The organism is Pseudothermotoga sp. (assembly GCF_031962025.1).
Taxonomy (GTDB): Bacteria; Thermotogota; Thermotogae; order Thermotogales; family DSM-5069; genus Pseudothermotoga_B.
On sequence record NZ_JAVRKW010000003.1, the window covers coordinates 57672 to 173014 of the forward strand.

The following is a 115343-nucleotide window of genomic DNA, read 5'->3' on the forward strand; positions in this document are numbered from 1 at the left end:
CCGCATTCAGACCCAGTACTCCCAGATTAAAAACAGTGCACAGGATGCCGAAATAGATGAAATTCTCATTGTTATGCTCGCAAATGCCGTGTTAGATCAGGTGAGATGTGAAAAAACCATCTCGCAACTGATAGCAAAACTCAATCAATTTGCACCGAGAAAAGAGGGAAAAACAAATTGAAAATAGGGCTTTTTGACTCGGGCATAGGTGGCTTGACCGTTTTAGCTCAGCTTGCAAAATACATGCCTGGTGGTGAATATTTTTATGTTGCCGATACTTTTAATGCCCCATTTGGAACTAAGACGCAGGAGCAGATTTTAAAAATATCTCTCAGAATCATGGACTTTTTACAAAAATCTGGTGTTGAATGCATAGTAACTGCGTGCAATACGGCTGATGCATCGATCAGATCTGCAGAGGCGGATTTGAAAATACCGTATTTCGGTATACTCGATTTTGAGATCCCTGAAAAACTCCAAAAAGTAGCCGTGATTGCCACAAAATTCACAGCCGAGAGTGGAATCTATTCAAAGATTTTAAAAAGCAAAGGTGTGAAAGAGGTGCTTGAGATACCATGTCAAGGTCTTGTTAAAATAGTTGAAGAAGATCTGATAGATTCACCGTTAGCGGATCAGGAGATTGAAAAATGCATGGGTATACTCAGAAACAGTGATATTTCCACTTTGATATTTGGTTGCACTCATTTCCCTTTTTTGGCAGATAGAATAAAAATTCACTTCCCGAAGCTGATTTTATTTGATCCGGCACAAACCGTTGCTGAAAAAATTTCACAAAAGTTTGTAAAACGGACCGATCAAGGGAAGGTGAGTTTTTTTGTCACAGGTGATCCTGTGAATTTTTCCATTAAAATACAGAAAAAACAGCATTTTTTTGGTTTACCTTTCACGATTCAACAGATCGATCTGGGGGACTTGAAAAGATGAAGAGAGTTCTGGTTGTTTCCGGACTGTCGGGTGCAGGTAAAAGCACAGCCATAAAAGTCCTGGAAGACATGGGATTTTTTTGCATAGACAATTTGCCTCCTGCTCTTCTCAACGACTTCATGGCTCTTTTATCCAGTTCTTCTGTTGAAAAGGTCGCACTGGTTATAGATGTAAGGAGCGTTCAGCTCGGCGATACCGTCCAGGCGGTTAACAGGTTGATTGAAAACTATGACGGTCTTGTCACTGTGATATTTCTTGAGGCTTCCGTTGAAGAATTGCTCAGAAGATTTGCCGCAACACGTAGACGGCATCCTCTTGAAGGGGCTTTGAACCTTGAACAGGCGATCATGAAAGAAAAAGAGATGCTCAGAGAAATAAGGGAAATTTCCATCGTCATAGATACCACAGACTTGGACATACATTCATTGCGCGAGAAAATAGGTTCTTTGTTGAGAGAAGAAGAACAATTCATTATCAGGATAAGGAGCTTTGGATTCAAGTATGGAATACCGCTCGACACAGATTTTGTGATAGACACGCGCTTTTTACCAAATCCTTTTTATGAAAAAGAGCTGGCACCGCTTGATGGTAGACATGATAAGGTAAAGGAGTTTTTCAGTAGATACGACATCGTTCAGCAGTTCATAGAGTGCGCTGCAAAGATGGTAACCTTGGCTGCCCATGGGTACATGAAAGAAGGAAGGGCAACGATGACAGTCTCTGTGGGTTGTACCGGCGGAAGACATAGATCGGTTTACATAGTGGAAAGACTTTTTGAGTTACTTCAGGAAAATTTCACAGTTTATGTGGAGCACAGGGATGTGAACAAATGAAGGTTGTTGCCATTGGTGGAGGGACAGGTCTTTCCGTTCTCTTGAGAGGCTTGAAGAATTACGATATAGATCTCACTGCGGTTGTCGCGGTGACAGATGAAGGGGGAAGTTCGGGCAAGATCAGGCAGGAACTGGAGGTTCCTCCTCCCGGTGATGTTCGAAACAACATCATAGCACTTGCACAGGACGAGAGTTTGATGAGTCGTATTTTTTCTTATAGATTTCAGAGCAACGGTACTCTCTCAAATCACAGTGTTGGGAATATCATTTTAGCGGCGCTGACGAGAATGACTGGCAGTTTCAACATGGCTGTCAAATTGGCTTCTAAAATCCTTGCCATTAAAGGTAAAGTACTGCCTGTATGTGAGCAATTGATCAGGCTTGTTGCTACTTATGATGATGGTACGACGATAGTCGGAGAGACTCAGATCATTCAAAAGCGTGCAAGGATAATCTCTGTAAAACTCGACAGACCGGCAAAGGCTCTCGATGAAGTCGTCGAAGTTTTAGAAACATCTGACCTGATTATTTTCGGTCCTGGCAGTCTTTATACGAGCTTGATAACAAACCTTCTTGTTGAGGGTGTCCCACAGGCTATAAATCACAACAAAAATGCGATCAAAATTTACATTGCAAATATAATGACTCAACCGGGCGAAACACTCGATATGAGTTTACAGGACCATGTTCGTGAACTGGAAAGGTACCTGAATGGCTCAGTGGACTTTGTCATTGCAAACAACTCGGATTTTCCAGAGCATTTGATCGATTCTTATTCGCTTGAAGGTGCCGAGCCGGTAATTCCAAAAGGTGCGATTGATAAAAGATACATTTTAAGACCTTTGCTCAAGACAGTTTATGAGCCAGGTGATCTTCGACCCAAGGCAAGACACGATTCGGAGTTACTTGCCAAAGCCGTTTTTGAGGTTTGTGGGAGAAAATTCGCATGAGAAAGATGAGTTTTTCTGAGAAAGTGAGATACGAACTGTGCTCTTTGAAGATTTCTGATGCCATTGAAGCTGAAGCTGAAATAATGGGTTTTGTAAAAGCAAAAGGAGTTTTGAGATTATCGAATGAAGGTACGGCTGTCTCGATAACTCTGCCAAATATACAGATTGCAAGGAGATTTTTAAAACTCGTAGATCTTTTTCCAATCCGTGAACACAGAACGGTAGTTGTGCAGACTCAGCGATTGTGGAAACAAAAGGGAGTACAATTTGATCTACCTACCACATTTTTGAAAAACTTCCAGGAATTTTTCGATGAACACATTCCCGCAAAAATATCAGACGATCCTGCTCTTTTTGGAATTTTCCTTAGGGGTCTTTACTTGGCATCGGGCTCAGTGGTCGATCCAGCTATTTCATACCATCTGGAAATTACCGGTGGTTCGAGAGAATTTTTGGAGCAGATTCGTGCTTTTCTCAAAAACAGATTTGGTATAGAATCAAAAGTCTGGCAATCACGTCAGAATTACAAACTTTCTATCAGAAGAGCGAATGATCTGATTGAAACTCTGAACCTGATTGGAGCAGTTGAGTCTGCCACAGCAGTTGAACAGATAGTACAAAAACGCTCTGTTGCATCTGATGTTAACAGAAGTATGAACTTTCTGTCTGCAAATGCTGATAGAATAGGAATTAGTACGGCAAGACAGATGAGGGCTATCGAGATAATTGACAAAAGCATCGGAATAGATTCACTGGAAGATGATCTGAAAAAACTGGCAAGGTTGAGAATAGAAAACGAAGATCTGAGTCTGAGAGAACTGGGTGAGATGATGGAACCAAAGATGAGCAAGTCAATGGTTTATTCAAGGATGAAAAAAATCATACAACTTGCGCATAAAATTGAAAGAGGGCAGGTTAAATGAAGTGCCCTTTTTGTGGTTTTCCAGACAGCAGGGTTCTGGATTCAAGACCCACGCTCGACGGGACAGCTATAAGAAGACGTAGAGAGTGCCCCGAGTGCGGTGCAAGGTTCACGACATATGAAAGGTACGAATTGCTACCTTTGATAGTAGTGAAAAAAGATGGGCGCAGGGAAACTTTTGATCGTTCAAAACTTCTAAATGGTGTCTTAAAAGCGTGCGAGAAAAGACCGATTTCCTACGATACCCTTGAGAAACTGGTTGAGGAGGTTGAGCTGACCTTACAGAGGCAGGGAACTACTGAGATACCTTCAAAGTTTATAGGTGAACTGGTTATGTCAAAGCTCAGGCAGATAGATCAGGTTGCCTATGTTAGATTTGCATCTGTCTACAAAGATTTTCGTGAAATAGACCAATTTCTTGAGATCGTAAAAGAATTGAAAAAAGATCAGGAGGTGGAAAGATGAACAAAAAGAACGTAATTCAACTGACAAAGGAAGGGTATGAGGAGCTCAGGCAGGAGCTCGATTCGCTCAAGCAAAAACTCATGTATGAGATTTCACAGAGGATAAAGGAAGCACGTGAGCTGGGAGATCTTGCTGAGAACACAGAATACGATGAAGCCAAGAATGAACAGGGAAGAATAGGAAGCAGGATAGCTGAACTGGAACAGATCCTGAACAACTCCGAGATCATTGAAAATACAGATTCAAGTCAGATCTCTGTGGGTTCGTGGGTACTGATAAAGAATCTGAACACCGGTGAGGAACGTTCGGTGAGACTTGTGAATCCACAGGAAGCAGATGTTTTTTCAAACAAAATAAGTGTTGATTCACCTGTGGGAAGAGCACTTCTGGGAAGAAGAGTCGGTGAAGTTGTCAAATTGAAAGCTCCTTCTGGTTCTGTGAGATATGAGATCGTTGGTATAAGCACAAGATCTATTGAACAAGAATGAGGTGATCGTGTGATAGAGGAAATCAAAAAACAGCGTGCGAAAGAAGTAGAGGAACTCAGGGCACTCGGCATAAATCCATACCCGTATAGATTTGAAAAGAAACACAGTACGAAGATGATTCATCAAGCCTACGATTTTCTCCAGCCCGGACAGGTATTGGAAAATGAAAGAATTCAAACTGCTGGTCGCATCATGACAATAAGGCTGCACGGTAAATCGTGCTTTTTCACATTACGTGATTTTGACGGAAGGATTCAGGCTTACATCAGACAAGAGGAAGTCTCAGAACGCAGTTATGAATTGTTCAAAAAATACATCGCACCAGGCGATTTTGTCGGAATAGTTGGTTTTCCATTCAAAAGCAAAACGGGAGAGTTGACCATATACGTCAAGGAATACCAACTTTTGAGCAAAGCAAGAAGACCCCTACCGGAAAAGTGGCATGGTCTTAAAGACAAAGAAGTGGCATACCGACAGCGGTACGTCGACATGATAGCCAACGATTCGACCCTGGAGAGGTTCAAGATTCGCTATAAAGCCATTTCTTTTATAAGAGAATTCCTGACAAAAAGAGGTTTTGTTGAAGTCGAAACTCCTATACTCAATTTCATACCCGGTGGTGGTGCGGCAAAACCATTTGTCACCAGGCTCGAGGCATTAGACTGTGAAATGTATTTGAGGATAGCGCCTGAACTTCATCTTAAAAGATACATAGTTGGAGGGTTTGAAAAAGTATTTGAGCTCGGCAAGAATTTCAGAAATGAAGGTATTTCGTACAAGCACAGTCCCGAATTCACATCCATAGAGGTGTATCAGGCTTATGCAGATTACCACGATATGATGGAGCTGACTGAAACCCTGATCTCTGAACTTGTATTTCATCTGTATGGTTCTTACAAGTTGAATTACCAGGGTACGGAACTCGATTTTACTCCTCCATGGAAAAGGCTTAGAATGAGAGAATTCATAAAAGAAAAACTCGGTGTCGATATACTCGAAGACAGTGAAGAAACACTCGAAAAGGTTCTCAAAAGCCACGGTGTTGAACTGGACACAAATACCAGAGCCAGAATGATTGAAAAACTCTGGGATCTGCTTGAAGATCAGGTTATTCAGCCAACCTTTTTGATGGACCATCCAGTTGAAATCTCTCCATTGGCGAAAAGACATAGGGAAGACCCCAGACTGACCGAGAGGTTTGAACCTATCATCTTTGGGATGGAGCTCGGGAATGCTTTCAGTGAATTGAACGATCCGGATGATCAATTTGAGAGATTCAAATCTCAACTAAAGCTCAGAGAAGCAGGAGATGAAGAAGCACACAGAATGGATCTGGATTTCATAAGGGCTTTAGAGTATGGGCTTCCACCCACAGGTGGTCTGGGCATTGGTATAGACAGGTTGATCATGCTTTTAACAGATTCTGGGTCGATCAGGGATGTCATAGCCTTCCCGCTTGTCACTCAGAGCGATGACGATGAATTTGAAGGGAGTGCAGCACAATGAGAGAATGGTTCAAGAAATGGCAAAAGGTCATAGTCTGGATCATAGCGGCTTCTTTTATTGCAGGAATTGCCTGGTGGTCAGTTGCCAGTTATGTTTCTGCAAGAACATCAAGCGGCGGTTCGTCAATTGACCAGGCTGTTGGTTATATCAAGATCAATGGTTCGGCGGTTTCAGATTCAGCAACATGGGTTTTGCCGGCAGAACTCGATACCGAGTACAGTAACTTGCTCAACAGATACGGTATTAACACCCTTGATCCGCTGTTCTACGAACCACAGCAAAAAGCCAGTTTAATTGAGCAGTTACTCAGAGAAAAGGTGATAATTCACTATGCTAAACAGAATAAACTCATTGCAAGTAAGAAAGAAATAGAGGCAAAACTGGATGAGTACAGAAAGCAAATAGAAAAAGATCAATCTTTATCGCAATATTTCAAGCAGCAGTATGGGAGTGTAGATCTCTACCTGAGTAAAGTTTTAAAACCATCGATTGAGAAATCTTTGACTCAGCAGAAGGTAACAGACAAAGTAGCGGCAGTGAGTATGGATGAGATGAAAAAGTACTTTGAGGAAAATCTCGACCAGATAAAGAAAAAGTACGATCAGGCAGATGTGAAAATGCTTTCTTTTTCCGATGAAAATCAGGCTAAAGCCTTCATGGGAAAATTGTTAGAGCTGGATTTTGATTCTGCTGCAAGTAAAATGAACCTGAGTGTAATGGATTATCCTGGTCTGAGCAGGGGTATCTTCGACGAAAAGTACGAAAATGACATATTCTCAGGTGCAACAGGAACGGTTGTCGGACCCATTCCCCTGGGTAGTTCTTGGTATGTCTTGGAGGTCAAGGATGCCACGGTGATCAAAGACTTCAATTCTTTCACACTTTCAAATGCATACGAGACGGAAAAAAGCGCATTGCAATCACAGAAAATGCAAGAGTGGTACAACGACTATGTGAAAAACAACAACATAGAACTGGTTTTTGCAAATGAGATTTATGATATCTGGAGAAAGATCAGTCAGACTTCAACATCTACTGACCTTGAGAAACTACACGATGATTTGAAAGGAAAGGTTTTTTCTCAGGATGGCACGATCTTACCAGATGCACCGGATACACTCAAGAGTGCATACGTAGTTTTGATTGAAAAAATCCAGGATGCTCTGGATTCAGATGCCACTGAAACCAAGCAGAAATGGCAGCAGCTTCAAAATGAAAAGATATTGCTCGTGAAAAACCTTTATGAACAGTATCCAAGTTCATTAGAGGTTGTCAGAAGGATGTACGATATAGATCGACAAAATCTTGATGTGAAGTACAATTATTTCTCTTTACTTTACTCAGAGATAAAACCTTATCTGTATCCTGAGTATCTTCAGTATCTGCTTCAGAGCATTATAGAAGTTGAATCGGGATTTTCAGCTATAGCACTTGACACAAAGGCATCGACAGAGATGCGTGCCAGTGCGTACTACAATCTGTACGATCTGAGTAAAGCCCTGGAAGACGCAACCAGCGCAAGATTCTATTTACAGGAACTGAAAAAGATAGATCCAAATTACATTGATTTTGAAGCGGCATTGAATGAATTAAAGTGAAATTCTGTAAAAAAACAAAGGCGGGCGCAAGCCCGCTTTTATTTGGCTGGGGCGGGAGGATTCGAACCTCCGAATGTCGGATCCAAAGTCCGATGCCTTACCAGCTTGGCGACGCCCCACCGTGGTATAATTTTACCATTGTCAGAGAACAACGTCAATGGTTTGAAAGGAGTGATGTTCTTGGAAAAGTTGAAACTCAAAATCAGCGAGACTAATGAAGAACTAACCATTAACCGGGGTGAAAAATTGATCAGTTACGTTTCAAATTACAGTAAATACCACACTACACCGATTGTCGCGGCGAGAATCGATAATACAATAGTGGAACTTAACAAGCCGCTTGACAGAGGTGGAGTTGTTGATTTCATAGATCTTTCCACACTTGATGGCTTGAGAATTTACCAAAGAGGCGTGTTGTTTTTGCTGCACATGGTCTTAAAGGAATTGTACAAGGATTATCAACTGTGGGTACTGCACTCCATTGGCAATGCGCTTTATTGTGAACTGAGAAAAGATGGCGAGAGAAAGAACATCACAGACGAAGATATAATGAAAATCAAGCAGAGAATGTATCAACTGGTTGAGCAGGATATACAGTTTGAAAAACACGAATTTTACAAAAACGAGGCTTTTGAGATTTTTTCAAATCAGGGTGATGCAGATAGAATAAGACTATTTAAATTCAGAAAGAAAAAGACGATAAAGCTCTACAAATGCCTTGGATATTACGATTACTACTATGGTTACATGCCGCCAAGCACCGGTTATCTGAAGTATTTTGACCTTGAAAAACAGAACGACGGCTTTCTGTTGGTTTTGCCAGATCAATCTGATCCAAGAAATATCAGAAAACCAAATCCATTACCAAAACTGTCTTCGGTCTTTCTCGAGTATGCGCGATGGCTCGATGTGATAGGTATAAATACCGTGGCTGATTTGAACGAAATCATAGCGAGTGGAGAACGCGCGGTAATTGATCTGATGTTGCTCAGTGAAGCGTTGCATGAAAAGAAAATCGCTCAGATCGCCGAGCAGTTTGCCAATAGTGGCGCTCGTGTGATCCTCATAGCCGGACCATCTTCTTCTGGTAAGACCACTTTTGCAAAGCGCTTACTGATCCAGTTGAAGGTATTTGGTTTTAAACCGCTGACCATCTCTCTTGATGATTACTTCGTGGACAGAGAGAGAACACCAAAGGATGAGTCTGGCAATTATGATTTTGAATCAATCGAGGCTATAGATTTAGAGCTTTTCAACAGGCATTTGACTGAATTGCTCGAAGGCAGACAGGTGCAACTGCCCAAGTTTGACTTCAAAGCGGGTAAGAGAACCTGGCTGGATAAACCAATCCAGCTTGGTAAGAACCAGCCGATTGTCGTTGAAGGTATTCACGGCTTAAATGAAAGGTTGACTTCTTCAATTGATAGATCCTACAAATTCAAGATCTATGTGAGTGCCTTAACCCAGCTCAACCTCGATGCACACAACAGGATAACGACAACAGACACCAGGTTACTCAGAAGAATAGTGCGTGATTACAAATTCAGAGGTCATTCTGCACTCGACACGCTCAGAATGTGGCCAAGTGTTAGAAGAGGAGAAGAGAGGAATATCTTCCCATTTCAGGAAGAAGCAGATGTTATGTTCAACTCGGCAATTGTGTATGAACTTGCTGTACTGAAGATCTTTGCTGAGCAGCTTCTGGTTCAGATCTCTCCAGATGAGCCGGAATACACAGAAGCACTGAGGTTGACAAAACTTTTGGATTATTTCCTACCAATCACGAATGTCGAAGACATCCCCAGGAGTTCTATCCTCAGGGAGTTTGTTGGAAGGAGTGTTTTCAAATATTGAAAAAAACAGTATTTCTTCTTGTGATCTGTATTGTCCTGAGCGGTTTTTCATTTGATCTTTACATCGGTAGCAAGCTCATGTATTCATCGGCAGACCTTGAGAACACCATGAGCTGGTCCTCTTTTGTTTCTTTCATGGAAAACTATGCAAGAATGATGGGAATTGATAATCTTTCAAGTGGAGAAATCGGCGATTTTCAGTACCTTGTTTGGAACGGTCACACGATAGGTTTTGCCAAAGGCTCTGATGTGTTTGTAATAGACGGGATCACAGTCAAAAGCAGAACAGTTCCGTTAGTCAACATTTTTTCTGCCTTTCAACTGCCATTTATTCAACAGGAATCGAAAATCGTTCTGGCTGATATGATAATAAGCAAGATAACTCAAACAGGTGATATAATCGAAATAACATACAGCGGTTCAGATGAACTTGAATTTGCCAGAAAGCAGGATCGAATAGAGGTTATCAGTAACGGATTTGTCGCCATGAATAACCAGATTTATAAACCAGGCGAGCTGCTATGGACCATTTCAACAGATAAAAAGATCGATCAAAAGGTTTCAATGCCAGGGTTAATTCGCCTCATTCTTGCACAGGAAAACTTTGTCGCTGACGGAGTCGTTACGCTGAAATTTGAGCAAACCTTGCAGATTCCCGACAGTGGTGTTCTTCTTTTTTATGCAAAGGGAGATGATAGAATCATCATCAGACCCTACTCACCAGACTTTGAAGGTTCTGACTGGCCAGTTTATGCACAAAACAAAAAAATAGCCCAGCAAATAGCAGCGCGTTTCAATCTGAAACTTGAGATATGTCCTTTGTACAATTTACCTGTCACAAGAATAGCCATGGTTGTTTTGTTGTCAGATGAAGCCAGAGTATCAGAAATCGAAGATTATCTAAGGGAGTTGCTTTTTTGAATGAAAAAGTATTTGTCAATCCTGCTCATTTTGGTATCTACTATTGTATTTTGCAAAAGTTATACACTGTTTTATCTAAACGAAAATTTACTGCCTGTGAGTGTGAATATGAGCTATGATAAAGATGATGTGCTGAACTTTCTTTTTGATAAACTCTCAGAACCTGTATCGGGTACGATGAGCTTTGTTCCAAAAAATCTTCTGAGAGCGTATTTTTTCGTTGAAAAATCTCTGATCATTGACCTTAGATCCACGGTCTTGCTGGGTATTGATTTTCAGCAGGAACGATATCTGGTTCATCAGCTTTTGAGGACTATTTTTGAGAATTTCAAGGCAGTGGATTCTGTTTACTTCACAGTTGACGGTAAAAGGACAGATAAGCTGGTCGGCTACGTGGATATACGATATGGCTTTCCAAGGCAGATATGGTCCAGCTGGCCAATTGAGGGAGGATTATGAAGGAAAACCTTGTGAGACTCAATGACAGGGTAATGCTTGAGTTTGAAGACGGTTCGAATTTCATCGTACAGGTTCAACAAACAACTCTTTCCACCCACAAGGGAGTTGTCGATCTGGGCAGTCTTGCTGGAAAACCGTACGGTGGTATGTGTGAGTTGAAAAATGGCAACCGTTTTAGAATAATGAAACCCAGATTCGTCGATGAAGTTTATAAAATGAACAGACGAACACAGATCGTTTATCCAAAGGACATTGGTTATATACTGTTGATGCTGGATGTCAAAGAAGGAGATCTGGTAATAGACGCCGGGGTTGGTAGCGGTGCCATGTGCGCAGCACTTGCAAGATGCGTCGGACCTTCTGGAAAAGTTTTTGCTTACGAGAAAAGAGAGGATTTTAAAAACCTTGCACAGTCTAATTTATCAAAATGGGGTTTGATAGACAGAGTGGTTATCAAATTGAAAGACATAAAGGAAGGTTTTGATGAAGTGGTCGATGCCATTTTTCTTGATGTACCTGATCCATGGAACTATATTAATAATTGTTACAATGCACTGGTTGGATCGGGAAATCTGGCAGTTGTTTGTCCAACAACCAATCAGGTACAGATGGTTCTTGAAGAATTACAAAAAAACGGCTTTGTCGATGTAGAGGTATGGGAAAGCCTTTTTAGACAGTACAAACCCGTTCATGAAAGACTCAGACCATTTGACAGGATGGTAGCTCATACGGCTTTCATGATATTTGCGCGGAAGGTAAATGAACTTTGAGGAGGGATTGAAATGAGAAAAAATTCTCTGTTTTTCGTTATCGTTCTTTCAGTTTCTGTAGTTTTGGCAAGCTGGATTCTTTCGGCGGCTGTTACGCCAAAAGATGTGAACAAAGCACTTGACCCATTCTACCAGACCCTGTCGTACATTCTAAACACGTACTATCAGAAAGATCAGATCGACCTGAATAAATTGATGGACTCGGCGATAGATGGGCTGGTCAAGGGATTGGGTGATGACTTCTCTTACTACGAAAATCCGCGGGAAATGGAAGAAAGACAGATAGAAATGGAAGGAGAGTATGGAGGTCTTGGAATAGAGGTTACATACGACAGCGAGTACAAAGCGGTAAAAGTTGTCTCGCCGATGTACGGTACACCAGCGTGGAGAGCTGGCTTGAAAGCCGGTGACAGAATAGTCACCATAGACGATCAGCCTGTCAGTGAAATGGAATACATGGAAGCCGTGAGAAAACTGAGAGGTCAGCCCGGATCTACAGTCAGAATAAAGATTCTCAGAGAAGGCGTTGATTCACTGTTAACCTTTGAACTTGTGAGGGAAAAGATTCAGATAATTCCTGTGAAGCATGCGTTTATCGAAACGACAAAGGGTCGCGTTGGTTATACACTGATAACCAGGTTCGGTGCAAAGACATCCGATGAGATGAAAGAAGCACTGGATGAAATCTTTCAAAAAGGGGTTAAGGGTCTGATTGTGGATTTGAGAGACAATCCAGGTGGATATCTGAACAGCGCCATAGAAGTCGCCAGCTACTTTATAGACAAGGGTGTTGTCGTTAAGACAAAGAACGCTTACGGAGTGGAAGAGGTATACGAATCAAAAGGCAACAACTATCCGAATGTACCGATCGTTGTATTGGTAAACAGAGGTTCAGCTTCGGCGTCTGAAATATTGACTGGAGCTTTGAAGGATTATCAAATTGCAAAGATCGTTGGACAGAAGACCTTCGGAAAGGGATCGGTTCAAACCGGCTTCCCGTTGAGCAACGGTGGCACGCTCTATTTGACTACGGCGCATTACATGACACCATCTGGAAAGGATATTCACAAAATAGGAATCGATCCAGATGTTTTTGTTGAGGAAGCCACAACCACCACGCGTCAGTCGGCTGCTGTGGATTACACCAAAAAAGTTATAGAGATTGATATGAATGATCCTTATATAATCAGAGGATTGGAGGTTCTTCTGGAGATGGTCAAATGACATCTGCGGGAATGGCTGTGTTGATCTTCCTGGTTTGTTTCACTGTTTTCATTTTCGTCTATTATCCAGTGAACAAACGGGTTGAATCCTTTACCATAAACCCATTCCCGCGCGTTTCAGTATCTTCACCCTTCACGGGAATAATCGCTAAACTGAAAGCACTTTCAGAGCAGGTCCTTTTCTACAAAAAAGCCATTTCAATGGGTCAGAAAGTGACTTTGAATTTGTCACTACGAAATTCGGTTGTTCGAGCAAAGTCGTTCTCTGCTTATGAAGAAATGATTGGCGATATCGAAAAAAAGATCGGTACCAGACCGGCAGAGAAGAAAATCATTCTGAAGATGGAAGGTTACGAATATCTGATATATTCATCGTTTACTTTCAAAGATGTTTTGTTTGTGTACAAACCAAGAATAACCCTGACAGATGATGGATATGTTTTACGTGATCACACCGATGTAGCGAAAGTGATTTTGATGGCTTTAAACGGTGAAGGACCGGATATCAACTCTCAGATTCAGGAGCAATTACTCAGTTCTCTTTTATTGATCTCTCAAAGGTATGGTATAGAGGTGATAAAAACCAGATGAGCTATTTTGGGCTTCTGTACTCATCAAAGAAAATCGCTAAGGTTGCTGATTACTGGACTTTGATTGTGCCTTTCATTCTTGTCAATACACTGTGGTTTTCGCTGCTGGATAGAGTGCGCTATGTGTTTTTGAACACAAATTATTTTGTCAATTACGTGAAGCTCAATCTGGCTGTCTTTGTCTATGTCATTATCCTTTGTGGAATGGTTGCCCTGATCGAGAGAGATTTCAAAAAGATTTTCTCAATGCCACTGTTTTTCATTCCATATATGTTTTTGCCTCTGTATATTCGAATTTTTGAATTTTTCAATCTGCCTTTGATGGTTTCTATTTCTTTTGGCTTTGTTCACTCACTGCTGATTTCTTTTAATTACTACAGGTTATCAATTCACATAATTCGAACGGTAGTCTGCATACTGATCATGCTGGTGGTGAGACGTTGGCTTTCGGTGACTTTGTGGTAAAGAATCGATTTTATATATTCGCAGTTTTTGTGATTCTTTCACTGGTACTTGGTTATTATGGAATTGCAAATCTCACTGTTAATTCAGATCTGGCAAGCCTTGCTCCAAAAGGTGCGGATTTCTATGCCCAACAGATCGATTTTCTGGTTGAAAAACTGTCTTCTAATACCCTTACTGTGATTGCTTATACAGATGGGGATGTGAAAAGAACCAAGGTGGCACTGGAAAAACTGAAAGACAGATTTGAGAAGACCGATTACATTGTTGAAACGATGAAACTCGATAACCCTGAGGTCTTTGTCAAATATGGATTTCTTGCCATGGATTCGAACAGCCTCAAAGGTGTAAATGATTCTTTTAACTTCAATGTCAGCAACTTTCTGGACTTTTCAGAATACAGAAAAATCGCACAATCGTTCTTGACCGTTGAACAGCTTTTAGAAGAATACGAAAAGCAAAAAGGTATAGAACAATTTACCATGGTTTCTCCCGATGAACGTGTTATCATAATCAATTTCGTTTTGAAGGATAACATCATAGATGTTGATCGAGTGAGCAGGGCTATAATGGATCTGAAAAAGATAGCCCAGCAAGTTACGAAGGAAACGAACGTGAGATTTCTTTTCACAGGAACTGCGGTTGGTGTTTTTGAATCCAATGAGCAGGTAAGAAAAGACTTTCTTTTGACAACCGTCATATCTTTCACAGGTATATGTCTTGTGATTTATCTGGGGTATGGAAGCCTTTCGATACTGGCGATCTTACTGGTATCGATGGCTGTTGCCATGTGTATTACCCTTGGTATCACAAAGTTCCTCTTAGGTGAGATAAACATAGTGACTTCTTTTGTCAACGCGATGGTTCTTGGTCTGGGCATCGATTATGGAATTCACATGATCACAAAGGTAACCTCCCATGCCAAGGAAGGAACAGTTGATTCTGACGCCATGCTGGTTGCGATTTCAGAATTTGTGCGTCCAGCCCTTGCTGCTCTTTTGACAACAGCAGGTGCCTTTTCTTCGATGTTTTTTGGACTGTCCAAGCCTTTTGTACAGATGGGATTGTTTGCCATCATCGGTGTGGCTGTGTTTTTTGTCACGATGCTTTTGTTCCTTCCGTCTCTTTTGATGATATTCAAACCGAAGATCAAAGAAAACAGAAGAAGGATGGATTTTTCATTTTTCATGAGGGGTAAGGTGAGAAAATCGATCAGAATTATCGTCATAGCAATGACTCTCGTTTTTATACCCCTGGGGATAATCAATCTCAAAAATTACTGGTATACCCCATCGGGGCTGGTTTCAGAAAAAGCAGAATCTTCAATAGCTTTTGAAGAGGTGAAAAGAAGTTTTCAGAAGGTTGGTTTTGGAGAAATCTGTGTCTTGGCGGATGATCTTGAGGATCTCAAGAGAATAGATTCCATAATAAGAAACTCTGGCTTTTTAATACCTCCGCTTTCTGTTTTGAACATCCTGGAATATGCTTCTGATGACGTTGTGAAGGCATTACCAAGCATGTATTCCAGCCTTTTTGAAATTGTGAATAACCCTGTACTGGTTGCTGTTTTCAAAAGAGTTGGTATGTACGGTCAAATTCTTGAAATGCTTTCGATGGTACGGAATTCGAAAAATATGCAGGACATATTGAATGAGTTGAAAAAAGATGTCCCGATGTTTTTTTATGAAAAAGACGGCAAAACAAAGTTCGTGCTGTATACAGATACAGCCCAGGATCTTTATAAACAAAACAGGATAAAGCAAGTCTACAACTTTTTCCAGAAAAACAATGTCAAATCCTATGGTTATCCAGCGATACTTTACAATGTGATGAACGACATGAGAGCAACGGTTTACTGGCTTTCTATGTTTGTTTCTCTGGGAGTTTTTATCATGCTGATGATAGACACAAGATCGTTGAAGATGAGTTTATTGATACTCGGTTCGGTGATAGTCTCGATTGTGGTTGCCTTTGGCATTGGATTTTTGATGGGAGTTCACACCACTTTCATGACCTTGCTTTTGATACCTATACTGGTAGGAACGGGTGTGGACGGCTTAATTCACATGCAGCATGTTTCAAAGATTAAAGAGGCAAATGGACTTTCAAGGACTTTAAAATCGGTTACTTTCTGTACATTCACGACTGTCGTTGCTTTTGGAAGTTTTTCACTATCTCAGGGAAAACTCCTCAAAGAATTCGGCATTTTGATGGGAGTAGGACTTTTGGTAACCTGGCTGGTGACGATTTTCATCTCAGAGTATTTCCTTGAAGGCGGTGATGGTGTTGAGAATCGCGATGTTCACTGATACTTATATACCGCAGGTCAACGGGGTTGCGACATCGGTCAGTCTCTATAAAAAAGCCCTTGAGAAACTCGGGCACGAGGTTTATATAATAGCCCCAATAGGACCTGAAGAAGATACTGTTTTTACAATAGGCGGGATTCAGTTCAAGTGGGAGAAAAACCATGTGATACCCAGCAGTGGAAGGTTGCTGCCACTGCTTAATTTCACAAAACAAAAGAAGATCGAGGTGATTCACAGCCACGCTCCTTTTGCACTTGGCTTCAGGGCTTTGACAGTTCAGAGACGATTGCAGATCCCGCATGTTCATACTTACCACACCTTACTGGTGGAGTACAGACATTATATTCCAAAGCCGCTTACTCCTTCATCAAGGAGCGTAGAAGAATTTTCTGCGTGGTTCTGCAACATGGTCAATAGGGTGATTGCACCTACTGAAAAAATAAAAGATGAATTACTCAGGTACGGTGTGACCAAGCCCGTGGATGTTATTCCGACGGGAATCGACGTGGAACTCTTTGAAGGTGCAAATGAATTTAACATAAGAAAACACCATGAAATCGACGATAGGTCCAGAATTCTTCTTTTTGTTGGAAGACTTGCGAAAGAGAAAAACGTTGTTTTTGTGATCCGGGTTTTGAAAATGCTGCTCCATAAAAACTACGATGTTCATCTGATAATCATCGGTGATGGTCCTGAAAGAGACTCCTTGGAAAAACTGGTTAGAGAACTTGATTTACAGTCTCGTGTGACATTCACCGGTTACATGCCAAGAAAGAAACTCGCCAATTACTACAGACAGTCAGATTTATTTGTGTTTGCATCTGAAAGTGAAACTCAGGGTCTGGTGGTGCTTGAGTCACTTGCGGCAGGCACACCTGTTGTAGCGGTGGCGAAAATGGGTATAGCCGATGTCTTGGTAAATGGTCAGGGTGCGCTTTTGATTGAAGAACCAGTTCTCTCTGAGTTTGTTGAAAAAGTCGAGCAGTTGCTTTCTGATAAAGATCTCTATGAACAGATGAGAAAAGCAGGCAAAGAATATATTGTGAAGAACTGGTCCATAGATGCAAAAGCACTTTTACTGGAAGATTCATACAGAAAAGCCATAGAAGAAGGACCATCTCAGTGTGATTTTCGCGATAATGTCTGGATTGAAATCATGCTGGAAAAGATGAAGAATATCTCTGCAAAAATCTTTGAAACCATAAACAGTGGAGGTGTGAAACGTGCTAGCGTTAAATATCTTGCTCGGTCACGTCGTGGCTGACCACGCTTTTACCAACAATGCAAAGATCAGAACTTATTCAGGCGGAAAACTGGCTGGTCACATAGCTTGGTCGGTACTGGCGATTTTAGCTTTTACCTTCGATACGCTTTTGAAATCTTTCACAGGGATTGCAATACTTGTGGGTTTTTCTTTTGTCCATGCAGTTCTTGATTTTTTGCGGGTGAAATGGTACCGAAAAAATAAAAGAATCGTAGATCTGATTGAATTGACAGGCATTGCTGTGGCACTTGTGGTCAATTTATTTTCCGTTCGCCTGCTTCAAAACTCCTATCTTTCACCGGAGTTCATAATGTATCTTATGGGAATGAGCGTTGTTTCTGTTGGAATCACCTATATTTTTCGTAACTATTATCCGGCAGAAGAGTTTTTACCGGATGTGGACGGCATATCTGAGAGACTGGCTATCTTTGTTTTTGTGCTTGCTTCAAAACCACTGCTTGTCGTTGCAAGCATTGCGATCGGACTGCTTTACAAACTCATATTTGTGAAAAAAGTGAATCACACCTGGTGGATCAGTCCTGCAAGCGGGATTGTTCTGAGCCTTCTGTGGAAGTGGATTATCTATTGATGATAGGTGAGAAGATCATCTGGGTTGCGGCTTTGCCATCTACAAACGATTTTCTCAAAGAAAACTGGCACAGGTTGCCGCACGGTACAGTTGTGGTCGCAGAGTACCAGACGGCAGGCAGGGGTAGATATAAAAGATACTGGCATTCACCACAGGGTGGTTTGTGGTTTTCAATTCTTTTCAAACCAAGGAAGCAGATCAAACCGACTTTTTTCACAAAAGTCAGCTGTGTTGCGGTCGCAAGGGCTCTCTCTTTTTTTGGAATAGATGCACAGATCAAATGGCCCAACGATATCTATCATAATGGCAAGAAATTAGCAGGTATTTTGAGCGAATCTGTCTTTGAAGAAAACACACTCAGAACAGTTGTCGTGGGTATTGGCTTGAATGTCAACAACGAAATTCCAGATGAGATAAAAGATAAAGCCACAAGCCTTCGTGAAATTTCTGGCAGAGATTATGATTTGAAAGCCGTCCTCAAAATTATCCTCAAACACATCAACCAGTTGTTGAAGCGTTATTTGAATAAACCAGAAGCCCTGACAAGGGTCTGGAAGGGTTTGTTGATTCAAAAAGAAGGGCAGAAAATAACTTTCAAATTGAACGAAACGCTTAAAACTGGAAAGATCCTCAAAATAGAAGATGAAAAAATGCTTTTGATGGTGGATGACCAGCAAATTCAGGTGAGTTCCTTAGAAGTTCTCGAGCCTTGACTGGCTCAATATTTCATATTCTGTTTCTGAAACCACGCGAACAACTATTTCTTTGAACGGATGTACGATTTTAAGAATATCCTGGGGTTTAACTTCATACGAAGGTTTAACCACTCTGTTGTTCACCAGAACTTTTCCGTGCAAAAGCATTTGCTGAGCAACTGTTCTTCTTTTTATCAACCCGGTTGATTTTAGATACTTGTCTATTCTCAAAGCCACACCCTCCATTTTTTATTATAATGCAGCACAGCAGTAGATGCGATTTTGATGGCTGAATTGTGTTATAATTTTACAAACACTTATGCAGGTGAAAAATCATGAAATGGCTTGTCATTTTGTGTATGACAGTTACCTGTTTTTATTTCTCAGTAACATTAAAAGTGGGGGTTTATCACAATCCTCCTTTGATCGATTTTTCAGAAAACAAAGCGTCCGGTTTGTACGCCGAAATACTCCAAAAGATATCATCACAAAACAACTGGGATATTGAGTACGTTTTTGGTGAATTTGCCACACTACTGGAAAAGCTGAAAGACAAACAGCTTGACCTTGTGGTAGCAGTTGCTTACACGCAAAGTCGCGCAGAGCTGTTTGATTTCAACAGCCAGGCAGTTATACTCAACTGGGGTGTCATCTGCGTAAAAGGCACACTCAAAGGCTTACTCGATCTGCAAGACAAAATCATAGCCGTGGTTGAGAGCGACGTTTATGCACAGTATCTGAGAAAACAACTTGAAGATTTTAAGATGAACGTCAGGTATTTTTATGTCAGTGATTATGAGAAAGCCCTTGAAGCTGTTCAGAATGGTTTAGCAGATGCCTGTGTCGTGAGCCGAATCTTTGCACAGAATAATGCCCCACGGTACATGCTTCAGATAAGTGGAATAGTTTTTTCACCTGTAGAACTGAGATTTGCGTTAGCCAAAAATGCAGATAAAAATCAGATGATTATTCAGGCGATAGACGATTATCTGTATAAAATCAAGTCTGATCAGCAGGGTTACAATCAACTGCTCGCACGTTATCTTGGTCAGTACGTGGAAAAAAATGTGATTCCAGGCTGGCTTAAAACAGTCCTGATCTCAGTAGTTGTTGTAACTGGATTGTTCATTCTTTGGACAGTTTCTTTGAGAAAGATTGTGGCAATGCGTACAGATCAACTCAATAAAGCCCTAAGGGAACTTTCCATCAAAAATGAAGAGATAATCGCAGCAGATCAGGAAATCAGAGCACAGAACGAAGAATTGCAGACCATGAACGAGGAACTTGAAAAAACCATCAAAGACCTTGAGACGGCAATTGAAAGATTCAACGAATCTATGAATCTCATTGAACAGCTTGCGGTTTTTGAAAAAGATGAAGAATTCTGCTGGAATTTTCTGACAGTTGTGAGAACTATCGTTCCAGATTGCTCGGTGGCTTTTTCATACATGAATATGTGTTATCTTCAAACAAAAAAAGGTATCAACGTTGTTTTAACAGAAAGATCGGTAAATGAAAGTTTTCAGATCTACGACTTTGACGAAAAAGTCCATGAGACATTGAATATTGGATCAGACAAAGAGTACCTGGTCATCTTCAATCACTCAGAACACAAACTCGAGGATAAAGTCGTCAAGCTGGTGAAAAGCCTTTTCAACATAGCAAAGGTCTTTCTCAGAATAAGAGCTTATCAGACAAAAGAAAGAGATTTTGTCAAAAGGATTAATGAAGTTCTGCTCACGATTTTGAATTATCACGAATCATATACATTTGTCCATTCGACCAGATCAAGTGATTATGCCGTGAAGGTTGCTCAGCGCATGTTTTTAGATGATGAGAGTATCAGCAGGGTTTACTGGGCAACTTTGATCCATGACATTGGAAAGATTGCAGTACCAAGGGAGATTTTGTGCAAAAGCTCGAAATTATCGCCGGAGGAATTCGAAGCAGTCAAGATTCATCCAGTTGTGGCTGCCGATTTACTTGAAAAAGCCGGATTAAACGATATAGCAAAAATAGTAAGGCATCATCATGAGAGATACGATGGAACAGGCTATCCCGATGGTTTGAGAGCAGAGCAAATACCGATCGAGTCCAGAATAATATCCGTTGTAGACGCATACGATGCGATGACCAGTGACAGACCGTACAGAAAAGCACTTTCAGGTGAAAAAGCAGTTGAAGAGCTGGAAAAAAACGCCGGCAGTCAGTTTGATCCATTGGTTGTGAAAATATTCATCGAGTTGTTGAAAGAATCGCACGAGGAGTGATCTGGTTTGATCTATCTTTATCTGATAGCCACACTTTTGTTCTGGTCTTCCATGGAAGTTTTCACCAAACCGTTGATGAACCAGGTGGATCCTTTTTTTCTCACCTTTTTCAGATTTCTCGTCGGTGGTCTTTTTCTTTTGATTTTCGTACGAAGAAAAATACCTTTCAAAGATGTAATTTTACTTGCTGCAGTTGGTTCGATCAACGGTGTGCTGTCAATGTCTCTTTTACAGCTGGCTGTTAAACTATCAAACGCATCAACTGCGGCAACGCTTGTAGCCACAAATCCATTGTTTGTAACGGTGTTTTCGTTCTTACTTGGTAAGGAAAAATTCAACTTCAAAAGGTTTTTGAGCGTTGGTGTGGGATTGATTGGAATACTGGTTCTTTCCTATGGGAAAATTGAAGGTGACAGCATATCTGGTTTACTGTGCGGGATAGGCGCTGCGGTGACTTTTGCACTTTATGCAGTACTCATGAGGGACTTCACACTCAAGTACGGTTCTTTGAATGCCACGGCTGTTTCGACTCTCTCATCGGGGCTTATATACGCTATCTTGCTGACTCTGGCTGGTAAGTTCAGGATACCAGAAATCAGTCTTTATCAGTGGATGATTCTGATATATGTCGGCGTCTTTGTAACTGGTCTTGCATACGTCACTTATTTCAAAGCCATGGAAAAACTTGGACCATCTCGAACAAGCTTAGTTTTTTACCTCAAGCCAGCCGTGGCTAGTTTTTTAGCTTTCTGGCTTCTTTCAGAACCAGTGGGTTTATTCAAAATACTCGGTACTGGTATAATTGTACTCGCACTACTGTTGAGATGATGGAGGTGGTATGGTGAAGACGGCTTTGTCTGTATTTTTTCTGGTGGTTCTGATGGTTCTTTTGAACGCCGACCAGATGGTGATGTCACCAACCATAGGAATGATAGAAGAAGAGTTTCACGTAACTGACGCACACATAGGTTTTGTCGGTGCTGTTTTTACAGTGGTGGGTGCATTGATAAGCCTTGTGTGGGGTTATTTATCGGATAAATACAACCGAAAAAATTTGCTGATCTATTCCATACTCGTCGGAGAAATTCCATGTTTTATGACGGCTTTTTCTACATCTTTCAATCAGCTTTTTTTCTGGCGCGTACTGACCGGGATCGGTGTGGGTGCGAGCTTTCCGATAGTTTATTCACTCGTTGGAGATATGTTCGATGAAGTGAATAGAGGAAAAGTCGTTGCCATTCTGGCATCTGCAATGTCCATAGGCTCAATCCTTGGTATGATCGTTGGTGGATTTGTCGGTCCAGCATTCGGCTGGAGGATTCCATTTATACTGGTCTCTCTTCCCAATGTTGTACTTGCACTGATCGCATTATTCGTGCTCAAAGAACCAAAACGCGGTGCTTTTGAAAAAGGCATTGGCGAACTGGTACAGGCTGGATATGCGTATCCAAAATTACCCAAGATGCAGGATTACGCCAAGCTGATAACGGTGAAAACCAACCTTTTTCTTTTCTTTCAGGGTATACTCGGTACAGTTCCATGGGGTGCGATACCGTATTTTCTGGTTGAATATTTTCGCAGAGAAAGGAATCTGTCTATCGAAACGGCTACATTCATTTTCCTGATCTTTGGACTGGGAAATATTCTCGGTACAGTCATTGGTGGCTGGATTGGTTCAAAGCTCTACAAAATATCTAAACCGTCTGTGCCCATCTTCTGTGCAATTACCACCGCACTCGGTGTCTGGCTCACAGTTCTCACGATAGATTATTCTCCTGTGGGAACAAAAGGGCTTTTTGTTCTTGGAATACTCGGCTTGGTCGCGGCTTTGACGGATAGCCTCACAGGATCGAATGTCAAATTCATGCTTTTGAATGTCAACGAGCCACAGGATAGAGGAAGGATCTTTTCAATCTTCAACCTGACTGACTCACTTGGAACTGGAGTGGGCAGATGGATTGGCGGATCATTTTCGGTGTTGCTTGGTTCTCTTGGAGCTGCCATGAAAGTATCGGCATATTTTTGGTTTGGCTGTTCGGTCTTTTTGTTTCTCCTGAGTTTTTATTTTGCCAAAGATGTGCAATCACTCGAACAGAAAATGATCGCACTTGGGCAGGAAAGGGGGTAAGTCCATGTTTTCAGAAGATTTCCTTTTTGGTGCATCGATGGCTGGTTTTCAGGTTGAAATGGGTTATGCTGCTGAAGATGTCGATCCAAATACCGACTGGTTTGTCTGGGTTAGAGAACCTGAAAATCTCCTGACAGGTGCCGTGAGCGGGCATTTACCGGAATATGGTGTTGGTTACTGGAACAACTACCCGGTTTTACATCAACTTGCCGTGGATTTCGGTATGAATGTGCTCAGAACCAATGTTGAGTGGTCAAGAATTTTTCCATCTCCAACCTTTGAAGTCCAGGTTATCGTTGAATCTCAGGACGGGGTAACAAAGGTAGTGGTGAACCGTGAACATCTTGAAAAGCTTGACAAACTGGCGAACCAAAAGGCAGTGGAACACTACAGGCAGATTTTCAAGGACATGAAAGACCGTGGATTGAAGGTGATACTCAATTTATCGCACTTCACACTTCCTCTGTGGATTCATGACCCAGTATCTGTTCACAGGGGTCAGCAGACAGAGAAAACGGGTTGGGTGAATGATCAGACTGTTGTAGAATTTGCAAAATTTGCGGCATACGTCGCCTGGAAATTCGATGACCTTGTGGATATGTATTCAACGATGAACGAGCCGAATGTCGTGAGTCAGATGGGATATATCATGAGCAGGTTTGGTTTTCCACCTTCTTATTTCAGCCCCGAGATGTATATGAAAAGCCTTCTAAATCAATCTCAGGCTCACGCTCGAGCGTATGACTGTATCAAATCGCTGAGCAAAAAACCAGTTGGAATAATCTATTCTGCATCTGTATACGAATCCATAAACAAAGACAGAGATATTGAAGAGAGTGCAACCTATCTGATGAACTACCTTTTCCTGGACTCGATAACCTTCGGCAAGGTCTTTTTCCAGGAACGCTCAGATTTGAAAAACAGACTTGATTTCATAGGATTGAACTACTACACAAGGACGGTGATTGACAGAATACCACCGGTCAATTTCGGATTTCTTTCACTCGAATGGATGATAATGGATGGGTATGGTTACAACTGTCCTGCCGGTGGTATGTCAAAAGATTCAAGACCGGTCAGTGATTTTGGCTGGGAGACATATCCAGAAGGATTGCTCAAACTTCTAAAACAGACCTACGACAGATATAAATTGCCTATCATAGTCAGTGAAAACGGAGTTGCAGATTTTAGAGACTGGCTCAGACCGTATTACTTGGTGGGACATCTTTATGCAACAGAAAGGGCAATTGAAGAAGGTGTGAAAGTATTCGGTTATCTTCACTGGTCGATTGTCGACAACTATGAGTGGGCAAGGGGATATCACATGCGCTTTGGTCTTGCACAGACTGACTATCAGACAAAACAATTCATTCCAAGACCATCGATGTTCATCTTTAGAGAAATCATCAAAAATCGCAGTTGTGAGAAATTTCATGGATATCTGAAATCGCCCTATGAAATATGGAGAATTTAGAAAAATGCAAAAACGCGAGGGGGCAGTGACCCCCTCAATTTGTTTAGTAAGACGTCACTGATCCAATTTTTTTCTTGAAAACAGTATTCTGGTTGAGTTAATGGTACACAAAAGTGCGATGCCGGTATCTGCGAAGACGCCTTCCCACATCGTTGCCTTTCCAGCTATCGCAAGAAATATGAAGAAAGACTTCATGGCAATGGCAAAGATGATATTTTCAAGAACAATTCTCTTTGTGAATCTGGCAACATCTATTGACTCAACTACTTTTATTGGTTCTGCACTCATCACAACCACATCTGCCACCTCGATAGCGGCATCATTACCAAATCCATTCATTGCCACGCCGACATCTGCTCTTGCAAGCGATGGTGTGTCGTTTATTCCATCTCCCACAAATGCGGTCTTTCCGGTTTTCATTATCTGGTTCTCAAGTACTGTGAGTTTATCCTGAGCAAGCAACTGAGCGTGGTAACTGACCTCAGAAAGCCTTTCAGAGATCTTTGCCGCTTTCTGCTGGTTGTCACCTGTTAGTATGTGAACGTTTATACCTTTCTTTTTAAGGAGTTTCACAGCCTGCTCTGAAGTCTTTTTGAGTCTTTCAACGAGCTGAATGTTACCTGCGTATTTTTTGTCCACGGCAACGTGCACAGCAGAATCACTGTCCAAGTTGCATACATTCTGCGGATGCTCGATCTGTTCAGCATGCAGAAACCTGTCATTTCCAACGTGAATTGTTTTTCCATTTACAGAGCATTTAACACCAAGTCCTGCTATTTCGTGAAAATCTCTGACGATCGAATGGTCGATTTGTGGATATGCTTTGATAATGGATCTGGCAACTGGATGGTTCGAGTTTGCTTCGGCATGAGCGGAATAAATCAAGACATCGTCCTGTGAAAAACCATTCATGCTGTTTATTTTTGATAATTCAAGATCCCCGTACGTTAAAGTTCCGGTTTTGTCAAAAACGACATTTTTGACAGATGCAAGAGCATCAATAAAGGTCGCACCCTTGACCAGAATGCCTTCTTTCGACAGTCGACCTATTGCCGCAAAATAAGCCAATGGTACTGCCAACATCAGCGCACATGGACATGAGATGACAAGCAAGATCAACCCGCGGTTGATCCACTGGTTCATATTCTGTGATGTCAGCAATGGTATTACGAAAGATACAAAAGCTGCCAGAAGAACAACAACAGGTGTGTAGTACTTGGCAAAAACGGTGATAAACCTTTCTGATCTGGCTTTTCTTTCCGAAGCATTCTCTACTAATCTGAGAATGCTGGCAATTGAAGAATCCTCATACCTTTTGAGCGCCTGTATTTTTACAGCAGACTCCTTTACTATTGCCCCTGCAGGTACATTGTCTGAGACGGTGACATACTTTGGCGTAGATTCACCTGTCAAGGGTGAAGTGTCAAGGTGGGTACTTCCCTCAGTGATGATACCATCTACCGGTATCTTTTCACCGGGTTTCACCAAAAATATCTGTCCTGGTTCAATTTCCACAGGATCAACTTGTTTAAGTTCAGATCCCTGTACAAGCCAGGCGTACTTTGGCATGGCTTCAACGAGTGATCTTACAGATCTGCGTGAACGGTTGATGGCTAAATCCTGCAAAAACTCGCCGACTTTGTACAGAATCATCACCATAACAGCTTCTTCGTACTGTTTTATGAAAATGGCTCCAATTGTGGCTATACTCATCAAAAAATTCTCATCAAGGACGAAACCCTTCTTCAAGTTTTTCAATGCCCTGAACAGAATATCATAGCCTGCCAGAAAATATGCCACAACAGCCAGATACCACAGATGAAAAACAAAGGAGACAGTGAATAGAGCTACTGATATCAACAAAAAAAAGAATTCAGAAGGTCTTTTTTCGCCATCTTGAACAATCTTGACATCTTTTTCAACAGATTGGATGATCTTTTCGATGTCAATTTGTTGATTTGATTCAACTTCCAATATACCGAGCGAGAAGTTCAGCTTTGCCTTTTTAATTCCCTCTGTTTCAGACAGGGTTTTTTCGATCTTTGCTGCACAATCTGGACAGTGCAAATTCTCTATCTGGTAACGTTTTTTCATCTTTGTTCCTCCCTTACGTGTTCGATGGCAGCTTTCAGGATCTGTACCACATGCTGATCGGCGAGTGAATAGAAAACCTGTTTTCCCTGTTTTCTACTTTGAACCAGTTTTGTCATCTTCAAAATTCTCATCTGATGTGATACAGCAGATTTTGTGGCACCTGTGATGGCACACAGGTCACAGCCACACAATTCCATCTTTTCAAGGGCAAGCAGGATCTTCAGCCTCGTTGGATCTGAAAAAGTCGAAAACAAAATGGACATGTCGTCTATGGTCTGTTGGTTTTCAAGTCTATCGACAACGGCTTTAACGCGATTTTCGTGAACCTGATCAATGGAACAAAGATATTTGTTCATACCATCACCTCAATAGTTGAACAACTGTTCAACTATATTTTATACCAATCAATGCATGTTGTCAAAGCCTGTGTCAAAAGTCACAGATAGTCTGGTGAAATCATTTTTCGCGTTTTGCAATGACAGCTCTCAAACCGTTTTCAAAAAATTCGATCTCTGTGATCTTAAAACCAGCTGACTGTAATTCCTCTTTGACCTTAGCCGTTGTTCTCAAAACGCGAAAACCAGGATAATACCAGACCGTGTCGTTTTCGTCTGAAATATTTGGAGTGTGGTGAAATAGAACGATCTGATTGGCATTAGAGATGATTTTTCTTATTTCCACAGTTTGCTCGACACCTGATAATATGACCATATTCTGAGATTTTTCGCTCAGTTTGATACCAAGATCCAGAAAAACATCTTTGAAGTTTTCCAGTTTTTCGTCGGTCTTCACATCCTGCCAGTCAACTTTTGAAAGAACCTTGTGAAGTTCAACTGGCTGAACTCTCATGGGAAGCTGTTTGTAAAATTCTTTTTCAAAATTCTCGTAGGCTTTGAGCGATTCATCAACCGGATAGGGCTTTGCATAGATCAAACCGTTTTTTGCCTTGAACCAGGCTCTGACAGGATGGATAACCCCAAAGGTGCAGAATTTCTCAGATATATTTCCAACCCATAAGATCTCATCGTTGTTATCAAACCAGTTCAGTACCATATTCGGGTACAGACCCGTGTAAAGAAACCTGCCGCAAGATATATCGGCGAGTTTTTCATTTTCCTCGACGGCTTTTATATGATAAGATAACGATTTCTTTTTGTCTATTTTTGAATAGAACTGCGCAAGCCTGTAGTAGTACATGGGAAATTTGCCCGGCTCTTTTATTTTCTCCAGTAGCTCTATCGCTTTACTTTCGTTTTGTGTATTGACAGCGGAAACGTACAATGCGATATCACTGTCTGAAATTAAATAAAGCTTGCTCACATCGTTTCCCAAGTACTTTTTGAAATCCACCAAAAATTCCTTCTGCTTTGAATAAAAGCTATACAGTTCTTCATAGACACCGTCTATTGTTGGATCCAGCCTGGTTTTTAAATCTTCCACTATCGGTTTGATGAACTGCGACAACTCAGGCACAAGCTGTATGGCATCTCTGTAGGATCTTATCGCATCCAAGAACCTTGATTCTTTGAGAAAATGATCAGCCAGGATTGCTCTGGCAACTCCACGAACAACGGGATCTTCGTCTTCGACGAAATTTTCCAGGAATGATTTTTTCTGGGAACTGTCCAGCAGTGAATAAACTAAAAGTAATCCACCAACACCATTTTCCTTGACGATACTGTACAGATTTCCTGAACTGAGAAATTGTAGAAAAAGATCCTGTTTGGTATCAATTCGTTTTAGAAGTGCAAAACTGACCGGAGTGACATCTTTTACAACGATATCTGAAATTTGAACACTGATACCTTCTTCGACAATTTTTTCATATACAGGCTGCATGTTCACTTTGATCTGCTTTCTTCTCACAAAATCTGTCAGATGTTTTAGTGCAGGCAGACACTCTTCGATATCCTTTTCAGCGATCTTGTTGATCAGATGCTGAATCATGCCATTAGAAAGATCTTCGTTTTTTGAAAATCTCTCTTTGGCAAGCTCGTTGAGTTTGTCGTACTCTTCGAGTGCCGTATAGCCGATCATCGCTGCAAGATCTGCTGTGGGAATGTCTTTGAATGACATTATCGTCCAGCCGAATTTTTCGATGTTCTTTGATGCATTTTCGACGGCTTTGGTGAATTTTTCATAATATTCGACCAGTTTTTGCCATTGATGTTTTTTGAGATGGACATTGATCATGGACAAATACGGATCTGGATAATCCGGAGTTGCGTTTATGGCAGTTTGGGCAAGCTGTATCGCAAGATCGTCCAGACCGGCGTTTATTAAATCTATTGAGAAGATATAAAGAAACTCCAAGCCAATCGCCGGTATGGAAGATAACCTTTTCATCAGTTGCAAAGCCTGCCAGCCGACTTCAGCGGCTTGATGCAGTTTACCGCCGGTTTTTTCAGTTTTGTAAAGCTGTATGAGATAATACAATTTTTCCTGATCATTTTTGCATTGCTCTAGGTGTTTTCTTATCAATGTAGCAGTTCGCTCGTACTTCTGTTTTCTGAGCTTTCTGGTCCAGATATAACCGTAGTGATATATCAAAAAATTCGCGTTGACAACCTTGGGTTTGTAAATTGCCTGGTTATGCACAATGTTCTCGTAATGAACGGTTCCATTTCTAAAAATACGCGGAGTTGAAGCCGTTTCGGTGCGCTTGAAATCCCAATCCAGATAACTCAGGGTAGGAAGATAAACGGTGTTGACATCCTCTGGAAGAGATTTGAGAAAGTCTCTTATACCACTTCTAAATTCCTGGGAAACTTCTTCATCGGCATCGAAAATCAAAACCCATTCACAGGTTGGATATTTCAGTGAATTGTTTCTTGCCTCGGAGAAATCGTTTTTCCACGGGTGAAAGTACAGTTTTTCTGTGTACTCTCTTACGATATTGGGGGTATTGTCAGTTGAACCAGTGTCTACCACCACGATCTCGTCTGCCACGTCTTTTATACTGTCCAGAGCTCTTCTGATGTTGTGTTCTTCATCTTTGACAATCATTGCAACTGATAGTAAACACTTTTCTTTCACACCAATACCCCCTCACACACGAGTGATAGATCAGCAAACTATATTCAGAAGCCTTTTTTGAACATATAGCACCTTTTTTGGCTCACCCTCAACGAACTTTTTCACTCTATCGCTCAAAAGGGCAAGCCTTAATACCTCATCTTGATCTGCATCAACGGGAACTTTGATCCTGTCTCTGACCTTGCCGTTTACCTGTACTGCTATCTCGATTTCTTCAATAACCAGTGCCTGTGGATCGTATTCGGGCCATTTTTCTTTCATTATCGAAGTGGTCTTTCCCATCCTGTGCCACAGCTCTTCGGCAAAATGAGGTGCAAAAGGAGAAATCATCAAAAGGAAATTTTCGGCAAATTCTCTCAAAATCCTTATGTTCCATTTTTCTTTTGGCACATCTTCCATGTAGTCCCAGACGCTGTTTATGAGTTCCATCAATCCGCTTATTGCGGTGTTGAATTTAAAACCACCTTCCATGTCCTGCGTGATTTTTTTCAAATTGGAGTGCAACTTTTTTCTCAATTCTTTTTCTTTTTCTGTGAACTGAGAGTCACCGTGATCTGTTGTTGAGATTATTTGATCAACCACGGTCCAGGCTTTTCTTATGAACCTGTGAACACCTTCGATACCGGAATCATTCCATTCAGCATCTCTTTCAGGTGGTCCCATGAAGAGAATGTACATTCTCAATGTATCTGCACCGTATTTTTCAATCATATCATCCGGTGATACGACATTGCCCTTGCTTTTTGACATTTTTGCACCATCTTTGTAAATCATTCCCTGAGTGAAGAGATTTTCAAAAGGTTCGTCGAAACTCAGATATCCCAAATCGTGCAGTACCTTTGTTATAAACCTTGAGTAGAGCAAGTGCAGTATTGCATGTTCCACACCACCGACATATTGATCCACTGGTAGCCAGTAATCCACATCTTCTTTTACAAATGGTGCACTGTCAAGATCTGGATTGACATATCTGAGAAAATACCAGGAAGAATCCACAAAGGTGTCCATTGTATCTGCTTCTCTCAATGCTGGTCTACCACACTTTGGACAGGTAGTTTTTCTGAATTCATCGCTCAGCATCAAAGGTGATTGACCGGTCGGAAGAAATTCTACGTTATAAGGCAGTTTCACAGGTAGATCTTTTTCTGGTACCGGTACTATACCACAGTGATCACAGTAGATTACCGGTATCGGTGCACCCCAGTAACGCTGTCGAGAGATCAGCCAGTCTCTCAATTTGTACTGTACTGCCCTCTTTCCAAGTCCTTTTTCTTCGAGCCAGGATATGACTTTTTCCATTCCATCTGGAACCGGTGTGCCACTGAGCTGACCGCTGTTGATCATCACACCAGGTCCGTCGTATGCCTTGTCCATGGGCACATCCTGCGCCGGTTTTATAACCTGTCTTATTGGTATATTGTACTTGGTCGCAAATTCAAAATCACGCTGATCGTGTGCAGGAACACCCATCACTGCTCCTGTGCCGTACTCCATCAGGACATAGTTTGCGACGTATATCGGCACTTTTTCACCGTTTACAGGGTTGATCGCATATCTTCCGGTGAAGAACCCTTCTTTTTCAACGTCGATCGCGCTTCTTCTGAATCTATCCTGCTGACCAATGCGTTCCAGGAATTTTTCCAGATCTTTGTGCAGTTGTGCGGTTACGATCTGTTCAACGAGTGGTGATTCCGGTGCAAGTGCCATGAAGGTTACTCCCCACAGTGTGTCCGGTCTTGTTGTGAAAACTTCAATCTGTGTATCTAAACCATCCACTTTGAATTTTATCCTTGCCCCTTTGCTCTCACCTATCCAGTTTCTCTGCATGGTCTTCACGTGTTCGGGCCAGCCCGTGAGTTTATCCAGATCTTTCAAAAGTCTTTCTGCGTAGTCGGTTATTCTGAAAAACCATTGTTCCAAATGTTTTATCGTGACAGGCGTATCACATCTTTCGCATTTTCCATCCTTGACCTGCTCATTCGCAAGCGATGTCATACACTTCGGGCACCAGTTAACAGCGGCTTTTTTCTTGTAAGCAAGTCCAGCCTCGTAGAGCTTCAAGAAAACCCATTCAGTCCATTTGTAATACGGCTCAATACAGGTTATGACCTCTCTGCTCCAGTCGTAGCTGATACCCAGTTTTTTGATCTGCCCTCTTATTGTGTTGATGTTTTTCATAGTCCAGTCGTGTGGATGAATTTTTCTTTCAATTGCAGCATTTTCCGCCGGAAGACCAAAAGCATCGTAACCAAATGGATGCAAAACATTATAACCACGCATTCTCTTGTATCGGGCGACTGCATCTCCTATCACGTAATTTTTCACATGTCCAACATGGAGCGTACCGGATGGGTATGGAAACATCACGAGCATGTAATATTTTGGAAGCTCAGAGCGCTGAGCTGTCTTGAACATACCATTTTCTTCCCAGTATTTTTGCCATTTCGGTTCTATCTCCTTGGGTTCATATTTCGACACACGATCACCTCCAACTACTTGGAAAAGATTATAGCACTCAGTTTTTCAAAAAGAGTACTGAAGGCTTTATATCTATGACTCAATCTGTGTTTTTCTTCTTTCATTTCACCAAAAGTCATCTGATAACCATCTGGTATGAAAATCGGATCGTAACCAAAACCGTTTGTGCCTCTTATGGTTTCACTGATCCTGCCTTCCACATCCTTCTCACAACAGAGCACGATTTTCTCCACAGGATCATAATAAGCGGCTGCGCAGACAAATCTTGCTCTCTTTTCCTGTTTGTTTTTGAGCATTTCCAGTATGAAGAGCATTTTCTGCTCGTATGAACTGTTTTCCATGAACCGTGCAGAGTGAACCCCCGGAAAACCATCAAGTGCATCTATCACAAGTCCGGAATCATCGGCTATGGTCCTGCATCTTGTGACATTTCCATAAAAGATGGCTTTTTTAATTGCATTTTCGGCAAAGCTGTTCCCGTCTTCCGGGGCTTCTATCTTCACATCCAGGTCATTCAGCGACAGGATCTGTACTTCTTGTGGTACGAATCTTTTTATCTCTTCCAGTTTGTGTTTGTTCTTTGTTGCGATCAAGAGCATTTTATCTCCTCCAGTTTTCTTTTGAAAGATGCAGGGTCGTGTTTGAAAATCCCATATCCCATCACCAGTATCTGTGCACCACTGCAAACCACTTCGGTTACTGTTTCTTCATTTATTCCACCATCGACCATTATTTTCAGATTCAGGTTTTTCTTTTGAATTATTTTTGAGAGTCTTTTGATCTTTTCGACAGTTGTCTTTATGAACTTTTGACCGGAAAATCCCGGATTCACAGTCATGATGAGAACACCATCGATATCACTCAGGATGTCCGAGAGCATCTCCACAGGAGTATGTGGATTGAGTGCTACATAAGCCTGTGCACCTTTGTCTTTGATTTGATAAATAGTCCTGTGTAAGTGCAAACATGCTTCATAATGCACAGTGACTATCGAAGCACCGGCATCGACAAATTTTTCAACGTATTTTTCCGGTTGGACGATCATCAAATGTGCATCTACTGGTAAATCAGTGCATCTTTTCACCGCTTCAAGCAGTGGTATTCCAAAGGTTATGTTTGGTACAAAGACGCCATCCATGACGTCAAGATGGATCATGTCTATATATGGCTCGACTCTTTTGATTTCCTCGCAAAGTTTTGACAGATCACTTGCCAGTATCGATGCAGAAATCATTGCCATTTTTTGCTCACTTCCCTGTATATTTCAAGATAATTTTCGTATCTACTTGGGGAAATTACTCCTTTCTGAACAGATTCTTTGACTTTACATCCTGGTTCATCGATGTGAGTGCAGTCTTTGAACAAGCAATTTCCGTTTTCGAGTATTTCTGGAAAATACAGCTTTAGGTTCTCTGGTTTGATGTGATCCATTTGTATGAGTGAAAATCCCGGAGTATCCACTATAAAACCACCAAAGGGTAGACGAATCAATTCGGCCGCTGTAGTTGTGTGCTTTCCCCTTTCAATTTTTTCAGAGATCTCCTGCGTTTTGAGATTTACTCCAGGACAAATACTGTTTAAAAGGCTGCTTTTCCCCACACCGGAAGGTCCTGCAAAAACAGAAAGTCTGTCTTTGAGATGTTCTTTCAATTCTTCAGTGCCTTCAGTGGTTTTTGCACTTGTACAGATAACGGGATATATTTTTCCATAGGTTTCAATGAAAGATCTTTTTTTATCCTGATCTGATTCTTCGAGCAGATCTATTTTGTTAAGCACCAGCAGGGCATTCAATTTTGCTTCTTCAACCAGAACGAGTATCTTATCGAGCATGAGAAGAGGAACCTGTGGTTTTTTGATGGTATAGACGCAGACTACCTGATCTATATTCGCCACCCTTGGTTTTGGCAGTTCATTTTTTCGCTTTAAAACAGATTCCACAACACCTGTATCACCTACTTTTGTGTATTCAACAACATCCCCCACAATGGGTTTTAACCCCTGAACTTTGAAACGTCCTCTCAGGTAACATCTCACTCTTTCATTGGTTTTTGAATCCTCGACTATCAGAGCATTTGACATGAATTTTACCACTATTCCTCTATTTCTCAGAACTCGATCCCTCCCCTGGTTCTCCAGAATCAACCAGAATTGTCACCTCGCTGTTCTGCTTCAGAGTGCTTCCCACCGGAGGATAGATTCCCATAACCCTGCCGTCGGTACCTTTGAAAGGAAAATGCATTATTCTTATTTGAAAGCCCATCTGAGATAGTATTTTCACAGCAGTTTCTTTTGGAGCACCAATCAGGTCTGGAATTGTTATCTGCTGCGGTTCTCTCAGAAAGATGGTAACAGGTCTATTTTTTCTCACCTTCTGTCCGACATCCGGATAAGTGTGGTCCACCAAACCACTTCCAAGCACCTGACTTGGTTTTAATCCTGCTTTTTTGAGTTCTTTAACTGCCTGATCGATTTCAAGACCTTTGACATTTGGTATCTCGACTATCTGAGGGTGGATCAGAAAATAACTGAAAAAGATAACACCACCTGCTATCATGCCGAAGAACATGTACAGCAAAAACACAAGGACTTTTTTCAGCGCTGAAGGTTTCTGATCCTTAGCTGTCCGCATGCTGCTTCGATGTCCGCTCCTTTCTCGTATCTTATCTCCGCTTCTATACCAGATTCAATCAATATCTGTTTGAATCTGTTGATCTTCCACTGATTTGGTCTTTCCATACCCGGTACAACTGGGTTTACGGGAATCAAATTCACAAAGACTTTCATTCCTTTAAGCAGTTTTGCGAGTCTTCTTGCATCTTCATCAAAGTCATTGAATTCTCTTATGAGAATGTATTCTATCGTCACCCTGCGATCTGATTTTTCCTGATACGTCCTTGCCGCATCGAGTAATTCTTCTATGGAGTATTTTTTGTTCATCGGAATTATCTGGTCTCTTTTTTCGTTGCTTGCGGCATGCAGTGATATCGCCAGGTTCAGGTCAAGTCCCTCTTGAGAAAGCTTCAATATCTTCTCGGGTATTCCCACGGTGCTTATGGTTATGCGCCTTACACCGACATTTTTTGTTTTTTCGTGTATCAGTATCCTCACACTTTTCAGGACGTTGTCGTAATTGAGCAGTGGTTCTCCCATTCCCATGTAAACTACATTTCTTATTGTCTGATTTGAATCTTTTTCAATCGCAAGAATTTGTGAGACAATCTCGCCGGCTGACAGATTTCTCACAAAACCACTCTGTCCCGTTGCGCAGAAACTGCATTTGACCGGACAACCCACCTGTGTAGATATACAGGATGTGGCATAACCTTCGTGAAATAAAAGCACAGATTCCACGGTATTACCATCCTGCAGTCTGTAAAGATACTTCGTTGTCTTGTCCAAAGAAGAAATTCTCTTGTCGAGAATCTCGGGTAAGTCGATTGAGAATCTTTCGGCAAAAACCTTTCTGTGCTGCAACGACAGATTTGTCATCTGTTCAAATGTAAAAACGTGTTTTTTGTAAATCCAGTCGAGCACCTGATCTGCTCTGTATCTTTCAAGCCCAAGATCTTTGACGGCTGTCAGAAATTCGTCATAGCTCATTGAGAGTATATTCAGAAAAAATCACCTCACAAATTAGATTATAAATCGACATGCCGTGGATCTGATATCTTTGCAAGATCTTAAAATTAATGAGACCAAAAAGGAGTCAATGAATACGGTGATATAATTCAAAAGGAGGTGTCCTGTCTTGACAGTAGACGAAGCGCGATTTTTGAGCAGGAAGATCATGGAGGCTGGAGAAGTCCCACTTTTGGTAGGACATTTTGGAGTTGGAAAAACAGATATCGCAAGACAGATCGCCAAACAGACCAATAGAAAACTCGTGATACTCATTCTTTCACAGATGGAGCCGGGCGATTTGATAGGTCTTCCTTCCAAGCAAAACGAGCAGACTGTTTTTCTAAGACCGGATTGGTGGCCAGAGGATGGCAATGTGATAATCCTGCTGGACGAGATAAATCGAGCCCACAGATCTATAAGAAATGCAATCATGCAACTTGTGATAGACAAAAGGATACACAACCACGTACTGCCAGAGGGAACGTGGATCATGGCAACGATGAACCCGCCGGATGATGAATATGATCAGGCAGATTTGATAACAGATCCTGCTTTTATTTCACGCTTTTTCATAATCGACATATCACCATCTGTTGAAGAATGGCAGCGATGGGCTCAGGAAAACAACGTCGATAAAAGTATAATTCAATTCATTGAGAAATTTCCTGAATTTCTTTACACACATTCACCGATGTCTTTGAGAGTTGAATTAAGGCCTAGTCCCAGAAGCTGGTACAAACTCAGCAATGTTTTGAGAACACTCAATGAAGATGAAAAGAAGAAATTTGGTTATTCCTTAGCGTGCGGAATACTGGGACCAGAAGCTGCAAAAGCCTTCATTGAATCTGGTTATGATGAATCGATACCTTCGCCGCAGCTTGTTTTGTTAAACGGTGTTGAGAAAATTCTCAAAGACAGCACAGATCAGGCAAATTCCTTGACGCTCAGGTTGATAGATTATTTTTCCAAATTAGATGATCAGACAGTTGAACTACTCGAAGCGAACATTTCAAGAGTGGCAAAGAACCTGAGTGAACTTGCCACGATCCTTCCAAGGGATTCTTTTTACGCTTTGATCAGGTACATCACTGACAGAGCCACAAAAGGAGAAAAAAACTCTCAGTTTTTTGATAAGTTGATTGAGAAACTCTCAAATTTTGAACAGGTGAGATCGATACTCGATGAAATCTGATATGGAGAAAATAATCTTAGACCTTGGCAAAAGATCACCTTTTTATCTGTATCTTTTGCTGAACATCTCGCGTGTGCCATCAAAAGAAGTAAAAAACATGCAATTGTCCATGGATAATTCAAAAATCACGCTTTACTACAATCCAGACTGGGTTTGTGGCAAACATCCAGAATTCGTGCAAGCCATGATCCTTCATCATTTGATGCATTTGATAAATCTTCACTTTCTCATAAAACCAAAAAACGACAGAGACAGAATGATATGGGATCTTGCGATGGATGCGGCGATCAACCAGTATATACCTCTACTCTCGGCATTCGGGGTTCCATTGAATCTTCTGATTGAAGAAGGACACGGCGTCGATAACGAGAGATTGTTTGTACTTCCACCTGACTGGATGCCCGACAAAAGCGCGGAAGAGTACCACAGATGGATTTTACAGAAGATGGAAGAGCTCGGCAGATATGATATATCTATAGTCGCGCAGGCAAGAGAAGATTCTTCTGATTCACACACCAAAATGTATCAGGTTCAGGACATCGATATGGTTCTTGAATTGACCAAAAGTCAGTTGAAAAAGGCTTTTAATCTGTATGGTTCTGAACTCGAGTCAGGTGTTAAGAGAATGGTCGAACTTTCCATATCAAGACCAATTCTGAACTGGAAAGACAAAATGAGACATTTTGCAGGAGTTTCAGAATACGGTGAAAAATACACAACCATACTCAGACCAAACAGGAGATACGAACAGCAACCAGGCTGGAAAATCTCGCACATGGCAAGGCTCGGTATCATTGTGGACACCAGCGGAAGTATTATAGAAGAAGAATTCGACGATTTTTTCTCTGAAATAGAAGCTCTTTCAAGGTACGTGGATACCGATTTTGTACTTGTCCAGGTAGATCGTGCTGTGAACTTGGAGATAAGATACTCAAAAGGTACTTACAGAAACATGGAGATAATCGGCGGTGGTGAAACCGATCTGCAACCTGCCGTTGATTACCTTCAGGATAAGCACCATCCTGAAGGAATAATAATCTTCACAGATGGATATACTGATCTTCCTGTCGTCAAAAGGCGTGTTCTCTTTGTACTGTCAAAACACCACAGTGAAGAATTCTTGGATCAGGCAAGAAAGATATACGGTCGTTCAAGTGTGGTGGTTTTGCAATGATCGAATACGGTCCGATACTGGCTGTACAGATTTTGAAAAAATACATAAACCTTCTGCCGGTTGAAGTCGGCGTTGCTGAACTTGAAAAGTACAGAGAAAAACTCGATCAGTACCACAGGCACATCTTTCTCTCCACAGTATATGTTCAGAACGGTTTTTGCGTTTTTTCGGCAGTTGATACCGAAAAAAGAAAGATCATGGGTATTTGTATATCCGATCCGTTTGAAAAAAATCTGGCTATTTACAGCTCATCTGTTGATTGTGAAGTTTTGCAAAAAGCCCACAGTGAACTCTTTGGTAAAAAGGCAGAGTTTTGTAAAAGCGGAATCACAAGGTTACCTTTTCAATACAGAGTTTTGGCAGTTGTTGGTGATGAAGATTTTCTCAGTAAAGAAATGTTGAAGGAAAAGATCTATGGTTTAGAGAATCTGTCTTTCTGCCAGAAAATCGACCAGGAACATTTTGAAAAACTCTGCAGACTGAATGAGAAAAAAGTGGATTTTGCTGTGATTTATCCTCTTGATGAATATATCGTCTGTATTCTAACCATGCCTGAATATGTGGACAAAGATCATGTCTCTCTACTCTCTGAAATCTCACGCATCTACAGGAAAAAATACGGTGCGCCGTATCAGGGAAACGTGGGTAAGATAAAAAAACTCACATCGGTTCTGAGCGCTTTTGTGGTTTCTTACGAAGATTTTCTGAAGGGTTTTGATATCGAAAAAAACTGCCTTGAACTGTGTCAGAAGATCAAAAAAGCTTACAGATGTGTCATCGATCTTGCCTGATAACAACATACCTTCCCTTTTGATCTTCTATTCTCACAAATTCATCGAAAACAGTCAGAAAAATCCTCGAGCCCATTCGTGAAAGGGCAGATCTGAGCCTGTGTGGAGATACCTGTATCTGGAATGGTTTTTGAAGGCCTGCGTCCAGTTCCGCTCTGTACTGTACGGTGCCGTACGATCCATAAAAGTGGATCTTGCTTTCAGTTCCAGTGATTCTCAAAGGAGTATCTTTTGGTAAAAGCCATGCGGCTTTGGAAACAAATTTTGCAAAAGCCGAATAAAGCTGATACGATTCTGAATTGACCATTATCTGTTCAATTCTATCATGCTTGGAATCTTTCTCTCCACAAACCTGCATTGCAAAATCTTCACAGATCAGGCTGAACCAGTTATCTCCAATCGCAAGAGTTAATGGACAGTCCTTTTCATAGACTTTCAGGGCTTTCACGATATGCCTGCTGCTCATATACGGAATTGAGAAGGAGAATTGTTCATTGATGCTGTCATCGACTCTACAAAGGCTGGTAATTGTTCTTGAAGGAGAGATAATTATCAAAGAGCTGTCAAAGGATGCAAGACAGGTCATATCGCCTTCTTCCAGTGCAGCCGTGGCAAAGTCCAGAAAATTCATGAACTTCACCAGTCTTGTTTTTCCAGCTTCTTTGAAAGGCTTCATGTGTTCTCTTTCTTTTGGCTGTGATGTTTTTATTCTCAGTGTTTCCTGATATCCCTGCAGTGTTATCTGATCCTGTAAAATCACAAGACGAATTTCCTGTGATTTTTCTCCAGCCAGAAAACCTTTCAAAAGTTTCAGTCCAACCGGAATTTCACCATAAAACGGTTCACACTCAGCGATCTTCATCCAGCAGGTTAGGCATCCATCTGTGGCTTTCATGACCAGCCCATCTTTGTAAGACAGAAAAACATTCCCGAAACTGTATTCGGAAGAACCCATTATTTTATCGCAGAATCTAAGCCAGTGGATCAGTGAACCTGTCTTGATAAGAGCTTTCAATCATTTCACCACCGTGTGGATTATAGCATCGATTAACTGTTCAAAACTCATTCCAGCAGCTCTGGCAGAAGCTGGAAGATCGCTCAGATCTGTAAGACCAGGTATTGTATTCAGTTCAAGCACATAAAAAATACCGTCTTTGAGTATTCCATCAACCCTTGCAAACCCTTCACATTCACAAACTTCAAAAGCTTTTAACGCAGATTGAGTGACCTGCTCGTACTCCTGCTGAGATAAAGGTGCCGGCAGAATAAACTGTGTCATGTTCGGAGTGTACTTTGCCGTGTAATCATAAAATCTTCTTTTTGGTTTTAGCTCTAAAATTGGAAGTACCTGTGGCTTTCCATCCAGTTCCAGTATGGAGACAGTCAATTCCCTGCCCGGTATATACTTTTGTACAATCATTTCATCATAAATTGAAAGTTCCTGCAAAAGTGCCTGATAAAGTTGCTCCGGATCATCGCAGATATGAACGCCTATGCTTGAACCTTCTCTTCTTGGTTTAATAACACATGGGAATCCGAACGGTGATTCCCTAACAGGTTGCTTCACCAGAACATATTCAGGGTACGTGACAGTGCCGTTCAATGTGCGGTATGTCATGACCTTGTCAAAACAGATCGCACTCGAAAGCACCTTTGAACCGGTGTATTTTATACCAAGCCAATCGAGAATAGCCTGGACTACACCATCTTCACCAAACTGCCCGTGTAGTGCATTGAAAACAAGATCGAAATTTTTAAGCTCAGGGGCAATCTTTAAAAAATCACCATTCACGTCCACCGCAACTACTTCATGACCGAGTTTTTTCAGTGCTTTAACGACATTTTCTCCACTCTTTAGAGATATCGGTCGTTCACGTGACACTCCACCAAGCAGTACAGCGATCTTCACACTACCGCACTCCTTTCTGTCTAAGGTATTTTACAATGCCAAAAAGGTGTACAATCAACAAAGTGATGAATTTTATGAAAAAAGCCCTGTGCCTTTTGATGATAATGTGTGCTGTGTACGGATGTGTGAGATACGAACCAAGCTTGCTGAACGATCTTCAGATAAGATACATCGCTATAATGTACAGATACGGACCTTTTCACACCATTGAAGAAATCAAGGAACTTGTCGAACAGAGCGATTATGATGATGATGTTCTAAAATACTACAACTATTTTCGCGGGACGGTTGATCTTGAGGATGTGAAATTTTTCCAGAAGGCAGAAGTATATGATCAAAGGATTAAAGATTACATTCAAAAACATTTGCCCGTGAACAATTCAGATGATAGTTTGTTCATAGATAACTTCGATGATCCATTGCCTTTGCAGATTATTGACACAAAATCCGAATATCAGAGTGCTCTTTCTGAAAGGATTTATCGACTTTTGGAGAGAGACTGGCAAAGCATGGGTCTGTTCAGAGTCTGGTATGAGGATTTTTATAAAAATGAGATCTGTGCAGAACAGTTGAAAAGATATGCTGATTTGATTGCACAGATAACCTGTATTTATTCATCAAAAGTACTTGAAAGAGTTCGTGAGACTTCGTCAACATTCTACATAAAGTTTGTTGATATGTCAAAAATTCCACCCGAACTATTGCTAGCGATTGCGTACAAAGAATCAAGGTTTTTTCCGGGTTCTTTCAGGGCAGAGATATATCAGGATAAAATACAGGCTGTTTCATTGGGCTTATGTCATATTCTGGTCGATGCCGATACACTGGATCTTGACTTTGCGGATATAGGTGATCAAAAGGTTGATATGAGAACCTTTGAACTAATCGGTTATTACTATTTAGGCAATGATTACGCCCAAAAAAACGTTTTTGATGAAATTGACCTGATCCAGTTGAGGGGAAACATTCTGGTTTGTTTGATACAGCTCTCGCTCATATATGAAAAACTTCGACTTTCTGGTGTTATATATTGAACGGTAAGGTTTTGTGTGATATCATCTTTGTGGATGATATATCAACTGTTGAAATTTTTTCAGATTGTGGTATAATATAAATTGCATGGCCCCATAGGATAATGGCTAGTCCATCGGATTCTCAGTCCGAAGGTCGGGGTTCGATTCCCCGTGGGGCTGCCACCTTTTTCCCGACTTTCGTTTTCCTACTGACATAAAGCCCGCTGGCAAGAGCGGGCTTTATTATTGATTGATCTCTCAGTGGTTACTTCTGAACAAACTTGAAAACCACATTAGAACCGCAGTACATACCAAAAAATTCTATTAAGCGGTCTTTTGACCGCTTTTTGTTTTTTGTATTTGATGCATTGCCAATAAAAAAAGAAAGTACGCGTGAGCAAAGCCTGTGGTAAAATTAGAGTGAAATAATCTAATTTTAGGAGGTGTTAAGGTGAGTCAGGGTGTTGGAAAACAGCAGAAAAAAGAGATGATAAAAAACATAATAAGAGAACTTCACAGGGGTATGACGCCGCAACAGGCTAAAGAAAAATTTGAAAAAGAAATAGGCTCCATCACTTCTTTTGAGATAGCTCAAATAGAACAGGAATTGATCAACGAAGGTGTTTCTACAGAAGAGATAAAGCAATTTTGCAATGTCCACGCGTTGCTGTTTAAAAGCATACTCTCTGAAAGTTTCAAGGATGTTGAATATCCGGTACATCCTGTCAATCTTCTTAAACAGGAAAACCAGCAGATCAAAAAACTCATTGAAAAGATCAAAAAGGCGGTTCAGGAAAAAAACATCGATACACTGTCAGGTCTTCTTGAAGAGCTCAAAAAGATCGATGTACATTACAGCACAAAGGAACAGTTGCTCTTCCCATATCTTGAGAAGCATGGATTCATGGGACCATCGAAAGTCATGTGGGGGAAACACAATGATATAAGGGCAATGATGAAAAATGCCATTGATGCTTTAGAAAAAGTGGAGTTCGACGAATATGTTAAAAAGTATTTGAATCCATTGATTCAAGAGATAGACGGTATGATATTCAAAGAGGAAAACATACTCTTTCCATCAGCTCTTGAGATGCTTTCACCTCAGGAATGGGTTGAGATATTGAAGGAAATCAGAGAAACTGGTTTTGCCTTCATAAAACTTCCTGCTACACTCGATAAACTCATAGAGGAATTTGAGGCAAATCTTTCAACAGGTCCGAAGATTGAAGATGGTCAGATAGTTTTTGATACAGGAAAACTGACACTTGATGAGCTCGAATCAGTACTCAACACATTGCCGGTTGATATCACTTTTGTTGATAAAAACGACAAGGTAAAGTACTTTTCAAAATCAAAGGATAGGATCTTCCTCAGGACCAGAAGCGTTCTTGGACGAGAGGTTCAAAACTGCCATCCACCGCAAAGCGTTGATAAAGTAAAGCAAATTGTTGAGTGGTTCAAAAAAGGTGAGAAGGATTCTGTTGATTTCTGGATAAACTTCAAAGGTAGGCTTGTTTATATCAGATACTTTGCTGTGAGAGACAAAAATGGAAAGTATCTTGGCACTCTTGAAGTTACTCAGGATATAACTCAGATAAAAAAATTGGAAGGAGAAAAAAGACTTTTAGATCAATAGTTGATGAAAGAAGGAGTGATTTTATGAGATATTTGCTGAACGTGCCTGATATTTCTTGCAACCACTGTAAGATGAGAATATCAGAAAAATTACAACAAATCGGTCTAAAAGAGTATGAGATCGACTTATCAAAAAAGACAGTTGTGGTTGAAACAGAAGATATACAAAAAGTGATTGATGAACTTGCAAAGATAGGTTATCCCGTAGAGAGATTTGAAAAGTATAGCTATTGATGGTGGGATTTTGAATGTGAGGGATTTGAAAAGACTCCATCTTTCGCGAAATTCAATTGAATGACCAGCTGCCAGTGTTCACAAATTAAAAAAATGTGGTTTAATATAATTAACACTACAAGAAGGCAGTTGGCGATTGTGAGGTGGATAGTAAAGCAGGTTGATCAGCAACAGGTTCGGTTGCTGTGTGATCAGTTACAGATAAGCCCTTTTCTTGCAAAATTACTGATAAACAGAGGTTTGAAAGAACCTGAGCTTGTGTATAATTTTTTAAATCCAAGTGTGGAAGATCTGCACGATCCGATGTATTTAACCGATATGGATCGTGCTGTTGGTTTGTTATTTCAAGCCAGAGCACATCGTTTACCCGTTTTGATTTATGGAGACTACGATGTCGATGGAATAACGGGTGTTGCCGTACTTAAAGAATTCCTGGACAGATATGGCTGGGTCACGGAATACTACATTCCAAAGAGAATGGACGAGGGGTATGGTATACAGCCTTCCGTGATTGAGCAGTTCTGTAAAAGATGCAAGGGAATCATTTTGACTGTTGATTGTGGTATTACCGCTTTTGAAGCGATCGACTTTGCTAACTCTTTTGATTGCCCCGTTATAGTTACAGACCATCACGAAGTTGGAGAAAAACTCCCGAAGGCTACGGCTATCATTGATCCCAAAAGAGCGGACGACAGTTATCCCTTCAAAGATCTGGCTGGTGTTGGAGTTGCTTTTAAACTTGTCTGTGCACTTGCTGAACAGATGAAAATCAACTTGGAAGAATTTTCCGATCTGCTTGAATTTGTAGCGCTTGGTACGATTGCAGATATGGTCAGACTGGTCGATGAGAATCGTTTTCTGGTGAAGGCTGGCTTACAAAGATTGAGACAAACAAAAAGACCAGGGTTGTCAATGCTGTTTTCACGGCTTTGCATAACTGAGCCAGACTCGAGGGATATTGGTTACAGGGTTGCTCCAAAGTTGAACGCAGCAGGAAGGCTTGATTATGCAGATGATGCATTTCAGCTTCTGGTTGCTAAGGATAAAGTATACGCTGAGAGACTCGTGGAACTTCTTTTTGAGTACAACACGACAAGACAGGAAATCGAGGCTGATATCTTTGCTCATGCCGTTGAACAGATAGAAGAATATGAACTGCATAAAGATCCGGTTATAGTTGTAAAAGGACGGGATTGGCACGTTGGTGTGATAGGTATCGTTGCAACACGACTGGTTCACAGATATGGAAGACCTGTTATGGTCATATCGGAAACTGAGGGAGTTGCACGAGGTTCTGCACGAAGTGTACCGGAGGTCAATCTCATTGAGTTGCTTCAGCCACTGTCTTCTTATTTCAAAGAATTCGGTGGTCATTCGCTGGCTGTCGGATTCAGTTTAAATCCAGACGGGATAGACCCTTTCATCGAAGCTCTGAGAAATTGCAAGATTCCAATTAGAGATTCTTTTGACATCATAGAAATAGATGATGAGATTCAGTTGGAGCAAATTGATGAACAGATGATGAAAGATTTGCAGTTACTTGAACCATTTGGTCATGGTAATCCTGAGCCTGTCTTTCTTTCAAAAAATGTGCCTGTGGAGTTTATAAGAACTTTCGGTCAAAACCATGTAAATGTCAAAATGCTGATTCGTGCCAATGGAAAAAGAATAGAAGCGCTCGGTTTTGGGCTGGGATATCTGCTGGATAAACCAGGCTATGAATCTACCAGTGTTGATATCGTTTTCAGTATAAGAAACCACAAAGCCCCACTGTCTTTGAATATCATGGACCTATCTTTGCCTGAAAAAGTTTATGAGTCAAGCGACGGTAGCGAGATATCACAGAAACTGCTTCACCTTGATCAACTGTTAACCCAGATAAAAGGGAAACGCCTGTACATCCTTGACCTTAGAACGAGAAATGCGTTTTTGTACTGGCTGAAAGAAAAAACAAACCTGAGGTGTGCTGTCATTTCCATAAACAACGTTATTTCTTCACATCTGCACCAGAGCCTTTTAAGGCATGTCCAGAGCAGGATATCTTATGTAAATTCTTTGAACAGAAATGCTTCTGATAGATTCACTTTTATGACACTTTCGTATTTTTTGAGTGAAAAGGACAAGCTTTACAATCAGTATGATATCTTTTTGATCAACGAACTTTCACTGTTCAGATTTTTTGAAGATCAACCACAGGTTGCTGATTTTCTTGGATTTGTAGAAAGGAACATTCAAAAATTCATAGCGATAAGCGTGAAGAACCCGGATGATTTATTCAATTTCGCCGCAAAACTCGGTTTTGAAATATCTTACGAAAGATCGCTGAAGCTCAACTACGGTTTGGCAGACATATCAGATGACATTGACTCGGTTCTGAATGATGCTTCCTGCTTTTTGTTCTCCGACCAGCGAAAATTGTCAGATTTCTACAAAAGATTCAAAGATAGGTGGAACAACAGAGAAGTTCTCATATACTCGCATACACTCAAACCGGCTCAGCGTTTGAGCGTGGTCAGCAGTGTTAGAAAAAGAAAACCCATTAAGCTGATTAGCTCTACGAATACCGATGGCTTGCCGGCACTTCTGGGTCAAGACGTGGAAATTGCTGTTCTCGATGCACCTTTGAGTCTATTTGAGTTACTGGATGCCGTTTCCTGCGATGGAGATAATCAGCTCTTTGATCTGTGTTTTAAAAGCGAGAGTATTTATGAAAGGCAAAATGAGCTTGAAGAACTTTTTCCTTCAAAAGAATTTGTGAATGAAATAATATCGGATGTTGGCAATGGTGAAATGAATCAGGAAGAATTTCTCAACATGCTTGTACAGCAAGGTCGTTTCAAAAATCCATCCTATGCAAAAGTAGTGCTGAATATTCTCAAAGACCTTGGAGCTGTTATTAACCCTGAAAAGATTTCCTTTGCTCAGATAGATCTTTCACGAACACCTGTGAGAATCATGGAAAGAGAACTTGAACTTGCTTATTTTCATAAAGTGACAAAACCATTTTTGATGCAGAAAGTGAAGGGTATCTACAGAGCACTGGCAAATGTGAGAACGGTGATTTGATGATCCTTGCGATAGATTACGGCGAAGCAAGATGTGGGCTGGCTCTGGGTGAAAAACTTGCGACAAGGCTCTGGACGGTCAGCAGACAGAAAATATTTTTTGAAATCTCAAAACTTGCAAATATCAATTGCTTTGTGATAGGGCTACCTCTTTCAATGAGCGGTAGATATTCACAGCAGACTTATAAAACCATAGAATTCGCAGAAAAACTCTACATTAAATTTGGTAAAGAGGTTTATTTGATTGACGAAAGACTTTCAACCTATCTTTTCAAAGGCAGAAAAGATGTGGATCAGCTTAGTGCAGCAGAGATTTTCGACAGGTTTGTTTCGTCGAATGCCAATCGTTATGTGATAAAACCACCAGTCGAGCTCAGCGATGTGCAACTTGAGAAGGTCAGGAACGTCAAAGGAAAAGTCCTTGTTGCAAATCTTTCTGATGTTAGAGTACTGGCAGATGAGAGCTGGATCGTTTTTCAAAAAGATCCCTATTATGCGTATCTGTTTCACAAGGCTGGCTGTCATGTTGAGAGAGACCAGCGAAAGTTGGAAAACTTTGCGCCTTTTGATATCATCATTGCTGGAGACTCATGTAAGGAATTTGAGTATTTGTTGAAATCAGACGGGAAGATCCTGTGCCTGTAGCTCAAATGGATAGAGCGCTGGACTCCGGATCCAGAGGTTGCGGGTTCAACTCCCGCCAGGCACACCAGATTGTCTCCTGATAAAGACAGGAGAGTTCAGGGAGGTTAAACAAATGCCAAAAGGTGACTTGGGTATAGATCTTGGTACGGCGAGTTTTATCGTTTATCAAAGAGGTAAGGGCATAGTAATCTTCGAACCTTCTGTTGTTGCAATTTCCGAGAAAACAGGAGAGATAGTTGCGATTGGTGAAGAGGCAAAAAAGATGCTTGGTAAAACGCCCGATTATTACAGAGCGGTCAAGCCGATGAAAGACGGAGTGATTGCGGATTACAAAACCATTGAAGCTGTGATTAAAGAATTCATAAACCGCACTGTGAAAAAGTCATTTCTGTTTAAACCGGAACTCGTCATAGGCATTCCAACAAAGGCTACAAGTGTAGAAAAAAGAGCGGTTTTTGAGGCTGCATTGAATGCCGGTGCAAGAAAGGTTCACGTGGTTTCTGAGCCACTTGCAGCGGCAATAGGGGCTGGCATAGAAGTGACAAAATCTCAGGGGAATATGGTTGTAGACATAGGTGGTGGTACAACAGACATCGCCGTGATAAGCCTTGGGGGAGTTGTGATTGGTGATTCAATAAAAATCGCAGGTGATGCGATGGACGAAGCTATTGTGAGAGCGGTTAGAAGAAAGTATGGACTTGTAATAGGTGAGCCGACAGCAGAACAGGTGAAGATAAAAATAGGAAAAGTCCATCCTTCTATGGAAACATATCAAATGGAAATAAAAGGTAGAGATGCGGTGACTGGTTTACCCAGAACAGATCAGATAAATTCCGATGATGTTCTGGAAACTCTAAAGCCGTTGGTTGAAACGATCATAGGCAGGATCAAGATGGTTCTTGAAAAAACTCCACCAGAACTTGCAGCAGATATCATCAATCAGGGCATAGTGCTTACAGGTGGCGGAGCTTTGACCAGAGGGCTGGACCTGTTGATGTCCGAAGAACTCGGAGTGAAAGTAATCGTTGCGGAAGATCCTATAACATGTGTGGCAAAAGGTACTGGAATTTTGCTGGATGATCAGGAACTTTTGAAGGTGGTGGCGACTTCTTATTCGAGGTGATAATGTGGTAAGGGGAATCTACACAGCGGCGATGGGAATGTTACTCGATGTGGCTAAGGTTGATACAACAGCCAACAACCTTGCAAACGTTGAAACCATAGGGTACAAAAAAGACAGATTAGCCTTCAGGGCTTATCAGGATCGTGAAATCTACGCTTTACCGAACAAAAGAAATCCCATCGGTAGTCTGACATACAGTGCGGTCCTTGACGATGTTTACCTTGATACTTCCCATGGTGTTTTTCAGCAAACCGATAATCCGCTCGATCTTGCAATATATTCAGATGGTTATTTTGCTTTGCAGGCAGAAGATGGTATTTACTATACCAGGGCTGGCAACTTCAAAGTCGATGCTGAAGGCTATATAGTGAATACAGATGGGTTGAGACTTTTAGATGAAAACAACCAGCCCATACAGTTTCTTGACGGTTACAGCATAGATCAGGATGGGTATGTGAAAGATAGATTCAACAACGTTGTTACAAGAATTGGTGTATATACTTTTGAGGATCAATCACAGCTCAGGAAAATAGGTTATACACTCTTTGAGCCCACTATTGAAAGTGGTCAAGCGGTTGCCGCAGAAGATTTTAGGATTTTACCAGGTTATGTTGAATTATCAAATGTAAATGCAATTTTGGAGATGACAAAACTGATCGAAGCCCAGAGACATTTTGAAATATCACAAAAGGTTGTTGTGGTTGAAGATGAAATGCTGGCGAAGCTGACAAGCCAAGTTGGTTCTACAAGATAGCAGGAGGTGCTCAAAGATGATGGTTTCTCTGTATTCAGCGGCAACTGGTATGTGGGCTCAACAGTATAAACTGGACACTGTTTCTAACAACCTTGCAAATGTCGACACGACAAGTTACAAGAAAGTCCGTGCCGAATTTCAGGATCTTGTCTATCAGTATTACAAGAATGCCGGTACACCCACCGCTGTTAATTCAACGATACCAACGGGAATCTATTTTGGTCATGGAACAAGATTGGCTGCCACAACGAAGATTTTTTCCCTGGGTAATATGGAGCACACGGGTAATGCACTCGATGTGGCAATTACAGGTGATGGTTTTTTCCAGATACAGCTTCAGGATGGTAGAATTGCTTACACAAGAGATGGTTCTTTCAAGATAGACAGCAATGGTACCGTTGTAACGGCAAACGGTCTTGCACTGGTACCAAATATCACCGTTCCCGCAGATGCAGTTGCAATAAACATTTCACCTGATGGAATTTTCTCTGTTGAAATGCAGGATGGTACGATACAGAATCTTGGTACTATAACGCTTGTTCGGTTTGTGAATCCTTCTGGTTTGAAGTCAATTGGTGATAATCTGTACCTACAAACAACTGCTTCAGGTGCGCCAATAGAAGGTACACCCAATCAGGACGGCTTCGGAGCTCTGCAACAGGGTTATCTGGAAAAATCAAATGTGGATGTTGTCAAAGAAATGGTTGATATGATCACTGCGCAAAGGGCATATGAACTGAACGCGCGAACGATTCAGACTGCTGATAGTATGCTCCAAACCGTTTCCACACTCAAGAGATAATTTGGTTCTTTTCGCGGATGCGCATCCGCCTTTCTCCAGTTGAGAAAGGATGGAAAAGGTGAAAAAGTTAATTCTGTTACTGCTATCATTCCAGGTCTTACTTTGTGGTAGTGATCTACTGCACCGCGTACAGGATGGTGTTTTACAGTACCTGCTTGCAAAATTCGGTGACGATGCAACGGTTACAAATCTTCAGTTTAAACAAGATATTCCTCCATCAGACGACTTTCAGATACTCTCCCACAGTCTTTACGATGGAAAAGTGAATTTATTGATCAAATTCCTTCAGAATGGTTCTTTTTCAGGATACATTCAAGCTGTTGCGACTGTTTCTGTTTTAAGGAATGTTCTGATATCTCGCAGAATTATTAAGAGCGGTGAAGTGATAAAGCCAGAAGATGTGTCACTCGTTCAGTTAGATGTCTTTGGAAAGAGCGGACAATTCACAGATAAGATCGAAGATGTGGTGGGAAAATTAAGCAAGAAAATGATCAAACAAGGTGAACCGATAGATCTTTTTTATCTTACCAGACCACCGGATGTCAAAGCAGGACAGGTTTTACCTGCGACGATTCAAATAGGTTCGGTGATGATTACGACTTTTGTGAGAGTTGTGCAGGATGGGAATTTTGGAGAGATTATCAAAGCCAGAAATATTTCGACGGGTTTTTTAATACAGGGAATACTCAAAGAAGATTACTCAATACATGTCATTGGGAGTTGAGATTGTGAAGAAAATTTTTGCTTTTTTGATTTTGATTCAGGCATTGATCATCTCTGGTACGTCACTGTGGAACAGTTCTACAAACAACCAGTTTAAAAACATACTGGGCGATCGAAAGGCAAGTAAAGTGGGAGATATTGTTACTATCATTGTGAAAGAGGCACCAAAGATCAATGCATCGAGCGAAAACACAGCCTTTGAGAATGCGTTGATGAATCTTTTTACAGGTGCTGTGAAAAACATTACGCAGTTTGACCTGTCACAGTTCATACCCATAAAGAACAACTCCACACAGCAAAGATCAGCACAAATGAGTTCCACAGTTGCCCTTACACTCTCGGCTGTGGTAGTTGACACAAGCAATGGGAATTTTATCATCGAAGGAAACAAGAAGCTCAAGGTAGGAGAACAGCTCAGCGAAATAATTATAAGAGGAACGGTGAGACCTGACGATATATCTTCGGATAATACCGTTGATTCTTCGAAAATTGCAAACTGTCAGATATGGGTGAACGGTCAGCTCGTTTTCAGGCAGAATCCAGATCAGGAGTCGTGGCTGGATTACATCCTATCGGCGATTGCAAAGTGGTTTCTGTGAGGTGAAATCATGAGAAAGGCACTGTTTATTTTCCTGTTGATCTTTCTGACAGTTCAGTTGTTTTCCACAACGCGCATAAAGGATATAGCTGTTTTCAGAGGTGCACGGGACAACCAGCTTTTTGGACTGGGAGTTGTCGTTGGTTTGAATGGTACGGGAGACTCTGGAAAGGTTAATTCGACTTTGCTGGCAAATATGGCAAAGGTTTTTAACATCAGCATAGATGCCGCCGATCTCAAGACAAGAAACAGCGCCCTTGTGATGGTCTTAGCCGATATACCTCCGTTTTACAAAGAAGGTATGAGGCTCGACGTGACAGTTGCGTCAATAGGAGATGCGAAATCTCTGCAGGGAGGGATATTGATTCAAACTCCACTGTATGGTGCCGATGGTCATGTATATGCGGTGGCACAGGGAAATGTCAGCGTTGGTGGAGCTGAAGTGAAGGTCTCTGCAAATCTGCAGAATAAGTACAAAATAGTTGGTTACATCCCAAACGGTGCAATAGTTGAAAAGGAAATTCCATCGGAATTTGTGGAATCAAATAACGTCACCATTTTACTCAGAACACCTGATTTCACAACGGCAGCCAGAGTTGCACAGGCGATAAATACAACCTTTGACAGAAAGATAGCAAAGGCGGTCGATGCATCTTCAATCAGAACACAGGTACCTTCTGCTTTTGAGGACGATATAGTTACTTTCCTTTCGTTGATTGAAGAGATAGAAATTTCTGTTGACCAGCCCGCAAGAGTTGTAATAAATGAGAAAACAGGGACAGTTGTCTTTGGAGGAAATGTGAGAGTTTTGGACTTCACGCTTTCATACGGTGTTTTCAATATAAGCGTCAAAAACGGAAAGGTTCTGTCTGACAAACAAACAGATGCAACGGTCTCGGAGCTGGTAACAGCTCTGAAAAGTCTTGGTGCAACACCTCAAGATATCATAGCCATTCTCCAGACGATGCACAGTGCGGGTGTCCTGCTCGCAGATCTGGTGGTGATGTGATGATTTCTCAAGTTTCGGGTGTTAAGCAGTCCGATAAACTCTGGAATGCGTGCTCTGAATTTGTAGGTTCTCTTTTCTACGATATCTTTAAAAAGATGTATGAATCCATACCCCAGTCTGATCTTATACCAAAAAGTTCCACTGAAAAGTGGTTTACCAATATGCTGTTGTATGAATATTCAAAACAGGCGGCAAAGGACGACTTGAAACCGCTTGTTGATATGGTCTATAAAAAACTTGCCACAAAGATTTATCAGTGAGCTGAAATGGTGTTTTTTTCTTTGAGCAATTTTACGAGTTCATCCTCAAGAAGCCTGGTTATCAGTTCGTCCAGATCGCCGTCCAGGATCTCTTTGAGTCTGTAAGTGGTGTAGTTTATTCTGTGATCTGTCACGCGATTTTGTGGAAAATTATAGGTTCTGATTTTTTCGCTTCTTTCGGCTGTGCCTATCTGACTTTTTCTCTGCTGTGAGAGTTGTGCAGAGATCTTTTCCTGTTCCATCTCATAGAGTTTTGCACGCAATATCGATAGTGCCCTTTCACGGTTTTGATGCTGCGACCTTTCACTTTGACAGGATACGATCATTCCAGTTGGAAGATGTGTTATTCTCACAGCCGACTCGGTTTTGTTCACATATTGCCCACCATGTCCCGATGCTTTGAAGGTATCGATTTTTATATCTTTTGGATCTATGTATATCTCAACATCAGAAACCTCTGGCAGTACTGCAACTGTGGCTGTTGAAGTGTGTATTCTCCCGGAAGACTCGGTCACAGGGATTCTCTGAACTCTGTGTACGCCGCTCTCCAGTCTCAAGAATTTGTATGCCGACTTACCTTTTATGAGAAAAACGACTTCTTTAAAACCACCAAGACCGGTGTCATGAAAATCGTAGAGTTCTATCTGCCAACCTTTTCTCTCTGCATATCTTGTGTACATGCGGTACAAATCTGCTGCAAACAGAGCTGCTTCCTCACCACCTGTACCCGCTCTGATCTCAACAATGACGTTGTTGTGTTCCTTGATCGGAAGAAGCCGTGATATCAAATCTGTCATCTTTTTTTCATATTCTTTTTCTGCTTTCTCAAGTTCGATCTGGGCAGAAGGATCTTCCTGCAGAATTTGCTGCCAGAAATCGATTTCTTCCTGAATTTTTTTCAGCTGCTGATATGTTTCAAGGATTTCTTTTAGGTTAGAGTATTCAACAGACAGCGATTTGATCTGCTCAGGGTCGAGATTGGAACTTGTCAGCTTGATTTCCAGCTCACCGACCTTGTCGCTGATCTTTTGGATCACAGATTCCACAACGTCCATCATCCCACTTTTCGCCTCATTTCCTCAGGATTTCTCGCATATTCATAGATCTGTGTCTTGTCGATATAGCCGCTGGTATATGCTTTGAACAGGGCATCATCGAACAGTACCATGCCCTGTTTTGCACTTGTTTGCATGATGGATTCTATCTGGTGCAGTTTGTTTTCTCTTATCAGGTTTTTGATGGCAGCTGTTCCAATGAGTATCTCCAGGATCGGTACCATACCTTTTTGGTCACAGCGTGGCAGTAATCTCTGGTAAATTATTGCAACAAGAGTATTGGCAAGTTGCAGGGCTATTTGTTTTTGCTGGTGTGCCGGAAAAACATCTATAATTCTTTCCGGTGCACTCGCGGCACTGTTGGTGTGTATAGTACTGAAAACCAGATGTCCTGTTTCAGCGGCAGTTAATGCCAGTGACATGGTTTCAAGATCTCTCATTTCACCAACGAGTATCACATCTGGATCCTGTCTCAATGCATATTTAAGACCGTCGTAGAAACTTTTGGTATCCTGCCCGAGTTCTCTCTGATGTATCACGGACTTTTTGTTCGTGAAAATGTATTCTATTGGATCTTCGATTGTGATGATGTGATATGGATTGTTTTCATTTATATAATCTATCATTGCGGCAAGAGTGGTTGATTTTCCACTTCCAGTGGGTCCTGCAACCAGTATTAAGCCTGAATCTTTCTGTGTGAAATCTTTGAGTATCTGTGGAAGACCGAGTTCATCAAAGGTTCTGATTTTTCGAGTTATGAGCCTTAATGCAAGAGCTGGTTTTTTTCTTTCGTAGTACAGATTGCCGCGCACTCTCACCTGATCTGAGACACTAAAAGCAAAATCGATTTCTTTCTTGTTTGGATCGACAACTAACCCTATGTGGTTGAACAGTATATCTATGGCACCCATCAGATCATTCTCTCTGATTGGTGGTAGATCTTTTTGTACAACCAGCAAGCCATTGATTCTGTATATGGGTGGCTCATCTGTGCAAAGATGAATATCAGAAGCTTTCTTGTTAAAAGCATCCATCACAAGCTGGGATAACTCTATCATTTTATCTTCCTTCCTGCTCTCTTAAAACCCTTGCACACCTTGGACAGGTATTTGGAAATTGTTGATCGCTCCCTGTCAACGGGTGATATTTCCAGCATCTGTCACATTTTTCGCCGTCCGCTTTCTGAACTATTATTTCATCGATATCAGATTTTTGGATTTCAACCTGTGAAACGATGAAAAATTCTTCCAGATATTCAGTGTATTTGTTCAATAAATCCAAAGTCTTCTGTGAATTTGATCTTATTATCAACTTTGCGTCCAGAGAGTGACCGATCAAACCGGACTGCCTGACTTCCTCGAGAGATTTCAAAGCCTGATCTCGAATTTGCATCAATTCGTCAAAGTCAGCCATTATTTGCCTGTCTATCCATTCTTCGTGGTATTCTGGCCAGTGTTCCACCTGAACAGATTCGTACTTGGTTTTCTGGGATTTGAAGTACTCATAAGCTTCTTCACAGGTGAATGCGAGTATGGGAGAAAGCATCACGAGTAAGGATTTGAGTATATGATAAAGAACAGTCTGGGCAGATCTGCGTTGCAGAGAGTTTTTCCCTTCGACGTACAGTCTGTCTTTTACGATGTCAAGATAAACTGCACTCAATTCAACAGAACAGTATTTCACAAGGATGTTGTACACCCTTGAAAACTCGTAACTTTCATACGCCTCTGTGACTGATTTGATGATTTGCTGTAACCTTCCCAGAGCCCATTTATCGATAGGCATGAGTTTTTCAAATGTTATTGCATCATCCTCTGAAAAGTCATAGAGGTTTCCAAGAAGATATCTGAATGTGTTTCTTACTTTTTTATAGACCTCAACCTGCTGCGATATTATGTTCTGTGAGATCCTTATGTCATTGAAGTAATCACTGCTTGCAAGCCAGAGTCTTAACACGTCTGCTCCGTATTTTGAACAAACTTCAAGTGGATCAACGACATTTCCCAAAGACTTGCTCATCTTTTTTCCTTCTTCATCTTTTATGAATCCGTGAGTCAGAACTATTTTATATGGTGCCATGTCGTGCTTTACAACTGATAATACTATCGATGAATTGAACCAGCCTCTGTGCTGATCACTACCCTCAAGGTACATATCCGCTGGAAAAGTTAGATCAGGTCTTGCTGTCAAGACCGCTTCAAATGAAGCACCTGAATCAATCCAAACATCGAGCGTATCGTACATCTTGCTGAAATTCTTAGATCCGCATTTTTTGCAGGTATACCCTTTGGGTAAAAGTTCATCTTCGGACATCTCAAACCACGCGTTTGTACCCTTTTCTTTGACTATTTGAGCAAAATGGCGAATAATCAATGGATCGAGTATTACTTGCTGACAGTCGTTGCATCTGAAAGCCGGTATCGGTGTACCCCATATTCGCTGCCTTGAAATGCACCAGTCTGGTCTTTCCTGAATCATCGCACTGATTCTATTTTTCCCCCAGGAAGGGATCCATGTGACATCATCTATATTTTTGAGAACTCTGTTTCTCAAATCTTTCTTTTCAATTGATACAAACCACTGCTCTGTGGCTCTGAAGATAACCGGTTTCTTACACCTCCAGCAGTGCGGGTAAGAATGTGATATCTTCTCTTCTTTCAAGAGCGCTCCCATTTGCTTTAAATCTTCGATGATCAGTCTGTTTGCTTTGTCTATGTGCATTCCAGCGTATTTTCCAGCCTGCTCGGTAAAAATGCCTTCTTCATTCACCGGAGAGATGATTTCAAGGTTATTTAAAAGGTAACCATATTCGTAATCTTCTTCACCATGACCGGGTGCAATATGGACACAACCCGAACCTGTTTCCATATCGACAAAATCCGCGGCTATGATGCGTGACTCTCTTTGATAAAGTGGATGAATTGCTATCTCACCTTCGAGCGATTTTCCACTGAATGTTTCTAATATTTCGTATTCATCAATTCCGATCTGGTGCATGGTGCTGGCGAGTAATTTTTCCGCGACAATCCATATTTCACCTTTTACACGAACCCTGACATATCTATGATCGGGATGCACTGCTATACCCGTGTTGCCGGGCAGAGTCCATGGTGTCGTTGTCCATATTATTATGTATTCGTCACGATTCTTCATTTTGAATTTGACATATATGGATGTGGACAGATGATCATGGTATTCTATCTCAGCCTGTGCGAGTGCGGTTCGGCAGTTGTGGCACCACAGTACGGGCTTCTTGGCTCTGTAAACATATCCATCTTCCACCAGTTTTTCAAAGACTTCGTAGATTTTATATTCATATTCTGGTTTGAGAGTGGCGTAGAAATTTTCCCAATCACCTACCACCCCAAGCCTTTGAAACTGCCTTTTCTGTATCTCTATTTGCTGTTTTGCAAAATCCTCACAGGCTTTTCTTATCTGCATCTGGCTCATGGATTTTATTTTTTCACCGAGTGCTGTGGTGACTTTGTGCTCTATCGGCAATCCGTGTGTATCCCAGCCTGGAACGTACGGAGATCTATAGCCTCTCAGGACCTTGTACCTCACAACGATATCTTTCAAAATCTTATTCATTGCGGTACCTATATGTATGTCACCATTGGCGTATGGTGGACCATCGTGAAGAACAAAGGTTGGGCAGTTGATTCTCTGGTTTTGTACATAATTGTAGATATCGATTTTTTTCCATTTTTCAAGAATACGTGGTTCTTTTTCGACCAGATTTGCACGCATTGCAAAATCGGTGCTTGGAAGATTCAGAGTCTGTCTGTATTCCAAAATGGCACCTCCTCACATTTGCAGTAACTTTTTTATTGTGTCCTTCAATTCCGTCAAATCGGCGGATTTAACGATGTAAGCATCGGCAGCCCATGAAGCAAGATCGTATTTGTAGTGAGAATATGCCGTCAAAAGGATTATTCTCAAGCCCGGGTATTTCTGTCTCAGAACACCCGCAAGTTCAATACCGTTCATACCCGGCATCTCAACATCGATTGTCGCAAGATCAAAGGCTGTGCGTTCGAATTTTTCAAGAGCCTCATTTGCATTCGCGGCAGTTTCAACCTCGTAACCTAAATCTTTCAATTCCTCACTTATGAGCAATCTCAGGTTCTGCTCATCATCTATGACCAGAATCCTAGCTTTTTTCATCTCAATCGAGCACAATCAAACCCATCTCTACAAGATGGGAAAAATGCGCTCTTCCCTCCTTTCAAATATTTTTGAAATTACATACACCATACGGTGTAAGCCTTTTTGTCCCTACCCCTGTGGTTAGTTGACCCTTAACCTTTGCTTTTAACAGGTAATTCAAAACTGAATTGAGTTCCATCGGGTTTTGGTTCAGCCCAGATTCTTCCTCCATGTTCGTCTTCTATTATTTTCTTGCATATCGGAAGACCAAGCCCGGTACCGTATGTTTTTGTCGTGTAAAATGGAATGAAAATGAATCTCAATGCATCTTCGCTTATGGGTTCACCACTGTTAAAGACCGATACGGTTACCTTTTCGTTATCGTGCTGCGTTCTGATAATAATCTTACCATTTTGTGGTGTCGCTTCTATGGCATTTTGGACAAGATTTATCAGAACGCGCTTTATTCTGTTTCTGTCAGCTTCTACTTGTGGTATGGGAGACGGTAAAAATTCTATCTTGATTCCCGTTTTGCTGGCTTTGTCCTGCATTAAGAAAATCACTTCTTCGATCAATTCGTTCAATTGAACATCTGCAAGATCGAGTTTTTTTATATTCCTGCTGAACTCAAGAATTTCTGAGACTATGTTCTGCAGGTTTTCAACCTCATTTGAAAGTATGGTCAGATATTTTTCTCGAGCTTCAGGATCTGAAATGTTTTTCTTCAACCTGTTTAGAAATCCTCCTATGACAGTAATTGGGTTACGCAGTTCATGCGCAACTCTGGCTGACATTTCACCAAGCACTGCCAGCTTTTCTTTGTCTTTTCTTTCCTGTTCGAGTTTGAACTGCTGTGTGACATCCTCGAGCGTTACTATCACACCGTTCATAGTTGAACCGTTTAAATCCCACAAAGGTGAGTATTTGGTGTCAAAAAACCTCTCACCCTGAGGTGTTTCTATTCTGTATCTGGATAGAGTTATCGTCTCTCCCTTCTCAAATACCTTCATTGCTACCTCAAAAATATTTTCGAACGACTCTCCAAAATCAAGGTATGAACTTCCCAGAACCCTTTCTTTTGGCAAACCCAGTAGTTGCTCCACTCTTCTATTGCATTCTATCACCTTTCCAGATCTGTCAAGCACGATAACGGCTGTTGTGAGATTCTGCAGGATACTGTCACTGAACTTACGTAGATAATCTATCATGTTCTTCTGCTGTTCGAGGCTTTCGGTTTTCTTTCTCAGTTCTTCGTAGTTCATGGCGTTTTCTATGGCAAGCCCCGCACTATCTGTTATGATTCTCAAAACTTCGATATCTATATCTGTGATCGCTGCTTTTGTGAACTTGTTATCCAGAACGAGCACACCGATCGTATCCCATCTTCCAACAAGTGGTACAACAACGAATTCTTCAACCTGCAGTAGATTTAAAAGATCTTTTATCGATTCTTCCATACTCTTTGCCAGGGCTGGGGTGATATGGATCAATCTTCTTCTCAAAACTACCCTTTCAAAAACTGGATGGTCTTTGTAAGTGAATACTCTGCCTTCGATTCTGGCTGTCAAACCTTTATTCGTATCCAGCATCAAAGCTTCCTCTCTTAAGAATTGCGAAAAATCACCATAGCTCATTGCCCTTCTTTCGGCTTCTTTCCAGATCTCGGTGATATCATCGCTGCTCTCAGGTCCCAGCCACATCTTTCCAATGAGTGTTTCTGTTTTTCTGTCTCTTATGAGCAACAGGGCTCTGTTGAAACCAAGACCTCTACCCGATGTCAGTCCAAGCAATAGTGTTTTGTAGACATTGTTTGGATCGTAACTTAACCTCATTGCATTGCTTATACTGTGAACAAGATCCATTTTCTTCAAATACAACTGCTGCTGATTTATGAGTTCTTGATAACTTTTTGTGTAGTTTCTCAGTCTTTCTACTTCTTTTTTCAATCCTTCTTGGTATTCAATTCTGGTATAGCCAAGAGAAATACGCCTTGAGATTTCATGGAAGATAGATAAGTCAAATTCATCAAAACTGTACTGTGTTCTGTATCCTTCTGGCGAGATTTTATTTATGACAAAAATCACTCCGATTATCCGATCCTGTATCTTCAATGGCATTGCCATATAGGATTTAACAGTTACACTGACAAAATCTATCTGGGCTTTCACATCGAGTACACCGCTGTCTGACCTTTCCACTTTGCTGAAAAACGGATGGTTGTGGATCCTTTCAAAAAGTAGCTGGTCTTTGGTTATTCCAAACGAGGAAGAAAAAACGTACTCTTCGCCGGTTTTTTCAAAAAATATCACGATATCGGCATTTAAAACCCCTGCAATTGCCTTGACCATCTCGGCTTTAAACTGTTCTTTGTCTGTAGAATTGTAAAAAACATTCGTCAGCTCACTCATTCTGTGGTATTTTTCAGCGGTATCCTGAAGTTCGATGAATCTGTTTGCCCAGTACAGTGAAAGGCTGAGTTCGTCGATGATTGTTTGTAGATCGAGGTTATGTGGTTCTTCCAGGATGAGTGCTCCAAGAAGCTGACTGTTGTAAATCAAATTCACAACGTGCGAATAATTTTGCAGGGATTTTGAGCTGATCTTCAAAGAACCTACCTTTTCCCTATCGCCACTTGTACCGACAACTCTGAATTGATCTTTGTGCTTTTCATAGAGCAGAACATCACAGCGTTTTGCGTTTGCCTTTGAGCAGATCAGCTGTGCTATGTCATTCATGGTGTTTGATTTATAACCTTTAAAGAAAAACTCAGTTACCATTTCGAAAATCTTCAAATTCTTAACCTCCTGAACTCTTCTGTGATGTGCTGAATATGTGATCCTGCCCAGTACACCCTGTTGCAGATCGGACAGATATAAAAATCGCTTTGCGTGTTTTGAACGTACAGCGGAACTCTGTCTCTGACTTCTTCTATGGATATCGATAAAAGTTGTGCGTTGCACAGACTGCATCTTGTCATTCTCTGAGCACTTTTCAGATCAAAGTGCGATGAAAGTTCAATAAGCTGGTCTCTCCATTTATCTGAATGAACCAAATAGCTGTTCAACCCATTTTTCAGTGCGCGAAGATGTAAGGTCCTGTCTTTTGTTATCAAAACTCTGTTACTCTGCTCGCACAACTGCAAGATCTTTTCTTCATCAATCTGTGAAAAATACATTGTGTCGAAACCGAGCAGTCTCAATTTCTTTGCAAGTTTACCGAGCATTCTATCAACCAGAAACATTTTCTCCATCTCCCAGTTTCTTAATGATAATTATACCCAAAATCTTTCCGTGTGAGACTTGCCTGTTATTATGTCGCTGAATCTCTCTATGGTTAGTTGTACAATCATTTTAATTGGCTCATTAATAGTGTTTTTTTGATCAATTGATTTTGAATCAGTTCATATTGTATAATCAACATTTGGGTTGATAATCGTGTACAGTTCGATCAACATTCCTTTTATAAAACCGGCTCTGTCGATAGTCGCGATCGTGACCTTTGTCAATGTGTGGAATGACTTTTTCTTCCCACTCATATTGATAAATGACAGATCAAAAGCCACCATAACGCTTGCTGTATCTATATTCTTTGGTGAGTACTCAACACAGTGGCAACTGTTGTTTTCTGGATTGACACTTTCTATCGCGCCGACTGTCATTCTGTTTCTCATATTTTCTCAATATTTCATAGCTGGAATGACTCAAGGCGCAATAAAATAACGAGGTGAATGGTATGAAAACAGGATTAGACGTGTTTTTAGAAGAGTACATTTCTCAATTCAAAGGGGCAAACATAGGGCTTGTCACAAATTCAACAGGTATCAATTGTGAACTGAGAAGGAATATAGATCTTTTTCTCTATAACGGCTTGAAGGTTGTGAAACTCTTTGGTCCCGAACATGGTGTTTTTGGAGCCGCACCGGATGGTGTGAAAGTTACAGATTTTATTGAACCAAGGTACAGAATACCGGTGTATTCGCTGTACTCTGAAAATCTCAGACCGACCGAGCAAATGCTTGAAGGCATCGATGTGATGATTTACGATATTCAGGATGTGGGTTTGAGATTTTACACGTACATTTACACAATGGCTTATTGTATGGAAGAATGTGCAAAACGTGGTATCAAGTTCATTGTGCTGGACAGACCAGACCCCATCTGCCCTGAGATAGTCGAAGGTCCGATAATCAAAAAAGGTTTTGAAAGCTTTGTTGGTGGGTATGGTCTTGCCCTGAGATATGGTTTAACTGCTGGTGAACTTGCAACTTATTTGAACAACGAATACAGAATGAAAGTCGATTTGACTGTTGTACCCATGAAAGACTACAAAAGATCTTTCTTTTACGACGACACAGATCTTTTATGGAATACTCCTTCACCGAATCTTCCTTCGCTGGAACACACGATTCTCTATTCTGGTTTTTGCTTGCTCGAAGGTGTGAATCTGTCGGTGGGAAGGGGTACTGTTCATCCGTTCAAATACATAGGTGCACCCTGGATAGATTCTGAGAAATTATATACACAGATGAGAAAATTCGATCATGAAGGTGTCGTATTCAGAGAGAGAGTTTTCGTGCCGGCGGCTTTCAAACTGCACAACCAAACGTGCAACGGTTTGGAATTTTTCGTAACAGATAAACGCAGAATCAAGCCATTAAACCTTGCGATTGATTTGATTGCCACGTTGAAACGTATACATCCTGAGGCTTTTCGCTGGGATAGTTATTTTCACGACAATACCGAAAGATATTACTTTGATCTGTTGATAGGTAGCGATTTTTACAGGAAAGCGATCGAAGATGGTGCAACTTCTAAGGATCTGGAATCTATCTGGCAGAGCGAGGCTGAAGACTTTCTAAAGCGTTCTGTGAATTTCTTTCTGTATAAATAGTGCGTGTTGCAAACCATTTGTTTGTGTGATATCATACCAGACAGAATAACCAGGAGGTGTAAATGTGTCTGTTGTTTATTTCACAGATCTATCGACAAATGGGAGTATAAACCTGCTCAAAAAGCTCGAGATTCTTTTGGATAAAGTTGGCTTGGATAAGATCATCAATCAGAACAATTTTGTTGCTGTTAAGCTCCATTTTGGCGAATATGGGAATCTCGCTTTTATAAGACCACAGTATATCAGAGTTGTCGTGGATCAGATAAAAAAACACGGTGGGAAACCGTTTTTGACAGACTCAAATACACTGTACAGAGGACATAGATCCAATGCTGTAGATCATCTTTTGAATGCATATCTCAATGGGTTCACCTATGAGGTTGTAGGAGCTCCCGTTGTTATCGCAGACGGTCTGAGAGGCTCAGATGAAGTGAAGATAAAGATAAACGGGACTTATGTCAAAGAAGCAAAAATCGGTTCGGCAATAGCGCTGGCAGATGTCCTTGTTGTTATGACCCATTTCAAAGGTCACGAACAAACGGGTTTTGGTGGCACGCTGAAAAATGTTGGAATGGGTAGTGCTTCAAGAGCTGGAAAGCTTGAACAGCATTCTGAATCAAAACCATACGTTGTAGTAGAAAATTGCATTGCCTGTAGAATGTGTGAAAGAAACTGTCCTGTCGGTGCCATCACGGTGAATAAATTCGCAGTTATTGATTATGCAAAATGCATAGGCTGCGGTCAGTGTATTGCAATGTGCAACTACGGTGCAATGTCACCAAAATGGGATAACTCCTCCGAGCTTTTGAGCAAAAAGATGGCAGAATACACCCTTGCAGTTTTGAAAGATAAAAAGGCTGTTTTCATATCTTTTCTGACCGATATCTCACCGGATTGCGATTGCTGGCATACAAACAGACCACCTGTAGCTCCAAATATCGGCATACTTGCCAGCGCAGATCCAGTTGCACTTGATCAGGCATGCATTGATCTTGTCAAAGAAGCTCAGGGAAAAGATCCATTTCTTGAAGTTCACCCGAAAGTCACATGGGAAACTCAACTCAGTTATGCACAGGAAATAGGACTTGGTTCAAGAAAATACGAATTGATCAAAATCGCTTGCAATTTAACCTGAAAAAGTCAGCTTTTTCTACTCACGGCTTTGACAATCCATATAATTGCCAGTATTATTAGAACTACTATTAGCACTGGTATAGCAACGACAATCAAGCCTATGAAAACCAGAGCAAGTATCGCGCCAGCCAGAATCAGACCGATAAAACCACTGAACAGTGGAAAAAGCTTGAAGAAAAGATAGATCAAAAATATCACACCGAGTATTGCCAGAAAATACAGCATCTATTATCCTCCTTGGACAGTTTCGAAGGTTCCCCTGACAATTACTTTGCAATTTGTCATCAGCACTTTACCTTTTGCTATGACATCGGTTATTGTCAGATCCTGATCGAATAGAATTATATCTGCATCATTTCCCTGAGCAAGGACTCCTTTGGCAAAAAGTTTGAGTACCTTTGCTGGATTTTGAGTAACTGCCTTTAGTGCCTTTTCAAGTGCTACGCCGTTTTTCACAGCGGTTTTGAACTGCTCATAAACTGAAGTTACCTTTCCAATATCAAGACCTATGAACTCTTTTTTCTCGTTGAATCTTGGCAGGCTTCCCTGACCATCGGAACTGAAGGTGATCTGATCTTCAAAACCGTTTTCGATGTACTGCTTCAGTGCTTTCCATGCCTGCAGATCTTGGTCCAAAAGGTCGCCGGTACTGGTTGTGAAATCAACAAAACCACCCATTTTTGCATAATTTAAGCCTTCGTCCAGGAGCTTTTTGTTTCTGTTTATATGGGTTGGTAGAAATTGACTGATTGGAATTTCAGTCTTATTCACTATCTCATAGATCATATCCAGCATACCTTCACCATCACCCAAATGAAGGTTCACGATACCCGCTTTGCCGGACAGAATCCCTCCAACCCTCGCATCGGCTGCGATTCTTTTGAGTTCTTCCAAAGTGGGTTGAGACGAACGATGATCGCTGATCGCTATTTCTCCAGCTCCGATGACTTTGTCGATCAGAATCAGATCGCTCACAAGATTTCCCGTGAAGGTAACCGGTGGAACCCTGTATGAACCACTGTAGATATAACTCGTCACACCTTCCTCGTCTAAGGTTTTTGCTTTTGCATACAGGGCATTGAGACTTCTTGTCACACCATCTGTGCCAAGACAGCCAACAACAGTTGTTATACCGCCCCTGACAAGGTCTGAAAAAACAAGTTCAGGTGTGCGGGTTTTGAACCCTCCCTCTCCTCCTCCGCCGATTATGTGAACATGAGAGTCTATAAAACCTGGCACGGCGATCTTGCCTGAACCGTCAATTATCTGAACATACGGGCTGTTCAGCACTATATCTTTTTCTATGGCAACTATCCTATCGCTGGCAATCAGAATGTCCTTTTTTCCAACAGGTTTTGGGCAAAAAACTTCAACGTTTTTTACAATTTTGATCATCCAATCACCTAAACCAACTGGTTAATTTGAGCATTGAGATAGTTTTCTGTTGCTATCCTGACCATTCTCAAGGCAAGACCATTTTGCTGATAGGTCATGAAGTTGAGAAGCTGGATCATCTGATCTTTGTTTAGAGTTTGTGGTGCTGGTTGTTGTGTGTTCTGTGTTTTTGAATAAGTATATGGATTGTAAGTGTATCCCACGCCTTCTACTCTCACAAAACCACCTCCTTCTCTCTCTTATACTAATCGGATCAAATAAGAAATCCTAAAGGTATTTTATCACCCTTTTAGTGCTCCCTGTGTTAAACCCTGAACGATGTATTTTTGTGCCACAGCGAAGACAAGAACTGTTGGTAACAGGGCAATGACAATACCTGCAGCCATCACATTCCACTGAATACCAGCTTTTGAAACGAATGAATAAAGTGCCACCGGTACGGTCATTTTGTGATCGCTGTGCAGAAACAAAACAGCCGTGAAAACTTCGTTCCAACTGTTGACAAAACAGAAACTGAATATCGCACCTACATTTGGCAGAAAAACTGGCAGCACGACTCTGAAAAGAGCGCCGAGTTTTGTACATCCATCGATCCAGGCGGCTTCTTCTATCTCTCTTGGCATGGACTTAAAAAATGCACGAATCATGATCGTACCGAAAGCTACACCAAGTCCAGTGTATATGATAATCACACCGAGCAGTGAATTGGTCAGCTTCAGCCTTGAAAACATCGTGAACTGCGGGATCATCAGAAGATAAGCTGGTATCATCTGAACAAAGAAAAGGGTTAACAGTAGAAAATGTCTGGTTGTGAATCTGAACCTTGATAGCACATAACCACTCATCAGTGAAAACACGGTTGAAAACAGAGCAGAAAAGGTAGCCACCAGAATGCTGTTTTTGAAATAAGTGTGAAATTTTGCAAAACTGAACAGATATCTGTAAGCCTCAAAGCTGATACGGCTTGGTAGGTATTTTATTGGAAAAGAGTAAATCTCTGTCGCTGGTTTGATAGAAGTCAGCACGATCCAGATCAGGGGAAAGACGGCTACAACAAGGTATAAGATCAATCCAGTAACTCTGAGTGCCGATAAGATTGGGTGTTTTTTCATAACTCGAATTCTCCTTTTTCTGAAATTCTCAGATAAAAGATAGAGAACAGAAGAAGTATGATGGTAATTATTACCCCTAGGGCTGATGCTTTACCGAAGTTGTTCTGATAATAGACTATGTTTATCATCTGCACAGACATGATATTTGTCGCTCCCGCAGGTCCTCCTCGTGTCGTGCCGTAGATTATATCTGGAAAATTCATGACCCAGATTATTCTCAAAAGAACGGTATTCATTATTGTCGGCTTGATGTAGGGTATGGTTATCTTTGTCAGTTTGCTCCATGTGTTCACACCATCTATTTCTGCAGCTTCGTACAATTCCTTTGGTATGGACTGCAAAGCCGCAAGGAGCATTATTGCAAAAAACGGTATCCCGTACCACACATTTATCATTATCACAGAAAACATGGCAAAACGTGGATCTGAAAGAAAACTTATGGGTTTGCTGATCAGATGCACTTTCATCAGAAAGTCATTGAGCACACCGAACTGTCCATTCAACATCCAAGACCAGAGCAAGCCTATAGCAAACCCTGACAGAGCCCATGGATAAAACACAATTCCCATGTACAGTCCTCTTCCTTTAAATGGTTTCACCAAAAGCAAGGCGAGAATGAGTCCGAATATGAGCTGAAAGATGACAGAAAAGAAGATCCAGATAAATGTATTCAAAAGAACATTCCAAAAATTTGGATCACTCAAAACCGCTCTGTAATTGTCAAAGCCGATGAATCTGGGTCTGTTAAGGTTGAAGACCGTCAGCTTTTGAAAGGAAATTACCCCCCCATATACCAGGGGGTAAAGGTTTATGAACAAAACCAGAATGAATGTTGGTAAAAGCATCCAAAAAATCCACAGTCTCAGTTTTCTTCACCTCATTAACGGCACATAGATATTCCAACCTCTCAAGCCCCCACCTTTACAGGTGGGGGTAGTTGATTATTTACCAAGACCTGCCTTTTTCCAGAAATCAGCCCATTTTTTCAGTGCATCTTCTGGTTTCATTTTTCCAAGCAGGACCTGTTGCATTGAAGTTTCCTGAAGTTCATTCCATTCACTCCAAGCTTCGTTGTCCAGCGGGTATTTTGTGAACTGATAGTGCTGTGGATCATCGAACATGGCTTTCCATCCATAGAATATATCGCTCTTGAAGTATGGATCGATATCGTAAACTCTCATATCAACTGGCAGAGCACCATAATCTCTGCACCAGAAGGCATTGATCTCTGGCGAGTTGAAGAATTCCAAAAATTTCCATGCGATGTCCTTGTACTTCGAATAACTGGTGATGCCCCACCCTGCAAAACCAATCGTTGGATAGGCTTTCCCACCTTTTCCGACAGGTAGTGGAGCAGTTCGGTACTTGTCCTGACCGAGAAGCTCGTTCAGAAGTCCGACAGTATCTGGATCCTGGAACAGATACGGTGTGATACCGGAGACAAAGGAATTCACCTGTTCATCAAAGCCCCAGTTTATGGAATCTTTTGGTGCAGTCTTGAAGAGTTCCAGATAGAAGTTGATACCATCGAGGGCGCGTTTGTCTTCAAAGATGAGTTTTCCACTTTTGGTCAAATACATGCAGTTTGGGTCAATGTCATCAAAGAAAGAGGTCATCACAATGTCTATAAACGCAGTTGGGTAACCTTTCCCGCGAAAATCAAAGCCGTACTGGTTCTGTTCTGGTTTTGTTATATTTTTGCAGTATTCAAGGAGTTTATCCATCGTCTTTGGAGCGTCTGGCAGGTTGTATCTGGAAGTTATATCAGGTCTGATGAAGAGGGTTTTCACATAAATGGCATTGGGTAAAAGATAAGCGGTGTTTTTGTAAGTTCTTGCAGCTTCGAGTACACCGGGAACAAGATGGTCTGTGATTTGGGATTTTGCAAGGTACGGTTCCAAAGACAACAATTTACCCATGCTCGCAAGGGCGCTTAAAGACCAGTCTCCGACTTCAACGATATCAAGTGGTTCCTCAGCACTCACCATGAGATAGATCTTCTGGTAAGCTGTTTCATAAGGTGGAGAGATCAACTCGATCTTGACACCGGGGTTCTGGGCTTCGAATTTCGAAATGATCTCTTCAAGTACCTTGGTTCTCAGGGGGCTTGTGAAAACCTGAATGACTTTCAAAGTCACTGCTTCAGCGAACAACAGGGAAAAACTGATCAAACCAATCATGACAACCACCAAAAACTTGCGCAACCTGATCACCTCCCAATACAGTATAATTATACAGGGTTGCGACGAAAACTGCTTTTTGAAAAATCGTTTTTGAGTATTAAATCATGGTAATATTTATACTTAAGGGGGTGTCGTAAAAGTGAAAAAAATGATGTTGATCTTTTTGCTTTTACTTTTTTCAACGCTCATGATTGGAGAAGTTTATTTTTGGTTTGATTCATCTTTCGGCTTTTCCACATACGGTGAACTTTATGCCAATGGTAGAAGATCTCTGAAGGCTTTAACAGACTATGGAGCACAGATCGGGTTTGAGTATGGACTTTTGAGAGGTTTGAGAATGGGTGTGAGTTTTGGGTTTTTAAGCATGAGTGTTGCAACAGACCTTGGTTCTGTTAACTCGAATTTGATCTGCGCTGGATTGCCCTTGAGTTTTACTTTTGATTTTCTCGATGTTGTCTGTCAGATAAGTGGTGGCTTTCTGTTCGTCCTTGCCGGTCCTACGGGTAGCCTGTCGGGCTTTGGCATGCCAGGAACGAGCAATTTTCAAGGTTTGATATACACCGCAAAAGCTGATTTTCTATGGGAGCTGAGCGATCAGTTTTCAGTGGGGATCGGAGCTGGTGTCAGGTTTCATGATCTGAATATCCCTACCAGAGATGTTTCTCTCAGATCTCTGAGCATACCGATTTCTTTGAAGATAAGCTACAGATTTTAAACGCAGCCAGAAGGCTGCGTTCAATCACGGAATCGACCTATTTTGAGGATCTTTGCTATATTTGCGTCCGGATTTATAAGCGGTTTTAATCTTGGCTGGGCGCAGGTCATCACAGTTGTTACTCCTGGACCGTGTCCGGCGTATTTGCAATCACTGTGTATCACCACGCCTATTGTGGCTGCTCCTTTTCTATAACATCTTCCAAATGCGTTGTCATGATCCTGTATGTAAACTATATCTCCGAATCTCAATTTGTCCAACCCGTATTCTTTGAGAGTTTTCTCGTCAGCGGTCATTATATCGTAATCTCCTGTGCCCATACTGGTGGATCCTATACCAGATCCCATCAAAAAAGATGGGACAACTGCAACAACAGGTACATGAAGTTGATTGTCTTTTTCGACTATTCCCATTTTTTCAAGTAGGTTCGGATCGATGTTGTACACAAAGACATCTGGATAGTCAAGGAGCTTCAAACCCTGTCCAAAACCTTTGATCAATATCTTGTCGTCCAGTGTGAGTTTTTCGAGTACTTCGTCTGGAAAATCGATCAAGACATGCTCAGCCCCACCGTGATGACCTGTGACAACACCCTTTGCACCCTTTGCATCTCCGGTGACGACTTTCGCTTCGTTTCCAATACACGCGTAGAAATTGTAACCTCTGTTTGGTCCTGAATCTCTTTTTTCCTGGTCAAGGATTGTAGAAACTCCCGGCTCAACATGATCCACTTCCCAGCCAAAGGCACAGTCTCCAACTTTCACGTTGTAAGTTATTCCCCCAGTTCCGGGTAGCATGAAAGGTTTTCCGTCGTGTGAAACAGAATGCCTTCCAGAGTGTTCCGGTTTGACAATTGTGCCCTGCACAGAAATCATGACCAGTCTGTCTTTGTTTGTTCTCATAAAAACACCTCCATGATATATCCTATCAGATTCGTTCGAAAAACGAATTTTGATATCATTTTTTCACAGGAGGCATCTGTGAGTGGACGTACAGAGTTTTTTGTTGAAGATCTACAAAATTTTTTATGAGAGTTATGGACCGCAGGGCTGGTGGCCCGCAGAAAGCTGGTTTGAGGTAGTCGTTGGAGCTGTTTTGACGCAGAATACTTCCTGGAAAAATGTAGAAAAGGCGATATTGAACCTGAAACACAACGGATTACTGGATCCTGAAAAATTGTATGCACTTTCGGATCAAGAACTCACAGTATTAATAAAACCTGCCGGTTTTTACAACATAAAGGCTCAAAGGTTGAAAAACCTGATGAATCTTTTGAAAGAATACGATTTTGAGTTTGAAAGGCTTTTGAAAAATATCTCAAGAGAGAAACTCTTATCTGTAAAAGGCATAGGGAAAGAGACTGCTGATTCGATATTGTTGTACGCTTTCAACATACCAGTTTTCGTTGTGGACAATTACACAAAGCGCATCTTTCACAGATTGGGAGTTGTCTCTGAAAAAGACGACTATGACAGCATTCAAAAACTCTTTCATCTGATTCCATCGGATGTCAAGATCTATCAGGAATATCACGCTCTGATCGTGAAACATGCAAAAGATATCTGCACCAAGAACAAGCCATTATGTGAGCGCTGTGCAGTTGAAAATTACTGCAAATACGGCGATGAGATTTTGGAATGATACTTGCGAATTCTTCTCATTTATGGTATAAATATTTTGCAGGTATTTAGATTCAGGAGAGGTGGCCGAGCGGTCTAAGGCGCACGCCTGGAGAGCGTGTGGTGGGCAAAACCCACCCGTGGGTTCAAATCCCACCCTCTCCGCCAAAGTACCGGGACAGATGTCCCGGTTTTTCAGTAGAGGTGATCTGTATGCAAGAGGTCATTGAAAAACTCAGACCTGTTGTCGTTGACATACTCAAAAATTTGGGACTCGATTTATTCGATCTTTCTTTTAAACGCCAGCATGGCAACTGGGTTTTGAGAGTTGTGATCGATGATCCAAGTGGATATGTGAGTATCAGGCAGTGTGAGAAGGTCTCCGATGAACTTGGTCGATACCTTGATCTGAACGATCTCATCGGGTTCAGCTATGTTCTTGAGGTATCTTCTCCGGGACTTGACAGACCAATGAGAGGTGTTCAGGACTATAAGAGATTTGTTAAAAGACTTGCCAAGTTCTGGCTTAAAGATGGAAGGTTCGTAATGGGACATATAGAGTATGCAGATGAGACCAAGGTCGTCATAAAAACAGAATCAGGAACGGTGGATTTTTCACCAGAACAGGTTAGCAAAAGTAAACTCGAGGTTGAATTTTAAGGAGGTGGATTCACATGAACCTTGCGCTTTTGGACGCGCTTGATGAAATCGAACAAGAAAAGGGTATATCGAAAGAGGAGATAATACAAATCCTTGAGAGAGCACTTGTGAGCGCCTATAAAAAGAATTTCGGCACGGCAAAGAATGTCGATGTGAAAATAGACCGTATGACCGGTGATGTACAGCTTTTTCAGGTCTTTGATGTGGTGGAAAATGTTCAGGATCAGTTGACACAGATGAGTCTTGAGGAAGCCAGAAAGATCGATCCACTGGCTGAAATCGGTAAAAAGGTCTACAAAAAGATGGTCGCGAAGAACTTTGGCAGGATAGCGGCACAAACCGCCAAGCAGGTGCTGATACAGAGAATAAGGGAGCTTGAAAAGGAAAGACAGTACGAGCATTACTCCAATCTCGCCGGTAGTGTCATCACAGCAGAGGTTATAAGGGTCACTCCTGACTGGGCAGATGTGAGAATTGGAAAAATAGAAACCAGATTACCAAAAAAAGAATGGATAGACAATGAGCATATAAAACCTGGTGATTTGATAAAAGTTTACGTTAAAGATGTTCAGAAGGACAAAAAGGGACCAAAAATCATCGTGAGCAGGGCAGCACCGGAATTTGTTGCAGGTTTGTTAAAACTTGAGGTTCCAGAGGTTGAAAATGGTATAGTACAGATTAAGGCAATCGCAAGAGAACCTGGGGTTAGAACCAAGATAGCGGTTGTTTCTACTAACCCTCAGGTTGATCCGGTCGGCGCATGTATTGGTGAAGGAGGAAGTCGCATAGCTGCAATACTCAAAGAATTGAAAGGAGAAAAAGTCGATATCTTCAAATGGTCTGAAGATCCAAGACAGTTGATTGCCAACGCACTTGCACCTGCTTCTGCCACAAACGTTGAAATACTGGACTTTGAGAAAAAAGCCGCCCGTGTTCTGGTGCCGCCGACCCAGCTTTCACTCGCAATAGGTAAAGGTGGTCAGAATGCCAGACTCGCCGCAAAGTTGACTGGCTGGAAGATAGATATAAAACCGGTAATGAACCTGTGAGAGGAGGATGGACGTGATCTACGAATCTTTGAGAAAAGAGCTCAGATCAAAAAAGTATAGAATGACCGCCCAGAGAGAGATTGTTCTGAAGGTCTTTGCTGAGTCGGGAGAAAAACACCTTGGAGCTGAAGACGTGTACAGAAGATTGATTGAAAAAAGGTACAGAATCAGCAAAGCAACAGTTTACAGAACCGTGGAATTGCTTTCAAAACTCGGTTTTCTCAGAAGATTGGAGTTTGGTGAAGGCGTTTACAGGTATGAATTGGCAACTTTTGATTCAGAAACACTCCATCAGCATGTAATTTGCAGAACATGTGGAGAGATCATAGAAATAGACGAAAAAACGGTGAAAGATCTGGTCAAGAGCGTTGAGGCAAAAACAGGCTATCTGATAAATGATTACGATATAAAGTTCTACGGTTTGTGCCCAAAATGCCAGAATAGAAAAAGCGCCAGTGCACAGAACAGGACATAGCCAGTTAGTCCAAGTGATAGGTTTGGAAAAATCGAGGAAAACTCGACCAATTTTCGAAGAAGATATATAAAAGGCGTTGCGCCCAGCAATAATGTCTGAGCCAGTTTTTGCAGGCTGATTGTTTTCATAATACTTGAAAGAAAACCAATCCAGATAGCCGGTGTAACTAAAAATGTTGCCGGAAAACTGATAAAAACAGTCAAAGGATTCAGGGATGAAAAGATGCTCAAAAAAGGCGCAACGCCGATAAACGCAGCGGTTGATACAGCAAGATTTTTCATCACAAAGCCGTATTTTTTAATCTTTTCCTGGACAAGTAATATTGCACCAGTCGCAGAATAACTCATCAAAAACGATGAAGATAAGATCGAGTAAGGTTCGATCAAAAGATTCACCGTACCGACCAGTCCAAGAACGTTGAGAGACTCCACAGGATAATCGGCGATCTTGAAAAAATTCCATACCAGCAGCATCATCGCTGCTCTAAAAGCCGATGCAGTTGGACCTGTACTGAGTGCAAATAGTAATGCGATCAAACAACTGATCGATCTTCTGAAGAAAAATCTATAAGTGAAAAAACTCACTATAATATCTGAAAGAGCATAGATAATTCCAACGTGAAGCCCGGAAACGGCAAACAAATGAGCTAAACCGCTCTGCCTCAGTTGCAGAGATTCATTTGCGTCAAACTCACCTTCGCTGAACAACAGTCCATTCATGATCCTTCCAAGGTCACCTAAGGTATTCTGGATAAACTCTTTGTTCTGCTCTTTCAATTTCTGTAAGATCACAAGTAGCCGTGAAAATCCCCTTGCAGATTGGGTAAGACCTGCACAGAAGATAGGCTCAAAAGTATAATGTGGATATGAAAAAGAACTGTATATCTTACCAAAGGCGTATATCTGTTCACCGGCTTTGAGATCTTTTGTTTTGACCTTTATCTGGTGGTTCAGGTTTTTCCATTTATTGTTCATAAAAATTTTCGCATTGGTCACTATGACGTGATTGGGATTTTTCACACTGACAAACCCAACGATCTCTGCCTGTTCTGGTCCAATGCTGGGTAGGGCAATTAAAAATCCCAAGATGATACAGATTGCGTAGACCTTAATGGCAGTTCCTTTGAAAAAGAAAAGCACGCTGATAAATGGCATAATTAAAAAGACCGGGGAAAGCAAAACCCCAGTCGATATTCCCAAAAACGAGATCAGCCAGAAATAACTCATGCACCAAATTTTTCAAGTCTCAAAGCGTGTGCAAGCATCAAAGACATCGCATCCACGGCGTACATGGTTCCCAAACTACCTTTTGCACATTCAAATTCGTCAAAGGATTTACTCAGACCTCTTCTGGTATATGCTGACCAGATCATGAAAGGCACAGGATGCCAGCTATGAGATTTCAAAATTGCAGGTGTCGAGTGATCACCCGTTACCACCAGAACATCTGGTTTGAACGCGAGTATTTGCGGGATCAACCTGTCGACATCTTCGATAACATGAACCTTTGCGTCAAAATCTCCATCTTCTCCATAAGAATCGGTTTTCTTGACGTGAAAGTAGAAAAAGTCATATCTGTCCCAGACTCCTTTGAGCGTGTTTATTTCATCCTCGATTGTACTACCGGTATCAATCACATCCATACCGATGAGTCTGGCTATACCTTTGTACATTGGATAGGTTGCTATTGCGCATGCCTTCAATTTGTATACCTGTGGGAATTGAGGAAGTTTTGGATATTTTGAAAAACCCCTGATCAGGGCAAAGTTCATCTTTGGTTCATCAGATAGGACCTTACCGATCTGCTTCATGAGTTCGTTAACCACTTCTGAAGTCTTTTTTGCCTGATCAGATAACGGCTGGGTGAAAACGATCGGCTTGCCTTCTTTCTGTGGATCGGCATCAGTCAATCTGTCATCGAGTCCTTCGCCTGTCAGTTTTACCACAAAGCGGTGTTCTTTCCCCGGATAAAAGGTTATCTTCACATCTTTTATATCCTTGATTAACCTGGAGAGCTTTTCCACCACCTTTGAACTCTCATCTGTGGAAGGTCTACCGGCTCTTCTGTCAACCACGATGCCATCTTTGACGGTCGCAAAGTTGGCTCTTGCGACTACGTCTTTTTCATCTACGGGTACATTCGAACCGAGTGCTTCTAAGATACCTCTGCCTATCTGATACTTCACAGGGTCATATCCAAACAGTGCCAGATGTCCTGGACCGCTGCCGGGTGTGATACCGGGCAAAACGGGTATCGTCTGACCAAGGTCAGATTCCATTGCCAGTCTGTCCAGATTTGGAGTTTTTGCCACTTGTAATGGTGTTTTGCCATCTTTTGGTAGATCTCCAATTCCATCCATTACCAGAAGAACGATTTTGGTTTGTGATGGCTGAACGACTTCACCGAGTAGTTGCTGTCTGTCGTAATTCATCAGATCACCTCCACTGTGCTCTAAAAGTTGAATATATATCTTCAAAGAGTTTGTTTTTCATGGGCTCGTTGATTTCTATGGATAGAGCCTTTAAAAGTTCAATGAAGAAATCACTCCCTCTTTGTACTTCAAAGTTCAAGTCTTCAAAAGAAAAACTTTCATCTTCGAGTTTGGAGACTTTTTTTGCAAAATGCCAGTGATATTCTTGAAGATCAGGCACAACATCGTTTACGAAATTGGAAAGGTCAAATCCGTTGTTCAATTTCACGTGGAACAAAAGTCTTGTCAATCCGATTGCGACAGCGAGCATCACACCACTTCCATAAATTGCGACCGCCGCTTTTGTGGCATTTTTTTCCATTTCAAACGGATCGCTTGAGCTTGCCAGAATAACTGCTAAAATCGTGTCAAGCCATTTTACAGTATCTGTATCGGTATCCTGTGATGGGAAGAACCCTTCTTTTAGCATCTGGGTTCTATCTGAATCTTCAACTGTATGAGCCAGCTTTTGTACATCCAGTTTTAATCCGTTCATGCATGATTTTACTGTTTTTACTTTCTGATTCATACAATCAGGGATGGCAATAGAACCATCCCATTCATTCATAAAGAAGATCAGTTCGTCCATCTTTTCTCTGTAGTCTTTTGACAGATCGTTGAGCAGAGAATAGGCTTCTTTTTTGTCAACGAAAAAAGTCAAAAGTACTTGATTGTACAAGATCATCTGATCATCACTGATCTGCCTTGCTCTGTCTATAATCTGCTTTGCCTGCTCATAAAAACCAAGACGTCTCAGTGTGAGCGCATATTCGTTTAAAAGTGAAATATTTTCCGGCTGGCTTTCAGTCAGTTGTTTGAGTATGTTCATGGCTTCAAAATGCTTACCCAGCCTGGAAAGTGAGTGCGACAGGTTGTATGCGCTGGCAAAGTCGTTTTTATCGAGCTCCAAAGCTTTTTTCAGGACTTTCTCGGCGTATTCATATCTTTGGAGTATGTTACAAGCCACACCGAGTCTTGAGTAAGCCTGAGAGAACTCAGGATCGATCTGGATTAAAGTCTGGTAAAAGTCACAGGCCTGTCTCACATCACCCAGTTCCATGTAACAATCTCCAATTCTCAAAAGTGGAAGCAAAAAATTCTTATCCAGTTCAAAGGCTTTTTGATATTCTAAAATAGCATCTTCTAGTTCCTTTTTTGTTCTGAGAATATTCCCAAGTTCATAATGTCCCAGTGCGAAATTTTCGTTTTTTGATACGCTGGACTTAAGAAAGATCTCTGCCAGTTCGTAATTTTTCAATTTCGATGCAATTAACCCTTTGAAAAAATCATATCTGTAGTCCTTGTCAAAATTTCCAGCCTTCTCCAACCAGTCTTCAGCAGATTTCAAATCTTCATCGTTGAGCGCAGCTTTCACTTTCTCGTAATAGAAGTACACAAGGTATGACCCATAGTATGGGTCTTTTGACAACTTGTACTGGGCTTCAAGACCGCGAATGACAATGTCAATTGGTATCTGGTTTTCATCGACTATTTTCGGGAAATCCTCGACCAGTACGGGAAGTTTTACCGGAAGATTTAATCTTTTAGCCTTATTTGGATCAAGTGGTAGATAAACGATCGCCTTGATCTTCATCCGCCTCCTGTGGGTATTCAAAACAGAATTTTCCAAGCTTTCCCTGAGCAATTGAATTGAACAAATTCACCATAGCTCTTTTTTTATCCGGCTGTCCTCCTTTGATGATCATCTTTTTTTCCAGTGCGTATTCACCAAGATAGCTCTCCAGATCTGTATTTTGTATATTTGCAGCCACGGAATATATTTCAAAGGCTCTCTGCAGAACCTTTGGCGGTACCATATCTACAGATAGACTTCCAACCAGTAAAAGCTTGGCAGCCAGATCTGTGCTCCACAGATCCGGTAAGAGCAAACCCGGTGTGTCGAGTACCCTGAATTTGTCCTTAACAGAAAACCACTGTAAACCTTTTGTTATGCCTGGAACTGCTCCAACCTGAGCAGATCGACTTCCTTTCAATTTGTTTATAAAAGTCGATTTACCGACATTCGGCACTCCCACAATTATGACAAAGCCGTTTTTTTGAACATGTGCTGTTATAAATTCGACGACAGCATCTCTTGAGCAACCTTTGTTGAAAATAAAGACATGTTCATTTGATTCCTCGAAAAACTCTTTCCACTGGATCACTCCTCTTTCTAAAGCCAGATCGGATTTTGTCAGGACTATCACGTTCTTCTTTGCTCTTATTGGATTTCGGCTGTAAGAACGAGTTGCAGCTGGAGCTCTTGCATCCAGCAGTTCTACAACCAGATCAACATCTTTCTTTATACGTTCAATGATTCTTGAAGCTTTCGCCATGTGTCCGGGGTACCACACAAAAAAACCTCCTTTAAGATTGTATACCAATGTGCGTTTTTCTATACTCAGATGATAAAATTAAAACGGAGGGGTCTTGTTTGAGAATTCTCGGTTTGATTCTCGCCGGAGGGCAGAGTGAAGCACTCGGTCCACTTGTTTCAAAACGGGCAAGTGCAGCCTTACCTGTTTTTGGTAAATACCGTGCCATTGATTTTACACTGAGCAATATGGTCAATGCGGGAATCAGAAAGGTAGGAGTTTTGACTCAGTACAATCCAAGAAGTCTTATGGATCACCTCGGTTCTGGTAAAGAATGGGATCTGGACAGGAAAAACGGGGGATTGTTCCTGCTGCAACCTTATGTCAGTCAAGAGGGATATTACTGGTACAAAGGGACTGCCGATGCCATCTTTCAGAATATGACACTGCTCAGAAGAGGCGAAGAAGATTATGTTTTGATTGGCTCCGGTGATCACATATACAAAATAGATTTTTCAAAGGTCTTTGAATTTCATATCTCAACCGGTGCAGATATAACCTTACTGGTCAAAGAGCTCGATGAGACTTACAACTTATCGCAGTATGGAATAGTTGAAATGTCTTCAAACAGAATTGTGAATATCGAGGAAAAACCCAGCAACCCCAGGACAAACATTGGTTTTCTTGGAATCTATTTCATGAACAAATACCTTCTGATGGAGCTTCTTTACAACTATGCGACCAGAGGTGAAACAGACCTTCTGAGTATTGTCATATCTCAACTGGACAGGCTGAAAGTCTATGGGTATCTCTTCAATGGTTACTGGAGAAATGTGAAAAAAGGAATAGCCGAATATTTCCGCATAAACATGGATGGTTTGAAAAAGGAAGTGCGTGAGGAACTGTTCTACAGACATGGCAAGATTTACACAAAACTGAAAGACCTGCCACCACCGAAAATCGGTGGAGCAGCAGTTGTGAAAAATTCCATAGTTTCAGATGGATGCATTGTCAATGGAAATGTGGAAAATTCCATATTGTTCAGGGGCGTGTATGTGAAAGCCGGTGCCATAGTGGAAAATTCCATCATTATGCAGGATACCGTTATTGAGGAAGGAGCCATTGTAAAAAACGCAATTCTGGACAAAGAAGTTCTCATAAGGCAGGAAGCACGGCTTGTTGGCAAGGATTCCATAGCTGTTCTGGAGAAAAGGGCAGTCCTATGAGGTGGTTTGAATGAGAAATGTACTTGCGCTCATTCTGGCTGGAGGTCACGGAAAAAGGCTTGGAGTTCTCACCGAGAAGATTGCAAAGCCAGCGGTGCCATTTGGTGGTAAGTACAGATTGATCGATTTCACTTTGAGCAACTGTGTGAATTCCGGGATCTATCAGGTAGGCGTGCTCACACAGTATCGTCCACACCTTTTGAACAATCACATCAACATCGGTAGACCATGGGATCTGGACAGGAAAAAAGGCGGAGTAACGATATTGCCACCGTATTTAGGTGGTGTAGCGGGCTGGTATAAGGGCACGGCAAATGCCGTTTATCAAAACATTGAGTATGTAGATTCATTCAACCCAGATTTTGTGATAATTCTTTCTGGTGACCACGTTTACGCGATGGATTACAATGACATCATTGATTTTCATATATTGAAAGGTGCACAAGGCACGATAGCCTGTATGGAAGTTCCAATAGAAGAAGCCAGTAGATTTGGCATCATGATAACAAATCTGGAGCACAAAATAATCGATTTTGAAGAAAAACCAGCTCAACCGCGGTCAAATCTCGCATCACTTGGGATATACGTTTTTAACTGGAATTTTCTCAAAGAATATCTGATCGAAGATGAAAAAGATCAGTCGAGCACACACGATTTTGGTCATGATGTAATACCAAAGATGATTCAGGATGGCAGGCAGATATACGCTTACAGATTCAGCGGTTACTGGAGAGATGTTGGAACGATTAAATCATACTGGGAGAGCAATCTGGAGTTGACAAGACCTATTCCACCTCTCAATCTGTACGATCGTCACTGGCGTTTCTACACACAAACCGAAGAAATGCCACCTGCCTACTGTGCACCATCATCAAAAATTGTCAATTCAATTATCAGTGAGGGTTGCGAGATCTACGGAACTGTTGAAAACAGTGTAATCTTTCAGGGAGTGTACATCGGTGAGAATACAGTCGTCAAGAACAGCGTCATAATGACAGGAACTTGTGTGGAAAAAGAATGTTTGATCCTGGATGCCATTTTGGCAGAACGTGTAATTGTACAGGATCATGTCGTAATAGGTCAGGGCGATCCCGCACCCAGTCGACTGGATAAAGAGATCTACAGCGATCATATAACTGTAATAGGTATGTATTCACAGATACCAGCCGGTGTTGTCATAGGGAAAAACTGTGTGGTTGGAATTGGTGTGACGCATCAGGACTTTGAATCGTCCCTGATAGAATCAGGTGGATATGTAATCCACAAGGGGTGAACTGTTTTGGATTTTTACTTTGTAAAGTATCGCCTGAAGAGTCGTGTCACGGCGGAAGAAGGTATTGGGTTTTTCTTTGGGAAAGCCAATGAACAGCCTGAATACGATCTAATAGTTCTTCCAAGCAGGTATTCAAGTTATCTGAATCTGGATCTTTCTCTTGAATATGCAAAATTCACTAAAGCCTTTGGTGAGATGAAGAATAAAATCTTCGCTCAAATTCCAGAGAGTGCTGACCTGTCACGTGAGTTTCTCAATTACCTTTCAAGCTACATCTCAAGAAAAGGCGCTCAGATCTTCGGCGCTGAAATCACCGCGGCAGTCCGGGACAACGACGCAGATCTTGTTTTGTATATCATCTCTGAGATATTCAAAGAATGGGCACCAAAGATCGATGTTACCGTTGATTTCAAACAGGTGAGTTATGAAGAAATTTCCGCAGAGAATTTCATGCAACTGTGGGAGCAATTTGACGATGATGGACTGGTTGAAGTTCTCAAAAGACCTGATATATCAGATCTTCCGGAAATTTTTCCCCTTGTAGATCCGATAAAGGGAAGAACTCTTGTCGATTTTGAACTGGGCGATCCGCTGTTTTTTGTTGTTCTCAACGTGAGAAACCCGGATAATTTAGAGAAACTGAAAAATCTCTATCCAAAACATTTTTCAGATAAAGGTAACATCATACCGCTGTCTGGAATTCTTATGGGCAAGGAATTGTTGAGAGGCAAAAAACAGGAATACTTTTTGATAAAGGTTGATATGGGTGAGGGAATAATAGCCAGAGGTATTGTTCCAAAATCTGTGAAGATCATGTCAGAGATGAACAGATTTCAGGAAAAGGTCAATTCTATGCAACAGCAGAAGTGGGAAGAGAAGATATCTGAGATGGTTCAGGCTGGTGAGCCGGTGAAAACTGCAAAAGCAGAATCGCGCCCGGCAAAGGCTTCGTATGAATCAAGCGGCTCTGATTTTCTCCTTGCTTTTTTGATGACCCTGATGGTCCTTGGTATAATACTCATAGCATCGTACTTTTTTACGCAATTTTGATCGAGGTATATTTATATGAAAGGATTTCTGATTTTGGATATGATCGTCGGGCTTTTGCTGATAAATCTAATAGCATTGATAGCTTTTTCGATGGTTTCACAACAAAAAACCATCATGAGAAAAGCGTACGAAGTGGATTTATCAAAGCGCACGGTGATCAACATTTTAGCCAGAAAAACTGTTGATGCCCAAATTCCAGAACGGTTAAACGGTTTTGATATAAAATCTTTGGGTGGTAATATTGATTTAGAATCTGACCAGAAGATATATGTCTATCGAATCGGAGATGATAAGAATTGATACTCAGAGCATCGGTTGGAACATTGTACAAGCTTGGGTTGCGCAAGGGAAAAGCACCAGAACTGAAAACAGCTTATTTGATGCTCGATGGGAAATGCCAGTTCAACTGTCTGTACTGCACACATGCCCTGATGTCCAGAACCGATCATAGATTTTTGAGCCGCGTAGTTTGGGAAGAAATTCACATTAATCAAATCATAGAATCCATAAAGACCAGCGATCTAAGCAGAGTCTGTGTTCAGACTGTTTCATACAAAGGTTATCGTCAGGATTTGAAAAGTCTTTTGACTGAACTTAGAAAGACCGAAAAATCTATTTCCATCTCTGTACGCGCAGAGAATATTGATGAAGTCAGGGAATACTTTGATCTTGGTGCAGATAGAATTGGTATTGCCCTGGATGTTGCGAGCGAAAGACTTTTCGCAACGATCAGAGGTGGGAGTTTTAAAAAGACGATGAAACTGCTTGAAGATTGCTCGCATTTCTTTGCCGGAAAGATTTCAACTCACATAATCGTTGGATTGGGTGAGACTGACAGGGAAGTTGTCGAACTCATGAAAAAAATGCACGAACTTGGTATTCAGACAGCTTTGTTTGCTTTCACGCCGATGAAGGGAACGATCCTTTCCTCTGCTGAAAGACCCCCGATTGAGAGATATAGAAGGATTCAATTGGCACGTTATTTGATATTCACTGACAGGGCAGATCTCATCATTTTAAAAGCGAATCAAATAATCGGTTTTAAGCAAATTCCGCCTGATGCCAACAATGCTTTACTGACAAGTGGATGTCCTGACTGTTCAAGACCGTATTACAACGAAAGACCCAGTGAAGAACTCTATAACATACATTCGAAGGAGTTTCTCAAAAATGTCGATCTGTTGCGGGAGGTGAAATGGTGAGGTTGCTGAGCTTTAAAGGAGGTATCCACCCACCTGAAAAAAAAGAACTGGCTAAGGAGTCAAAATTAGTCTATCTTGAACCGTCGGAAGTAGTCTATGTCTTTCTTTCCAACCACGCTGGAGCACCTGCAAAATGCGTTGTGAAAGAAAATGACCAGGTTAGAACAGGACAGGTGATCGGAGAGCCCGCTGGCTTCATATCAGCCTATGTCCACTCTCCGGTGACTGGTATCGTAAAAAAGATAGACAAGATTTATCATCCTTTACAGGGTAGACCAATGGATGCGGTAGTCATACAAAAAACCTCCGATGATGAATGGCAGTATCTGGAACATCCAGATTGGGTGAATCTTGGTAAAGAACAGCTTCTTGAAATAATCAAAAAAGCCGGGATAGTTGGTCTTGGTGGAGCAATGTTTCCAACTCATGTTAAGCTCTCACCACCCCCTGACAAAAAAATAGATACCTTCATAGTGAATGCCGCTGAATGTGAGCCATATTTAGCGATCGATTACAGATTGATGCTCGAGAAAGCTCAGGATTTGATTCTTGGCATAAAGATAGTCATGAAGATACTTGAAGTTCAAAAGGCATACATCGGTATTGAATCGAATAAAGTGGACGCGTATGAAAAGTTGAAAGATGCCCTGAGTTCAGATCAAATCGAACTGAAACTCTTAAAGACCAAGTATCCTCAGGGAGCAGAGAAACAGCTCATATACGCTATAACTGGTAGAAAAGTGCCTGTTGGTGGTCTTCCAATGGATGTCGGTGTTGTGGTACAGAATGTGCAGACTGTTATTGCAATAAAGGAAGCCGTCGTGGACAAAAAGCCACTTATTCAAAGAGGGTTGACAATAAGTGGAGAAGGCGTGAACAAACCTGTTAACGTTGTGACAAGGATAGGCACCACTGTGGAGGAACTTTTGAAGTACGCGGGAGGAATCAAAGAAGAAGCTGAAAGAGTAATTCTCGGTGGTCCGATGACCGGTGTAGCCATAAACAGGCTGGATATACCGATCATGAAAGGCACAAGTGGCATCACTGTGCTTTTGAAAGAAAAAGAGTATGTTCAAAAAACATGTATAAGATGTACAAAGTGTGTTTCTGCATGTCCTATGGGATTACAACCGTATCTACTGTATTTACTCAGCAACAAAAAAAGATACGATGATGCTGTTCAGGAAGGTCTTATGGCTTGTATTGAATGTGGCTCATGCGCCTATGTGTGTCCTTCAAAAATAGACCATGTACGGGCTATAAAACTTGCCAAGAAGGTCTATCAGGCTCTGAGGGGTGGTAAGAAATGAAATTGATCACCAAAGATGCACCACACATAAGAAGCGAAGATAGTGTGAGAAGTATCATGATCGATGTTTTGATTGCTCTTGGTCCTGCTGTTGCTGGATCAGTTCTGTTTTTTGGATGGTATGCACTGTTTTTGTGCCTTTTTGGGGCATTCGCTGCTGAAATGATTGAGTGGTTCATAGTCAAAGTTCTCAGAAAGCAGAAAGAATTCGTGCCGGATTTTAGTGCCGCAGTAACGGGACTTTTGCTTGCGATGAATCTTCCACCGACTGCTCCATGGTGGCTTTTGCTGATCGGTGTAGTGGTGGCAATAGGTATTGCAAAGCAAGCCTTTGGCGGTATCGGTCAAAATATATTCAACCCGGCACTTGTTGGAAGAGTTTTTCTTTTGATTTCGTTTCCAACGCTTATGACAAGATGGATTGATCCATTGATGTCTTTCTCAAAATCTCCATGGGATGTATTGACTTCAGCCACTCCGCTTGGTGTCTTAAAACAGCAGGGATTGTCGCATGCTATGAGCAGATTCAGTTATACAGACCTTTTCTTTGGCAACATAGGTGGATGTGTAGGTGAAACCAGTGCACTCTTATTGATAATTGGATTTATTTATCTGTTGTACAGAAGAAGAGTTAACCCTGTAATACCTTTATCGTACATAGGAACTGTCTTTCTCTTTTCAGGTCTTTTCTATTTCATAAATGCCGACAGATTTGGCACACCTTTGTTCCATATTCTGAGTGGCGGACTTTTTCTCGGTGCCCTGTTCATGGCTACAGATATGGTCACAAGTCCTATGACTTTGAAAGGTCAAGCTGTTTTTGGTCTGGGGTGCGGCATTGTCACAATGATAATAAGGTACTTCGCTGGCTATCCAGAAGGTGTTTCTCTGGCAATACTTTTGATGAATGCTCTGACTCCTTTGATAGACCGCGCCTTCAAACCAAAGATCTTTGGTGAGGTGAGATCATGAGAGAATATATAAAAATGGGATTGATTCTACTTTTATACTGCGCTTTGGCTGGTTTTGCGCTCGGTCTGGTTTATACGGTCACAAAAGATCGTATCGCTTTGGCAGAGCTTGACAAGAAATTTCAAGCCATAGAAGCGGTATTGAAAGATGAAAGTGGGCAATATATTGTACCCCTACAGAAAATCAAAGCAGTTGTCTCTCAAACAAAAGGCGAAACAAAGGTGGTCTTTGAAGACGGCAAGGGAAAAGTATATTCACCTGTGTATCAATTTGAATCTGATGCTGGGACAGTTTATGTGTTGAGTGGTTCGGCTGTGGGATATGGAGGAGCAGTTTCTGTTGTAGCGAGTTTCATAAGAAAAGCCGATGGCTTTGAACTTTTCTCGATCCGCGTGACAGATTATTCGCAGGAAACACCTGGTCTTGGGGCAAAAATAGGTGAAGAGGAGATTCAGAAAAGATTCTATCCGATTGAACCATCTGCACTTGAAAATGGACTTCGCGTTGATAAAGATGCCAACATGTCAGACCTTTCAGCACAGGAAGCTAAAGCAAAGGGAGTGGTGAAGGTCAGCGATGTGATGACTGGTGCGACAATCACTCCAAGAGCAGTTGTAAATGCAATCAATTCCATGCTCTCTTATTTGAAATCGGGGGTGAAATGATGAGCCAACTGAAAGAACTCACGAAAGGTTTTTTCAAAGAAAACCCCACCTATGTTCAGGTTCTTGGAATGTGTCCGACTCTTGCGGTTACAACGAGTGCAATCAACGGACTTGGAATGGGACTTGCCGCAACAAGCGTGCTGGCTCTGTCAAATGTGGTGATTTCTTCGATAAGAAAAAGCGTACCCAAAAATCTCAGAATACCAATTTTCATAACTGTCATAGCAACCTTTGTCACCATCCTTGATCTACTGATGCACGCTTTTATCTATGATCTGTGGAAAACGCTTGGGCTTTTCATACCGCTCATAGTGGTTAACTGCATAATCATGGGACGTGCCGAGGCATTTGCTTCAAAAAATGGTGTATTCGCTTCTTTTCTCGATGGAGTTGGTGTCGGTCTTGGATTTACAGGGTCCTTAGTTCTTTTGGGCAGTATCAGAGAGCTTCTTGGTAATGGAACCATCTTCGGGTTGAAGCTTTGGGGCAAAGCTTTCAACGTTTTTGCCATGATATTACCCCCCGGTGGTTATATGACCCTCGGTCTTCTGGCTGCGTTCTTTGCCTTTATAGGAATGAAACGCAAAAGTAGGGGTGAGCAGAAATGAGAGTTTTTCTGATACTGTTTTCCGCACTTTTGGTCAATAACTACGTTTTTATACGATTTCTGGGGATATGTCCGTTCCTTGGTGTCTCCAAGAAAATGGACACGGCAGTTGGTATGGGATTTGCAGCTACATTCGTGCTCGTCATGTCGTCGGTGATCACATGGCTTGTGAATAAATTGCTCGTGGCAATGGGAGTTGCATTTTTGCAGATCGTGGTCTTTATACTTGTGATAGCAACCTTTGTGCAGTTTGTTGAGTTTTTTCTCAAAAAGAACAGCCCGGGGCTTTACGAAGCGCTTGGGATTTACCTGCCATTGATCACCACAAACTGTATCATCCTTGGAGTTGCATTGCTAAACGCACAGGCAAATTACTCGCTACTACAAGCTGTTTCACATGCACTTGGTGCTGGACTTGGATTTTTACTTGCCCTGGTCATCTTTGCCGGGATCAGAGAGAGGCTCGAGCTGTATGACCTTCCCAAACCTTTTGAAGGATTACCGATAGCGCTGATACTCGCTTCCATAATCTCAATGGCTTTCATGGGCTTTCAGGGTTTGATAAAAATGTGAGGTGATAGAGAATGACTATTCTTTATTCGACTCTGTTGCTGACAGTACTTGGTTTTGCCTTTGGTACCTTTTTGGCATATTCTGCGAAAAAATTCGAGGTGAAAGAAGATCCCAGGGTCGAAATGATAAAGCAGGTTCTTTCTGGTGCCAATTGCGGTGCCTGTGGATATGCTGGCTGTGAAGCCTATGCAAAAGCTGTAGTTGCTGGCAAGGCATCATACGATATGTGCATACCCGGCAGACCATCCGGGGTTGCAGATAAAATAAAGGAGATCATGCAGAGAAATGAATCCAATTGAGATCTTTGCACTTTCTTTTTTTGGAAAACTCTCGATCGAGCAGATTGAACAGGCTATTTTAAAATTCAGCCGTGTTGATGAAATACTGAAAGCAGATTTCATTCAAGGATATGAAAGATTCAAAGCACATTACGATGAAAAATTTCTATTTGATCAGGAAAAAAGAGCTGAAAAAATCGGTGCAAAGATAGTAGATTTCTGGAGTAAAGATTATCCTGAGCTTTTGAGACAGTCTATTTCTCCGCCTGCTGTTTTGTTCTGTCTTGGCGATGTGAGCCTATTGAACAGAACCTGCACAGCAGTTGTTGGCACAAGACGTGCAACCGGCTATGGGAAACTCGTGGTGAAAAAAATCGTACCTGATATGGTACACGCAGATCTTGTAATAGTGAGCGGTATGGCATTTGGCATTGACAGCCTTGCTCATCAGAGTGCGATCGAGAACAACGGCAAGACAGTGGCTGTACTCGGAACCGGTGTAGATGTGTGTTATCCATCTTCTAACAAAAGACTCTACGGTGAAATACGCGAAAATGGGTGCATTGTCAGTGAATATCCTTTTGGTACAAAAGCGGCTAAGCAGAATTTTCCGGCAAGAAACAGGATAATTGCCGGTCTTTGCAGAGCAACAGTTGTCGTTGAAGCACCGCTGGACAGTGGAGCCATGATCACCGCACGATTGGCTGCAGAGATGGGAAGAGATGTCTTTGCAGTGCCGGCGGATATAGACAGAGAAATGAGCCAGGGATGTAACTGGCTTTTGAAAATGGGCGCAATCCCGCTGACTGATTCTTCCCAGATACTCGAATACTACGGGATAAAATCCACAAAAAACCAAGAGCAGGACGATTTTTTGAAAATTTTCAATCAGGGACCTTTGCTGGCAGAGCAGGTCGCAGATAAGATGAATTTAGAACTTTCACAGGTTCTGTCGAAATTGACGGAATACGAACTGAAAGGTCTGATCATGAAGTTGCCAACTGGGCATTACAATAGAGTTTAGAGGAGGGAATTCTGTGAAGATACTGGTCGTTAATTGTGGTAGCTCATCGGTGAAGTATCAATTTATCGACATGGAAGGTGAAAAAGTTCTCTGTAAGGGTCTTGCTGAAAGAGTCGGCATCGAAGGCAGCAGACTTGTTCATCGGGTCAACACAGACAAGCACGTGATAGAAAGACCCATGAAGGATCATGAACAGGCACTGAAGCTGATATTGGAAGTGTTGCTCGATCCAGAAATAGGAGTCATAAAGGATCTATCGGAAATTTCTGCTGTTGGTCACAGAGTTGTTCACGGTGCTGAGCGTTTTGCAAGCTCTGTTTTGATCGACGAAGAAGTTATGAAGGTGCTTGAAGAAAATGTCCACCTTGCGCCCCTTCACAACCCGCCAAATATCATGGGAATTCGAGCTGTTCAGAAACTCCTTCCAAATGTTCCAAATGTGGGAGTTTTTGATACGGCTTTTCATCAGTCTATGCCGAAAAAGGCTTTCCTGTACCCGATACCGTATGAGTTCTACGAGAAGCACAGAATCAGGAGATACGGTTTCCACGGCACCAGCCACAGATATGTTTCAAAAAGGGCAGCCGAAATACTTGGAAGGGATTATTACGATTTCAAGGTGATAACATGCCATCTGGGTAATGGTGCTTCAATAGCAGCAGTAAGGCATGGCAGATCCATAGATACGTCAATGGGTTTCACTCCGCTGGAAGGCATTGTTATGGGTACAAGGTCTGGAGATATCGACCCTGCAATAGTCATCTATATGCAGCAAAATCTGGGAATATCCGTGGACAAGGTCTATGATATTCTCAACAAAAAAAGCGGTGTACTTGGATTATCTCAATTGAGTTCTGATATGAGAGACATTGAAGATGCGGCTCTTGCAGGAAATGAGATGGCTCAACTTGCTCTTGATATATACGTCTACAGGATAGCAAAATACATAGGTGCATACACTGCGGCAATGAACGGTGTTGATGCAATAGTCTTCACAGCTGGTGTTGGAGAAAATTCACCATACGTCCGTGAAAAAGTCTGTGAGTACCTGGGATTTTTGGGAATCAAAATAGACAAAAATCTCAACCAGGTCAAAGGAGTAGAGAGAATTATCAGTACGCCAGATTCAAAAGTAGCCGTTTTAATAGTGCCAACCGATGAAGAAATGGTGATTGCCAGAGACACAAAGCAGATAGTTGAAAGTGGAATAAAAGAGCTCAGGCTCTTTTGAGAAATAATGGGGGCTCGATGACAAGTCCGATGCCCCCATTTTTCACACCTTTTATCAGCACGAATTGTGCATTATTTCTTGAATTCCCATAGACCGGCATGATCTTTTTTGGCTGAAGTCTTTTCTTCACAAATTCTGTCAACCAGAAACTCAGGTGATTTGGTGGAAGGATGTACACAAAAATCCCTCTGTTTTTGAGAAGATAAGCCGTCGCATTTATGAATTCAATCGCAGTTTGAAAATCAGCAGTTCTGGTGACTCTTCTAAGCAAATCTGGGCTTGGAACATTTGTCAGATGGTGTGGAGGATTTGCAACCACCATGTCAAAAGACTCTTTTTGAAAAAAATCTCGTACCTGTGAGCAAGCAATGTTATAAACTGCCATATTTGTCAAATTGTTCATTTCAATTGTTTTCTGGGCGGCTCTGAAAAGAAATTCATCTTTCTCTATACCAATGGTACTGATTTTGTATGTCATGGCAAGATATGCACATACAGCCCCTGTGGCACAGCCCAGTTCCACCAGTTTCTTCTGTGACTTAGCCGGTCTGGCATACCATGCCAGCAATGTAGTTGCATGTGTTGGACGATATGACCTGCCTGTATCCGGCAGCTTAACGATCCTCAAAAGATCCTCGTCAAACTCACATACTGAGGATTTCTGATTTACCAACCTTGACTACCTCTCCTAAGATTTTGGTTTTCACAAGTCTGACCCTTGAATCCTTGGCATAAATCGCCGTTGAAGAAGATAGATCATTTGCAAAGCTGTCAAAGACAGAATAACCAGACAGAGTGACGGCAATATCACCGTTCAGTTGAGTGCTTCTGAGCCTCAAAACCGAATAGTCCTGTATCTGTGCACATTTACTGCCAGAAATCCAGCTATCGATGAATTCAACAACAGAAAAATTGCTGATAAGGACGGTGGTATCGCTGGAATAAAGTGATGTGGAATAAAATCTTCCATTTGAAAAGCTTGACACATTAAGCTGGTTTATCTTCGAATCTGTTACCAGAAACCTGCCCACATTCCTGATGGTTAATTTACTCACTTCACACAGGTTAATCCAGATCTTCTCAGAATTTGTCAGTTCGAGTTCTTTTGCCCTCACGTTTTTGAATGAAATGGCAGCCGCTCGAACCACCGAAAGGTTCACCTTTGAAAGATCAAGATCTGAAAGCCAGACGATGCAGGAACCTGAGATAGATAGACTGGTTTCAAGTTTTGCACCGATTGCTGCAAATCTTCCATCGTCGGCTATGGTTAATCTGCCCTGTCCTGTGATCTTCGTTCCCGCTTCGGCTATGAGAGTACCTTTCACTATTACTTCACAACCCTGTGGGATTTTCAACACGGCATTTTGTTTCAGAACGACCGTTTCAGATGAAGGTATGACCAGTTTGCCGAAAACGGTATATTCCGCCGACGCCATTAGACCACTTTTCAGTGTGATCAAATTCCCGTTGACGATTTTTTCAAGCGCTCCAGGTGAATAGTTCAGAACAGGAAAACTCTCATTTCCCGCACCATCGACATCGCAGACAAAGTAAAAATCTTTTTTAAACACTTCTTGTTTGAAATCGCTCTGTAACAGTTGGCTGTTTTCGATGTAGTAAGCACGGTGAGTCCTTTGTGAAATGATCTTGCCAAGGCTGATCGAAGGAGGAGCTGGGATCTGTGGTACGACCGTGAATCTGTAAGTTCTGTCGACGACATTTGAAGCACTGTCACGACAAACTACCCGGAGCTTGTGCTCTCCGGAATGAAGTAAAAAAGTATCGACGACGATGGAATTGTTTTTGAATCCATCAAAGAGTTTGCCGTCTATGTAGGTTCTTATCGTCAATCTGTCCACTTGATCCCAGTCGTCTGATATATAGACTGGGAGCTCGATCTTGCAAGCTGGAAGATAGGTTGGAACATTCAGAGTCATCTTGGGTGCGATATCCTTACTTGCGTTTATCTTAAGTGTTATCGGTTCTTTTTCCTGTCCATTGATCGTGGGTATGATCTTTAAAATCGCATCTGAATTTTTCTGCCACGGTATTTTGATGTCTTTTGGGTCGACGCTGAAGCTGATCTGGTCAATGATAACCTTTGCAGAATCGTATTCTTCCAGACCTTTTATTATGAGATTGGCATTCTCAAAGTGGTAACTTACCGCTCCAAATAACAGAGAATGAATCAATAAAAGAACAAGGACCAGCCTATTCACACTCGAGCTCCTCCTCGATCATCTGCTTTTTGAACATTCTGGCGTACATCCCGTCGATTTCCATCAATTGCTCGTGATTGCCCTTTTCGACTATTTCACCTTCATTCAGAACAATGATGATGTCGGCATCTTTGAGTACTTTGAGCCTGTGGGTGATCACGATCATCGTCTTTTCCCTGTAGTTTTTCCTGAGCGCGCTGATGATCTTTTCCTCTGTTTCTGGATCCACTGCCGACAGACAGTCGTCGAATATCAAAAGATCTCTTTCGGTGTAAAGTGCCCTTGCTATTGTTACGCGCTGTTTCTGCCCGCCGGAGAGCGTCACGCCTCTTTCTCCGACGACTGTTTCATAACCATGGGAGAACTTTTCTATCTCATCGTGAACAGACGCGAGTTTTGCGTACTGCACCACCTTTTCACGGTGAATTTCTTCCTGTGCAAAGGCAATGTTTTTTTGAATCTGATCGGAGAAAAGGAAGGACTCCTGCGGTACAAAGGCTATGAGCTCTCTTACATTTTTCGATGAGATGTCGTTTATATCAACGCCGTTGATGAATATCCTTCCCCTCTCAACAGGGTATAACTTGGTGAGCAACTTCACCAGTGTGGATTTTCCGCTTCCAACAGTACCCACTATGCCAACCATGTCGCCCTTTTTGAAAGAAAAATTCACATTTTTGAGAACCTCTCTATTTGTATTCGGATAACAATACGTCAGGTTTTTGAACTCAACATGTTCGATTTTTTCTATTTTCACCGGGTTTTCTGGCTCCTGTACCTGGGGCTTTTCATTCACTATTTGCATTAATCTTTGATAAGACGCCCTGCCGCGTTGAATCATGTTCAAAACCCAGCCAAGAGCCATCATGGGCCAGGTGAGCATGCCAAGGTAGGAATTGAAAGCGACAAACTCCCCGAGCGTAACAGTACCATTTATAACCATCTTCCCGCCAAAACTCAGTGCGAGTATCTGCGATGAAGCGGCAAAAAAGGTCATCAACGGGAAAAACAGAGAAGAAACTCTTGCCAGAGACATTCCCGCCTGATAGTTCTTCCAAGATCTCTGGTTGAACAGTTGGTGTATTCTGTCGTTGGCAGAAAAGGATTTAACAATTCTCACACCGGAAATGGTTTCTTCGGTGAGTTCGCTCAAGGAAGAATATTCTCTTTGAACATCCATGAACCTTTTGTGAATCATCCTGCCAAAAAACAGAGCAATGAAGGCAAGCCCCGGCAATGGAATACAGCTGAGCCATGTCAGGCGCCAGCTAACAGTTGAGCCCATGAAAAACACAGTCATAACTGCCATGAAAGTGGCATCAACCGACATCACAACCCCCTGTGCCAGCGCCATTCTGACAGCCTGTAAATCGTTGGTGAGTTTTGCCATCAAATCTCCACTTCGATTCTGGTCAAAATAGCCGGGTGTGAGAGACATGAGCTTTTCAAACAGAAAATTTCTTGAAACGTACTCAAACCTTCTTGAAGCACCTATGATGAAATATCTCCAGAAAAACCTCAAAATAGCCATTCCAATGGCTATTCCCATTATCCAGCTTATCATCAGCCATATATATCTTTGATCTGGCTTGGGTAATTTCAAATGGTCCACGACCTGACCTACCAGTTTTGGAATGAAAAGCTGTGAAAGATCAACCAGTACGAGTACAGAAATACCAAGCACATATCTATACCAGTGCTTTTTCAGGAACTCTTTGATCACTCACTTCACTTCCTTTACCTTCTTATGAATTTTTTTATCCTGTTTATACCTTCTTTGAGCAAATCTTCAGAAGTTGCGAAAGACAGTCTGACAAAACCCTGTGCATTGAAAGCCGAACCGGGTACGAGTGCAACGTGTTGATCGTTCAGCAATTTCATACAAAATTGCACATCGTCCTTTTCAAATTCACTGACATCTATCAGTACGTAGAAGGCACCTTTTGGTTTGAAATAATTCAGTCCAAGTTCAGATAACATGGAACAGACAAGATCTCTTCTTTCTTTGAACCTCTTTTTCATATAGGTTGTATCGACCTGAAAGGCTTTCAGTGCGGCATACTGAGTTATGCTGTTTATATTAGATGTTAAATGTCCCTGAACTTTGGCGGCCGCTTTGGCTATCTCATCTGGTGCAACCAGATATCCTATTCTCCAACCTGTCATCGAATGAGACTTGGAAAAGGCATTCACAAGGACTGTCCTATCACCTTTGGATATACTGTATAAAGAAATGTGTTCTGTATCATACACCAAAGGCTCGTAAACTTCATCACTTATGATCAAAAGATCGTATTTACTGGCTATTTCGTATATTCCATAAAGAGTTTTTTCATCGTAAACTGCTCCAGTCGGGTTGTTTGGACTGTTGACAATTATGGCTTTTGTCGATTTACTGATGGCTTTTTCTATTTCGCTCAGCCTGGGGACAAAACCTTCATGAAAATCGGTCTTTACATGAACTGCTTTTCCACCAAGCAGCATGACCATCGGCTCATAACTGACCCAGCACGGATCGATGATGATCACTTCATCGGATTGGTTCACCACAGTTGCAAGTGCGTTGAAAATAGCCTGTTTTCCACCGTTGCTCACAACAACCTGTTTTGCAGTACACGGTACGTTGAATCTCTCTTGGATGTGCTTTGCTATCATTTCCCTAAGTTCAGGGATTCCAGAAGAATCTGTGTATTTTGTGAATCCCATCCTCAATGCCTGTATGGCAGCATCGATTATGGGATCTGGTGTTGGAAAATCTGGTTCACCCGCAGTCAGGTTCACTACATCGATGCCTTTTCTTTTGAGCTCCTGCGCAAGTGCATTCACTTCGAGAGTTTTTGAAGCAGGTATACAGGATACATTTGTTGCTATACGCATGGATAAAACCTCCCATCTTTGTTCTTGTGACAAATGATATTATATACTACAGAGGTGGATTATCTTGCCATCTTTTGAGCAGTTGATAGAAAATGCAAATCAATATCTGTGGCTTTTACTGGCAAGCTGGTATGTTATCATACCGATCTGTGTTTTTTTGATCTTTGCCGCAAAGTATGTGGAAAAAATCTCCGTGAGCCTGTTTGGTTTTCTTCTGGGTGGATTTGTCGTCTATCCCATGCTCTGTGACAGATTCGAGAAGTTCCGTGAATGGGTAACTGGATCGGAAATGACCCAGTATCTTGCTTTTTTTGTCATCGGGATACTGTGTGCTATAGCTCTGTATGTTTTATTCAAGGTCTTTGTATTCCTGGTCGGTTTTTTTGCCGCTGCAGGAGTGGTTTATTATCTTGTGGATTTTCTGATCAAGAGATTTGACATACTGCCAAAAACGAATGAATTTATTCAGAACAACTGGTTTGTGATACTGCTCGGCATCTGTGCTCTTGCAGGGATTATAAGCGGTTTTTTTGCCGTCAAAAAGAGTTCTTCAGTTATCGCAGTACTCAGTCTTCTGGCTGCCTCTGTGATTCTTTCAATTGAAATGATTGGATGGATTTACTTTTTATTTTCAAAAGACCAGCAAAAAACCAGCGAACTTTTTTCTACCACAGCCGGGCTTGTTGTACTGTTCATGCTCTCACTGGTCATATTCATCTGTGGAATTTATCTGAACTTCTCAAGAAAAAAGCGCCAGAAGGTCCAGACTGATTAATTTTATTTGACAAGCAACACTCTGAACACACCTTCATCTAAAAGTCGCTGAGCCAACTGCTCATCTTGCACGACATAAACCCTGTACGGATCTATATTCTTGGGCAGTTCATCGATTTTCGTTGAGTTTGGATCGTTATTCAATACATACTCAGCCTGCTCTTTGTTCACCGTTACGATCTTTTTCTCTCCTTGAAAATCGTCTTTTCTCTTCACATACTGCTGAAAATCTTCGGTCAGCTCCTGATAAACATACCTGAGCACCTGAGCAAAGGTCTGTGCCGGAGCATATCCGGGCAGATAAACCATGGGTGTTGCCTGACTTGTGAAAAACCACGTGATGGGTACGCTGTTTATTTGAAAAGCAGCAAAAAGTTCAGAATAGCTCATCGATTTACCGAAAGCTGTGGTTTTTTTGTTGTAATCGAACATGGCTTCGGCAAAGATGTAATTTGCGAGTATTAATTTTTTCACAGATGGATCTGTCAGTGTTTCACTCTTCAACTTTGCACAGTAAGGGCATGTCTGTGTGGTAAACACTATTGCAAGCTTTTTGTTTTCTATTTTTGCCAAATTCACTGCCACATCCAGATCTTTGAAAAGAATCGATTCTGCCATGATCAAGGTTGAAAGGATCAGACCAAAAAGTACCAGACTTTTTTTCATACCATCACCTCTTTCTATACGAAAATTTTTCCTGCCAATACCAGTATTCCAACTATAAAGAGCAATGCCACAGAAGTGTACCTGAGAATTTTTTCGAAAGCGGGTTTTTTGAAGCTGACTTTTGTGAAAATCCTTGAGGCTATCTGCCCTATAGACAAAAACGGTATGGATATCCCTGAAGAATACACAAAGAGCATCATGGCACCTTTCAGCACACTTCCTTTTGTGGAAGCAATCGCCAGTATCGCCGCAAGCACTGGACTTGTGCATGGAATCCAGACAAGACCTATTCCAGCTCCTATGATGATGCCGGAAAAAAGATTGCCCGATTTGAAGCGATAGAAGTTGAAGGATCTGACTTTGAAGATCTGAATCTCAAGCAAAAAAAGGACTGCCATCAGCAAAATCAGAGAACCAGCCACATAACGCATCACCAATCGATTCACCAGAACACCGATTGAACCTGACAATGCACCGAGTGCAGAAAAAGTTGCCGAAAAACCGATGAAAAAACCTGCAATCCTCAAAAAAGATCTGATCCCTTTTTCAGAGATCAAAAGAGCCATAAATGATGGAACCAAAGGTATCACACACGGACTGAAAAAAGATATAATGCCGTACAAAAAAGCCGTGAGAATGTCAACCTGAGTCAGAGAAATCGCCATAAAAAACCTCCAAATTCAGACTGTATTTGTCTACATTATACCACATCTGTTTCTTTAAACAATCTGGCATTTTTGATTGTCTAAAAAATAGTTGCTGTGGTAATATAGTACAAGAAAACACAGGATGGAGGTGGAATTCATGAAAAAGATTCTTCTGGTGGTTGTGTTAACTGTTTGTGCCTTTGTTTATGCACAGAGTTTTTCAGATGTTCCAGTGAATCACTGGGCATATGAAGCTGTAACAACACTTTCCAAGCTGGGGATAATATCGGGAATGCCAGACGGTACCTTTCAGGGTAACAATCCAATGACACGGTATCAGGTTGCAGTTTCATTGAAGAAGTTTTTGGATTACCTCACACAGCAAATCGACAAAGCCATGTCCGCAGGCGATCTGCAGAACATGGTTAAAAGACTCTCTACAGTGGAAGACATGCTCAGCACGGCTTTGACAAAAGTTCAAAAGAACGGTGAACAAATTGACGCAACCGATCAAACTTTACAAACAGTGCTTGCCGAGATCTCCAATTTGAAATCAACGATTGTGGACATCGCTCAGGTCAAAAAAGATATGCCAACGATGATCGCCGCATCTGAAAACAAAATGATGACCATGTACAACCAGCTTTCCGCAAAGGTTTCAGCCGTTGAAAAAAGCGTATCTGATCTTCAAGCTCAAATCTCTTCGCAGGTTCTCGCACAGCTGAAAGGTAACATAGATGCAGTCAACGCAAATCTTTCTTCTGTTTCGAGCAAGGTCGATTCACTATCCACGAGAATCGACACAGTCGCAAAATCAGTTGATCAAATCAAGACAGACACCGCTGCACTGAGCAAGAGGATCGATGCAGTTGAAAGCAACATACAAACACTTCTCACACTGAAAAAGAGCTTCACAGATATCGAGTCAAGAGTTGCCGCGCTCGAATCAAAACTCGCCAGTGATGTTGATTCTTTGAAAAAGGCACTCACCACTACTTCCAATCAGCTGGACGCAAGGCTTTCACTGGTTGAAGGTCAGGTCGCATCCCTTGCAACAGATGTTGAAAAACTCAAGAAAGATGTGGCAGATGCAGCGCAGGCTGCGAAGAAAGTATCAGTTCTGGAAGGCAATGTTGGTACACTCGCAGGACAGGTGGTCTCTCTGAACCAGAAAGTGTCCCAGAACGAACAGGATATAGCATCGGTTAAAAAGACGGTGGACGGTAAACCGTGGAAAACCGATGTGGAAGCCGCCACAGTTCAATTCTCAAAGAAAATCGATGAGGTTTACAACATGGCTCTCATAGGTGTCATCATCGGTGCGGCAGGTGCGGTGCTCGGATTGCTTGGGATGCTCTTCTAAAAGAAAAATTGGTCTGTTTTAATAAAGGACCCCTGGTGGGGTCCTTATTTTTGTAGTAGGATATCCACAGGGGGTGTTTTTGTGTTTGTCAAAGATGTTATGACCACAGAAGTGATAACTGTTTCTCCGGAAGCGTCCTTTTCTGAAGCTATGGATATAATAAGAAAAAAAGGAATAAGAAGACTGCCTGTGGTGAAAAACGAGAAAGTCGTTGGAATCATAACGGAAAAGGATTTACTTTCCGCATCGCCTTCTCAGGCAACTACTCTTGATGTCTGGGAGCTGACAAGCCTTTTGAGCAAGCTCAAGGTGAAACAGATCATGCGAAAAGACGTTGCCCATGTTCATCCAAATACACCCATAGAGGACGCGGCAAGGATCATGTCGGACAAAAAAATAGGCTCACTTGTGGTACTTGAACAGGAAAAACTGGTCGGCATAATCACCGAGTCGGATATCTTCAAAGTATTCATAAACATGCTCGGAGCAAGAGAAACAGGTACAAGGTATGTTTTTCGCGTGCAGAATGTCCCGGGTATTTTGTCAAAGATACTTTATCTGATGTACCAGTGCGGGGGAGATCTCATCTCTGTAACCACTTATGAAAAATCCGAGCAGGAATACAACGTGGTCGTCAAAGTCAGAAATCTCAAAAGACAGGATTTTGAAAGAAAGTTTCTCGAAGGAATTCCTTCGGCTTCTATAATCGATGTGAAAGAATAAAGGGGGCTGTCGCCCCCTTGGATTACTGAATAGGTCTGAGTGTAGTGCTCACATTTACAGTTTTTCTGTCCACCTTGAGCGTCATTACTTCCGCGTAATATCCACCTTTGATCAAAACCAACTGATATGTTCCATAATCCAGATCGATCTTCAGCGGAGTCACACCTTTGAGATATCCATTTATGTAGACAAGTGCATTGCTTGGTGAAGTGCTGATGCTCACAGTTCCAGTTTTTTGTATCGGTTGAAGCGTCAGCGTAATAGACCTTGTCTCATTTGCGGCTAACTGAACATCCACCCATGCATCCTCATAATCTGGCATAGAAGCCGAGATTCTGTGTACGACATTTGCATCCAGTTCTATACTCAATCCTGTTGAAGGAGCCTGACCCCAGAGCTTGCCGTCAACATAAACTGTAGCTCCTACAGGATTGGTGAACACCACGACAGTGCCTTTTTTAACCATAGGCATGAGCGTTATATCCACTCTCTTTGTCTCACCGGATGATACGTTCACATTCACAGTTGTATCCTGATAATCTGTAAGCTGTGCGATGATGGTGTGCATACCCGGATCGACCTGAACGGCTATTCCTCCAGAACGAGCTGTGCCAATGTAATTTCCATCGACGTAAATTGCGGCGCCGGCGGGATTGGTGAATATATTCAGAGTGCCTTTTGTGATCACTGGAACAAGTGTTAGATCCACTCTTCTAACCTCTCCAGGTCCAACGGTTATTGTTGTGGTGCTATCCTGATAATTCGAAAGCTTTGCTGTGATAGTGTAAGTGCCCGGGCTCACATCAAGGCTCAGACCAGAAGGTTGCGTCGTGCCTCTGTACTGGTTGTTCACGTAAATTGAAGCACCGCTTGGGACACTGAAGATGTTCAGTGTAGCCCTTTCTGGACTCAGATCCAGATTGATCGTTCTGGTTTCACCAGATGCAACTGTGAAGCTTTGCTGAGCTGGTGAATATCCTGCCTTTGTCGCCAGAACGGTGTGCTGTCCGGGCTGAACTTCTATCTGAACTGGACTGACACCTATGTAATTGCCATCCAGAAAGATCTGAGCGTCGGACGGATTTGTTCTCACATCGAGCATCGTCTTTTTGATGAAATTCACACTGACCACAACTGTTCTTCCCGCTGTGATGAAAAATGTCTCCGTGGTAACCTGATTCTGCCAGTAGAAAGTGGCAAAGTGCTGACCTTCGTCCAGTTCAACCCGTGCAGGAGTTGTTCCGATGTATTTTCCATCCACATACACATAGGCACCACTTGGATTGGACTCAAGCTGTGCAATACCCGTTTTTGCGGCTTTTCCAACGTAGAAATAGGTAATATCGCTTGCCCATTCGCCTGTCAGATACGGCATGATCTGTTTTTGCACATAGCTTTCTGCATCTTCAGACAGGATCGGGAAAGACTGAGATATTCCAAGATTTTTGAGCTGTTGAATGATTGGCAAAAAGTTTGTGGAAGCTATTATCTGAATGTATTCTTTGCCCTCAGGTGGAGTTACTTTGAACGAGTACAGATTCGATATGGGTAGTTTATAAGTCACATTCGGTGCAATGTAGTTGTTCGAATCGTATTTGTTTGGGAACAAAAGCGTGATCTTTCCGTCTGTTCTGATATCGTAGATCAAAACATAACAGCTTTTATTTGCCTTGAAAAAGATGTTCAAAGGTTCATTCACCTGATAGACAGCACCCTCGGGTTTGTTCAGCCAGACTTTCACTTCAAGTTCACCTGGCTTTGGAACGATTATTATGTTCTTTAGCTGCATATCAGCAAAACTCACTGCCGCAATTATCAAAGTCAATATCACCAGAAAAGTTTTTCTCATTCATATCCCCCCTTTACTGTCCTGGATATATTACGCGTGCATCTACGACTTTATCATCGTCAATTCTAAAGAATGCAAAACCTTTGTTAGTGATAGAAATATCCTTTGGAACGGTGAAAGTTCTCCAATCCCCACCTGCCTGAACGAGAGTGACTTTATAAACTTTAGAATCGATCTTTTCAAATTCTGCAAGTACATAGTTTGTATTTGCAACCTTTGTTTCGTTACCTTCACCAATTATCAGATCCCAGCTTGTTCCAAGTAAATCATTGGATTTGAGATACATAATCAAAGTGCCATTGAAAGTTGTTGCACTCGAATTAATTGTACTTTCGATGGTAGATAAACTTGTTGTTCCATAATTTCCAACATATTCATTGTTGAGATAGACGTTTTTATCAGCTGCTGCAATCTGGAAAATTCCGTTTCGGTAATTAAACCCGTTTGGTTGATTGTCAAAATCATACCAGAGCATTAAAATATTACTTTTTGAATCACACCATTCAGCAAGGGCTTCCAAATTGGTATCTGTGGCATTTGCCGTTACTTCTACTATGTTTTGAGTAATGCTTGATATTGTTAAGGTTAAAGGTCCACATCCCACCAGAATCAGAGCCACTGCGACTGCTGTTAAAATCAACCAGAGTTTTGCACCTTTCATTCAACCACCCCCTCGAGTTTTTGTTTCATCGGTACGTGAAGGAATAGATCATTTTCGCACCCTTTCGATATACGAAGATCGCTACGAAATCTCCCTGCTTGATTTTGCTAACGGTACTGTTCCAATCTTCGACAGATGTTATCGAAAGACTCTTGCCGTTGACAGCCATCTGGTAAATCACATCGCCCGTTTGAATTTGAGAGGAATTTTTAACCTGCCTGACAATAACACCTTTCAGTGCCGAAGGCAGTGAGTATGTTTCCCTATCTGTGTCTTTTATATCGTCCACGACAATGCCAGCGAACTCTTTCGCCGCAACTGTTGATTCAGCATTCTCTTCTGCCGAAGAGCCGAGTGTGACAGTCAAAACGATTTCTTTGCCTGATCTGTTCACAACAATTTTCACAGTGTCACCCGGAACATGGCTGTGAATCAAAGAAACGAGTTCTGCATCTGTTGAGACAGAAACGTTGTCTAATTTTAAGATCACGTCGTTTTCTTTCAAACCATATCTTTCAGCCGGAGAATTTTCAAGCACCTGAACAACCAGAACGCCCTGATTTGTCTTTAATCCCATTGCCTTTGCAAGGTTTTCTGTGACCGTCATGAGCCTGACACCAAGGTATGCTTTCTGGGTTTTACCGGTTTGGACAAGCTGGTTTACAAATCTTTTGACCGTGTTGATGGGTATGGCAAACCCCAGATTAACAGCTTCTGTCGGATTTATGATCGCTGTGTTTATACCTATCACCTGTCCATGGATGTTCAGCAAAGGTCCGCCGCTGTTACCCGGGTTAATGGCTGCGTCTGTCTGTATCAGGTTCGTGTAATAACCAGATCCATCTGGTTTTGGGATGCGTCTGCCCGTTGCGCTCACAACACCTATGGTGACTGTGTGCTGAAAGCCAAGCGGGTTTCCTATCGCGATAGCCCATTCTCCTATCTTGAGATTGTCTGAATCTCCAAATTCCAGTATTGGCAGGTCTCTGTCTGGCTTGATTTTCAAAACAGCTATGTCGAGTTCTTCATCTCCGCCTATGTATTCTGCTTTGTAGCTCTTGCCATCGAGTAATGTGACTGTTATGTCCTTTGAGCCATCCACGACGTGTTCGTTTGTGAGTATTAAACCTTCCTTGTCGAATATGAATCCAGATCCAAGGCTCGTGCTTTGCTGGGTACCGCCGAACGGATTGTATCCAAACCAGCGTTTGAAGAATTCTTCCATGAATGGATCAAAGTAAGGAGAGGTTGTGTACTTGACCGCTTCCACTTTCACAACCGCCGGTGCACACTGTTCAACCACAGCCACAACCGGGCTTTCATAATCTGGATTTAAATAAGCAAAAACAGCCACACTTGCAACCAGTATCGCTACAACTGCTAACAACTTTTTCATTCACAACACCTCCTGTCGATATTGTCTTCAATCCGTTCGACTGAACTATTGTTACATTCGTTCATTAGAAAACTATTAAAAAACTCTTCTGTGATTTTTTCTACATCTTCAACTCTGTTCAGTTTCATGAATCTCTCTCTGAATTCTCTTGCACCTTTCATGCCGTGAGTGTATCCTGCTATGTACTGGCGCATTTTGTATATGGAACGCTCCCCTTCTTCCTGAATCTGCATCTTCAGGTGTGCTAAAAACATCTTTTTTATTTCTTCCGTTGCAGGTGTTCTTTTTTGGATTATCTGTGCAAAGACCCATGGTTTTCTCAGAGCACCTCGGGCTATCAAAACTGAGTTTGCACAGGACAGTTCAAGTGCTCTGTGAAAGTCCTCGGGTTCGTAGATATCTCCACTTATCGCAGTGGGTATGCCGTACTTTGAAAGCTTCAGATCCCAGACAGCCCTTTTGCTGTACTGCTGAACGACAGTCCTTCCGTGGACTTCTACTCCATCTGCGCCGGATTTTACACAGCACTGCACGATCTGATCCAGGTTGTTTTCTTCAAAACCAATCCTTATTTTGACGGTGACAGGTTTCTGTACAGATGATTTAACGGCTTCTATTATCCTGCCAAGTCTTTCAAGGTCTTTGAGCAGAACGCCACCGGAACCTTTCTTGATCACTTTTTTCACAGGGCATGCTGCGTTTATATCGATCCACGCCGCATAGTCCTGAATGATCTTTGCAGCCTGAGCAACGGTTTTTGGCTCACTTCCAAAAAGCTGAACCGCGACATTTGATTCGTCTTTTGGAAGCATTTTCTGCACTATCTTGAAATTTCTGATGACACTTTCTGCACTTATCATCTCTGTAAAGGAAAACTGCGCGCCCCATGAAGAGCAAACGACTCTGAAAGGTCTGTTCGTGATGCCTGCCATTGGAGCAAGTCCGACAATACCCGGATACTCAAAGCGAATAATATTCGATCACCTGCTTTTCTATTTGAGGATGAACCATGCCCTTGATCGATTTTTTCTCTCTGATCCTTTTTCTTATATCACTTGCCGAAAGCTGTATCAGCGGAGCTTGCAAAAAAATAATCGTGTCGTAAAGTTCTTTGAGTGTGTTTTTTGCGTGTTCTTCGTATGGCTTGCCGCAGTACCTTGGATAGACCACGAAATGACAGCTTTTCAGAAGTTCTTCGTACCTGTACCATTTTTCAATGTACGACAGGCAGTCTTCTCCGGTTATGAAGTAAGGTTTTGTACTGTGAAGTTCTCCAAAGTGCAGGACCGTATACAGTGAATAGGAGGTGTCTTTGCGAATTTTCTCATAATCACTGACGACTATTTTCAGATCTTCAAAGGTTATTTTACACCATTTAAATCTCATTTCAAAGGGAGCAAGATCATTTGGTTTGTGTGGTGGAATATAGGTTGGTACGATGTAGAGCAGATCGAGTTTTAAGATTTCGACGGCATACTGGGATATTATCAAATGTCCTGTGTGCGGTGGATTGAAGGAACCTCCAAAAATGCCTATTCTACTCTCTGTATTCGAAACTGTACTGACCGATCCACACTGTATCACCATCTTTAGCCCCCATCTGTTTTAATCTTTCGCTCAGTCCATTTTTTTCCAGAGTCTGGAGAAATCTGTTGAGCGCGTCTTTTTGCTCAAGTGAATATCTGTTCAACCAGTTGTCTATCTGTTCACCACAGATTTCAAATCCATCCTGGGTTTTTCTTATTTCAAAATCAAACTTTTTCTCTATCTTTCTTCGAACTGGCTTTGGCTTTTCAAAGGCTGTGACTGAATCTGCCTGCAGGAGTAATTTACTTTTTCCGACGACCTCGAAGATCTTTTTTTTCAAAGTGTCTATGTTCAGTCTCAAAAGTGCAGAGACTGGATAAACTTCCTTGGCTGTGTGCTTTTCAAGAAGTTCGATTCTTCTTTGAAGTTCATCTTTCTCGAGTAGGTCTATCTTGTTTGCAACTATTATCTGCGGTTTTTTCGACAGCTCTTCGCTGTATTTGTGAAGCTCCTGAATGATCACATCGTAATTTTTCAGAAAGTCTGTTGAGATATCTATCACGTGTACTAAGACACTGCATCTTTCAATGTGCCTCAAGAAGAGATTTCCAAGCCCGGCACCTTCGCTTGCCTTTTCTATGAGTCCGGGTATGTCCGCCAGAACGAATTCGTTGTTTTCGTCTATTTTCACAACACCGAGATTCGGCACCAGGGTGGTGAACGGATAATCTGCGATTTTTGGTCTGGCATTGCTCATGACAGAGATCAGAGAAGATTTACCGGCATTTGGTAGTCCAATCAAACCGGCATCTGCGAGCAGTTTCAATTCCAGTTCAAGCCATCTTTCTTCGCCTTCATCGCCTTTTTCTGCGATCTGCGGAGCTCTGAACACGCTCGTGGCAAAATGTGCATTTCCACGTCCGCCTTTGCCGCCGCGAGCAACGCAGACCATTTTCCCAGGTCTGTCAAGATCTGCCAGTATTTCACCGGTACTGGCATCTTTTACAATCGTGCCAACTGGAACGTCTATGATCAGATCTTCTCCGTTCTTTCCAGCTTGCTTTTTTCCCCTGCCGTTCTGACCGTTCTGTGCGATGAATTTTCTCTGGTATTTGAAGTTCAGCAGAGTTGAAAGATTGTGGTTGGCTCTGAGTATTACAAAACCGCCATCTCCACCATCTCCGCCATCCGGTCCGCCTTTTGGCACGTATTTCTCTCTTCTAAAACTCACAGCGCCATTTCCACCATCTCCGGCTTTTACAAAAATCCTGACCTTATCGACAAAATCCTCTTTTTGCAGAATGACCACCTCTTTTTGCAGTTTGATTTTACTATAACTTCAGCGATGATATAATCTTTCCTGATGACAGTAGATAAGAGATTTTGCGAATACAGATTCGATGAACCGTTGAATAGACATACGAGTTTTAAAATCGGTGGTAATGCATCGGTTTTTGTGCGTCCCAGATCTGTTGATGGTCTGATCTGTGCGCTTGAGAAATTCGAGTATGCGAAAATCCTTGCAAAAGGCACCAACGTCCTTGCACCGGACGAAGGTGTCGATGCTGTGGTGAGCACACTTGGTTTGAACAGGTATTATCTGAAAGGTGATTTGATCATCAGTGAAGCTGGTGTCTCGCTTTCAACTTTGTGCAGATCAGCCGCACGTCATGGACTGTCTGGATTAGAGTTTGCCTATGGTATACCTGGAACCATAGGTGGCGCTGTTTACATGAATGCCGGTGCGTACGGTGGAGAAATATGCGATGTGGTTGAATATGTTGAGATATACGATCGCAATAAAATAATCACGCTGGACAGATCACAAATGCAATTTTCTTACAGATCAAGTATCTTGAAAAAAACAGATTGGATCGTTTTAAGAGTAGCGCTGAGATTAAAACCTTCAGACAGTGATGTCATCATAGATCGCATGGAACAGATCATGAAAAAGAGAATTCAAACACAACCTCTTGATTTACCCAGTGCGGGAAGTGTTTTCAAAAGACCAAGGGAAGACTTTTACGTCGGCAGGGCGATTGAACAGCTCGGTTTGAAGGGATTGCGCATCGGGGATGCACAGATATCCACAAAACACGCCGGATTCATAGTGAACCTTGGTAGTGCAAAAGCAAGTGATGTCAAAAAACTCATACAGATCATTCAGCATGAAGTGTACAGAAACTATCAGGTACAACTTGAACCAGAGGTGGAAATCTGGTGACCGGTTTTCTAACTATCCTGCACGAGTCGCATGCAAAGCTGAATGTTCAGCGCTCGCAGTTTTATTCGCATGTTTTTGAAGTGAACGATCTGTCGCAGGCAAAAGAAAGAATCAGATCATTTTCAAAGTTATACAACGATGCAACTCATCTTTGCTGGGCTTTGAGATTGTTTGAAAAAGAACTCATCGAACTGTCTTCTGATGGGGGAGAGCCGAGCGGGACGGCAGGTTTTCCAATACTGAATGTTTTGAGAGAGGAAAATCTTGTCAATCTGTGCTGTGTGGTTGTCAGGTATTTTGGTGGAGTAAAACTCGGGATCAGAGGTTTGATAGATGCTTATTCTCAGGCAGCACGACTCGCACTTGAAAACACAAAGCTTGTCAGGGTTGAGAAGCTTTTTGAACATGTTTTTGAATGCAGATACGAGGAACTTGGAGAACTGCTGGGTTTCATCAAAAAATCCGGTGGAAAGATAGAAAAGATCGAACATGGTAATCTGGTGACTGTGAAAGCACTTATACCTCAAAAGCTGAACGAATTTCATCCTGTGGTGACAGAAAAGCTGGTGAAAATAGTATGAAAAGGGAGAAGTTTTTTGTAATACTCATGACTGTTTTTGCCTCACTTTTTTTATTTACCTTTCAGGCATACCGCTCAGTAAAGCAGTCTAATGAAAGGTATCAGAAAATCATCAAAGCGTACGAATATTACAGTACGGGCAGATACGATGAATTTTCCAAATACGTTGAACAATACAGGCTCAAGGAGTTATCTTATTTGAACGGCTCGATAAAAGAACAAAAATTCCAGCAACTCTACATGGCTGGTATAAAGGACTTCAACCTTGGCAATTTCGCCTCTGCCGCTGAACTTTTCAAAAAGGCATTACAGCAGATTGACCAGAAAGACCCCCGAAGGGATGAACTTTTGTATTATATTTCAGTTTCTCTGGTGAATTCAAACAGATTTGAGGAAGCAAAGATGGAGCTGTCAAATTTTGTGAATCTTGAAAATTCGTCATACAGAAGTAAGGCTCTTCAGCTTTTGATCGACGTTTACAAAAAAACCAATGAAACGGTTAAAGCTCAACAGATTGAGAAATTGCTACTGGAGGTGCAGAAATGAGAAAGTTGTTTGGAACAGACGGCATAAGGGGAATCTTCAACGAAGATTTGACCGAAGATCTCGCGTACAGAATTGGACTGACAGTGGGACAGATGCATCCGGATGCGAAGTTTCTTGTTGTTCGTGATACGCGTGAATCAGGACCTGCTCTGGAAAGAGCTGTGGCAGACGGTCTTGTCAAAAGCGGAGCGACAGTCTACATGGGCGGTGTACTTCCAACGCCGGCTGCTGCTTTGATAACGAAGATGAAAAACTGGTTTGGAGTTGTGATCTCTGCTTCTCATAACCCGTATCAATACAACGGCATAAAATTGATGAAATCCGGATTCAAGCTCGATGATGAAGAAGAACTCGAGATTGAAAAAAGGCTTGAAATGAAAGATCAGCCATTCAGACACATTGCAGGACAAATCGTTGATCTTCACCAGATAGAGGAAGTTTACGTACAGGCAGTTGTGGATATGTTTTCAGACGTTGATTTTAAAGGTATATCTGTCGCTGTCGATGCCGCAAATGGAGCCGCATACAGAACAACCCCTGCGGTCCTGGAAAGACTGGGCATGAAAGTGACCTGTTATTGCAACGAGCCGGATGGTAAGAACATAAACGACAACTGTGGATCACTTTATCCGCAGTACTTATCACAGAGAATTTCCGGTTTTGATCTTGGTATTTTGCACGATGGAGATGCAGACAGGTGTATATTGCTGAGTAAAGATGGTAAACAGATACATGGAGACAAGATCATGGGAGTCGTCGGCGTTCATATGAAAAAAGAGGGAAGGTTGAAAAACAATCTTTTAGTTGTGACGATCATGAGTAATCTTGGCTTGGAACTTTTTTTAAAACAGCATCAGATAGATACGATTCGAACCAAAGTGGGAGATCGGTATGTACTCGATCAGATGCTGAAATTTGATGCAACCCTTGGTGGGGAAAGATCCGGACATATCATCTTCTTAGACAGATCAACCACAGGAGATGGTCTTATAACAGCACTGGAATTTCTGCGGGTCATGGTGCTGAGTAAAAAGGATTCGTCTGAACTCGAAAAACAGGTGGACGATCTACCCCAGTGCATGATCAATATCCATGTTCAGGACAAAACAGTTGTGGATCATCCGTATTTAAAAGAAAAAGTGTCACAATTGCAAAAAAGCGGTTTTAGAATCGTTGTAAGGGCATCTGGCACAGAACCTGTCATAAGAGTTATGGCAGAAGGCAAGGATGAGTCACAGACGAAAATGGCTGCCGAAGAGATAGCAAATCTCGTCAAAACTCTGGGGGAATTCCAAAGAGGGTGAAATTTTCATGAAAGCAGGTATTTGCGTTGGTTCAAGCAGTGTATCAGTTTACTCGGATAAAAATTCACCGCTTTGGATTCAGCACAACGGTGATCCAATAAGTGTTGTGCGACGCATTCTGGATGATTTGCCAGATTCTGTACAGATTGCATTCACCGGCAGAAAACTCAGAAGGTATTTCAATGCACCTTCGATCTCTGAGTCAGAAGCGTGCGAAATAGCATATTCCCATTTGAAAGAAAAATACACAGGATGTCAGGCTATCGTGTCAGCCGGTGGAGAAAATTTCGTTCTGTACAAACTCGATAAAAATGGACAGATAATCGGTGTTTACACCGGTAACAAATGTGCCTCCGGCACGGGCGAGTTTTTCATGCAACAGCTCAAAAGAATGGGAATAGATCTTTCTCAGATACCGCATATGAGTTTTGATGGGATATACAAACTCTCTTCCAGGTGTACGGTGTTTTGCAAAAGCGACTGTACACACGCACTGAACAAAGGTGTCCCAAAACAGATGGTTTTAAACGGTCTTGGAAAGGTGATGGCAGATAAAATACTTCAACTTGCACATACCGCACGTGTCAGTAAAATACTGCTCATCGGCGGTACCACCAAGAATGACCTGATGCTCAGACACCTTCAAGGGCAGATAGAATTCATCATACCCGAGGAATCGACGTACTTTGAAGCCTTTGGAGCGTACCTGTGGATTGACAGACACCGTACGTGGACTGTTGACAAATCCAGTGTACTGTCCAATAAGTTGCCATCGGCATTTTCCAGACACCAGCCGCTGTTGAATTTTTCTTCAATGGTCGAATTCAAGCAGACTCAGAGAGGAACAGCTCAGGCTGGTGATGAATGTGTCCTTGGTGTGGATGTTGGATCGACGACCACCAAAGCAACACTGGTGAGAATGAGCGATAAAAAAATTCTTGCCAGCAGCTATTTACGAACACTCGGAGATCCCATCAATGCGTCCAGAAAATGCTATGAACAGATACTCGAGCAAATCAGTGTACCCGTCAAGATAGTCGCAGTCGGTGTAACTGGCTCTGGCAGAAAGATAGTTGGACTGCACGTTGGCACGAATGCGGTTTACAACGAGATCATGGCGCATGCCAAGGCTGCGGCGTTTTTTGACCCGGATGTCGATACGATCTTTGAAATAGGCGGTCAGGATGCCAAGTACACGTACCTGAATCAGGGTGTGCCGTATGATTATGCCATGAACGAAGCTTGTTCTGCTGGGACGGGGTCTTTTCTGGAAGAAGCGGCGCGAGAATCGCTTGGCATAGATTACACGCAGATAGCTGATTTTGCTCTGAAAGGAGAAAATCCACCAAATTTCAGTGATCAGTGTGCGGCTTTCATAAACAGTGATATAAAAACAGCCATTCAGGAACAGATTTCGGCTGAAGATATATGTGCCGGTCTTGTTTATTCTGTATGCATGAATTACATAAATCGAGTAAAGGGAAACAGGCCCGTAGGAAAGAAGCTGTTTGTTCAGGGTGGAACCTGCTACAATAAAGCGATTCCGTATGCAATGGCGGCGCTGACGGGTAAAAAAGTAATAGTACCACCAGAACCCGGGCTCATGGGTGCATACGGTGTAGCTCTGCTGACGATGGAAAATCTCGAAAAGGGCATTGTACAAAGAAAATCATACGATCTGAGAGAACTCATAGATCGTCAGGTGAGTTATCTCAAACCATTTGTATGCTCTGGTGGTAAGAATAAATGCGATAGAAAGTGTACCATAAGTGTCATCCAGATAGATGGCAAAAGGCTCTTTTTTGGTGGTTCCTGCAACATGTACGAAAATATCAGAGAAAACCGTGAGGATACTGAAGAACTGGACTTTTTGAGAAAAAGAGAGCAGATTCTGTACACATTTTCCAATCCGGTTAATCCCAGAGCGAAGATTGGATTGAGCCGTTCTTTTGCTATGAACAGTTTGTTCCCATTCTTCCAAAAGTTTTTTTCCGAGCTTGGTTTTGAGATAGTCCTTCCAGACGAACCCGATGAGCAGGGTAAAGACAGAATGGGTGCAGAATTCTGTTTTCCTGTTGAACAATCTCACGGCTTTATGATTTCTCTACTCAGGAAAAAACCAGATTTTGTTTTCATACCCAGGATCAGGGCTATAAAGGTAAATTATTCAAACAGTTCGGGTGTTTTCTGCCCGTTTGTTCAGAGCGAGGCTGACTGGCTTAGAGCTGACATCTCAGAGCTTGCAAATTTCAAATTGCTGACCTGCAATATCGATTTTACAGAGTCAGATGAACAGATTATAGATTCTCTCTTTGAGATGTTAAAGCCGTTGAAAATATCAAACGCAGATGTGAAAAAAGCCTTTTACTGTGCAAAACAGGCACAGCATGAATTTGAGCAGAATTTGAAACAGCTGGGCAGAAAGTTCCTCCAGGAGGTTGAAAATAAAGGCATAGGAATAGTCATCTTCGGCAGGTCTTACAACGCATTCTTGAGTTACGCCAACCTTGGTGTACCAAGGAAAATATCCAGCTATGGCTATCCCGTTGCGAGCTTTGATGTTCTGCCGTTTGATAACAAAACAGGATATGAAAACATGTACTGGGCTTGGGGTGAAATGATACTGAAAGCCGCCAGTTATGTCAAAGATCACCCAAAGCTGTTCCCGGTTTATATAACCAACTTCAGCTGTGGTCCAGATTCCTTCGTACTTTCCTATTTCAAAGATGTGATGAAAGACAAACCTGCTCTGATACTTGAACTTGACAGTCACACCGCAGATGCGGGTATCGAGACGAGAATAGAGGCTTTCTTCGATGTCATCAGATACAGAAAGCAAAAACAGCAGGTTAATCAGGTCTACAAACCTTTAAAGGTTCAGATCAATAAAAACGGGGTATTCATACAAAAAGACACACAGATAATACCATGGACCGATAAACGTGTACGGCTCGTTTTTCCAACAATGGGAGCATTTGGCGCATCCTGTTTAGCGGCGGCTATCGAACATTTTGGTGTTAACACCTATGTATGTCCACAGATGGGTGAAGTCGAATACAAACTGGGTAGGGGCAATTCTCTGTCCAAAGAATGCCTTCCTTTACAGTTGACTCTTGGAAGCCTGATCAGGTACCTTTCTGAAAATAGGTCAAAAGACGAGATCACGCTCTATTTCATGCCACAGACATCCGGTCCGTGTCGATTTGGCCAGTACAATGTTTACATGAAGCTGTGGCTGAGGCAGAACAACATCGAAGATGTGGCTCTTTTATCGCTCAGTTCAGAAAACGCCTACGGCGGTCTGGGTATTGGTTTTACATTGAGAGCCTGGATTGCTATTCTGATATCTGATCTGTATTCAAACATTGAAAGATCTTTGATGGCACTTCATCCAGACAGAAAACTGGCAGCGGAAATGATCCAAAGACATGAACAAAAGATAATCAACTCTCTCAGATTGAGTAACCTTAAAGGCATATTCAACACGCTTGAAGAGATATCGCAGGAACTTATGTCACTTAATTTAGCTGAAAAATACTCACAGGCACCGAAAATTCTGCTCACAGGAGAGATATACGTCAGATGGGACGAGTTCAGTAGAAGAAAGATAGAAGAGCTGTTTGCATCAGAAAAAATGATTCTTCAGATATCACCAATTCATGAATGGATGTACTACACCGATTACATATTCCTCAAAAAATTGATTAGTAAGGATTCAACCTTTTTCCAGCGTGCCAGAAAGATGATAGAAATAATTGTCAAAAGGTACTTTGAAAGAAAGGTGAAAAAAATCCTTGCAAAAGCTGGATTGTGTGATACAAGAATGCTGAATGTAAAACACGTTGTTCAGCATGCCTCTTCTTCGCTCGATCCTGTCCTGACCGGAGAAGCGATTCTTACCATAGGCAGCACATTAACCGAGATTGGTGAACATTACGACGGCGTGATATCCATAGGTCCCTTTGGATGCATGCCCAGCAGAATTGCAGAAGCTATAATAAAGAGTGAACTGGAGAAAATAAAGATGAAGACTTCAAAACCTTTGGCATTTGTGGCTCTGGAAGTCGATGGAAATCCTTTCACACCATCTGTTGAAGCAAAGATAGATTCCTTCATAGCCCAGATCAAGACGGCAAGGGGTAGAATATGAACTGCGGGTGGTTGAACTGGGCATATTAGTGCTTTCAGGTGATGCAAGGGTTTTGAAAGATGAATATGTGAAAAATATGGCTCTGGAAAAAGGACTGACAAGAGTAAGAATAGACGTCGATAGCGCGCAGAGAATATCTGAAGTACTGTCCCAGAACAGTCTTTTTTCGTCGTTTCTCATAGATGTAGTTGATTACAGCGACTGGAAAAAAGAAGACCAGAAGAAATTCTTGGAACGTGCCGAACTGACTGTGCCAATCATTTTAAGAACTTCTAGTCCAATAAAGGAATTTCACTCGGTGGATTTTTCACTGCCAAAACCATGGGAACGTGAAAAGTGGCTTGAGTATATAGAAGAAAGATTCAAAAAAAATTCGCTGTCTTTCGATAAAGATGCCCTGGAAGAATTTTTCAACATGGTAGGTCCCGATGATCTTCTCTTGGAAAGAGAGATAGAAAAACTTGTCTGCATAGGTGAAAAAGTCTCAGTGAAACTGGTAAAGGAATTTGTCTTCAACCACTCCAGGGTGCAGATCGACGAACTTTGTTTTGCTGTATCATCTGCTGATCAAAAACAATCTCACACGATTCTTTCAAGAGTTCTTTCTTACACCGAGCCGGTGGTTGTTGTGAACAGTCTTGCAAGGCATTTCATCGATCTTTACAAAATACTGGCTGTTGCTGAAAAACGTCAGAGTTATTCATGGGTTTACATAAAAGAACTCTCTGAAAAATTCGATGTACCGATTGTGAAAGCCGCAAGGATGATGGGTTTTACCTTCAAAGGTCAGCCAAAAGCTGTCAATCATTTGCAGATCTACGATCTTGAAAAGCTCGAGTTGATACTGGATCAGCTTCAATCACTCGACAGAGAGGTAAAATCATCGGATAACAGGACTATTCTGATTCATCTGTTTGTAGATTTTGTCTGCCGGTTGATGGGTGATAGGTCTTGAAACTCATCTTTAGAATCCAGCGAAACAACCGCTACAGCCTCATACCTCTGATAAGTGCTGTGTACAGTAAGATGAAAGATGTGCAGATATTCCTTGCAAAAAACGCACAGGAGGTTTTTAAAGTTCAGCCTCCCGCTGTTGTCGCATATTCTTTCATGAGTTTTGATCTCGATCAGATCTCTGAAGAAGTAAATAACCTGAAGAATATGGGCTATACGCTGATAGCAGGTGGTCCGCACGTCACAGCAAAACCTTTTGAATCTTTAAAGCTGGGTTTTGAACATGTTTTTACCGGCGATGGAGAAGAAAATATCCTGAAATTCTTGAACGGTGAACAAAATATCATTTTCGATGGACTTAAAAATCGAATTGACCTTGACGATTATCCCCCGTTTTGTGCAGAACTCGATCTTTTCATGCCAATTGAGATAACAAGGGGTTGTGTCTTTAACTGTGCGTACTGTGAAACACCGTTGATTGGCGGCAGAAAACCAAGGCACAGAAGTATCGAGTCGATAGTTCACTACTGTAAAATCGGTTTGAAAAAGAACAAATACATAGCACGGTTCATCTCGCCCAATTCTTTCGGGTATGGTTCAGCCGATGGGATCAAACCAAATGTGCAGGCTATAGATACGCTGCTTTTTGAGTTGAAAAAAATCGGCATGAAAGAGATATACTTTGGTACCTTTCCATCCGATGTAAGACCTGAGTCTGTCAGTGACGAGGTACTGAAGGTGATCAAAAAATACGTCAACAACAAATCCATTATCATAGGTGCTCAAAGTGGAAGCAAGCGAGTGCTTGAGAAAATCAAAAGGACACATTCCGTTGAAAGATTATTGCAGGCTGTTGATTTGATCCTTGCCAATGGTTTCACACCACATGTCGATTTCATCTTTGGATTTGGGTTTGAGACAGATGAGGACAGGTATATGACGCTCAATTTGATCGATAGATTGGTTCAGATGGGCTGTAAAATACACGCTCACACCTTCATGCCACTCCCCGGCACAGAACTTGAGAATGCTGGCAGTGCGGTTATTCCAGAGTGGTTTAGAAAAAGAATAGCCCGGCTTTCGTCAGAAGGTAAGCTCGATGGATACTGGGAAAAACAGCAAATCCTATCGAGAAAACTGGCTGGAAGTTGAATTTTTCAATAATGATTTTGTGAACTTTTATTAACTATGAAAAATCTTCCATTGTGTTACAATGTCAACGGAGGGAGATAATTGGCAGAAAAGTTCTGTTCATTCTGTGGTAGACCTGCAAGTCAGGTGAATAAATTGATAGCCGGTCCGAGCGCGTACATATGCGACGAATGTGTCGAGCTGTTTCACGATCTTCTCGTCACCGATAAGCGTGTAAAAAGAGAAAAAAA

112 protein-coding genes and 4 tRNA genes (2 of these 116 cut by a window edge) are annotated in these 115343 nt (G+C 41.8%); 74 read left to right on the forward strand and 42 right to left on the reverse strand.

Annotation, left to right across the window (positions count from 1 at the left end; translation table 11 throughout):
- The 9 genes in view from AC4E92_RS03680 to AC4E92_RS03720 are tightly spaced (at most 9 nt apart) and all read left to right on the forward strand, a layout consistent with a single transcriptional unit that may run on beyond the window.
- A protein-coding gene (locus AC4E92_RS03680; protein ID WP_490239243.1) for a hypothetical protein crosses the window boundary here: on the forward strand, nt 1–181 show its 3' portion. It extends 89 nt beyond the left edge of the window; only the last 181 of its 270 coding nucleotides appear in the window; its start codon lies off the left edge, out of view; its stop codon occupies nt 179–181.
- Nucleotides 178–945, forward strand: a complete 768-nt coding sequence (locus AC4E92_RS03685; protein WP_490239244.1) for a glutamate racemase — start codon at nt 178–180, stop codon at nt 943–945. Before AC4E92_RS03680 ends, AC4E92_RS03685 begins: the two co-directional genes overlap by 4 nt.
- On the forward strand, nt 942–1778 hold the full coding sequence (rapZ, locus tag AC4E92_RS03690) for an RNase adapter RapZ (protein WP_490239245.1): 837 nt from the start codon (nt 942–944) through the stop codon (nt 1776–1778). Before AC4E92_RS03685 ends, rapZ begins: the two co-directional genes overlap by 4 nt.
- Nucleotides 1775–2728 carry a gluconeogenesis factor YvcK family protein gene (locus AC4E92_RS03695; RefSeq protein ID WP_490239246.1) on the forward strand — a complete coding sequence of 318 codons (954 nt, stop codon included), beginning with the start codon at nt 1775–1777 and terminating at the stop codon, nt 2726–2728. The genes rapZ and AC4E92_RS03695 overlap by 4 nt, the downstream gene beginning before the upstream one ends.
- Entirely contained in the window at nt 2725–3651 is a 927-nt protein-coding gene (gene whiA, locus AC4E92_RS03700) for a DNA-binding protein WhiA (protein ID WP_490239247.1), read from the forward strand. Before AC4E92_RS03695 ends, whiA begins: the two co-directional genes overlap by 4 nt.
- The gene (gene nrdR / locus AC4E92_RS03705) at nt 3648–4115 is read left to right on the forward strand and encodes a transcriptional regulator NrdR (protein WP_490239248.1); all 468 of its coding nucleotides are present in this window, start codon (nt 3648–3650) and stop codon (nt 4113–4115) included. The genes whiA and nrdR overlap by 4 nt, the downstream gene beginning before the upstream one ends.
- Nucleotides 4112–4603, forward strand: a complete 492-nt coding sequence (gene greA, locus AC4E92_RS03710; RefSeq protein ID WP_490239249.1) for a transcription elongation factor GreA — start codon at nt 4112–4114, stop codon at nt 4601–4603. The genes nrdR and greA overlap by 4 nt, the downstream gene beginning before the upstream one ends.
- Before the next feature lie 9 nt (nt 4604–4612).
- Nucleotides 4613–6109 carry a lysine--tRNA ligase gene (lysS, locus tag AC4E92_RS03715; protein WP_490239250.1) on the forward strand — a complete coding sequence of 499 codons (1497 nt, stop codon included), beginning with the start codon at nt 4613–4615 and terminating at the stop codon, nt 6107–6109.
- Nucleotides 6106–7707, forward strand: coding sequence for a peptidyl-prolyl cis-trans isomerase (locus tag AC4E92_RS03720; RefSeq protein ID WP_490239251.1), 1602 nt, complete (start codon nt 6106–6108; stop codon nt 7705–7707). The genes lysS and AC4E92_RS03720 overlap by 4 nt, the downstream gene beginning before the upstream one ends.
- 43 nt (nt 7708–7750) lie before the next feature.
- On the opposite strand, the gene AC4E92_RS03725 is transcribed toward AC4E92_RS03720, so the two are convergent.
- Nucleotides 7751–7826 (reverse strand) — tRNA-Gln (locus AC4E92_RS03725).
- 61 nt (nt 7827–7887) lie between these two features.
- On the opposite strand from AC4E92_RS03725, the gene AC4E92_RS03730 reads away from it, so the two are divergent.
- Genes AC4E92_RS03730 through AC4E92_RS03780 form a run of 11 tightly spaced genes read left to right on the forward strand, consistent with a single transcriptional unit; the run spans nt 7888 to nt 18860 of the window.
- Nucleotides 7888–9561 carry a nucleoside kinase gene (locus AC4E92_RS03730; RefSeq protein WP_490239252.1) on the forward strand — a complete coding sequence of 558 codons (1674 nt, stop codon included), beginning with the start codon at nt 7888–7890 and terminating at the stop codon, nt 9559–9561.
- Nucleotides 9558–10481 carry a DUF4941 domain-containing protein gene (locus tag AC4E92_RS03735; RefSeq protein WP_490239253.1) on the forward strand — a complete coding sequence of 308 codons (924 nt, stop codon included), beginning with the start codon at nt 9558–9560 and terminating at the stop codon, nt 10479–10481. The genes AC4E92_RS03730 and AC4E92_RS03735 overlap by 4 nt, the downstream gene beginning before the upstream one ends.
- The gene (locus AC4E92_RS03740) at nt 10482–10940 is read left to right on the forward strand and encodes a GerMN domain-containing protein (RefSeq protein WP_490239254.1); all 459 of its coding nucleotides are present in this window, start codon (nt 10482–10484) and stop codon (nt 10938–10940) included.
- The gene (locus AC4E92_RS03745) at nt 10937–11710 is read left to right on the forward strand and encodes a tRNA (adenine-N1)-methyltransferase (protein ID WP_490239255.1); all 774 of its coding nucleotides are present in this window, start codon (nt 10937–10939) and stop codon (nt 11708–11710) included. Before AC4E92_RS03740 ends, AC4E92_RS03745 begins: the two co-directional genes overlap by 4 nt.
- Nucleotides 11711–11722: 12 nt before the next feature.
- Nucleotides 11723–12934 carry a S41 family peptidase gene (locus tag AC4E92_RS03750; RefSeq protein WP_490239256.1) on the forward strand — a complete coding sequence of 404 codons (1212 nt, stop codon included), beginning with the start codon at nt 11723–11725 and terminating at the stop codon, nt 12932–12934.
- Complete coding sequence (locus tag AC4E92_RS03755) at nt 12931–13524, forward strand: hypothetical protein (protein WP_490239257.1); 594 nt, start codon at nt 12931–12933, stop codon at nt 13522–13524. Before AC4E92_RS03750 ends, AC4E92_RS03755 begins: the two co-directional genes overlap by 4 nt.
- Nucleotides 13521–13988: a hypothetical protein gene (locus AC4E92_RS03760; RefSeq protein WP_490239258.1), complete on the forward strand. Its 468-nt coding sequence runs from the start codon at nt 13521–13523 to the stop codon at nt 13986–13988. The genes AC4E92_RS03755 and AC4E92_RS03760 overlap by 4 nt, the downstream gene beginning before the upstream one ends.
- On the forward strand, nt 13964–16294 hold the full coding sequence (locus AC4E92_RS03765; protein WP_490239259.1) for an efflux RND transporter permease subunit: 2331 nt from the start codon (nt 13964–13966) through the stop codon (nt 16292–16294). The genes AC4E92_RS03760 and AC4E92_RS03765 overlap by 25 nt, the downstream gene beginning before the upstream one ends.
- Nucleotides 16272–17558 (forward strand): glycosyltransferase family 4 protein, encoded by a 1287-nt coding sequence (locus AC4E92_RS03770; protein ID WP_490239260.1) that lies wholly within the window; start codon nt 16272–16274, stop codon nt 17556–17558. Before AC4E92_RS03765 ends, AC4E92_RS03770 begins: the two co-directional genes overlap by 23 nt.
- Nucleotides 17518–18147 carry a hypothetical protein gene (locus tag AC4E92_RS03775; RefSeq protein WP_490239261.1) on the forward strand — a complete coding sequence of 210 codons (630 nt, stop codon included), beginning with the start codon at nt 17518–17520 and terminating at the stop codon, nt 18145–18147. Before AC4E92_RS03770 ends, AC4E92_RS03775 begins: the two co-directional genes overlap by 41 nt.
- Nucleotides 18147–18860 (forward strand): biotin--[acetyl-CoA-carboxylase] ligase, encoded by a 714-nt coding sequence (locus tag AC4E92_RS03780; protein WP_490239262.1) that lies wholly within the window; start codon nt 18147–18149, stop codon nt 18858–18860. The genes AC4E92_RS03775 and AC4E92_RS03780 overlap by 1 nt, the downstream gene beginning before the upstream one ends.
- Here AC4E92_RS03780 and AC4E92_RS03785 read toward each other — a convergent pair.
- Nucleotides 18840–19073, reverse strand: coding sequence for a S4 domain-containing protein (locus AC4E92_RS03785; protein WP_490239263.1), 234 nt, complete (start codon nt 19071–19073; stop codon nt 18840–18842). The genes AC4E92_RS03780 and AC4E92_RS03785 overlap by 21 nt on opposite strands.
- A 104-nt stretch (nt 19074–19177) precedes the next feature.
- On the opposite strand from AC4E92_RS03785, the gene AC4E92_RS03790 reads away from it, so the two are divergent.
- Genes AC4E92_RS03790 through bgaS form a run of 4 tightly spaced genes read left to right on the forward strand, consistent with a single transcriptional unit; the run spans nt 19178 to nt 24714 of the window.
- Complete coding sequence (locus AC4E92_RS03790; protein ID WP_490239264.1) at nt 19178–21112, forward strand: HD domain-containing phosphohydrolase; 1935 nt, start codon at nt 19178–19180, stop codon at nt 21110–21112.
- Nucleotides 21113–21118: 6 nt separating this feature from the next.
- Nucleotides 21119–21940: a DMT family transporter gene (locus AC4E92_RS03795; protein WP_490239265.1), complete on the forward strand. Its 822-nt coding sequence runs from the start codon at nt 21119–21121 to the stop codon at nt 21938–21940.
- Nucleotides 21941–21950: 10 nt separating this feature from the next.
- Nucleotides 21951–23240 (forward strand): MFS transporter, encoded by a 1290-nt coding sequence (locus AC4E92_RS03800; protein WP_490239266.1) that lies wholly within the window; start codon nt 21951–21953, stop codon nt 23238–23240.
- Between the two features lie 4 nt (nt 23241–23244).
- Nucleotides 23245–24714 carry a beta-galactosidase BgaS gene (bgaS, locus tag AC4E92_RS03805; protein WP_490239267.1) on the forward strand — a complete coding sequence of 490 codons (1470 nt, stop codon included), beginning with the start codon at nt 23245–23247 and terminating at the stop codon, nt 24712–24714.
- Nucleotides 24715–24768: 54 nt separating this feature from the next.
- Here the strand turns inward: bgaS and AC4E92_RS03810 are convergent, their stop codons facing one another.
- The 9 genes from AC4E92_RS03810 to rlmN all read right to left on the reverse strand — a co-directional run bounded on the left by AC4E92_RS03810 (nt 24769) and on the right by rlmN (nt 35922).
- The gene (locus AC4E92_RS03810; protein ID WP_490239268.1) at nt 24769–26808 is read right to left on the reverse strand and encodes a heavy metal translocating P-type ATPase; all 2040 of its coding nucleotides are present in this window, start codon (nt 26806–26808) and stop codon (nt 24769–24771) included.
- Nucleotides 26805–27164, reverse strand: a complete 360-nt coding sequence (locus AC4E92_RS03815) for an ArsR/SmtB family transcription factor (RefSeq protein WP_490239269.1) — start codon at nt 27162–27164, stop codon at nt 26805–26807. The genes AC4E92_RS03810 and AC4E92_RS03815 overlap by 4 nt, the downstream gene beginning before the upstream one ends.
- Before the next feature lie 100 nt (nt 27165–27264).
- Entirely contained in the window at nt 27265–29844 is a 2580-nt protein-coding gene (locus AC4E92_RS03820; protein WP_490239270.1) for a tetratricopeptide repeat-containing glycosyltransferase family 2 protein, read from the reverse strand.
- Between the two features lie 30 nt (nt 29845–29874).
- Nucleotides 29875–32322, reverse strand: coding sequence for a leucine--tRNA ligase (gene leuS / locus AC4E92_RS03825; RefSeq protein WP_490239271.1), 2448 nt, complete (start codon nt 32320–32322; stop codon nt 29875–29877).
- Between the two features lie 14 nt (nt 32323–32336).
- A complete protein-coding gene (gene rdgB, locus AC4E92_RS03830; RefSeq protein WP_490239272.1) occupies nt 32337–32921 on the reverse strand; it encodes an RdgB/HAM1 family non-canonical purine NTP pyrophosphatase in 585 nt (194 codons plus the stop codon).
- Nucleotides 32912–33562, reverse strand: coding sequence for a ribulose-phosphate 3-epimerase (gene rpe / locus AC4E92_RS03835; protein WP_490239273.1), 651 nt, complete (start codon nt 33560–33562; stop codon nt 32912–32914). Before rpe ends, rdgB begins: the two co-directional genes overlap by 10 nt.
- Nucleotides 33553–34431, reverse strand: a complete 879-nt coding sequence (rsgA, locus tag AC4E92_RS03840) for a ribosome small subunit-dependent GTPase A (RefSeq protein ID WP_490239363.1) — start codon at nt 34429–34431, stop codon at nt 33553–33555. Before rsgA ends, rpe begins: the two co-directional genes overlap by 10 nt.
- Nucleotides 34421–34951, reverse strand: a complete 531-nt coding sequence (locus tag AC4E92_RS03845) for a PASTA domain-containing protein (protein WP_490239274.1) — start codon at nt 34949–34951, stop codon at nt 34421–34423. Before AC4E92_RS03845 ends, rsgA begins: the two co-directional genes overlap by 11 nt.
- Nucleotides 34915–35922, reverse strand: coding sequence for a dual-specificity RNA methyltransferase RlmN (gene rlmN / locus AC4E92_RS03850; RefSeq protein WP_490239275.1), 1008 nt, complete (start codon nt 35920–35922; stop codon nt 34915–34917). Before rlmN ends, AC4E92_RS03845 begins: the two co-directional genes overlap by 37 nt.
- 148 nt (nt 35923–36070) lie before the next feature.
- On the opposite strand from rlmN, the gene AC4E92_RS03855 reads away from it, so the two are divergent.
- From AC4E92_RS03855 to AC4E92_RS03865, 3 genes are read left to right on the forward strand one after another with little or no spacing between them, the layout of a single operon-like run.
- A complete protein-coding gene (locus tag AC4E92_RS03855; RefSeq protein ID WP_490239276.1) occupies nt 36071–37135 on the forward strand; it encodes an AAA family ATPase in 1065 nt (354 codons plus the stop codon).
- Nucleotides 37125–38309: a vWA domain-containing protein gene (locus AC4E92_RS03860; RefSeq protein WP_490239277.1), complete on the forward strand. Its 1185-nt coding sequence runs from the start codon at nt 37125–37127 to the stop codon at nt 38307–38309. The genes AC4E92_RS03855 and AC4E92_RS03860 overlap by 11 nt, the downstream gene beginning before the upstream one ends.
- Complete coding sequence (locus tag AC4E92_RS03865) at nt 38306–39100, forward strand: DUF4895 domain-containing protein (protein ID WP_490239278.1); 795 nt, start codon at nt 38306–38308, stop codon at nt 39098–39100. Before AC4E92_RS03860 ends, AC4E92_RS03865 begins: the two co-directional genes overlap by 4 nt.
- Here AC4E92_RS03865 and AC4E92_RS03870 read toward each other — a convergent pair.
- Nucleotides 39084–40115, reverse strand: a complete 1032-nt coding sequence (locus tag AC4E92_RS03870) for a hypothetical protein (RefSeq protein ID WP_490239279.1) — start codon at nt 40113–40115, stop codon at nt 39084–39086. The two genes, AC4E92_RS03865 and AC4E92_RS03870, sit on opposite strands and share 17 nt — an antisense overlap.
- A complete protein-coding gene (locus tag AC4E92_RS03875) occupies nt 40116–41009 on the reverse strand; it encodes a D-alanine--D-alanine ligase (protein ID WP_490239280.1) in 894 nt (297 codons plus the stop codon). It abuts the gene before it with no gap.
- A 35-nt stretch (nt 41010–41044) separates the two neighbouring features.
- Between AC4E92_RS03875 and AC4E92_RS03880 the strand changes: the two genes are divergently transcribed.
- The 14 genes from AC4E92_RS03880 (at nt 41045) to AC4E92_RS03945 (ending at nt 52870) form a co-directional block, all read left to right on the forward strand.
- A complete protein-coding gene (locus AC4E92_RS03880; protein WP_490239281.1) occupies nt 41045–42043 on the forward strand; it encodes a hypothetical protein in 999 nt (332 codons plus the stop codon).
- An 87-nt stretch (nt 42044–42130) separates the two neighbouring features.
- Nucleotides 42131–42205: transfer RNA gene (locus AC4E92_RS03885), tRNA-Glu, on the forward strand.
- Between the two features lie 268 nt (nt 42206–42473).
- The gene (locus tag AC4E92_RS03890; protein ID WP_490239282.1) at nt 42474–43658 is read left to right on the forward strand and encodes a DUF438 domain-containing protein; all 1185 of its coding nucleotides are present in this window, start codon (nt 42474–42476) and stop codon (nt 43656–43658) included.
- Between the two features lie 23 nt (nt 43659–43681).
- Nucleotides 43682–43891: a heavy-metal-associated domain-containing protein gene (locus AC4E92_RS03895; protein ID WP_490239283.1), complete on the forward strand. Its 210-nt coding sequence runs from the start codon at nt 43682–43684 to the stop codon at nt 43889–43891.
- Nucleotides 43892–44029: 138 nt separating this feature from the next.
- Nucleotides 44030–46957, forward strand: coding sequence for a single-stranded-DNA-specific exonuclease RecJ (recJ, locus tag AC4E92_RS03900; protein ID WP_490239284.1), 2928 nt, complete (start codon nt 44030–44032; stop codon nt 46955–46957).
- Entirely contained in the window at nt 46957–47601 is a 645-nt protein-coding gene (locus tag AC4E92_RS03905) for a RuvX/YqgF family protein (RefSeq protein WP_490239285.1), read from the forward strand. Before recJ ends, AC4E92_RS03905 begins: the two co-directional genes overlap by 1 nt.
- A tRNA-Arg gene (locus AC4E92_RS03910) sits at nt 47592–47668 on the forward strand. The genes AC4E92_RS03905 and AC4E92_RS03910 overlap by 10 nt, the downstream gene beginning before the upstream one ends.
- Nucleotides 47669–47713: 45 nt before the next feature.
- A complete protein-coding gene (locus AC4E92_RS03915) occupies nt 47714–48724 on the forward strand; it encodes a rod shape-determining protein (RefSeq protein ID WP_490239286.1) in 1011 nt (336 codons plus the stop codon).
- A 4-nt stretch (nt 48725–48728) separates the two neighbouring features.
- A complete protein-coding gene (flgF, locus tag AC4E92_RS03920) occupies nt 48729–49478 on the forward strand; it encodes a flagellar basal-body rod protein FlgF (RefSeq protein ID WP_490239287.1) in 750 nt (249 codons plus the stop codon).
- A 16-nt stretch (nt 49479–49494) separates the two neighbouring features.
- Nucleotides 49495–50280 (forward strand): flagellar basal-body rod protein FlgG, encoded by a 786-nt coding sequence (gene flgG, locus AC4E92_RS03925; RefSeq protein ID WP_490239288.1) that lies wholly within the window; start codon nt 49495–49497, stop codon nt 50278–50280.
- A gap of 58 nt (nt 50281–50338) precedes the next feature.
- A complete protein-coding gene (gene flgA, locus AC4E92_RS03930; protein WP_490239289.1) occupies nt 50339–51004 on the forward strand; it encodes a flagellar basal body P-ring formation chaperone FlgA in 666 nt (221 codons plus the stop codon).
- Nucleotides 51005–51008: 4 nt separating this feature from the next.
- On the forward strand, nt 51009–51602 hold the full coding sequence (locus tag AC4E92_RS03935) for a flagellar basal body L-ring protein FlgH (protein WP_490239290.1): 594 nt from the start codon (nt 51009–51011) through the stop codon (nt 51600–51602).
- A gap of 9 nt (nt 51603–51611) precedes the next feature.
- On the forward strand, nt 51612–52610 hold the full coding sequence (locus tag AC4E92_RS03940) for a flagellar basal body P-ring protein FlgI (RefSeq protein WP_490239291.1): 999 nt from the start codon (nt 51612–51614) through the stop codon (nt 52608–52610).
- On the forward strand, nt 52610–52870 hold the full coding sequence (locus AC4E92_RS03945; RefSeq protein WP_490239292.1) for a rod-binding protein: 261 nt from the start codon (nt 52610–52612) through the stop codon (nt 52868–52870). The genes AC4E92_RS03940 and AC4E92_RS03945 overlap by 1 nt, the downstream gene beginning before the upstream one ends.
- Here the strand turns inward: AC4E92_RS03945 and prfA are convergent.
- The 6 genes from prfA to AC4E92_RS03975 form a co-directional block, all read right to left on the reverse strand.
- A complete protein-coding gene (gene prfA / locus AC4E92_RS03950) occupies nt 52864–53925 on the reverse strand; it encodes a peptide chain release factor 1 (RefSeq protein ID WP_490239293.1) in 1062 nt (353 codons plus the stop codon). The two genes, AC4E92_RS03945 and prfA, sit on opposite strands and share 7 nt — an antisense overlap.
- Nucleotides 53925–54983, reverse strand: a complete 1059-nt coding sequence (locus AC4E92_RS03955) for a type IV pilus twitching motility protein PilT (protein ID WP_490239294.1) — start codon at nt 54981–54983, stop codon at nt 53925–53927. The genes prfA and AC4E92_RS03955 overlap by 1 nt, the downstream gene beginning before the upstream one ends.
- 1 nt (nt 54984) lies before the next feature.
- Nucleotides 54985–57720 carry an isoleucine--tRNA ligase gene (gene ileS / locus AC4E92_RS03960; RefSeq protein WP_490239295.1) on the reverse strand — a complete coding sequence of 912 codons (2736 nt, stop codon included), beginning with the start codon at nt 57718–57720 and terminating at the stop codon, nt 54985–54987.
- Nucleotides 57721–57732: 12 nt separating this feature from the next.
- Nucleotides 57733–58092 (reverse strand): response regulator, encoded by a 360-nt coding sequence (locus AC4E92_RS03965; protein ID WP_490239296.1) that lies wholly within the window; start codon nt 58090–58092, stop codon nt 57733–57735.
- 134 nt (nt 58093–58226) lie between these two features.
- Nucleotides 58227–60866, reverse strand: a complete 2640-nt coding sequence (locus AC4E92_RS03970) for an ATP-binding protein (protein WP_490239297.1) — start codon at nt 60864–60866, stop codon at nt 58227–58229.
- Complete coding sequence (locus tag AC4E92_RS03975; protein ID WP_490239298.1) at nt 60863–61315, reverse strand: Mut7-C RNAse domain-containing protein; 453 nt, start codon at nt 61313–61315, stop codon at nt 60863–60865. The genes AC4E92_RS03970 and AC4E92_RS03975 overlap by 4 nt, the downstream gene beginning before the upstream one ends.
- A gap of 193 nt (nt 61316–61508) precedes the next feature.
- Here AC4E92_RS03975 and AC4E92_RS03980 point away from each other — a divergent pair, with 193 nt between their 5' ends.
- From AC4E92_RS03980 to AC4E92_RS03990, 3 genes are all read left to right on the forward strand, one after another.
- Nucleotides 61509–61793, forward strand: coding sequence for a hypothetical protein (locus AC4E92_RS03980; protein ID WP_490239299.1), 285 nt, complete (start codon nt 61509–61511; stop codon nt 61791–61793).
- Nucleotides 61794–61806: 13 nt separating this feature from the next.
- Nucleotides 61807–62964 (forward strand): exo-beta-N-acetylmuramidase NamZ family protein, encoded by a 1158-nt coding sequence (locus tag AC4E92_RS03985; protein ID WP_490239300.1) that lies wholly within the window; start codon nt 61807–61809, stop codon nt 62962–62964.
- Between the two features lie 64 nt (nt 62965–63028).
- Entirely contained in the window at nt 63029–64099 is a 1071-nt protein-coding gene (locus tag AC4E92_RS03990; protein WP_490239301.1) for a DUF362 domain-containing protein, read from the forward strand.
- Nucleotides 64100–64104: 5 nt separating this feature from the next.
- On the opposite strand, the gene AC4E92_RS03995 is transcribed toward AC4E92_RS03990, so the two are convergent.
- From AC4E92_RS03995 to AC4E92_RS04020, 6 genes are all read right to left on the reverse strand, one after another.
- Complete coding sequence (locus tag AC4E92_RS03995; protein ID WP_490239302.1) at nt 64105–64323, reverse strand: hypothetical protein; 219 nt, start codon at nt 64321–64323, stop codon at nt 64105–64107.
- Between the two features lie 3 nt (nt 64324–64326).
- Entirely contained in the window at nt 64327–65493 is a 1167-nt protein-coding gene (gene iadA, locus AC4E92_RS04000) for a beta-aspartyl-peptidase (protein WP_490239303.1), read from the reverse strand.
- Between the two features lie 8 nt (nt 65494–65501).
- Nucleotides 65502–65711, reverse strand: a complete 210-nt coding sequence (locus tag AC4E92_RS04005; RefSeq protein WP_490239304.1) for a hypothetical protein — start codon at nt 65709–65711, stop codon at nt 65502–65504.
- 63 nt (nt 65712–65774) lie between these two features.
- The gene (locus AC4E92_RS04010) at nt 65775–66605 is read right to left on the reverse strand and encodes a carbohydrate ABC transporter permease (protein WP_490239305.1); all 831 of its coding nucleotides are present in this window, start codon (nt 66603–66605) and stop codon (nt 65775–65777) included.
- Nucleotides 66602–67450, reverse strand: a complete 849-nt coding sequence (locus AC4E92_RS04015) for a carbohydrate ABC transporter permease (RefSeq protein ID WP_490239306.1) — start codon at nt 67448–67450, stop codon at nt 66602–66604. The genes AC4E92_RS04010 and AC4E92_RS04015 overlap by 4 nt, the downstream gene beginning before the upstream one ends.
- A gap of 96 nt (nt 67451–67546) precedes the next feature.
- Entirely contained in the window at nt 67547–68809 is a 1263-nt protein-coding gene (locus AC4E92_RS04020; protein WP_490239307.1) for an ABC transporter substrate-binding protein, read from the reverse strand.
- 118 nt (nt 68810–68927) lie between these two features.
- Between AC4E92_RS04020 and AC4E92_RS04025 the strand changes: the two genes are divergently transcribed.
- On the forward strand, nt 68928–69503 hold the full coding sequence (locus tag AC4E92_RS04025) for a hypothetical protein (RefSeq protein WP_490239308.1): 576 nt from the start codon (nt 68928–68930) through the stop codon (nt 69501–69503).
- A gap of 20 nt (nt 69504–69523) precedes the next feature.
- On the opposite strand, the gene AC4E92_RS04030 is transcribed toward AC4E92_RS04025, so the two are convergent.
- Nucleotides 69524–70405 (reverse strand): DUF4438 domain-containing protein, encoded by an 882-nt coding sequence (locus AC4E92_RS04030; RefSeq protein ID WP_490239309.1) that lies wholly within the window; start codon nt 70403–70405, stop codon nt 69524–69526.
- An 82-nt stretch (nt 70406–70487) separates the two neighbouring features.
- On the opposite strand from AC4E92_RS04030, the gene AC4E92_RS04035 reads away from it, so the two are divergent.
- The 5 genes from AC4E92_RS04035 (at nt 70488) to AC4E92_RS04055 (ending at nt 73306) form a co-directional block, all read left to right on the forward strand.
- Complete coding sequence (locus tag AC4E92_RS04035; protein WP_490239310.1) at nt 70488–71144, forward strand: endonuclease III domain-containing protein; 657 nt, start codon at nt 70488–70490, stop codon at nt 71142–71144.
- 55 nt (nt 71145–71199) lie between these two features.
- Nucleotides 71200–71290: transfer RNA gene (locus tag AC4E92_RS04040), tRNA-Ser, on the forward strand.
- 45 nt (nt 71291–71335) lie between these two features.
- Nucleotides 71336–71782, forward strand: coding sequence for a ribosome maturation factor RimP (gene rimP, locus AC4E92_RS04045; RefSeq protein ID WP_490239311.1), 447 nt, complete (start codon nt 71336–71338; stop codon nt 71780–71782).
- 14 nt (nt 71783–71796) lie between these two features.
- Entirely contained in the window at nt 71797–72831 is a 1035-nt protein-coding gene (gene nusA, locus AC4E92_RS04050) for a transcription termination factor NusA (protein WP_490239312.1), read from the forward strand.
- Nucleotides 72832–72838: 7 nt separating this feature from the next.
- The gene (locus AC4E92_RS04055; RefSeq protein WP_490239313.1) at nt 72839–73306 is read left to right on the forward strand and encodes a Fur family transcriptional regulator; all 468 of its coding nucleotides are present in this window, start codon (nt 72839–72841) and stop codon (nt 73304–73306) included.
- Here the strand turns inward: AC4E92_RS04055 and AC4E92_RS04060 are convergent.
- The 4 genes from AC4E92_RS04060 to AC4E92_RS04075 all read right to left on the reverse strand — a co-directional run bounded on the left by AC4E92_RS04060 (nt 73246) and on the right by AC4E92_RS04075 (nt 78130).
- Nucleotides 73246–74460 (reverse strand): ComEC/Rec2 family competence protein, encoded by a 1215-nt coding sequence (locus AC4E92_RS04060; RefSeq protein ID WP_490239314.1) that lies wholly within the window; start codon nt 74458–74460, stop codon nt 73246–73248. The genes AC4E92_RS04055 and AC4E92_RS04060 overlap by 61 nt on opposite strands.
- 68 nt (nt 74461–74528) lie before the next feature.
- Nucleotides 74529–75737 (reverse strand): 2,3-bisphosphoglycerate-independent phosphoglycerate mutase, encoded by a 1209-nt coding sequence (locus AC4E92_RS04065; protein WP_490239315.1) that lies wholly within the window; start codon nt 75735–75737, stop codon nt 74529–74531.
- 4 nt (nt 75738–75741) lie between these two features.
- Entirely contained in the window at nt 75742–77370 is a 1629-nt protein-coding gene (locus AC4E92_RS04070; RefSeq protein WP_490239316.1) for a tetratricopeptide repeat protein, read from the reverse strand.
- On the reverse strand, nt 77336–78130 hold the full coding sequence (locus tag AC4E92_RS04075; protein WP_490239317.1) for a GTPase: 795 nt from the start codon (nt 78128–78130) through the stop codon (nt 77336–77338). Before AC4E92_RS04075 ends, AC4E92_RS04070 begins: the two co-directional genes overlap by 35 nt.
- An 80-nt stretch (nt 78131–78210) precedes the next feature.
- On the opposite strand from AC4E92_RS04075, the gene glgD reads away from it, so the two are divergent.
- Genes glgD through ackA form a run of 13 tightly spaced genes read left to right on the forward strand, consistent with a single transcriptional unit; the run spans nt 78211 to nt 89501 of the window.
- Nucleotides 78211–79317 (forward strand): glucose-1-phosphate adenylyltransferase subunit GlgD, encoded by a 1107-nt coding sequence (gene glgD / locus AC4E92_RS04080; protein WP_490239318.1) that lies wholly within the window; start codon nt 78211–78213, stop codon nt 79315–79317.
- 10 nt (nt 79318–79327) lie between these two features.
- Nucleotides 79328–80590: a glucose-1-phosphate adenylyltransferase gene (locus tag AC4E92_RS04085; RefSeq protein WP_490239319.1), complete on the forward strand. Its 1263-nt coding sequence runs from the start codon at nt 79328–79330 to the stop codon at nt 80588–80590.
- A 6-nt stretch (nt 80591–80596) separates the two neighbouring features.
- On the forward strand, nt 80597–81640 hold the full coding sequence (locus tag AC4E92_RS04090) for a DUF4899 domain-containing protein (protein ID WP_490239320.1): 1044 nt from the start codon (nt 80597–80599) through the stop codon (nt 81638–81640).
- Nucleotides 81641–81655: 15 nt separating this feature from the next.
- On the forward strand, nt 81656–81940 hold the full coding sequence (locus tag AC4E92_RS04095; protein ID WP_490239321.1) for a hypothetical protein: 285 nt from the start codon (nt 81656–81658) through the stop codon (nt 81938–81940).
- Nucleotides 81937–82842 (forward strand): LipS2 family lipoyl synthase, encoded by a 906-nt coding sequence (lipS2, locus tag AC4E92_RS04100; protein ID WP_490239322.1) that lies wholly within the window; start codon nt 81937–81939, stop codon nt 82840–82842. Before AC4E92_RS04095 ends, lipS2 begins: the two co-directional genes overlap by 4 nt.
- Nucleotides 82843–82844: 2 nt before the next feature.
- Nucleotides 82845–84152, forward strand: coding sequence for an electron transport complex subunit RsxC (gene rsxC, locus AC4E92_RS04105; RefSeq protein WP_490239364.1), 1308 nt, complete (start codon nt 82845–82847; stop codon nt 84150–84152).
- Complete coding sequence (locus AC4E92_RS04110; protein WP_490239323.1) at nt 84149–85123, forward strand: RnfABCDGE type electron transport complex subunit D; 975 nt, start codon at nt 84149–84151, stop codon at nt 85121–85123. The genes rsxC and AC4E92_RS04110 overlap by 4 nt, the downstream gene beginning before the upstream one ends.
- Nucleotides 85120–85788, forward strand: coding sequence for an RnfABCDGE type electron transport complex subunit G (locus tag AC4E92_RS04115; RefSeq protein WP_490239324.1), 669 nt, complete (start codon nt 85120–85122; stop codon nt 85786–85788). Before AC4E92_RS04110 ends, AC4E92_RS04115 begins: the two co-directional genes overlap by 4 nt.
- Nucleotides 85788–86396, forward strand: a complete 609-nt coding sequence (gene rsxE, locus AC4E92_RS04120) for an electron transport complex subunit RsxE (RefSeq protein WP_490239325.1) — start codon at nt 85788–85790, stop codon at nt 86394–86396. Before AC4E92_RS04115 ends, rsxE begins: the two co-directional genes overlap by 1 nt.
- Nucleotides 86393–86968: an electron transport complex protein RnfA gene (locus AC4E92_RS04125; protein WP_490239326.1), complete on the forward strand. Its 576-nt coding sequence runs from the start codon at nt 86393–86395 to the stop codon at nt 86966–86968. The genes rsxE and AC4E92_RS04125 overlap by 4 nt, the downstream gene beginning before the upstream one ends.
- Before the next feature lie 11 nt (nt 86969–86979).
- Nucleotides 86980–87267, forward strand: a complete 288-nt coding sequence (locus tag AC4E92_RS04130; RefSeq protein WP_490239327.1) for an RnfABCDGE type electron transport complex subunit B — start codon at nt 86980–86982, stop codon at nt 87265–87267.
- Nucleotides 87254–88270, forward strand: coding sequence for a DNA-processing protein DprA (dprA, locus tag AC4E92_RS04135; RefSeq protein ID WP_490239328.1), 1017 nt, complete (start codon nt 87254–87256; stop codon nt 88268–88270). Before AC4E92_RS04130 ends, dprA begins: the two co-directional genes overlap by 14 nt.
- 13 nt (nt 88271–88283) lie before the next feature.
- On the forward strand, nt 88284–89501 hold the full coding sequence (gene ackA / locus AC4E92_RS04140) for an acetate kinase (protein ID WP_490239329.1): 1218 nt from the start codon (nt 88284–88286) through the stop codon (nt 89499–89501).
- On the opposite strand, the gene AC4E92_RS04145 is transcribed toward ackA, so the two are convergent.
- The 4 genes from AC4E92_RS04145 to aspC are packed head-to-tail and all read right to left on the reverse strand — an operon-like array spanning nt 89488 to nt 94597.
- Nucleotides 89488–90174 carry a tRNA1(Val) (adenine(37)-N6)-methyltransferase gene (locus tag AC4E92_RS04145; protein WP_490239330.1) on the reverse strand — a complete coding sequence of 229 codons (687 nt, stop codon included), beginning with the start codon at nt 90172–90174 and terminating at the stop codon, nt 89488–89490. The genes ackA and AC4E92_RS04145 overlap by 14 nt on opposite strands.
- A complete protein-coding gene (locus AC4E92_RS04150; RefSeq protein ID WP_490239331.1) occupies nt 90146–91720 on the reverse strand; it encodes a hypothetical protein in 1575 nt (524 codons plus the stop codon). The genes AC4E92_RS04145 and AC4E92_RS04150 overlap by 29 nt, the downstream gene beginning before the upstream one ends.
- A complete protein-coding gene (locus AC4E92_RS04155; RefSeq protein ID WP_490239332.1) occupies nt 91713–93443 on the reverse strand; it encodes an ABC transporter ATP-binding protein in 1731 nt (576 codons plus the stop codon). The genes AC4E92_RS04150 and AC4E92_RS04155 overlap by 8 nt, the downstream gene beginning before the upstream one ends.
- A gap of 14 nt (nt 93444–93457) precedes the next feature.
- Nucleotides 93458–94597, reverse strand: a complete 1140-nt coding sequence (aspC, locus tag AC4E92_RS04160) for an aspartate aminotransferase (RefSeq protein WP_490239333.1) — start codon at nt 94595–94597, stop codon at nt 93458–93460.
- Nucleotides 94598–94661: 64 nt separating this feature from the next.
- Here aspC and AC4E92_RS04165 point away from each other — a divergent pair, with 64 nt between their 5' ends.
- The gene (locus AC4E92_RS04165) at nt 94662–95372 is read left to right on the forward strand and encodes a hypothetical protein (protein WP_490239334.1); all 711 of its coding nucleotides are present in this window, start codon (nt 94662–94664) and stop codon (nt 95370–95372) included.
- A 2-nt stretch (nt 95373–95374) separates the two neighbouring features.
- On the opposite strand, the gene AC4E92_RS04170 is transcribed toward AC4E92_RS04165, so the two are convergent.
- Both AC4E92_RS04170 and AC4E92_RS04175 read right to left on the reverse strand, forming a co-directional pair.
- Nucleotides 95375–96037, reverse strand: a complete 663-nt coding sequence (locus AC4E92_RS04170) for a thioredoxin family protein (RefSeq protein ID WP_490239335.1) — start codon at nt 96035–96037, stop codon at nt 95375–95377.
- A gap of 14 nt (nt 96038–96051) precedes the next feature.
- Nucleotides 96052–96702 (reverse strand): cytochrome c biogenesis CcdA family protein, encoded by a 651-nt coding sequence (locus AC4E92_RS04175; protein ID WP_490239336.1) that lies wholly within the window; start codon nt 96700–96702, stop codon nt 96052–96054.
- Nucleotides 96703–96841: 139 nt separating this feature from the next.
- Here AC4E92_RS04175 and AC4E92_RS04180 point away from each other — a divergent pair, with 139 nt between their 5' ends.
- The gene (locus AC4E92_RS04180) at nt 96842–98047 is read left to right on the forward strand and encodes an S-layer homology domain-containing protein (protein ID WP_490239337.1); all 1206 of its coding nucleotides are present in this window, start codon (nt 96842–96844) and stop codon (nt 98045–98047) included.
- 81 nt (nt 98048–98128) lie between these two features.
- Nucleotides 98129–98770 carry a CBS domain-containing protein gene (locus tag AC4E92_RS04185; protein ID WP_490239338.1) on the forward strand — a complete coding sequence of 214 codons (642 nt, stop codon included), beginning with the start codon at nt 98129–98131 and terminating at the stop codon, nt 98768–98770.
- A 22-nt stretch (nt 98771–98792) separates the two neighbouring features.
- On the opposite strand, the gene AC4E92_RS04190 is transcribed toward AC4E92_RS04185, so the two are convergent.
- Genes AC4E92_RS04190 through obgE form a run of 6 tightly spaced genes read right to left on the reverse strand, consistent with a single transcriptional unit; the run spans nt 98793 to nt 105503 of the window.
- Nucleotides 98793–100619: a PEGA domain-containing protein gene (locus AC4E92_RS04190; protein WP_490239339.1), complete on the reverse strand. Its 1827-nt coding sequence runs from the start codon at nt 100617–100619 to the stop codon at nt 98793–98795.
- A 13-nt stretch (nt 100620–100632) separates the two neighbouring features.
- Nucleotides 100633–101280: a hypothetical protein gene (locus AC4E92_RS04195; RefSeq protein WP_490239340.1), complete on the reverse strand. Its 648-nt coding sequence runs from the start codon at nt 101278–101280 to the stop codon at nt 100633–100635.
- Between the two features lie 25 nt (nt 101281–101305).
- Nucleotides 101306–102676, reverse strand: coding sequence for a Do family serine endopeptidase (locus tag AC4E92_RS04200; protein WP_490239341.1), 1371 nt, complete (start codon nt 102674–102676; stop codon nt 101306–101308).
- Nucleotides 102673–103608, reverse strand: coding sequence for a tRNA dihydrouridine synthase (locus tag AC4E92_RS04205; RefSeq protein ID WP_490239342.1), 936 nt, complete (start codon nt 103606–103608; stop codon nt 102673–102675). Before AC4E92_RS04205 ends, AC4E92_RS04200 begins: the two co-directional genes overlap by 4 nt.
- Before the next feature lie 28 nt (nt 103609–103636).
- Nucleotides 103637–104263 carry a nicotinate (nicotinamide) nucleotide adenylyltransferase gene (gene nadD, locus AC4E92_RS04210; RefSeq protein ID WP_490239343.1) on the reverse strand — a complete coding sequence of 209 codons (627 nt, stop codon included), beginning with the start codon at nt 104261–104263 and terminating at the stop codon, nt 103637–103639.
- A complete protein-coding gene (gene obgE / locus AC4E92_RS04215; protein WP_490239365.1) occupies nt 104214–105503 on the reverse strand; it encodes a GTPase ObgE in 1290 nt (429 codons plus the stop codon). Before obgE ends, nadD begins: the two co-directional genes overlap by 50 nt.
- 63 nt (nt 105504–105566) lie before the next feature.
- Here obgE and murB point away from each other — a divergent pair, with 63 nt between their 5' ends.
- From murB to clpX, 8 genes are all read left to right on the forward strand, one after another.
- Nucleotides 105567–106427: a UDP-N-acetylmuramate dehydrogenase gene (murB, locus tag AC4E92_RS04220; protein ID WP_490239344.1), complete on the forward strand. Its 861-nt coding sequence runs from the start codon at nt 105567–105569 to the stop codon at nt 106425–106427.
- Nucleotides 106424–107008: an IMPACT family protein gene (locus tag AC4E92_RS04225; RefSeq protein ID WP_490239345.1), complete on the forward strand. Its 585-nt coding sequence runs from the start codon at nt 106424–106426 to the stop codon at nt 107006–107008. The genes murB and AC4E92_RS04225 overlap by 4 nt, the downstream gene beginning before the upstream one ends.
- Nucleotides 107005–107553 (forward strand): tetratricopeptide repeat protein, encoded by a 549-nt coding sequence (locus AC4E92_RS04230; RefSeq protein ID WP_490239346.1) that lies wholly within the window; start codon nt 107005–107007, stop codon nt 107551–107553. Before AC4E92_RS04225 ends, AC4E92_RS04230 begins: the two co-directional genes overlap by 4 nt.
- Nucleotides 107550–108857 (forward strand): phosphohexomutase domain-containing protein, encoded by a 1308-nt coding sequence (locus tag AC4E92_RS04235; protein ID WP_490239347.1) that lies wholly within the window; start codon nt 107550–107552, stop codon nt 108855–108857. Before AC4E92_RS04230 ends, AC4E92_RS04235 begins: the two co-directional genes overlap by 4 nt.
- A 7-nt stretch (nt 108858–108864) precedes the next feature.
- Nucleotides 108865–113007 carry an acyl-CoA dehydratase activase gene (locus AC4E92_RS04240; RefSeq protein WP_490239348.1) on the forward strand — a complete coding sequence of 1381 codons (4143 nt, stop codon included), beginning with the start codon at nt 108865–108867 and terminating at the stop codon, nt 113005–113007.
- A gap of 7 nt (nt 113008–113014) precedes the next feature.
- Nucleotides 113015–113962, forward strand: coding sequence for a DNA polymerase III subunit delta (holA, locus tag AC4E92_RS04245; RefSeq protein ID WP_490239349.1), 948 nt, complete (start codon nt 113015–113017; stop codon nt 113960–113962).
- Nucleotides 113959–115113, forward strand: coding sequence for a TIGR04013 family B12-binding domain/radical SAM domain-containing protein (locus AC4E92_RS04250; RefSeq protein WP_490239350.1), 1155 nt, complete (start codon nt 113959–113961; stop codon nt 115111–115113). Before holA ends, AC4E92_RS04250 begins: the two co-directional genes overlap by 4 nt.
- Nucleotides 115114–115194: 81 nt before the next feature.
- Nucleotides 115195–115343 carry the start of an ATP-dependent Clp protease ATP-binding subunit ClpX gene (gene clpX / locus AC4E92_RS04255; protein ID WP_490239351.1) on the forward strand. The gene runs 1066 nt beyond the window's last position, so 149 of the gene's 1215 nt are visible here — the first part of the coding sequence; its start codon is at nt 115195–115197; the stop codon falls past the right edge of the window.

Bases quoted from the DNA above. Each gene is read 5' to 3' on its own strand.
- rapZ (WP_490239245.1), top strand. From the start codon at position 942: ATGAAGAGAGTTCTGGTTGTTTCCGGACTGTCGGGTGCAGGTAAAAGC.
- AC4E92_RS03695 (WP_490239246.1), top strand. From the start codon at position 1,775: ATGAAGGTTGTTGCCATTGGTGGAGGGACAGGTCTTTCCGTTCTCTTG.
- whiA (WP_490239247.1), top strand. From the start codon at position 2,725: ATGAGAAAGATGAGTTTTTCTGAGAAAGTGAGATACGAACTGTGCTCT.
- nrdR (WP_490239248.1), top strand. From the start codon at position 3,648: ATGAAGTGCCCTTTTTGTGGTTTTCCAGACAGCAGGGTTCTGGATTCA.
- greA (WP_490239249.1), top strand. From the start codon at position 4,112: ATGAACAAAAAGAACGTAATTCAACTGACAAAGGAAGGGTATGAGGAG.
- AC4E92_RS03720 (WP_490239251.1), top strand. From the start codon at position 6,106: ATGAGAGAATGGTTCAAGAAATGGCAAAAGGTCATAGTCTGGATCATA.
- AC4E92_RS03740 (WP_490239254.1), top strand. From the start codon at position 10,482: ATGAAAAAGTATTTGTCAATCCTGCTCATTTTGGTATCTACTATTGTA.
- AC4E92_RS03745 (WP_490239255.1), top strand. From the start codon at position 10,937: ATGAAGGAAAACCTTGTGAGACTCAATGACAGGGTAATGCTTGAGTTT.
- AC4E92_RS03750 (WP_490239256.1), top strand. From the start codon at position 11,723: ATGAGAAAAAATTCTCTGTTTTTCGTTATCGTTCTTTCAGTTTCTGTA.
- AC4E92_RS03755 (WP_490239257.1), top strand. From the start codon at position 12,931: ATGACATCTGCGGGAATGGCTGTGTTGATCTTCCTGGTTTGTTTCACT.
- AC4E92_RS03760 (WP_490239258.1), top strand. From the start codon at position 13,521: ATGAGCTATTTTGGGCTTCTGTACTCATCAAAGAAAATCGCTAAGGTT.
- AC4E92_RS03780 (WP_490239262.1), top strand. From the start codon at position 18,147: ATGATAGGTGAGAAGATCATCTGGGTTGCGGCTTTGCCATCTACAAAC.
- AC4E92_RS03790 (WP_490239264.1), top strand. From the start codon at position 19,178: ATGAAATGGCTTGTCATTTTGTGTATGACAGTTACCTGTTTTTATTTC.
- AC4E92_RS03800 (WP_490239266.1), top strand. From the start codon at position 21,951: ATGGTGAAGACGGCTTTGTCTGTATTTTTTCTGGTGGTTCTGATGGTT.
- bgaS (WP_490239267.1), top strand. From the start codon at position 23,245: ATGTTTTCAGAAGATTTCCTTTTTGGTGCATCGATGGCTGGTTTTCAG.
- AC4E92_RS03810 (WP_490239268.1), bottom strand. From the start codon at position 26,808: ATGAAAAAACGTTACCAGATAGAGAATTTGCACTGTCCAGATTGTGCA.
- AC4E92_RS03815 (WP_490239269.1), bottom strand. From the start codon at position 27,164: ATGAACAAATATCTTTGTTCCATTGATCAGGTTCACGAAAATCGCGTT.
- rdgB (WP_490239272.1), bottom strand. From the start codon at position 32,921: ATGCTCTTGATCGCAACAAAGAACAAACACAAACTGGAAGAGATAAAA.
- rpe (WP_490239273.1), bottom strand. From the start codon at position 33,562: ATGGCAATGATTTCTGCATCGATACTGGCAAGTGATCTGTCAAAACTT.
- AC4E92_RS03845 (WP_490239274.1), bottom strand. From the start codon at position 34,951: ATGCGGACAGCTAAGGATCAGAAACCTTCAGCGCTGAAAAAAGTCCTT.
- rlmN (WP_490239275.1), bottom strand. From the start codon at position 35,922: ATGAGCTATGACGAATTTCTGACAGCCGTCAAAGATCTTGGGCTTGAA.
- AC4E92_RS03860 (WP_490239277.1), top strand. From the start codon at position 37,125: ATGAAATCTGATATGGAGAAAATAATCTTAGACCTTGGCAAAAGATCA.
- AC4E92_RS03865 (WP_490239278.1), top strand. From the start codon at position 38,306: ATGATCGAATACGGTCCGATACTGGCTGTACAGATTTTGAAAAAATAC.
- AC4E92_RS03880 (WP_490239281.1), top strand. From the start codon at position 41,045: ATGCCAAAAAGGTGTACAATCAACAAAGTGATGAATTTTATGAAAAAA.
- AC4E92_RS03895 (WP_490239283.1), top strand. From the start codon at position 43,682: ATGAGATATTTGCTGAACGTGCCTGATATTTCTTGCAACCACTGTAAG.
- AC4E92_RS03905 (WP_490239285.1), top strand. From the start codon at position 46,957: ATGATCCTTGCGATAGATTACGGCGAAGCAAGATGTGGGCTGGCTCTG.
- AC4E92_RS03915 (WP_490239286.1), top strand. From the start codon at position 47,714: ATGCCAAAAGGTGACTTGGGTATAGATCTTGGTACGGCGAGTTTTATC.
- flgG (WP_490239288.1), top strand. From the start codon at position 49,495: ATGATGGTTTCTCTGTATTCAGCGGCAACTGGTATGTGGGCTCAACAG.
- AC4E92_RS03940 (WP_490239291.1), top strand. From the start codon at position 51,612: ATGAGAAAGGCACTGTTTATTTTCCTGTTGATCTTTCTGACAGTTCAG.
- AC4E92_RS03945 (WP_490239292.1), top strand. From the start codon at position 52,610: ATGATTTCTCAAGTTTCGGGTGTTAAGCAGTCCGATAAACTCTGGAAT.
- prfA (WP_490239293.1), bottom strand. From the start codon at position 53,925: ATGGACGTTGTGGAATCTGTGATCCAAAAGATCAGCGACAAGGTCGGT.
- AC4E92_RS03955 (WP_490239294.1), bottom strand. From the start codon at position 54,983: ATGATAGAGTTATCCCAGCTTGTGATGGATGCTTTTAACAAGAAAGCT.
- AC4E92_RS03965 (WP_490239296.1), bottom strand. From the start codon at position 58,092: ATGAAAAAAGCTAGGATTCTGGTCATAGATGATGAGCAGAACCTGAGA.
- AC4E92_RS03975 (WP_490239298.1), bottom strand. From the start codon at position 61,315: ATGTTTCTGGTTGATAGAATGCTCGGTAAACTTGCAAAGAAATTGAGA.
- AC4E92_RS03985 (WP_490239300.1), top strand. From the start codon at position 61,807: ATGAAAACAGGATTAGACGTGTTTTTAGAAGAGTACATTTCTCAATTC.
- AC4E92_RS03995 (WP_490239302.1), bottom strand. From the start codon at position 64,323: ATGCTGTATTTTCTGGCAATACTCGGTGTGATATTTTTGATCTATCTT.
- iadA (WP_490239303.1), bottom strand. From the start codon at position 65,493: ATGATCAAAATTGTAAAAAACGTTGAAGTTTTTTGCCCAAAACCTGTT.
- AC4E92_RS04010 (WP_490239305.1), bottom strand. From the start codon at position 66,605: ATGAAAAAACACCCAATCTTATCGGCACTCAGAGTTACTGGATTGATC.
- AC4E92_RS04015 (WP_490239306.1), bottom strand. From the start codon at position 67,450: ATGCTTTTACCAACATTCATTCTGGTTTTGTTCATAAACCTTTACCCC.
- AC4E92_RS04030 (WP_490239309.1), bottom strand. From the start codon at position 70,405: ATGAGAACAAACAAAGACAGACTGGTCATGATTTCTGTGCAGGGCACA.
- rimP (WP_490239311.1), top strand. From the start codon at position 71,336: ATGCAAGAGGTCATTGAAAAACTCAGACCTGTTGTCGTTGACATACTC.
- nusA (WP_490239312.1), top strand. From the start codon at position 71,797: ATGAACCTTGCGCTTTTGGACGCGCTTGATGAAATCGAACAAGAAAAG.
- AC4E92_RS04055 (WP_490239313.1), top strand. From the start codon at position 72,839: ATGGACGTGATCTACGAATCTTTGAGAAAAGAGCTCAGATCAAAAAAG.
- AC4E92_RS04060 (WP_490239314.1), bottom strand. From the start codon at position 74,460: ATGCCATTTATCAGCGTGCTTTTCTTTTTCAAAGGAACTGCCATTAAG.
- AC4E92_RS04065 (WP_490239315.1), bottom strand. From the start codon at position 75,737: ATGAATTACGACAGACAGCAACTACTCGGTGAAGTCGTTCAGCCATCA.
- AC4E92_RS04070 (WP_490239316.1), bottom strand. From the start codon at position 77,370: ATGAAGATCAAGGCGATCGTTTATCTACCACTTGATCCAAATAAGGCT.
- AC4E92_RS04085 (WP_490239319.1), top strand. From the start codon at position 79,328: ATGAGAAATGTACTTGCGCTCATTCTGGCTGGAGGTCACGGAAAAAGG.
- AC4E92_RS04095 (WP_490239321.1), top strand. From the start codon at position 81,656: ATGAAAGGATTTCTGATTTTGGATATGATCGTCGGGCTTTTGCTGATA.
- AC4E92_RS04110 (WP_490239323.1), top strand. From the start codon at position 84,149: ATGAAATTGATCACCAAAGATGCACCACACATAAGAAGCGAAGATAGT.
- AC4E92_RS04115 (WP_490239324.1), top strand. From the start codon at position 85,120: ATGAGAGAATATATAAAAATGGGATTGATTCTACTTTTATACTGCGCT.
- rsxE (WP_490239325.1), top strand. From the start codon at position 85,788: ATGAGCCAACTGAAAGAACTCACGAAAGGTTTTTTCAAAGAAAACCCC.
- AC4E92_RS04125 (WP_490239326.1), top strand. From the start codon at position 86,393: ATGAGAGTTTTTCTGATACTGTTTTCCGCACTTTTGGTCAATAACTAC.
- AC4E92_RS04130 (WP_490239327.1), top strand. From the start codon at position 86,980: ATGACTATTCTTTATTCGACTCTGTTGCTGACAGTACTTGGTTTTGCC.
- dprA (WP_490239328.1), top strand. From the start codon at position 87,254: ATGAATCCAATTGAGATCTTTGCACTTTCTTTTTTTGGAAAACTCTCG.
- aspC (WP_490239333.1), bottom strand. From the start codon at position 94,597: ATGCGTATAGCAACAAATGTATCCTGTATACCTGCTTCAAAAACTCTC.
- AC4E92_RS04170 (WP_490239335.1), bottom strand. From the start codon at position 96,037: ATGAAAAAAAGTCTGGTACTTTTTGGTCTGATCCTTTCAACCTTGATC.
- AC4E92_RS04175 (WP_490239336.1), bottom strand. From the start codon at position 96,702: ATGGCGATTTCTCTGACTCAGGTTGACATTCTCACGGCTTTTTTGTAC.
- AC4E92_RS04180 (WP_490239337.1), top strand. From the start codon at position 96,842: ATGAAAAAGATTCTTCTGGTGGTTGTGTTAACTGTTTGTGCCTTTGTT.
- AC4E92_RS04190 (WP_490239339.1), bottom strand. From the start codon at position 100,619: ATGAGAAAAACTTTTCTGGTGATATTGACTTTGATAATTGCGGCAGTG.
- AC4E92_RS04195 (WP_490239340.1), bottom strand. From the start codon at position 101,280: ATGAAAGGTGCAAAACTCTGGTTGATTTTAACAGCAGTCGCAGTGGCT.
- AC4E92_RS04200 (WP_490239341.1), bottom strand. From the start codon at position 102,676: ATGAAAAAGTTGTTAGCAGTTGTAGCGATACTGGTTGCAAGTGTGGCT.
- AC4E92_RS04205 (WP_490239342.1), bottom strand. From the start codon at position 103,608: ATGGCAGGCATCACGAACAGACCTTTCAGAGTCGTTTGCTCTTCATGG.
- nadD (WP_490239343.1), bottom strand. From the start codon at position 104,263: ATGGTGATACAGTGTGGATCGGTCAGTACAGTTTCGAATACAGAGAGT.
- murB (WP_490239344.1), top strand. From the start codon at position 105,567: ATGACAGTAGATAAGAGATTTTGCGAATACAGATTCGATGAACCGTTG.
- AC4E92_RS04230 (WP_490239346.1), top strand. From the start codon at position 107,005: ATGAAAAGGGAGAAGTTTTTTGTAATACTCATGACTGTTTTTGCCTCA.
- AC4E92_RS04235 (WP_490239347.1), top strand. From the start codon at position 107,550: ATGAGAAAGTTGTTTGGAACAGACGGCATAAGGGGAATCTTCAACGAA.
- AC4E92_RS04240 (WP_490239348.1), top strand. From the start codon at position 108,865: ATGAAAGCAGGTATTTGCGTTGGTTCAAGCAGTGTATCAGTTTACTCG.